Annotated in this window: 94 protein-coding genes, 7 tRNA genes, 2 pseudogenes and 1 riboswitch (2 of these 104 only partly in view); of the genes and pseudogenes, 52 read left to right on the top strand and 51 right to left on the bottom strand. The window is 64.7% G+C overall.

What is annotated here, in order from left to right; genetic code table 11:
• Both OM977_RS08545 and OM977_RS08540 read left to right on the top strand, forming a co-directional pair.
• Positions 1-85 carry the 3' end of an NUDIX domain-containing protein gene (locus OM977_RS08545; protein ID WP_264357054.1) on the top strand. Its footprint begins 410 nt before the window's first position, so the window shows 85 of its 495 coding nt (coding positions 411-495); its start codon lies beyond the left edge, outside the window; its stop codon occupies positions 83-85.
• Between the two features lie 95 nt (positions 86-180).
• Positions 181-3360, top strand: coding sequence for a bifunctional cytochrome P450/NADPH--P450 reductase (locus OM977_RS08540; RefSeq protein WP_264357053.1), 3180 nt, complete (start codon positions 181-183; stop codon positions 3358-3360).
• Between the two features lie 28 nt (positions 3361-3388).
• Here OM977_RS08540 and OM977_RS08535 read toward each other — a convergent pair whose 3' ends face one another.
• The 6 genes from OM977_RS08535 to OM977_RS08510 all read right to left on the bottom strand — a co-directional run bounded on the left by OM977_RS08535 (position 3389) and on the right by OM977_RS08510 (position 10387).
• Complete coding sequence (locus OM977_RS08535; RefSeq protein WP_264357052.1) at positions 3389-5770, bottom strand: alpha-amylase family glycosyl hydrolase; 2382 nt, start codon at positions 5768-5770, stop codon at positions 3389-3391.
• Between the two features lie 53 nt (positions 5771-5823).
• Positions 5824-7650, bottom strand: coding sequence for a gamma-glutamyltransferase (gene ggt, locus OM977_RS08530; RefSeq protein WP_264357051.1), 1827 nt, complete (start codon positions 7648-7650; stop codon positions 5824-5826).
• 113 nt (positions 7651-7763) lie between these two features.
• Positions 7764-8306 (bottom strand): hypothetical protein, encoded by a 543-nt coding sequence (locus OM977_RS08525; protein ID WP_264357050.1) that lies wholly within the window; start codon positions 8304-8306, stop codon positions 7764-7766.
• Between the two features lie 262 nt (positions 8307-8568).
• Entirely contained in the window at positions 8569-9237 is a 669-nt protein-coding gene (locus tag OM977_RS08520) for a DsbA family protein (RefSeq protein WP_264357049.1), read from the bottom strand.
• Positions 9234-10064, bottom strand: coding sequence for a cation diffusion facilitator family transporter (locus OM977_RS08515; protein WP_264357048.1), 831 nt, complete (start codon positions 10062-10064; stop codon positions 9234-9236). The genes OM977_RS08520 and OM977_RS08515 overlap by 4 nt, the downstream gene beginning before the upstream one ends.
• Entirely contained in the window at positions 10061-10387 is a 327-nt protein-coding gene (locus OM977_RS08510) for an ArsR/SmtB family transcription factor (RefSeq protein ID WP_264357356.1), read from the bottom strand. Before OM977_RS08510 ends, OM977_RS08515 begins: the two co-directional genes overlap by 4 nt.
• A gap of 346 nt (positions 10388-10733) precedes the next feature.
• On the opposite strand from OM977_RS08510, the pseudogene OM977_RS08505 reads away from it, so the two are divergent.
• Positions 10734-11308, top strand: a pseudogene (locus OM977_RS08505) (antibiotic biosynthesis monooxygenase).
• Positions 11309-11342: 34 nt separating this feature from the next.
• On the opposite strand, the gene OM977_RS08500 reads toward OM977_RS08505, so the two are convergent.
• Both OM977_RS08500 and OM977_RS08495 read right to left on the bottom strand, forming a co-directional pair.
• Positions 11343-12215: a Rieske 2Fe-2S domain-containing protein gene (locus tag OM977_RS08500; RefSeq protein ID WP_264357047.1), complete on the bottom strand. Its 873-nt coding sequence runs from the start codon at positions 12213-12215 to the stop codon at positions 11343-11345.
• 85 nt (positions 12216-12300) lie between these two features.
• A complete protein-coding gene (locus OM977_RS08495) occupies positions 12301-13026 on the bottom strand; it encodes a FadR/GntR family transcriptional regulator (RefSeq protein WP_264357046.1) in 726 nt (241 codons plus the stop codon).
• A 126-nt stretch (positions 13027-13152) separates the two neighbouring features.
• On the opposite strand from OM977_RS08495, the gene OM977_RS08490 reads away from it, so the two are divergent.
• From OM977_RS08490 to OM977_RS08450, 9 genes are all read left to right on the top strand, one after another.
• Positions 13153-14565: an SLC13 family permease gene (locus OM977_RS08490; protein WP_264357045.1), complete on the top strand. Its 1413-nt coding sequence runs from the start codon at positions 13153-13155 to the stop codon at positions 14563-14565.
• A 47-nt stretch (positions 14566-14612) separates the two neighbouring features.
• Positions 14613-15875 (top strand): CaiB/BaiF CoA transferase family protein, encoded by a 1263-nt coding sequence (locus OM977_RS08485; RefSeq protein ID WP_264357044.1) that lies wholly within the window; start codon positions 14613-14615, stop codon positions 15873-15875.
• Positions 15876-15877: 2 nt separating this feature from the next.
• Positions 15878-17392, top strand: coding sequence for an acetyl-CoA carboxylase carboxyltransferase subunit alpha/beta (locus tag OM977_RS08480; protein WP_264357043.1), 1515 nt, complete (start codon positions 15878-15880; stop codon positions 17390-17392).
• Between the two features lie 263 nt (positions 17393-17655).
• On the top strand, positions 17656-19353 hold the full coding sequence (locus tag OM977_RS08475; RefSeq protein WP_264357042.1) for an FAD-dependent oxidoreductase: 1698 nt from the start codon (positions 17656-17658) through the stop codon (positions 19351-19353).
• Complete coding sequence (locus OM977_RS08470) at positions 19350-20594, top strand: cytochrome P450 (RefSeq protein ID WP_264357041.1); 1245 nt, start codon at positions 19350-19352, stop codon at positions 20592-20594. The genes OM977_RS08475 and OM977_RS08470 overlap by 4 nt, the downstream gene beginning before the upstream one ends.
• A gap of 255 nt (positions 20595-20849) precedes the next feature.
• Positions 20850-21434, top strand: coding sequence for an HhH-GPD-type base excision DNA repair protein (locus OM977_RS08465; protein ID WP_264357040.1), 585 nt, complete (start codon positions 20850-20852; stop codon positions 21432-21434).
• A 119-nt stretch (positions 21435-21553) separates the two neighbouring features.
• Complete coding sequence (locus OM977_RS08460) at positions 21554-22369, top strand: hypothetical protein (RefSeq protein ID WP_264357039.1); 816 nt, start codon at positions 21554-21556, stop codon at positions 22367-22369.
• An 86-nt stretch (positions 22370-22455) separates the two neighbouring features.
• Entirely contained in the window at positions 22456-22842 is a 387-nt protein-coding gene (locus tag OM977_RS08455) for a VOC family protein (RefSeq protein WP_264357038.1), read from the top strand.
• A gap of 204 nt (positions 22843-23046) precedes the next feature.
• On the top strand, positions 23047-23595 hold the full coding sequence (locus OM977_RS08450) for a TOPRIM nucleotidyl transferase/hydrolase domain-containing protein (RefSeq protein WP_264357037.1): 549 nt from the start codon (positions 23047-23049) through the stop codon (positions 23593-23595).
• Positions 23596-23660: 65 nt separating this feature from the next.
• On the opposite strand, the gene OM977_RS08445 is transcribed toward OM977_RS08450, so the two are convergent.
• The 3 genes from OM977_RS08445 to OM977_RS08435 form a co-directional block, all read right to left on the bottom strand.
• Positions 23661-24692, bottom strand: a complete 1032-nt coding sequence (locus tag OM977_RS08445) for an NADPH:quinone reductase (RefSeq protein ID WP_264357036.1) — start codon at positions 24690-24692, stop codon at positions 23661-23663.
• A 224-nt stretch (positions 24693-24916) separates the two neighbouring features.
• Positions 24917-26044 carry a cation diffusion facilitator family transporter gene (locus tag OM977_RS08440; RefSeq protein WP_264357035.1) on the bottom strand — a complete coding sequence of 376 codons (1128 nt, stop codon included), beginning with the start codon at positions 26042-26044 and terminating at the stop codon, positions 24917-24919.
• On the bottom strand, positions 26041-26418 hold the full coding sequence (locus tag OM977_RS08435) for an ArsR/SmtB family transcription factor (RefSeq protein WP_264357034.1): 378 nt from the start codon (positions 26416-26418) through the stop codon (positions 26041-26043). The genes OM977_RS08440 and OM977_RS08435 overlap by 4 nt, the downstream gene beginning before the upstream one ends.
• Before the next feature lie 299 nt (positions 26419-26717).
• On the opposite strand from OM977_RS08435, the gene OM977_RS08430 reads away from it, so the two are divergent.
• The 10 genes and pseudogenes from OM977_RS08430 (at position 26718) to OM977_RS08385 (ending at position 37887) form a co-directional block, all read left to right on the top strand.
• On the top strand, positions 26718-28871 hold the full coding sequence (locus tag OM977_RS08430; protein ID WP_264357033.1) for a copper-translocating P-type ATPase: 2154 nt from the start codon (positions 26718-26720) through the stop codon (positions 28869-28871).
• A gap of 87 nt (positions 28872-28958) precedes the next feature.
• Positions 28959-29444 carry a hypothetical protein gene (locus OM977_RS08425; RefSeq protein WP_264357032.1) on the top strand — a complete coding sequence of 162 codons (486 nt, stop codon included), beginning with the start codon at positions 28959-28961 and terminating at the stop codon, positions 29442-29444.
• Between the two features lie 152 nt (positions 29445-29596).
• On the top strand, positions 29597-30211 hold the full coding sequence (locus tag OM977_RS08420) for a DUF305 domain-containing protein (protein ID WP_264357031.1): 615 nt from the start codon (positions 29597-29599) through the stop codon (positions 30209-30211).
• Between the two features lie 561 nt (positions 30212-30772).
• The gene (locus OM977_RS08415) at positions 30773-33370 is read left to right on the top strand and encodes a LuxR C-terminal-related transcriptional regulator (RefSeq protein ID WP_264357030.1); all 2598 of its coding nucleotides are present in this window, start codon (positions 30773-30775) and stop codon (positions 33368-33370) included.
• Between the two features lie 126 nt (positions 33371-33496).
• A complete protein-coding gene (locus OM977_RS08410) occupies positions 33497-34186 on the top strand; it encodes a hypothetical protein (protein WP_264357029.1) in 690 nt (229 codons plus the stop codon).
• The gene (locus OM977_RS08405) at positions 34183-34338 is read left to right on the top strand and encodes a DUF2306 domain-containing protein (RefSeq protein ID WP_264357028.1); all 156 of its coding nucleotides are present in this window, start codon (positions 34183-34185) and stop codon (positions 34336-34338) included. Before OM977_RS08410 ends, OM977_RS08405 begins: the two co-directional genes overlap by 4 nt.
• Complete coding sequence (locus tag OM977_RS08400; RefSeq protein WP_264357027.1) at positions 34338-34655, top strand: hypothetical protein; 318 nt, start codon at positions 34338-34340, stop codon at positions 34653-34655. The genes OM977_RS08405 and OM977_RS08400 overlap by 1 nt, the downstream gene beginning before the upstream one ends.
• A gap of 84 nt (positions 34656-34739) precedes the next feature.
• Positions 34740-35504: a hypothetical protein gene (locus OM977_RS08395; RefSeq protein WP_264357026.1), complete on the top strand. Its 765-nt coding sequence runs from the start codon at positions 34740-34742 to the stop codon at positions 35502-35504.
• Positions 35505-35973: 469 nt separating this feature from the next.
• Positions 35974-36972: an NADP-dependent oxidoreductase gene (locus OM977_RS08390; RefSeq protein WP_264357025.1), complete on the top strand. Its 999-nt coding sequence runs from the start codon at positions 35974-35976 to the stop codon at positions 36970-36972.
• Positions 36973-37020: 48 nt separating this feature from the next.
• Positions 37021-37887: pseudogene (locus tag OM977_RS08385) on the top strand (alpha/beta fold hydrolase).
• Between the two features lie 331 nt (positions 37888-38218).
• Here the strand turns inward: OM977_RS08385 and OM977_RS08380 are convergent.
• On the bottom strand, positions 38219-38932 hold the full coding sequence (locus OM977_RS08380; RefSeq protein WP_264357024.1) for an SDR family oxidoreductase: 714 nt from the start codon (positions 38930-38932) through the stop codon (positions 38219-38221).
• A 62-nt stretch (positions 38933-38994) separates the two neighbouring features.
• Positions 38995-40068: an alkene reductase gene (locus OM977_RS08375; RefSeq protein ID WP_264357023.1), complete on the bottom strand. Its 1074-nt coding sequence runs from the start codon at positions 40066-40068 to the stop codon at positions 38995-38997.
• 167 nt (positions 40069-40235) lie between these two features.
• Here OM977_RS08375 and OM977_RS08370 point away from each other — a divergent pair, with 167 nt between their 5' ends.
• Positions 40236-40838 carry a TetR/AcrR family transcriptional regulator gene (locus OM977_RS08370; RefSeq protein WP_264357022.1) on the top strand — a complete coding sequence of 201 codons (603 nt, stop codon included), beginning with the start codon at positions 40236-40238 and terminating at the stop codon, positions 40836-40838.
• A 476-nt stretch (positions 40839-41314) separates the two neighbouring features.
• Here the strand turns inward: OM977_RS08370 and OM977_RS08365 are convergent, their stop codons facing one another.
• Positions 41315-42100 carry a ZIP family metal transporter gene (locus OM977_RS08365; protein ID WP_442960726.1) on the bottom strand — a complete coding sequence of 262 codons (786 nt, stop codon included), beginning with the start codon at positions 42098-42100 and terminating at the stop codon, positions 41315-41317.
• 1849 nt (positions 42101-43949) lie between these two features.
• On the opposite strand from OM977_RS08365, the gene OM977_RS08360 reads away from it, so the two are divergent.
• A complete protein-coding gene (locus OM977_RS08360; RefSeq protein ID WP_264357020.1) occupies positions 43950-44588 on the top strand; it encodes a hypothetical protein in 639 nt (212 codons plus the stop codon).
• 653 nt (positions 44589-45241) lie between these two features.
• On the opposite strand, the gene OM977_RS08355 is transcribed toward OM977_RS08360, so the two are convergent.
• From OM977_RS08355 to OM977_RS08345, 4 genes are all read right to left on the bottom strand, one after another.
• Positions 45242-45499: a hypothetical protein gene (locus OM977_RS08355; protein WP_264357019.1), complete on the bottom strand. Its 258-nt coding sequence runs from the start codon at positions 45497-45499 to the stop codon at positions 45242-45244.
• Positions 45500-46288: 789 nt separating this feature from the next.
• On the bottom strand, positions 46289-47968 hold the full coding sequence (locus OM977_RS08350; RefSeq protein ID WP_264357018.1) for an ABC-three component system protein: 1680 nt from the start codon (positions 47966-47968) through the stop codon (positions 46289-46291).
• A 64-nt stretch (positions 47969-48032) separates the two neighbouring features.
• A complete protein-coding gene (locus tag OM977_RS19735; RefSeq protein WP_442960709.1) occupies positions 48033-48290 on the bottom strand; it encodes an ABC-three component system middle component 6 in 258 nt (85 codons plus the stop codon).
• Positions 48287-49312 carry an ABC-three component system protein gene (locus OM977_RS08345; protein WP_264357017.1) on the bottom strand — a complete coding sequence of 342 codons (1026 nt, stop codon included), beginning with the start codon at positions 49310-49312 and terminating at the stop codon, positions 48287-48289. The genes OM977_RS19735 and OM977_RS08345 overlap by 4 nt, the downstream gene beginning before the upstream one ends.
• A 1367-nt stretch (positions 49313-50679) precedes the next feature.
• Between OM977_RS08345 and OM977_RS08340 the strand changes: the two genes are divergently transcribed.
• Entirely contained in the window at positions 50680-51678 is a 999-nt protein-coding gene (locus OM977_RS08340; protein ID WP_264357016.1) for a hypothetical protein, read from the top strand.
• On the opposite strand, the gene OM977_RS08335 is transcribed toward OM977_RS08340, so the two are convergent.
• Positions 51662-55960 (bottom strand): DEAD/DEAH box helicase, encoded by a 4299-nt coding sequence (locus OM977_RS08335; RefSeq protein ID WP_264357015.1) that lies wholly within the window; start codon positions 55958-55960, stop codon positions 51662-51664. The two genes, OM977_RS08340 and OM977_RS08335, sit on opposite strands and share 17 nt — an antisense overlap.
• Before the next feature lie 94 nt (positions 55961-56054).
• On the opposite strand from OM977_RS08335, the gene OM977_RS08330 reads away from it, so the two are divergent.
• Both OM977_RS08330 and OM977_RS08325 read left to right on the top strand, forming a co-directional pair.
• A complete protein-coding gene (locus OM977_RS08330; protein ID WP_264357014.1) occupies positions 56055-59492 on the top strand; it encodes a helicase-related protein in 3438 nt (1145 codons plus the stop codon).
• 270 nt (positions 59493-59762) lie between these two features.
• A complete protein-coding gene (locus OM977_RS08325; RefSeq protein WP_264357013.1) occupies positions 59763-60635 on the top strand; it encodes a DUF6994 family protein in 873 nt (290 codons plus the stop codon).
• Positions 60636-60657: 22 nt separating this feature from the next.
• Here OM977_RS08325 and OM977_RS08320 read toward each other — a convergent pair whose 3' ends face one another.
• A complete protein-coding gene (locus tag OM977_RS08320) occupies positions 60658-60945 on the bottom strand; it encodes a hypothetical protein (RefSeq protein ID WP_264357012.1) in 288 nt (95 codons plus the stop codon).
• Between the two features lie 113 nt (positions 60946-61058).
• Positions 61059-61358: a DUF4193 domain-containing protein gene (locus tag OM977_RS08315; RefSeq protein ID WP_264357011.1), complete on the bottom strand. Its 300-nt coding sequence runs from the start codon at positions 61356-61358 to the stop codon at positions 61059-61061.
• A gap of 134 nt (positions 61359-61492) precedes the next feature.
• Between OM977_RS08315 and OM977_RS08310 the strand changes: the two genes are divergently transcribed.
• Complete coding sequence (locus OM977_RS08310) at positions 61493-62494, top strand: competence protein CoiA family protein (RefSeq protein WP_264357010.1); 1002 nt, start codon at positions 61493-61495, stop codon at positions 62492-62494.
• A gap of 164 nt (positions 62495-62658) precedes the next feature.
• On the top strand, positions 62659-63600 hold the full coding sequence (locus OM977_RS08305) for an HIRAN domain-containing protein (RefSeq protein WP_264357009.1): 942 nt from the start codon (positions 62659-62661) through the stop codon (positions 63598-63600).
• Between the two features lie 998 nt (positions 63601-64598).
• Here the strand turns inward: OM977_RS08305 and OM977_RS08300 are convergent.
• Positions 64599-66371 carry a zinc-ribbon domain-containing protein gene (locus tag OM977_RS08300; RefSeq protein WP_264357008.1) on the bottom strand — a complete coding sequence of 591 codons (1773 nt, stop codon included), beginning with the start codon at positions 66369-66371 and terminating at the stop codon, positions 64599-64601.
• Here OM977_RS08300 and OM977_RS08295 point away from each other — a divergent pair.
• The 3 genes from OM977_RS08295 (at position 66370) to OM977_RS08285 (ending at position 67496) form a co-directional block, all read left to right on the top strand.
• The gene (locus OM977_RS08295) at positions 66370-66768 is read left to right on the top strand and encodes an Ltp family lipoprotein (protein WP_264357007.1); all 399 of its coding nucleotides are present in this window, start codon (positions 66370-66372) and stop codon (positions 66766-66768) included. The two genes, OM977_RS08300 and OM977_RS08295, sit on opposite strands and share 2 nt — an antisense overlap.
• 9 nt (positions 66769-66777) lie before the next feature.
• Positions 66778-67035: an Ltp family lipoprotein gene (locus OM977_RS08290; RefSeq protein WP_264357006.1), complete on the top strand. Its 258-nt coding sequence runs from the start codon at positions 66778-66780 to the stop codon at positions 67033-67035.
• A gap of 248 nt (positions 67036-67283) precedes the next feature.
• Positions 67284-67496: an ATP-binding protein gene (locus OM977_RS08285; RefSeq protein ID WP_264357355.1), complete on the top strand. Its 213-nt coding sequence runs from the start codon at positions 67284-67286 to the stop codon at positions 67494-67496.
• A gap of 93 nt (positions 67497-67589) precedes the next feature.
• Here the strand turns inward: OM977_RS08285 and OM977_RS08280 are convergent.
• Positions 67590-67671, bottom strand: a tRNA-Leu gene (locus OM977_RS08280).
• Between the two features lie 204 nt (positions 67672-67875).
• Here OM977_RS08280 and OM977_RS08275 point away from each other — a divergent pair.
• Positions 67876-68481, top strand: coding sequence for an ANTAR domain-containing response regulator (locus OM977_RS08275; protein ID WP_264357005.1), 606 nt, complete (start codon positions 67876-67878; stop codon positions 68479-68481).
• A 118-nt stretch (positions 68482-68599) separates the two neighbouring features.
• Here OM977_RS08275 and pyk read toward each other — a convergent pair whose 3' ends face one another.
• The 11 genes from pyk to hisI form a co-directional block, all read right to left on the bottom strand.
• Complete coding sequence (gene pyk / locus OM977_RS08270; RefSeq protein WP_264357004.1) at positions 68600-70099, bottom strand: pyruvate kinase; 1500 nt, start codon at positions 70097-70099, stop codon at positions 68600-68602.
• A 55-nt stretch (positions 70100-70154) separates the two neighbouring features.
• Complete coding sequence (locus OM977_RS08265; protein WP_264357003.1) at positions 70155-71612, bottom strand: glutamate synthase subunit beta; 1458 nt, start codon at positions 71610-71612, stop codon at positions 70155-70157.
• On the bottom strand, positions 71605-76221 hold the full coding sequence (gene gltB / locus OM977_RS08260) for a glutamate synthase large subunit (RefSeq protein ID WP_264357002.1): 4617 nt from the start codon (positions 76219-76221) through the stop codon (positions 71605-71607). The genes OM977_RS08265 and gltB overlap by 8 nt, the downstream gene beginning before the upstream one ends.
• A gap of 265 nt (positions 76222-76486) precedes the next feature.
• On the bottom strand, positions 76487-77689 hold the full coding sequence (gene lgt, locus OM977_RS08255) for a prolipoprotein diacylglyceryl transferase (RefSeq protein WP_264357001.1): 1203 nt from the start codon (positions 77687-77689) through the stop codon (positions 76487-76489).
• A gap of 3 nt (positions 77690-77692) precedes the next feature.
• Positions 77693-78526: a tryptophan synthase subunit alpha gene (trpA, locus tag OM977_RS08250; protein WP_264357000.1), complete on the bottom strand. Its 834-nt coding sequence runs from the start codon at positions 78524-78526 to the stop codon at positions 77693-77695.
• Complete coding sequence (gene trpB, locus OM977_RS08245; protein WP_264356999.1) at positions 78523-79839, bottom strand: tryptophan synthase subunit beta; 1317 nt, start codon at positions 79837-79839, stop codon at positions 78523-78525. The genes trpA and trpB overlap by 4 nt, the downstream gene beginning before the upstream one ends.
• A gap of 105 nt (positions 79840-79944) precedes the next feature.
• Positions 79945-80763, bottom strand: coding sequence for an indole-3-glycerol phosphate synthase TrpC (trpC, locus tag OM977_RS08240; RefSeq protein WP_264356998.1), 819 nt, complete (start codon positions 80761-80763; stop codon positions 79945-79947).
• Positions 80764-80765: 2 nt separating this feature from the next.
• The gene (locus OM977_RS08235; protein WP_264356997.1) at positions 80766-81059 is read right to left on the bottom strand and encodes an HGxxPAAW family protein; all 294 of its coding nucleotides are present in this window, start codon (positions 81057-81059) and stop codon (positions 80766-80768) included.
• 87 nt (positions 81060-81146) lie between these two features.
• Positions 81147-81782, bottom strand: a complete 636-nt coding sequence (locus OM977_RS08230; protein WP_264356996.1) for a Trp biosynthesis-associated membrane protein — start codon at positions 81780-81782, stop codon at positions 81147-81149.
• On the bottom strand, positions 81779-83380 hold the full coding sequence (locus OM977_RS08225) for an anthranilate synthase component I (protein ID WP_264356995.1): 1602 nt from the start codon (positions 83378-83380) through the stop codon (positions 81779-81781). The genes OM977_RS08230 and OM977_RS08225 overlap by 4 nt, the downstream gene beginning before the upstream one ends.
• 115 nt (positions 83381-83495) lie before the next feature.
• Entirely contained in the window at positions 83496-83888 is a 393-nt protein-coding gene (gene hisI / locus OM977_RS08220) for a phosphoribosyl-AMP cyclohydrolase (protein WP_264356994.1), read from the bottom strand.
• A 153-nt stretch (positions 83889-84041) separates the two neighbouring features.
• Here hisI and OM977_RS08215 point away from each other — a divergent pair, with 153 nt between their 5' ends.
• Positions 84042-84686, top strand: a complete 645-nt coding sequence (locus OM977_RS08215) for a TIGR03085 family metal-binding protein (protein WP_264356993.1) — start codon at positions 84042-84044, stop codon at positions 84684-84686.
• 117 nt (positions 84687-84803) lie between these two features.
• On the opposite strand, the gene hisF is transcribed toward OM977_RS08215, so the two are convergent.
• The 13 genes from hisF to def all read right to left on the bottom strand — a co-directional run bounded on the left by hisF (position 84804) and on the right by def (position 95681).
• Complete coding sequence (gene hisF / locus OM977_RS08210; RefSeq protein WP_264356992.1) at positions 84804-85580, bottom strand: imidazole glycerol phosphate synthase subunit HisF; 777 nt, start codon at positions 85578-85580, stop codon at positions 84804-84806.
• A 28-nt stretch (positions 85581-85608) separates the two neighbouring features.
• On the bottom strand, positions 85609-86451 hold the full coding sequence (gene hisG / locus OM977_RS08205; RefSeq protein ID WP_264356991.1) for an ATP phosphoribosyltransferase: 843 nt from the start codon (positions 86449-86451) through the stop codon (positions 85609-85611).
• Between the two features lie 133 nt (positions 86452-86584).
• Positions 86585-86848, bottom strand: coding sequence for a phosphoribosyl-ATP diphosphatase (locus tag OM977_RS08200; RefSeq protein ID WP_123254457.1), 264 nt, complete (start codon positions 86846-86848; stop codon positions 86585-86587).
• 113 nt (positions 86849-86961) lie between these two features.
• Complete coding sequence (ribH, locus tag OM977_RS08195) at positions 86962-87447, bottom strand: 6,7-dimethyl-8-ribityllumazine synthase (protein WP_264356990.1); 486 nt, start codon at positions 87445-87447, stop codon at positions 86962-86964.
• A gap of 60 nt (positions 87448-87507) precedes the next feature.
• Positions 87508-88203 carry a GTP cyclohydrolase II gene (gene ribA, locus OM977_RS08190; protein ID WP_264356989.1) on the bottom strand — a complete coding sequence of 232 codons (696 nt, stop codon included), beginning with the start codon at positions 88201-88203 and terminating at the stop codon, positions 87508-87510.
• A gap of 24 nt (positions 88204-88227) precedes the next feature.
• Positions 88228-88914, bottom strand: coding sequence for a 3,4-dihydroxy-2-butanone-4-phosphate synthase (gene ribB / locus OM977_RS08185; protein ID WP_264356988.1), 687 nt, complete (start codon positions 88912-88914; stop codon positions 88228-88230).
• Positions 88911-89564 (bottom strand): riboflavin synthase, encoded by a 654-nt coding sequence (locus OM977_RS08180; protein WP_264356987.1) that lies wholly within the window; start codon positions 89562-89564, stop codon positions 88911-88913. Before OM977_RS08180 ends, ribB begins: the two co-directional genes overlap by 4 nt.
• Positions 89564-90676: a bifunctional diaminohydroxyphosphoribosylaminopyrimidine deaminase/5-amino-6-(5-phosphoribosylamino)uracil reductase RibD gene (ribD, locus tag OM977_RS08175; protein ID WP_264357354.1), complete on the bottom strand. Its 1113-nt coding sequence runs from the start codon at positions 90674-90676 to the stop codon at positions 89564-89566. The genes OM977_RS08180 and ribD overlap by 1 nt, the downstream gene beginning before the upstream one ends.
• A gap of 56 nt (positions 90677-90732) precedes the next feature.
• Positions 90733-91431 carry a nicotinamide riboside transporter PnuC gene (gene pnuC / locus OM977_RS08170; RefSeq protein ID WP_264356986.1) on the bottom strand — a complete coding sequence of 233 codons (699 nt, stop codon included), beginning with the start codon at positions 91429-91431 and terminating at the stop codon, positions 90733-90735.
• A gap of 94 nt (positions 91432-91525) precedes the next feature.
• A riboswitch (FMN riboswitch) is annotated at positions 91526-91675 on the bottom strand.
• Positions 91676-91800: 125 nt separating this feature from the next.
• Positions 91801-92457: a ribulose-phosphate 3-epimerase gene (gene rpe / locus OM977_RS08165; protein ID WP_264356985.1), complete on the bottom strand. Its 657-nt coding sequence runs from the start codon at positions 92455-92457 to the stop codon at positions 91801-91803.
• Positions 92458-92533: 76 nt separating this feature from the next.
• Positions 92534-94195 (bottom strand): RsmB/NOP family class I SAM-dependent RNA methyltransferase, encoded by a 1662-nt coding sequence (locus OM977_RS08160; protein WP_264356984.1) that lies wholly within the window; start codon positions 94193-94195, stop codon positions 92534-92536.
• The gene (fmt, locus tag OM977_RS08155) at positions 94192-95112 is read right to left on the bottom strand and encodes a methionyl-tRNA formyltransferase (RefSeq protein ID WP_264356983.1); all 921 of its coding nucleotides are present in this window, start codon (positions 95110-95112) and stop codon (positions 94192-94194) included. Before fmt ends, OM977_RS08160 begins: the two co-directional genes overlap by 4 nt.
• Positions 95109-95681, bottom strand: coding sequence for a peptide deformylase (def, locus tag OM977_RS08150; protein ID WP_264356982.1), 573 nt, complete (start codon positions 95679-95681; stop codon positions 95109-95111). The genes fmt and def overlap by 4 nt, the downstream gene beginning before the upstream one ends.
• A 248-nt stretch (positions 95682-95929) precedes the next feature.
• Here def and OM977_RS08145 point away from each other — a divergent pair, with 248 nt between their 5' ends.
• On the top strand, positions 95930-97903 hold the full coding sequence (locus OM977_RS08145; protein ID WP_264356981.1) for an HNH endonuclease signature motif containing protein: 1974 nt from the start codon (positions 95930-95932) through the stop codon (positions 97901-97903).
• 338 nt (positions 97904-98241) lie between these two features.
• Here OM977_RS08145 and OM977_RS08140 read toward each other — a convergent pair whose 3' ends face one another.
• Together OM977_RS08140 and OM977_RS08135 are read right to left on the bottom strand one after the other, a co-directional pair.
• On the bottom strand, positions 98242-99087 hold the full coding sequence (locus OM977_RS08140; protein WP_264356980.1) for a cytochrome: 846 nt from the start codon (positions 99085-99087) through the stop codon (positions 98242-98244).
• A 280-nt stretch (positions 99088-99367) separates the two neighbouring features.
• Positions 99368-99439 (bottom strand) — tRNA-Val (locus tag OM977_RS08135).
• 362 nt (positions 99440-99801) lie between these two features.
• On the opposite strand from OM977_RS08135, the gene OM977_RS08130 reads away from it, so the two are divergent.
• The 6 genes from OM977_RS08130 to OM977_RS08105 all read left to right on the top strand — a co-directional run bounded on the left by OM977_RS08130 (position 99802) and on the right by OM977_RS08105 (position 100790).
• Positions 99802-99874: transfer RNA gene (locus OM977_RS08130), tRNA-Gly, on the top strand.
• 46 nt (positions 99875-99920) lie between these two features.
• Positions 99921-99991: transfer RNA gene (locus OM977_RS08125), tRNA-Cys, on the top strand.
• A gap of 39 nt (positions 99992-100030) precedes the next feature.
• Positions 100031-100105, top strand: a tRNA-Val gene (locus OM977_RS08120).
• A gap of 55 nt (positions 100106-100160) precedes the next feature.
• Positions 100161-100233 (top strand) — tRNA-Gly (locus OM977_RS08115).
• Positions 100234-100281: 48 nt separating this feature from the next.
• Positions 100282-100356 (top strand) — tRNA-Val (locus tag OM977_RS08110).
• A gap of 146 nt (positions 100357-100502) precedes the next feature.
• Positions 100503-100790, top strand: coding sequence for an antitoxin (locus OM977_RS08105; RefSeq protein WP_264356979.1), 288 nt, complete (start codon positions 100503-100505; stop codon positions 100788-100790).
• Between the two features lie 391 nt (positions 100791-101181).
• On the opposite strand, the gene zapE is transcribed toward OM977_RS08105, so the two are convergent.
• The gene (gene zapE / locus OM977_RS08100) at positions 101182-102219 is read right to left on the bottom strand and encodes a cell division protein ZapE (protein WP_264356978.1); all 1038 of its coding nucleotides are present in this window, start codon (positions 102217-102219) and stop codon (positions 101182-101184) included.
• A gap of 241 nt (positions 102220-102460) precedes the next feature.
• Here zapE and OM977_RS08095 point away from each other — a divergent pair, with 241 nt between their 5' ends.
• From OM977_RS08095 to ybaK, 3 genes are read left to right on the top strand one after another with little or no spacing between them, the layout of a single operon-like run.
• Complete coding sequence (locus OM977_RS08095; protein ID WP_264356977.1) at positions 102461-103378, top strand: sulfurtransferase; 918 nt, start codon at positions 102461-102463, stop codon at positions 103376-103378.
• 54 nt (positions 103379-103432) lie between these two features.
• Positions 103433-103891, top strand: a complete 459-nt coding sequence (locus OM977_RS08090) for a SufE family protein (protein ID WP_264356976.1) — start codon at positions 103433-103435, stop codon at positions 103889-103891.
• Positions 103892-103903: 12 nt separating this feature from the next.
• Positions 103904-104401: a Cys-tRNA(Pro) deacylase gene (gene ybaK, locus OM977_RS08085; protein WP_264356975.1), complete on the top strand. Its 498-nt coding sequence runs from the start codon at positions 103904-103906 to the stop codon at positions 104399-104401.
• Between the two features lie 88 nt (positions 104402-104489).
• Here the strand turns inward: ybaK and OM977_RS08080 are convergent, their stop codons facing one another.
• Complete coding sequence (locus OM977_RS08080) at positions 104490-105839, bottom strand: alpha/beta hydrolase family protein (protein ID WP_264356974.1); 1350 nt, start codon at positions 105837-105839, stop codon at positions 104490-104492.
• A 121-nt stretch (positions 105840-105960) separates the two neighbouring features.
• Between OM977_RS08080 and OM977_RS08075 the strand changes: the two genes are divergently transcribed.
• The 8 genes from OM977_RS08075 to OM977_RS08040 form a co-directional block, all read left to right on the top strand.
• Positions 105961-106449 carry a hypothetical protein gene (locus tag OM977_RS08075; protein WP_264356973.1) on the top strand — a complete coding sequence of 163 codons (489 nt, stop codon included), beginning with the start codon at positions 105961-105963 and terminating at the stop codon, positions 106447-106449.
• A gap of 14 nt (positions 106450-106463) precedes the next feature.
• Positions 106464-106961 (top strand): peptide-methionine (R)-S-oxide reductase MsrB, encoded by a 498-nt coding sequence (msrB, locus tag OM977_RS08070; RefSeq protein ID WP_264356972.1) that lies wholly within the window; start codon positions 106464-106466, stop codon positions 106959-106961.
• Positions 106962-107192: 231 nt separating this feature from the next.
• Positions 107193-108791, top strand: coding sequence for a PucR family transcriptional regulator (locus OM977_RS08065; protein WP_264356971.1), 1599 nt, complete (start codon positions 107193-107195; stop codon positions 108789-108791).
• On the top strand, positions 108788-109732 hold the full coding sequence (locus tag OM977_RS08060; RefSeq protein ID WP_264356970.1) for a glutaminase: 945 nt from the start codon (positions 108788-108790) through the stop codon (positions 109730-109732). Before OM977_RS08065 ends, OM977_RS08060 begins: the two co-directional genes overlap by 4 nt.
• 76 nt (positions 109733-109808) lie before the next feature.
• Positions 109809-111323: an amino acid permease gene (locus OM977_RS08055; RefSeq protein ID WP_264356968.1), complete on the top strand. Its 1515-nt coding sequence runs from the start codon at positions 109809-109811 to the stop codon at positions 111321-111323.
• 283 nt (positions 111324-111606) lie between these two features.
• Positions 111607-113340 carry a thiamine pyrophosphate-dependent enzyme gene (locus tag OM977_RS08050; RefSeq protein ID WP_442960708.1) on the top strand — a complete coding sequence of 578 codons (1734 nt, stop codon included), beginning with the start codon at positions 111607-111609 and terminating at the stop codon, positions 113338-113340.
• 209 nt (positions 113341-113549) lie between these two features.
• Positions 113550-114953, top strand: a complete 1404-nt coding sequence (locus OM977_RS08045; RefSeq protein ID WP_264356966.1) for a DUF6421 family protein — start codon at positions 113550-113552, stop codon at positions 114951-114953.
• Positions 114950-115343 carry the 5' portion of an SDR family oxidoreductase gene (locus OM977_RS08040; RefSeq protein ID WP_264356965.1) on the top strand. The gene runs 356 nt beyond the window's last position, so 394 of the gene's 750 nt are visible here — the first part of the coding sequence; its start codon is at positions 114950-114952; its stop codon lies off the right edge, out of view. The genes OM977_RS08045 and OM977_RS08040 overlap by 4 nt, the downstream gene beginning before the upstream one ends.

The following is a 115343-nucleotide window of genomic DNA, read 5'->3' as shown; positions in this document are numbered from 1 at the left end:
GCTGGTCAAAGGCCAGCTTCCGGTCCTCGACGCGCTCATCCGGCACCTCCAGGAAGGCCGCGGCTCTATAGTGCCCGGAATCTGACGGGAGTATCGTGGATCGGGGATGGAGAGCCTCGCCCGATCGGGAGCGGGAAGTTGTCCTTAGTGCCTCGATCGGCAACCGCCGAGGAGCGCACCATGACGTCGCCTACCGTCCCCATACCCCAGCCTCCCCCAAAGCCCGTGGTGGGCAACCTGCCCGATATCGACTCCAACAAGGGAATCCTGGGCATAGTCGAGGTGGCCGAGCGGTACGGACCCATCGTCCGCATCCAGTTCTTCAACCGCAGCGTCGTCGCCATCTCCTCCCAGCAGCTCGTCAACGAAGTGTGCGACGAATCCCGTTTCGGCAAGGTACTGGGCAGGGCCCTGCGGGAGGTGCGGGACTTCACCGGCGACGGCCTGTTCACCGCAGAAACCCAGGAACCCAACTGGCAAAAGGCGCACCGGATCCTGATGCCGGCCTTCGGGCCTGCCGCACTGAAGCGAATGTTTAGCGGGATGGATGACATCGCCGAGCAGCTGCTCCTCAAGTGGGAGAGGCTCGGCCCTGCCGTCCGGATCGACGTCCCGGACACTACCACCCGGCTGACGCTGGACACCATCGCCCTGTGCTCCTTCAGCTACCGTTTCAACAGCCTCTACCGGGAGGAGATGCATCCGTTCGTGGGGGCCATGGTCCGCGTCCTGGTCGAGTCCGGGCAACGCGGGCGCAGGCTCCCGGTCCAGAACAAGATCATGCTGCGCAGACGGCACCAGCTTGAGGAAGACAACGCCCTGATGTTTGAGGTCGCCGACCAGATGATCAGCGACCGTCGGCGCAACCCCAGTCCGCCCGGCAGCGAAGACATCCTGGATACCATGCTCAACGCGGCAGACCCGCTGACGGGTGAGCGATTGCCCGAGGACAACGTCCGCTATCAGATGGTGACCTTCCTGGTCGCCGGGCACGAGACCACCAGCGGCCTGCTGTCCTTCGCCCTCTACGAACTGCTGCTCCATCCGGGCGTCCTGGCCAAGGCCCAAGCCCAGGTGGACGAGGTCCTGGGCACCGAAAGCGCCCGGTTCGAGCACCTGCACCGGTTGGGGTACCTGGACCAGATTCTCAAGGAAACGCTTCGGCTGTGGCCCACCGCCCCGGGGTTCAACGCCGCTCCCTTCGAGGACACGACGCTTGACGGTCGCTATCAGGTCTCCGCGGGCCAGCCCATCCTGGTCCTGATTCCGCTGCTGCACCGCGACAAGGCGGCGTGGGGTGAAGACGCTGAGCTCTTCGAGCCGGACCGGTTCTCCCCCGAGCGGGCCGCGGATATCCCCGCAAACGCCTGGAAGCCATTCGGAAACGGACAGCGTTCCTGCATTGGCCGTGGATTTGCCCTGCAGGAGGCGATGCTGTTCCTGGCCAAGCTTCTGCAGCGCTTCGAGATCACGGCGGCGGACCCCGGCTACGAACTGAAGATCAAGCACACGCTGACCATGAAGCCCGAAGGGCTGTTTATTCACGTACGACGCCGGGACGTCGGGATCGGAGCGCCGCAGGAGGCCGCCGCCGTCGAACATGCCCGGCAGGTCGAAACGCCCCCCATCGCAGCCGCCAACGGTGTCCCGCTCCGCGTACTTTACGGCTCCAATGCGGGAACCTCCAAGGACTTCGCCCAGCGCATCGCCAACGACGCCCGCCGGCGCGGCTACAGCCCCACGATCGGTCCGCTCGACGACGCGGCAGGCGGGCTGCCGACGGAAGGGCTCGTCGCCGTCGTTGCCTCCTCCTACGAGGGGCAGCCGCCGGACAACGCCCGGAAGTTCATGGCCTGGACGGAGGGCCTGCGGCCCGGCACCCTCGCCGGGGTGCGGTTCACGGTGTTCGGCAACGGCAACAGGGACTGGGCGCGGACCTACCAGGAGGTGCCTAAGGCCATCGACGCCCGGCTGGAGGCCGCCGGCGCGGTGCGGATCTACGCTCGGGGCGAGGCCAACGCCCGCGGCGACTTCTTCGGCGACTTCGACGCATGGTACGCCGGCTTCTGGCCCGCCGTGGACGCCGCTCTCGGGCAAGCCACGAGTTCGCCGGCCGCGCAGCCCGGGCTGGAAGTCCAGTTTGTGGGCAACGTCCGGGACCCGCTGCTGCGCCAGAACGGACTGGCGCTCGGCACCGTGGTTGCGAACCGGGAACTGGTCAATACCGCCAAACCCGGAGCCCGGTCCAAGCGGCATGTGGAGATCTCCCTGCCCGAAGGCATGAGGTACCGAACTGGCGATTATCTGGCCGTACTGCCGCTGAATCCCAGCGAACTGGTGCAGCGGGCCCTGACCCGGTTCAACCTCGACTACGACTCGCACGTCCTGCTGAGCATGGATCAGGGCGAGACTTTCCTGCCTACCGGGATGCCCGTGGCCGTGGGCGAGCTGCTCAGCAGCTACCTCGAACTTGCCGTCCCGGCCACGCGGATCCAGCTCGAGTACCTGGCCGATGTCGCCGAGGACCCTGCCCAGCGCCGGGAGCTCGAGTCGCTCGCGGAGGACCGCGAGCGCCACGCGGCCGAGATCCTCGATAAGCGCGTCTCCCTCCTGGAGCTGCTGGAAACCTACCCGTCCTGCCAACTGTCCTTCGGCTCGTTCCTGCAACTGCTGACCCAGCTGGCGCCGCGGCGGTACTCCATCTCCTCCTCCCCGCTCTGGAGCCCCGACCATGCGACGCTGACCTTCTCCGTCATCAGGGCCCCGGCATGGTCGGGCCGCGGCGTCTTCGAAGGTGCCGCCTCCACATACCTCGCCCAGGCCAGGCCCGGGTCAAGGGTCGCGGTCACCGTGCGTCCCTCGAACGCGGCTTTCCACCCGCCCGAGTCCCTGGACGTTCCGCTCATCATGGTCTGTGCAGGGACTGGGCTGGCGCCCTTCCGCGGATTCATCCAGGACCGCGCGTTGCGGGCCGAGGCCGAGGGCATCCAACCGGCGCCTGCCCTGTTGTTCTTCGGCTGCCGGGCCCCCGACACCGACTTCCTCTACCAAACGGAGCTTGCGTCGTGGGCAGACCAGGCCAACCTAGATCTCAGGCCGGTCTTTTCCACCGCACCCGAGGACGGCCGGAAGCATGTCCAGGACAGGCTCTGGGCCGACCGGGCCGACGTCGTCGAGCTGGTCAAACAGGGCGCAACCGTCTACGTCTGCGGCGACGGCAAACACATGGCGCCGCAGGTGCGGGACACGTGCGAGCGCATCTATCGGGAGGCGACCGGCGCATCTGTTGCGGAGGCCGACGCGTGGATCGATGATGTGGAACGCACCCACGGCAGGTATGTGGCCGATATCTTCACGTGAACACGCAAGAAAACGGGCGGGAGCAGGATCACGTCCGTCGCAGGACGACGAGGCCGTTGGCCGGCAACCGCACATCGATCCGCCCGTCCTGACTTGGCAGCACGGCACCGTAGTTGCCCAGATCGGTTCCGCCATAGAACCTGGAATCGCTGTTGAAAATTTCCTGCCATCCGCCCGGGGCCAGCCGGTCCGCCGTCGTTCGCAGGGTGTACCCGGCCGCAAACGGATGGTTGTTCAGGGACGCGACGACCAGCTCACGGGTGGTGCCGTCGGAACGGACGAAGGCAAGAACCCGGGCGTCATCAGAGGCGTGGATGATGTCGATGGTGCGCGAACGGAAGGCCCGGCTGCCCCGGCGGAGCCGGATCAGGTCCTGGTAGTAGCGGAACAGGTTCGCACCGAGCCCGGAACGCTCACCCAGGATGTCCTCCCGTCCGCCCGGGATGTCGTCGTACTTACAAGGCTTCCGCGCGCCGATTTCCTCGCCCATAAAAAACATCGGCGTGCCGGCCGAGAGCATGCTGATCCCGGCGACGACGCGCGTCCTGGCCTCGGCGACGTCCCGGGTCGGCCCGTGCAGGACGGCGTCGTTGATGGCCGCGCGGATGGTGCGCAGAGTGCCCTGCGCGTTTCCTGCCTCATCGTGGGATTCGTGATAGACAACGTGCGCCTCCCCCGTCCTGGCGAAGGAGCCGCAGAACTGGGTCCAGGGCAGCGGGCCGTCGGTCCCGAATCCGGCACCGTGCAGTATTTTCGCCCTGTCCTCATGGTTGGCGGCGTCGCCGATGAGGTCGTGGTACAGGTCCGAGAACCAGGTTGCATTGAAGCCCATCCCGCCGGTGTCAGCGGGTTCGGTGATTTTGTTCCAGCCCGAGTGATCTTCGGCAATTCGAATAGCGGAGGGACGGATAAGGTTCAGCGTGCGGCTCCACTCCCGCAACAGTTTGTGCCCGTACAGCTGCGCCGCGAGAACTTCCGACCCATCGATCTCCCGCCGGTGGTCGCGGTGGATGGCCTCGGTGAGATCCACGCGGAAGCCGTCGACGTGGAACTCCGCTGCGAACTCCGCCGCGCTGCTGATGAAAAGCTGCCGGACGTTCTCCTCCCACAGTCGCGGGGTCCGTCCCGAAGACCCGTTCTGGAGGTACCCGTTGTCCGGGTTCCCGTGGTCGGCGGACCGGCCCTCGTACCAGTAGTAGATGTTCTGCTCGGGCAGGTCGGAGTCGTATTGCCATTGGGCCCGATCGGCGGTGTTGTCGAAGTGGTTGTAGACGACGTCCTGGATGACGGCTATCCCGTTGCGGTGGCACTCCCGCACGAAGTGCTTGTACTTGTCGCGTCCGCCGGCGCTGGACTCGATGACGAAGTGATGGGTGTCGCCGTAACCCCAGCTGAAGGTCCCGCCGGTCTCAGACACCGGCATCAGTTCCACCGCGTTGATCCCGAGGGACACCAGATGAGGGATGAACTCCATGGCATCCCGGAGTTTGCCGGCGTCAATCCGACTGAATCCCAGCGATCCTATGTGGAGTTCGTAGATCACCAGTTCCGTCAGCCGGGTCGGCACCGGCGTGGCAGGGGTGAACTCGGTGAGCCAGAACTCCTCGTCGGGAAGCTGCTTCGGCGGGTCGGTGGTCGGTTCGAATTCTTCCCGCACCACGTCCTGGTCGATGACGACGCTGCAGCTCACGCCTCCGTCCAGGCTGTCCGGATTCCCGTCCCAGGCAGGGTGGTTCGGGTTTTCCGGATTGATGGCGCCGCGTCCCATCTGCCACCGGGAGTGGAGGTCGGTGCGCATCCGGACCACTCCCTGCGCGGTGCGAACGCGGTACATGTAGGGCAGGCCCACGAAGGACGCGAAGTCGGCCCGGGGAACACTGGCCCAGATGCCCGCGCCAATGCCGTGCAGCGGGATCACCGGCTGGTTCGGGTCGATGCCGCGTCCGTCGTCGTAGATATAGCCGTTGTCCTTTTTCCCGAAGACGACGTCGACCGCCTGGGCGTTCGGAGCCCACGCCGCGAACCGGAGGTGCTCCTTGCCGTACTGGTGCAGTTTCTGGGCCCCGAAGAACCGGCTGACGGTCAGGCAGTACCGGGCCGTATCGTGCCCTCCGGCCGTCGGCAGGATGAAAATGCGCTCCGTTCGCACAGGGTTGGGATACGGGTCCTCGGTGGCGATCGCCCACTGGTTCGCACCGGACGGACCGTCCAGGCGGACACCCCACCGGACCTCCTGTCCTGCCACGGCGTCGTCGAAGACCACGGTCGCTTCAAAGGCCGGACAGCCGTCCTCGCCGGTGACCTCCTGCATGGGCAGGTCGCCCCAGCCGTTCCACGAGCCGGCCAGGCGGGCGTTTCGGAAGAGGCGCTGCTTTATCCCGCTGAGGTACTGGAAGCGCACCGTGATCATCGGTTCCCCCGATCAATTTTCCGAAACCACCGATGGAGCACCGGGCGGGGACCTCAGCGTGAACGTTTGACCACCATCGCGGAGCCGCCCCCACGCCGCACCGGCTCAGCAGCGGCGACCATGCGCCCGTCGGACTTGAACTCGATTGCCGTCGCCGCACCGATCTCCGCCGCGGACGTCGACGGCGCCCCGGCCGGCTCCAGCACGTGGCCGTACGGCGCGAGCTGGCTTCCGTAGGCGGCGATGAATCCCGACTCCGCCGTCACACTGGCCGAGTTCCGCTGCGCCGCACGCGGCGCGGCGATCGCCTTGGAAATGCTCATGCCCAGGTCCACCCGGTTCAGGATCGTCTGCAGGACGGTGGTGATGATCGTGGACCCGCCGGGCGAGCCGAGCGCGAGGAACGGTTTGTCGTCCTTGAGGATGATGGTTGGTGACATCGAGGAGCGCGGACGCTTGCCCGGCTCGATCCGGTTCGGGTCGGCCGGGTCGTAGACGGCACTAAAGTCGGTCAGTTCGTTGTTGAGCAGGAACCCGCGGCCGGGAACCACGATGCCGGAGCCGCCCGTCTGCTCGATGGTGAGCGTGTACTCAACCACGTTTCCCCATTTGTCCGCGACCGTCAGGTTGGTGGTCGAGATGTTCTCCGTGTCCCTCTCGGTGGCAGGCGCGGCAGCGGCGGCCGGGCACGCGCCGTCGTACTTGGCCACGTCCCCCGGCGGGACGGGCTTCTTGGCCGCGTGCCGCGGATCAATCTGGCAGGAGCGCTCTTTGCCGAACCGGGGATCGGTGAGCGCCTTGGTGGGGACGTCGACGAACGCGGGGTCGCCCACGTATTTCCCCCGGTCCGCGAAGGCGAGGGCGCTCGCCTCGAGGTAGTGGTGCAGGGCGTCGGGCTGGGCCATCTCCGAGATGTTGAACGGGTCGAGGATGTTCAGCGCCTCCCCGACGGTGGTGCCACCGCTGCTCGACGGCGCCATGCCGTAAACGTCCAGGCCGCGGTAGTCCACGTGCGTGGGTGCCTGATCCAGCACGCGGTAGGCGGCCAGATCCGCCGTCGTCATATTGCCGACCGGGACGGGCAGCGCCGTGCCAGGCGCCTTGGGCGGGGACTGGACGGTGGCCGCGATTTCCGCCGCGAGGGCGCCGCGGTAGAAGCCGCGTGCGCCGTTCTCGCCGAGGAGCCGGTAGGTTTCGGCGAGTTCGGGGTTCTGGAAGACACTGCCGACGGCGGGTGCTGTTCCGCCCGGCAGGAACAGCTTGCTCGTCGAGGTGAACGCCGCGAAGCGGACCTGGTTGTCGAGGGTCTGCAGGCGGAACGTATCGTCGACCACGAAACCCCGGGTCGCGACGTTGATTGCAGGCGTGAGGGCCTCGGCGAGGCTCATCGTGCCCCAACGGTCGAGCGCGCGCTCCCACGTGGCCGGCGTGCCGGGGACGCCGACGGAGACGCCACTGGTGACGAGCTCCGGCGTGAAGCGGTACGGTTTGCCCGTCCCCGGGTCGATGAACGCGTCGTGCCGCATCGCCGCCGGAGCAGTTTCGCGGCCGTCGATGGTGCTGACCCGGCGGGTCTTCGCGCTGTAGAACACGAAGTAGCCTCCACCGCCGATCCCTGCGCTGTAGGGCTCGGTCACGCCCAGGGTCGCGGCCGCCGCGACGGCGGCGTCCGCCGCGTTGCCGCCTCTGCGGAGGACTTCAATCGCCGCTCCGGATGCCTCCAAATCCACGGTGCTCACTGCGCCGCCGTATCCGGTGGCGGTGGCTGTCTTTTCCGTTTCCCGCGGATCTGCGACGGCGGGGCTGACGACGACACCGCTGGTAACACTCAAGGCCAGAGCCGCCGTGATTGCAGCGAGTCGGCGTCTCACTGATGGCATGGTCGCTCCCGGGTGAAGGTGCTGCGAGTTAACCGTGCAATCACGCTACTACTCCGAGGTGCGCCACTCAACACCTCGCACACGGTCGGCTCACGCGGCGCTGCTTGCTGGTTTCAATCGCGGTTTGGGTAGCCGAGGTGGCGCTTGATTTCCTCGAGCTCGGCGCTGAGTTCTTCGACCCGCGAGCTGTATCTGGCGAATTCCTTCTTGCGGCGCTGCCCGTCCCGGTAGCTCACAATCAGCGCGAGGATGCCCAGTGGCACCGCGACCAGCAGGGCCCATCCCGCTGCCGCAAGGAATTCCACCGCGACCGGAAGCGATGCCCGAAAATCGATGAATTCATTGACGCCGTCCACCACTCCGCTCATGGCAGCGTCGAGGTCTCCCAGAAACCGCCCAACAACGGGAGTATCAGCCAGTTTGGGAGGAGCGCCGAGCCTGTCCTCCGCACCGCCGCCCCAGCGGGAATCGCCGAGGTGGGACAGGACGTAGATGCCCGCGCCGATGTTAGCCATCGCGAAGACGAGGACGGCTCCAAGGGCACCCAGATGAGGCCTGCGGGGCCGCCAAAAACACAGCAGCAACCCGGCGGCGATCGCCGAAAGCCACGTCAGGGCCCTCAGCCACTCGCTGTTTACGTCGCTCAAGATGTCCACGACACCGACCTTCCCTAGACCCTTAGGCAGGCTACCCTGAAGAAGGGGCTGGACGGGCTGGAGCGGACGCCCGAATCCTGTTTGGAGTGCAGCGGAAACCAGGGCCTTGATACGGTGGGGGCCGTTCTATCAAAGGATATTCCCACACCGCCTGAGGTGGCCGACCCGGTGCCCCGCTCTTCTCATGCGCCCCGGTGATGGCGGGCTGGCAATAGAAAGGAACAAAGCCGGTGGTTTGCCTTGCCCGACTGTCAAAGCCACGCTAGCGCGCGGCTTCGTCGAGCAGCTGCCGGAACTGGGCTTCGGTGTTCAGGGTGAGCTTCTTTCCGTCAAGGTAGAAGGTGGGCGTGCCTGTCACGCCGAGGGCGCGTCCGTCGGCGACGTCCTTGCTGATGCGGTCCTTGGTTGCCTGGTCCGCGACTGCCGCGTCGTACCTGTCCATGTCCAGAGCCAGTTCCTGCGCGAAGGTCCTAAACAGTGCTGCCTGGGAGTCCTGTTTCTCGCCCCATTTTGGCTGGGTCTCGAATAGCTTGGCAGCCATTTCCTCATACTTGCCCTGCTGGGCTGCGGCTTCCACGGCCACGGCTGAGGGGACGGAATTACGGTGGCCGGGCAGCGGGAAGTAGCGGTGAACGAACGTGATCCGGTCCCCGTACTCCTTCTGCAGTTCCGCGACCAGCGGCTCAGCAGCACGGCAGGATTCGCACTCGAAGTCCAGGAACTCGACCAGCTGGGCCTTCTCAGTGGCCGGGCTCGTGACCCGGTGGCTGTCTTCCCTGATGAGCTGGGCGTCGGCAGCCGCCAGAGGTGCGGCCGGAGCGGGCTTATTGGCGGTGAGTACGAAGTACCAGATCACCCCAGCGCCGACGAGGGCCGCAAGGAGAATCCAGATTACGAGGCGGACCCGTCGGGCGGAAACGACTGCGCTCATCGATCAGCCGGCTTTGTTCCAAGGTTAACGACGACCGGCGCAGCCAATGCGTCTGATTTGCGCCTTGCGCAGCAGGAATCCACAGGCTCTTTGCCTGCCGTCGCTGCTGTCACGGGCACCGCGAAGGCAGATGTTGTTGAGGACTCTTCGCTGGGCGGGCAGCAGCCATCATCCTCTTCAGCGTGGCACTCGGTGGCGTGCGGTATGGCGCAGCAGACCTCGCCGCGCCAGGCGTTGATGCCTTCCCGGACGGCGATACCTGCAATGACCAATGCCGCGCCGGCATCGGCCCACCACCACCCCAGAGTGCTGTTCAGGATCAAGCCAATCAGCAGGACGGCGGAGAGGTACGTGCAGAGCAGCGTCTGTTTGGAATCCGCTACGGCGGTCCTGGAGCCAAGTTCCCGCCCGGCCCGGCGCTGCGCCCACGACAGGACAGGCATGATCGACAGGCTCAGTGCTGCGATCACGAGGCCCGGTGTCGAGTGCTGGGCCTCCCCTGCGCCCGTGAGTGACCGGAGGGCATCCACGGTCACGAACGCGGCGAGGGCGAAGAAGGAAATGGCGATGATCCGCAAAGTCAGGTGCTCACGTCGTTCCGGGTCCTTGGCAGAGAATTGCCAGGAAAGAGCCAGGGCGGAAGTTACTTCAATGACCGAGTCCAGGCCGAAGCCGATAAGCGCCGAAGAGTCCGCGACCCCGCCGGCCCAGAGTGCCACACTAGCCTCAATGACGTTATAGGTAATGGTGGCTGCCGCGAACAGCCTGATCCTCCGGCTCAGCACCTTGCGGCGATCCGGACTGGGCGCGTGAAGCAGCGCGGTCATGCGAAGCACTCCCCATCCGGGGAACAGCACGCCGGGTCCACCGCAAGCACAACACCGATCAGGTCCTTGATGGCGTTGCCAAGCCGGGCATCTGCCAGCTCATAGCGGCTCCGCCGCCCGTCAGGGACGGCAACAACCAGCCCGCAGCCCCGCAGGCACGTCAGGTGGTTGGACATGCTCTGACGCGAGACTCCCAAGGAATCAGCCAGATCCGAGGGATAGGACGGAGTTTCCGAGAGTGCCAGAAGGATCCGGGCGCGGGTCGGGTCTGACACTGCATAGCCGAACCGGGCCAGCACTGGTGCCTGGGTGAGCGTTTCCATACGGGTCATAGTACAGCCTTGGCTGTATTCACGCCATTGTGTAATAAGCGCAGCCGGGGTGCCCACAAGCGCCGCCCTAGCCCGCATAGCCGATCACATTGCCCCACCCGTCAAAACCCTCCACCAAGCGTTGCCGGCTTTCTTCTCGGAAGCCAGTTCTGACCACTTCGGGGTGAAGCCCAGGTCCTTCCAGCCGGCGATGACGGGCTTCGCGTTGTGCTGGCCCCGGCTGTGTGCCGTTCAACCGCACTGTCGGGTCCGACACGTCGGGCGCTGCGCTAGGTTCGACGCACTGTCAGGGCCGGCAGGTCCGACACGGAGGTGCCGCGCCGTCGGTAAGATTCCTATGGTGACCATCTCCGATTCCCAGCTCCAGCCAGTCACTGTGTCCGTGGCCCGCACAGTCCAACCCGGCCGGACGCGTCAGGCCAGCGCCTGGGCGCACGCAGGCCAGGAACTCGCCCGCGAATGGCCCGGCTACCTCGGATCCGGCTGGGTCCGCTCAGCCGCAGACTCCAACGAATGGCACATGCTGTACCGCTTTGCCGATGCCAACCTGCTCAGCGACTGGGAGCAGTCCGACGAGCGGCGCTGGTGGATCGACAGTGCAGCTGACCTCGTGGAGGTCACGCAGATCGAACGGCGCACGGGCATCGAAGGCTGGTTCGCGCAGCCCGGCGATGTCCGCCTCAGCGTTCCCGAGACCGTGGTTCCGCCCCGGTGGAAGCAGATGGTCAGCATCTTTCTGCCCTTTTTCCGCTCAGCCTTCTGGCCAATTTCCTGCTGCACCCGCTGACCCAGGAATGGCCCCTTCCCTACCAGGTGCTGCTGGCCGCCTGTCTCCTCACGCCGCTGATGACGTATGTCTTTCTTCCCGTCACCACCCGGTTGTTGGGACCCTGGCTGCGTAAGAAGCGCTGACGGAAGGCACCCGCCGTCCGCCGGGTTGGCTCGCCTACCCGGCCCCGGGGAGGGACACCTCCACCACACCCTCCTCGATGCGTGTGCTGAACCGCGGCTGGCCCGCCGTCGCCGGTCCGCCCCTGACTTCTCCGGTGCGCAGCTCAAAGACGCTGCCATGCCACGGACAGATCACGCAGGCCTCCCCGCGCTCGTCGAGCTTGCCCTCGTGGAGGGGCCCGGAGAGGTGGCTGCAGACGTCCGACAAGACGTGGACCACCTGGCCCTCCCGGAACACGAGCAGCGGCATACCGGCCACCGTCCGTTTTTCCAGCTCGCCTTCGGCGAGCTCGTTCAACGGGGCGAGGGTATGCCAACCGACCGGGAAGCGGTGCGGAACATCCTCGCTGTGGTTTACCCCGGCGGCCTGACGATATGTGAGGTGGCCGCCGAGGAAGCCGCCGGCACCAACGGTGGCAAAACCCAGGTATCCGAGCAGCTTGCCTCGCGACTGCCGCCCGCGGGACCGCTCCACCAGTGACGCGATGTACAGTCCGGTGGCCGCGATGTTCGCCGCGGCGTGTACCAGGCCCACGCGCTGTTGCTGCTCATGGAGTTCCGACCAGTCGGTGAAGCCAGCGACAGCCGAAGGGACCGCGGCGATGGCCCCCACGCCAATCAGAATGCCCGCGGCGCGCTCGTTTCCGGGCACAGCATCCAAAACGGCGGCCGACGTCCAGGCCCCCAACGGTATTTGGACCGCAAGAGGATGAACCGGGTGTCCCAAGGGCACCCCGTGGAGCACATCACGAAGCCATGGGAACGGGACGACCGAGTTCACGGTTCCTTTGACCCGTGTTACCCATGGATCAAGCCAGGCACTGTCCTCCAGTCGAGAAACGAGATTCAGCAGCGGCAAGGGTTTCATGTGCGTCCTCCATCATTGGATCGTTCAGGCTGAGCCTAATTTCTCCGCGCTCATCTGCACAGATCCTTGGCGCTTAGCAAAGGATTCAGCCGTTCTTCAGCAGGGCCACGTCTTTCAGCAGGGCTACGTCCGAAACCAGTTCGATGTGCTCCATCATCGCCGCGGCAGCGGCAGCGGAATCCTGGTCCCTGATTGCGTCGGCGATCTTGCGGTGGGACGCAAGGGACTGCTCCGGGCGGCCCGGCTGCCCGAGTGATTCGAGGCGGGTTTCCAGGATCATGCCTGCAATGAACGTCATCAGTTGGCCCAGCACGGCCGAGTGCGCAGCCGCGGTCACGGCCTGGTGAAAGAGTTCGTCGCCCCGCGCACCCTTCGCGCCAGAGGCCACCTCCTCCGCCATCGCGTCGAGCGCCTCGTCGATGGCTTTCATGTCGGCATCGCTGCGCCTCGCGGCGGCGAGCTCGGCAAGCTTTACCTCCAACGTGCTCCGAGCCTCCACGATTTCAGGGAGCCGGCTGCGGTGCTCTCGGAGGCCCTTGAGTACGGAGGGAACATTCGGACGGTAGACCAACACCGCACCGGTGCCGTGCTGGACGTCGATCACACCCAGCACTTCCAGCGCCACGAGCGCCTGGGCCAGCGTTGCGCGCGAAACGCCGAGCCGTTCTGCAAGTTCACGCTCGGCCGGCAACGTATCCCCGGGGCCTAGCTGGGCAGCCTCGATGTAGTCCATGAGCTGTTCCACGAGCTGTTCGTAGAGCCGAGGGCGCGAGACCCGGGAAATCTGTTGGGTTGCGGACTGCTTAGGCATGCGCTTCCTTTCGGCGAAGGCTCTGGGCCCTAAGACTACCGGAGAACTATTGACAAAGACACCTAGTGTCTAGGAGGCTAGGCCAGTGAGCCACTTCACACTAACTTCTACTCCGGAGGAACAAAGATGTCCGCTCCCGTCCTGTCCATCATCATCCTGGCGGTGATGTTCCTCCTGGCCACGGTGCTCCCCCTCAACATGGGCGCCCTGGCCTTCGTGGGGGCATTCCTGCTCGGTTCGGTCGTGCTGGGAATGTCCACCAACGACATCCTCGCCAACTTCCCCGGCGGTCTGTTCCTCACGATCGTCGGGGTGACGTACCTGTTCGCGATTGCCCAAAACAACGGCACCATTGACCTGTTGGTCCGTGGCGCGGTGCGCATGGTGGGCAGCAAAGTCGCCCTCATCCCGTGGGTCATGTTCGCCATCACCGCGGTGATTACCGCCGTCGGCGCCCTCTCCCCCGCTGCCGTCGCCATCATCGCCCCGATTGCGCTGAGCTTCGCCGCCAAACACAAGATCAACCCGCTCATGATGGGCATGATGGTGGTCCACGGCGCACAGGCCGGCGGCTTCTCCCCCATCGCTGTCTACGGCGTCACCGTCAACGGCATCATCGCCAAGACGGAGTTGGAAGCCAACCCAATTGCGATCTTCCTGGCCAGCTTCTTCTTCAACCTCGCCATTGCCGTGGTTCTGTTCATCGTCCTCGGCGGAAGCAAACTGCTGTCCACCAAGGGTGGCCGCCTCGTCGAGCAGGCCGCCGCAAAGCGCATGTCCGTCAGCCTGGGCGCCCGCGCGGCCGGCGTCACACTGCAGGGCTCCGGCTCCGATATTTCCTCCGCCGGCGTTTCGGCTAAGGGCACCTCCGGCGGCTCCGGCAGTTCCCCTGCCGGCGGCTCCTCCGAGTCCGCCGGGAAGCCGGCCAACGGTGCCCGTGCGTCCGTGCCCCAGCTGGTCACCATCCTGGGATTGATCGCCCTGGCCGTTATCTCCCTCGGCTTCAAGGTGGACGTCGGCTTCGTTTCCATTACCATCGCCATCATCCTGGCCCTCGTATCCCCGGCAGCACAGAAGGGTGCCGTCAACAAGATCAGCTGGTCCACCGTGCTGCTCATCTGCGGCATGCTCACCTTCGTGGGTGTCCTCGAAGAAGCGGGCACCATCAAGTTCGTGTCCGACGGCGTGACCCAACTTGGCATGCCGCTCCTGGCGGCTCTGCTGATCTGCTACATCGGCGCCGTGGTGTCGGCGTTCGCGTCCTCCACCGCGATCCTTGCGGCCCTGATCCCGCTCGCGGTGCCGTTCCTGGCGACCGGAGAGATCGGCGCCGTCGGGGTGATCGCCGCCCTGGCTGTGTCCTCCACGATCGTGGACGTGTCCCCGTTCTCCACCAACGGCGCCCTGGTGCTGGCCAACGCTCCGGAAGACGTGGACAAGGACAAGTTCTACAAGCAGATTCTGGCGTACAGCGGCATCGTCGTCGCTGTCGGCCCCGCCATTGCCTGGCTGGTCATGGTGCTCCCGGGCTGGATGTAGCCCGCCCCTTCAGCCCGCTCCCTCCACGCACATAAAGGACTATCAACATGAGCACTGAACCGACTATCCACGCCGAGGGCCCGCTCGCGGGCTACCTTGTGGTGGACCTGAGCCGTGCCTTGGCCGGCCCGCACGCCGGCATGATGCTGGCCGACCTCGGCGCCCGGGTCATCAAAGTCGAGAACCCCGGCACCGGAGACGACACCCGCGGGTGGGGTCCCCCGTTCGTCGGTCCCGAGGACGATCCCCAGGCCACCTACTTCCTGTCCTGCAACCGCAACAAGGAATCCATCGCCCTGGACCTCAAGAGCGACGACGGCCGGACAGTCCTGCGTGAACTGCTGGAACGCGCCGACGTCGTCATCGAGAACTTCCGCCCCGGCGTCCTGGACCGGCTGGGCTTCTCCGCCGCGGAAATGCACGAGTTGAACCCTGCACTGGTGGTCCTGTCCATCACCGGCTTCGGGCACGACGGGCCGGAATCCCGGCGCAGCGGCTACGACCAGATCCTCCAGGGAGAGGCCGGACTGATGTCCCTGACCGGGTCCGGGCCGGACGATCCCCAGCGGGTGGGCGTTCCCATCGCCGATCTGCTGTCCGGAATGTACGGGGCGTTCGGGACGCTCGCCGCGCTGCTGCAGCGCGAGCGGACCGGCCAGGGCCAGATCGTGCGCACGTCACTGCTTGCGGCGCTCATCGGGGTGCACGCCTTCCAGGGCACCAGGGCAACGGTCGCCGGCGAAGTCCCCAAGGCGCAGGGAAACCACCACCCCTCCATCGCCCCCTACGGCCTTTTCCACTGCCGGCAGGGCAGTGTGCAGATCAGTGTGGGCAGCGAGAAGCTTTGGAGCACGTTCGCCTCCGCCTTTGGTATTGACGCTGCGCGGCCGGAATTCGCCACCAACGCGGACCGGGTCCGCAACCGCGCGAAAGTCATCGAAGAAATCGAGCAGGCCTTCTCCGAATTCGAGGCCGAGCCGCTGCTCGCCAAACTCAACGCCGCAGGCATTCCGGCCGGCAAAGTCCGCGCTCTGGACGAAGTCTACGAGTGGGAACAGGTCCATTCCCAGGGGCTCGTGATCGACGTCGAGCACAAAATTCTGGGGAAGGTGAGCCTGCCCGGTCCGCCGCTGCGGTTCTTCAGCGCCGCGGACACCGCGGAAACCACGCTGACAACGCACACCGCGCCGCCGCTGCTGGACCAGGACGGGGAGCAGATCCGGCAGTGGCTCGGTCTGGTGCCGGCCGAGACGAGGAGAACAGGGACTGGAACCGGCACGCCAGCCGGTCCGGAACAGGAAAAGCGCTGAACATGGTGACCGAACAGAAGGCCAGGCACCTGGACGCCACGGAACTCATCACGGCTGTGCTCGATCCGGGCTCGTACCAGAGCTGGGACGGTCCGGTTGTGGACCCCGATCCGGGCCCCGAGTACCGGCAGGAACTGGCGGCTGCCCGCGCCAAGACCGGCGTGGATGAATCCGTCCTCACCGGCCAGGGCCTCATCCGGGGCCGGCGCGTGGCCGTCATCGTCAGCGAATTCCGCTTCCTCGCCGGTTCCATCGGCGTCGCCGCAGCCGAACGCATCGTCACCGCCGTCGAACGGGCAACCCGGGAGGGCCTGCCCCTCCTGGCCGGCCCGGCGTCGGGCGGCACCCGCATGCAGGAAGGTACCATCGCATTCCTGTCCATGGTGAAAATCAGCGCCGCGGTCCGTGCGCACCGCCAGGCGGGGCTGCCCTACCTCGTCTACCTGCGGCACCCTACCACCGGCGGCGTCATGGCGTCCTGGGGATCCCTCGGCCACATCACCGTCGCCGAACCCGGCGCCCTCCTCGGCTTCCTCGGACCCCGCGTCTACGAGGCCCTTCACGGCACACCGTTTCCGGAGCGGGTCCAAGTGGCTGAGAACCTCTTCGACAAGGGCCTCATCGACGCCGTCGTCCCGCCATGGCAACTTTCCGACGTCGTCGACCGCGCCCTGAGCATCCTGGTCACCGGCCCGAATCCGCGGCCAAGGGCGCCGAAGAGCCTTTCGGTCAAACCGTCCGACGCCGGCGCCTGGGAATCGATCGAAATCTCCCGCAATCCGCGGCGGCCGGACCTTCGCCAACTGCTCGCCCACGGAGCCCGGGACGTGCTGCCGCTCAACGGCACCGGACAGGGGGAAAAGGACCCTGGCCTTCTGCTTGCCCTGGCCCGCTTCGGCCAGGCATCCTGCGTGGTCATAGGCCACACGCGACCCCGTCCCTCCCAGCAGACAGCGATGGGCCCGGCATCCCTCCGTGAGGCCCGGCGCGGCATGCGGCTTGCAGAGGAACTCAGACTGCCGCTGCTCACTGTCATCGACACCGGCGGCGCGGCACTCTCCAAAGAGGCCGAGGAAGGAGGGCTGGCCGGGGAAATCGCCCGGTCACTGCATGACCTCATCGGGCTGAACTCCCCCACTGTGTCCGTCCTGCTGGGCCAGGGGGCCGGCGGTGGAGCGCTGGCCCTCCTGCCCGCGGACCGCACCATTGCCGCCCAGCACGCGTGGCTCTCACCCCTGCCGCCCGAAGGCGCCAGCGCCATCGTCCACCGCAGCACGGACTTCGCCCCGGCCATGTCCGAATCCCAGGGCGTCAACATCGCATCCCTCCACGCCAACGGACTGGTTGAACACATCGTGGACGAACGCCCCGACGCCTCCCTGGAAGCAAAAGCGTTCTGCCAGCGGATGGGGCAGGCCATCGAATACGAGCTAGCCACCCTGTCCAACGCCGGGATCACCAAGCTGCTCCCGCAGAGGCTGGCAAAGTACCGCAACCTCGGTGGGAACATGGACTAGCGGGGAGGTTGCACCGCTGGGCGCGGAACGCTCCAAGGGGCAGTCCCTGCTCCGCCTTGGCGGGGTGCAAGCCTCTTCCGCCGCCCACCCACTGGGCCTAAACTCGATGCAATCGATCATGAATCGAATCTGGACCTCCTGCTCCGGGCCCACCTCAGGTCCGGGAAGTCCTGACGGGATTCCGGAGTAACTCAAGTTGCTCGAAAGAGGCGCCAGCCCATTGGCGGACGGCGGACGCAAGCCGCCAGAGGGAGAACGTCGGCATGAGGATCCTCGTCGATCTCACCAAATGCCAGGGTTACGCGCAGTGCGCCTTTCTCGCACCGGACGTCTTTACGATGCAGGGGGACGAGGCGCTAACCTACGACCCGCACCCTGACGGGGCGCAGCGCACGCGGATTCGCCGGGCCGCCGCTGCGTGTCCGGTCCAGGCCATCCGGCTCGAACAGCTGGATGGGCCGGATGGACCGGATGGACCGCTGCATCCGAACGACGCGCCGGCGGCGGCGGCCGCCGTCGAGGACAACGGGGGCACGTTCTTGAGGACCGGGCGGATCGTCATCGTTGGAGCATCGATGACCGGGCTGCGCGCGGCGGAGCGGCTGCGCGAGGAAGGGTTCACCGGCTCGCTGACTCTGGTCGGCGAGGAGCCGCACGAGCCCTACGACCGGCCGCCGCTGTCGAAACAGGTCCTGGCCGGGTCTGTGCCCCTGGACGACACCTCGCTGCCACGCCGCCGGGACATAGATGCCACGTGGCGCCTGGGCGTGGCGGCGACCGGTCTGGACCTGGCCGCGAAACAGCTCCACCTTGCCGACGGCAGCCGGATCGGGTTCGACAAGTTGTTGATCGCCACCGGCTTGCGTGCCCGCCCCTGGCCCAACGCTGCGGAGGCGGCCCTGACGGGCGTCCTCACCTTGCGCACCCGGGAGGACGCCGCAACACTACGGCGGCTTCTCGCGGAGCATCCCCGGCGGGTGTTGGTCATCGGCGCCGGATTCATCGGTTGCGAGGTCGCTTCCGTGTGCCGGGAACTCGGCCTGGCGGTCACCGTGGCAGAGGCTGGTCCGGCTCCGCTGGTCGCTGCCCTCGGCGGGGTGGTCGGCGCAGTCGCCGGGGAGCTGCAGATCGAAAATGGCGTGGATCTGCGCTGCAGCGTCCGGGTCGCGTGCCTTGAAGGCGATGACACGGGACAGCTGCGCCGGGCCGTCCTGTCCGACGGAACAACGCTTGAGGTGGACGTGGCGGTTGCCGCGCTGGGGGCCGTTCGTAATGTTGAATGGCTCGCAGATTCCGGCTTGGCATGCGGCGTGTGGGGCGTCGCGTGCGACGCCGGCTGCCGCGCATTCGACGCGAACGGCCTGGTCACCGACGACGTCTTCGTCGCCGGCGACATAGCGCGCGCCCCGCAGCCGATGTACGGCTATCAGTACCTCGCCGTCGAGCACTGGGGGAACGCCATCTCCCAGGCCGAGATCGCGGCACACAACATGGTCAGCCGCGAAACCGAACGGTGGCCACACCTGGAGGTGCCGAAATTCTGGTCAGTCCAGTTCGGCACCGAAATCAAGAGCGTGGGGGTGCCCTCAGTCGCCGATGAAGTTGCCATCGTCCAAGGATCAGTGGCCCTGCGGCGATTCCTGGCGGTCTATGGCTACAAGGGCCGCATCGTGGCGGCCGTCGCTTTCAACCAGAACAAGTGGCTCGACTTCTACGAACCGCTGATCGAACGGGCCGCCCCCTTTCCGCCGTCATTCCACCACGTCGACGAGTCGGCAGATGCCCGGCCCGTGCCGGCTGGGTTCAAGCCGGCAACCAGCCCCACCCAGGATGCAACCGTCGTCGTCACCGGACACGATCCCAACGAACGCCGCGCCAGATTGACCAACACCGCCGCCAGCGACACGCCGTCTCGGAGACCCGCAGAAACCATCCCACGAACCAAGGAGCCTTCACCATGAGCCAGGCCAGCTCCTGGGAGCAGATCCTCGACTACTCCAACCGGGCTAACCCCTACCCGTTCTACGCTGAGCTCCGCAGGACCCCGGTGACACGACTTCCGGACGGAACCTACCTTGTGAGTACCTACGCCGAGATCGCCAGGTTACTGCACGACCCGCGGGTCAGCTCCGACATCACCCGCAACCCGGCTGCCGCTGCTGCGGGCGCCACGGCGGACGGAGACGACGGGGGCGGCCCGGGCATGACTCCGACGTTCCTGAGCATGGATCCGCCCGACCATGACAAGTTTCGACGGATCGCAATGCGCCACTTCGGTCCGCCCACGACGCCCGGCCGGGTCGCGGCGTTGGAGCCGAGGATGACGGAAATCGTCACCGAACTGATTGATAACATGGCGGGCCGCACCAGGACAGACGTCGTCGATGACCTGGCCTATCCACTGCCCGTCACCGTGATCTGCGAACTTCTCGGCGTACCCCCAGGAGACGAACACCGCTTCCGGGTCTGGGTAGACGTCGCGCTGCAATCCACTGATCCCGGGCTCGATCCCGAGACACAGCAAAAGAAGAGAGTCGAAGCCGGCAAGGAACTGCGCTCCTTCATGGAAGATCTGGTCGAAGCCCACGGGCGAGCACCGGGCACGGACCTACTCTCAGCGATGGCCGCAGATGACGGCCCCGAGGGCCGGATGCCCGCCGAACAGCTGGTGAGCACAGGGCTTCTCCTACTCATCGCCGGACACGAAACCACCGTGAACCTCATCGCCAACGGCGCACTGACCCTGCTACGCCATCCCAACGAGCTGATGAGACTGCGCAACGACCCCGATCTGGCCATCCCGATGGTCGAGGAACTGCTGCGCTACGAGCCGCCCGTGCATTTCGTTCCCTTTCGCACAGCCCTCGACGATATCGACGTTGACGGTACGACCATCCCCGCAGGCGCCTCCTTCACGCTGCTGTTAGCCGCTGGCAACCGCGACCCCGCCCACGCCACCGACCCCGACCTCTTCATCCCGGAACGGCCCAACAATCAACACCTAGGCTTTGGCGGCGGCATCCACCTCTGCTTCGGCGCGCCCCTTGCCCGGCTCGAAGCCCAGATCGCCCTCACCGCGTTCGCTACCAGGCTGGAGAATCCGCGGCTGGTCTCCGATCCGCCCCCGTACCGGCCGAGCCCGTTCCTCCGCGGCCCCTCGCATCTCCTGATCGATATCGACGGCATCGCCGCTCGTCGGTAGACAACAGCGGACGGCGGGGCACGCCGTCGACGAGTAAGGCGGCGGGGGAAGCGGAGCTTGCCGGGCATCGGAGTTGGCTTGAGTTACCTGTTCGCAACACCACCTACACCTAACAACCGCGGCCACCCAACGGCAGGGGTGGCTGTTTGCGTCCGGCATCGTCAATCGATCCAATGCGGCAGCGCGCAGGGCCCGGGTATTGGCCTCCTGGTGCAGTGTCATGACGCGGCTCGGATGAGGTGGGAGGATGGGCGCATGGAACTGCATATCACGGGCGACCCCGCCGCCGACCAACTGCTCAGCGATGACGCGTTCGCCCTCCTGGTCGGCATGCTGCTTGACCAGCAGGTGACCATGGAGTCGGCCTTTGCCGGGCCCGAAAAGATCCGGACGCGCCTCGGGTCGGTGTCCCCTGCCGCAATCGCCGAACATGACCCGGCGGGCTTCGTTGAGCTCTTTAAGGAGCGTCCGGCCGTCCACCGCTTCCCTGGCTCCATGGCCGGCCGCGTCCAGGACCTTGCCGCGACCGTGCAGCGCGATTGGAACGGGGACGCAACTGCCATCTGGAACCAGGACGACCCCGACGGCGAGGAAGTGCTGCGCAGGTTGAAGGGTTTGCCCGGCTTCGGAGAGCAGAAGGCAAAGATCTTCCTCGCGCTACTCGGCAAGCAGCGCGGACTCCAGGCACAAGGCTGGCGTGAGGCTGCTGGCCCCTATGGCCAGGAGGACGCATTTCTTTCTGTCGCCGACATCGTGGACCCCGAGTCTCTGCAGAAAGTACGCGCCAACAAGCAGGCTGCCAAGGCCGCCATCAAAGCAGCGAAGGCATCCGAGCGCTGATAAGAATGGCATAAGCCCAAAGGGCTTCCGACCCAGGGTTGTCGCTGGTGGCCTTGAGGCTCATCGGTTCCACCCACGCACGGTGCGTTCCCGCCGCGTCGCGGTAAGCTGGATCGATCATGATCGGTGCCCTGCTCCGTCTTCTGGTCTGGTTCGTCGTCCTAGCGACCCTCCTCTCGGGCTGCACGCCCGCGATCAGATTCGATGAAGCCGCCACCGATCGGCCGATTCAGACGTCCTCGGCCCCGACAGCCGCAGGCCTGGACGTCCCGGCTCCTTACCGGACCCCGTCCCCCACCCCGACAACGGTTCCCACGCCGCCCCCGGTGCCCCAAGCATTCGCCCTCAACCTCTACCAGGAGGGTGACTTCGTGCCGCAGTACACCTTTGACTGGTGTGTGGCGGCGAGCACCCAGATCATGCACAACCTCATGGACGACACGGGGGCCGGCACGTGGGCGGATCGCGTTCAGCAGGGCCAGCTGTGGGAAATGGCCCGGGCTCGGTCGTTCAACTCCTTCAACGGCGCCAACCCTTTGGGTTGGGCGCAGGTGCTGACCGAGGTCGGGATGGGGCCGTACGCCGTCGTCAGCATCGCCGACTACGAGGAAGCGCTGCAGACCGCGGCGCGCGCCATCGCCCGCACAGACCGGCCGGTCGGGCTGGTCATGTGGCGTGGTCGCCACGTATGGGTGATGAGCGGCTTCGAGTCACTCGGCGATCCCGAACAGTTCCCGGAGTTCTCGGTCACCGGCATCCGCGTCCAGGATCCGCTTTATCCGTACGGCAGCAAGCAGTGGGGACCGTCCCCCGCGCCCAACGCCCTGCTCACGCCCCAGCAGTTTGCGACGCAGTTCGTCGTCCGCGAGCCGCGACGCTGGAGCAGCGATCTTCCGACCGGCTACATGCTGGTACTGCCGCTCGCCGAGGCCTGATCAGGTTCCAAGGACGTAGCGGCGATCTAGAAATGCGAAGAGCGCCGGACGTAGATGGTCGCGGACAAACAACCAGGGAGGTCACCGTGACGGTCACTTTCAACCACACCATCGTGTACGCAACGGACAAGCGCCGTTCGGCGGAGTTCCTGGCCGACATGCTCGGACTGCCGAAACCCCAAGCCATGTGGTCTTTCATGACGGTGCCCCTCGACCACGGAGTGGCCCTCGACTTCGCCACGGCGGACAGGCCCATCTCCCCGCAGCACTACGCCTTCCTGGTCAGCGAGGAGGACTTCGACGGAATCTTCGCCAGGATCCGGGCCCAGGGAATCCCCTACTGGGCGGACCCAGGACGGTCCCGCCCGCAGCAGATCAACCACAACGACGGCGGACGTGGCGTCTACTTCGCGGATCCTGACGGGCATTTCCTGGAGGCGATCACGCGTCCGTACGGATCGGGTGCTGCATGAAGTCTTGGTTGCGGCCGGTTCGCCCAGTTGCACTCCGGTCCCTGCCACCAGCGGCGCAGTCCCGCACTACCGTGCGGTGATGACCGTGACAGCGGGTTCGAAGCCAACCCGTCCAGTGAAGTCGCCGATCACGTGAGGGAACCAACGCACAGGGAGGCAACCCCATGATGACCGCCGGGGCTGGGCGTCCGACATACTAGTTCTATGCAGGCGACGACGGTGTTGGTCGAGGGCGAGAGTGACCGGCTGGCGGTCGAGACGCTGGCCTTTCGCCTTGGCCATGACCTGACAGCCTTGCGGGTGTCAGTCGTACCGATGGGAGGCGCGACCAGCATCGTCCACTTCCTTGACCGCTACGGCCCGAAAGGCGCAGGCCACCGATTGTTGGGCCTGTGTGATGCCGGGGAATCTCGTGGCATCGCCCGCGCGCTCGGCCGGGCAGGTATCGGTTCCGGTTCGCTGACCGAGCTTGGGTTCCACGTCTGTCACGCAGATCTAGAAGACGAACTCATCCGCTGCCTTGGGATCGATGCCGTGCTCAAGGTCATCGCGGCACAAGGCGAGCTCGCGTCGTTCCAGCTCCTCCAACGCCAGCCGTCACTGCGAGAGCGGCCAGTAACGGCGCAGTTGCGCCGGTTCTTTGGAGGACGCAGTGGTAACATGGTCCGATATGCGCCACTGCTGGTCGACGCATTGCCGGCCGGACACGCGCCTCCGCCGCTCGCCCGCCTCGTCGCATCATTCTCGTCGTGATCCGGCCCGCTCAGTCCCGCGGCTGCAACGCGTGATGACCCCACGACGCTCCTGAAGCGTTATGGCTAGCCCGCTGAAACATCGATTAGCACCTTGCCGACGATGCTCTCTTCCACCGCCGAGTGGGCCGCAGCTGTGTCTACCAGGTCAAAGCGATGCAGCGGCAGGCCTGCGGCCTCTCCCACCGGAAGGGCGCCGTCGGCAATGGCTTCATTGATGTCCTCGGCGGCGGCATGCACCGCCGCCATGCCAACGGTGTAGAGCAGCACGAACTGGTAGCCGACGTTGAGGCTGAAATGCCTGCGCACGTCCAGGCTCAGCTGATCGCCGCCGTTGTTGGCGTAGACCGCGACGGAGCCGCGGTTGCGGATCACTGCCAGGTCGAGTTCCGCGTTCTGCGCGGGTGCCACCTCCACGATCTGGTCGACGCCCTCGGGAGCGATCCGGCGGATCTCCGCGGCCGCGTGGGTTTCCCGGTAATTGACGACGTGATCGGCGCCGGCGGCCGTCACCAGCGCAGCCTTCGCGGGTCCGCTCACGGTCGTGATCACAACGGCACCGGCCCACTTGGCGAGCTGGATCGCCGCATGGCCCACTGCGCCGGCCCCTCCAGCGACGAGAACTACTTTGCCGTCCAGGCTTCCTGGGTGCAGCCGCCGCGGGCCGTCCTCGGCGATGGTCAGTGCCCTGTGGGCGGTGATCGCGGGAACGCCCAGGCTTGCGCCGAGGTCGAACCCGGCGTTCTCCGGCAGCGGAAAGACCCGCTCGGCCGGCAGGACGGCGAACTCCTGCGCTGTCCCGCCATCGGCGCGCTGGTAGGCGGCCAGGGCCAGCCAAACCCTGTCACCGACGTGGAGATGCTCGACGCCGGGTCCGACGGCGTCCACCACTCCGGCGCCGTCTTGGTTCGGCACGACCTCCGCGAATGGCAAAGGCTCACCCGGATTGGCGCCGCGGCGCGACTTCCAGTCGGTGGGGTTCACCGCGGAGACCATGATCCGCACGCGCACCTCCCCGCGCCCCGGGTCGCGGATCTCGCGGTCGATGAGCTCGAGGACGGACGGATCGCCGGTGGCACGGTACACGATTGCTTTCATACACAGACCTAACGCCGGCCCGGACCGAAAATTCCCGCGGAGTTCACGATTCCCTCGATTGGTCTTGGACTGCCGCATGGAGCCAGCGAACTGGACGGGCAGGACGAACACGACCGTGGTGCCGCGCTGGATGGCTATGCCTTCACCCTTGGCACAGCAGCTTCGTTCTCGCTCTGTTGCCGGACCGGAGTCAGCCCGGCCGGTTGTGGAAGCCCGTGCGCGTTCTACTTTTGAACCTCAGCACGATGTGGGTCTGGAGCCTCTGCGTGAGCGACCGTGGGTACTGTTGTCACGGATCCCACGTTCGGGAGTGCGTGGCGGGTGGACTGGTCGATTTCCTCCTGGATAGTGGCCAGTTTCCCTAAGTCCGTGATCTTTGTCAGTGGGATGGAGACCTCGACGTGAAGCCGGTGGCCGGACCAGCGCAGCCGGGACGTTGCACCTTCAGGAGCATGGTCGCGGACGACGGCTGTGAGGCGGTCGGTGAGGGCGGGGTCGACGCCGTCCATGAGCCGGCGCCCGATGTCGCGGACGGTTCCCCAGAGCAGCACGGCGATCGCTGCAGAGATGAGTAGGCCCACGATCGGGTCTGCAAGGGGGAATCCGAGCCATATGCCAATGACGCCGGCGACGACGGCAAGCGAGGTGAACCCATCGGTGCGGGCATGGATGCCATCTGCGATGAGGGCGGCGGAGCCGATCCGTCGCCCCACGCGGATGCGGTATATGGCGACGAGTTCGTTGCCGGCGAAGCCCACGAGTCCGGCTGCGAGCACCCAGCCCAGGTTTTGGACGGGCTGGGGCTCGAAGAAGCGGCGGATGGATTCGACGGCGGCCACGACGGCTGAGAGCGCGATCATGGCCACGATGAACAGCCCTGCCAGGTCTTCGGCGCGGCCAAACCCGTAGGTGTAGGTGCGGGTCGCGCGGCGGCGTCCGAGCAGGAAGGCGATCCAGAGTGGCACTGCGGTCAGGGCGTCGGAAAAATTGTGGACGGTGTCTGCCAGCAACGCCACGGAGCCGCTGATGAGGACGATGGCGAGCTGGAACAGTGACGTGGCGCCCAGCCCGAGCAGTGACACCTTTACGGCGCGAATGCCTTGGGAGCTGGTCTCCATGGCGGAGTCGATCGAGTCGGCGGAGTCATGGGAGTGCGGCACGAACAGCTCCTGCAGCCACGCTTTGAACCCGGTCGCGTGGACGTGCTCGTGGGGGCCGTGGTCGCGACCGTGCCTGCCATGCTCGGGACTATGGTGATGCTCCTGTTGGTTATCCTGGTCCGGGTTGTGCTTACCGTGTTCGTGGAGATGCGTGTGGCCGTCGCTGCCGATGTGCGGAATCTGCCGGCTCATGCCCCGGCCTCCTGCGAACCGCTGTGCGGGGCGGCGCTATGGTGGGGGGCTGTTCCCAAGGCGTGTTCGGCCTGGTGGATGGCGTCGGCGACGAGCTGCCAGGCGTGCCCGTCCTGCAGACGGTAGTAAACCCTGGTGCCTTCCTGACGGGTGGCGACCATGCGCGCCAAACGCATCTTGGCCAGATGCTGGGAAACCGCTGCGGCGGATTTCCCGGCCTTCTCGGCGAGGGCGTTGACGGGCAGTTCCCCGTGGCGCAGGGCCAGGATGAGCCTGACGCGGGTCGCGTCGGCCAGCATGGCAAAGACCTCGACGGCGAGTTCGACGTACTGACTGTCGGGCGTCAGCATGCAAGCCCTATTATCTGCATTCATACGCAGATAATTGCACATAAGGCCTTGGCACTCAAAAACGCTCTTGACCGAATATACCCCCAGGGGGTATGTTCGGGGTGTTGTCAGTGAAGTGGTATGTCCAGGCCGGTGCCCCCGCATCGCCGTCACAGCCGTTCAACCCCAGCACCCATAACTTCTTCTCAAGGAATGGAACTGACATGTGCGGAACAGAATCGCGCAAAGAGCTTGCCTTGGTCTCCTCTCGGCTACCACCTGATCCCCAGCTGGTCCGATCCCCCCGTCCTGCGCACGGGTCTGCATCCTCTGAGGGAGAAACCATGGAAGACCCCACTCACCACAGCCACAACCACCATGCCAGCCCGGCACACGAAGCAGACCCCGGCTCGGCCCCGATGGCGTCCCCCACCACTGCAGTGGCGGCCGCACCCCCGCACCACAAGCATGCGGGCGACGGCGGCCAGGATGACAACATGGTGCACGGCCACGGCCAGCACGCCGGGCACAGCACGGCGATGTTCAAGGACCGGTTCTGGCTGACTCTCGTCCTGTCGGTTCCGGTGGTGTACTTCAGCCCGATGTTCGGGCACCTGCTCGGCTACATGCCACCGGATTTTCCGGGAGCGGCCTGGATCCCGCCCCTTCTGGGAACGGTGATCTTCCTCTACGGAGGACAGCCATTCCTGAAGGGTGGCCTAAGCGAACTCAAAAACCGGCAACCGGGGATGATGCTGCTGATCTCCATGGCCATCACGGTCGCCTTCGTTGCCTCCTGGATTACCAGCCTCGGCATCGGAGGCTTCGAGCTGGACTTCTGGTGGGAACTGTCCCTGCTGGTGGCCATCATGCTGCTGGGCCACTGGATCGAGATGCGCGCCCTCGGGTCTGCCCAGGGTGCCCTCGACGCTTTGGCCGCGCTGCTGCCCGATGAGGCAGAACGCATCACCGACACAGGCACCGAGACCGTCAGCGTCGCCGACCTTCGGGCCGGGGACACCGTCCTGGTCCGTTCCGGGGCCCGGATGCCCGCAGACGGTACGGTCATCGAAGGCCAGGCCGAGTTCGACGAATCCATGATCACCGGCGAGTCCAAGACCGTGCTCCGCTCGGTCAGTGACCCGGTGGTCGCCGGCACCGTGGCCACCGACAACACCGTGCGGGTCCGGGTCACCGCCGTCGGGGATGACACGGCGCTGGCGGGCATCCAGCGGCTGGTCGCCGAAGCGCAGGCGTCCTCTTCCCGGGCGCAGGCGTTGGCCGATCGGGCGGCGGCGTTCCTGTTCTACTTCGCCACAGGAGCTGGTGTCATCACCTTCATCGCATGGACACTGCTGGGCAATCTTCCCGAAGCCGTGACTCGTACTGTCACGGTATTGGTGATCGCCTGCCCACACGCCCTGGGCCTGGCCATCCCGCTGGTCATCGCCATCTCCACCGAGCAGGCCGCCCGCGCCGGGGTCCTGATCAAGAACCGGATGGCGCTGGAGCGCATGCGCACCATCGACGTCGTCCTGTTCGACAAGACCGGCACCCTGACCAAGGGCGAACCGGAACTCAAAGACGTCGCCGCAGCGGACGGTGTCAGCAAAGATGAGCTGCTGGCCCTCGCCGCCGCCATCGAGTCCGACAGTGAACATCCGGTAGCCCGCGCCATCGTCCGGGCAGCCAGCCACCGGGGCCTGGGCATTCCCCGGGCCACCGGCTTCACCTCCATGACCGGCCGGGGCGTCCGCGCAACCATCGATGGACGAACCATCAAGGTCGGCGGTCCGGCTCTCCTGAAAGAACTCGGCGTCGCCGAACCCGAATCGTTGGCAGCCAGCACCCGGGCCTGGATGGTCCGCGGCGCGGCCGTGCTGCACATCGTGGAAGGAAACCGGATCCTCGGCGCCGTCAGCTTGGAAGACGCAATCCGCGACGAATCACGGCAGGCCGTCACGGCCCTGCAGAACCGCGGCATCAAGGTCGCCATGATCACGGGCGACGCCGAACAGGTCGCCCAGGCGGTCGCAAAAGAACTGAACATCGACGAGGTCTTCGCCGAAGTCCTGCCCGCGGACAAGGACAAAAAAGTCGCCGAACTCCAAGGACGCGGCTTCAAAGTCGCCATGGTCGGGGACGGTGTGAACGACTCCCCGGCACTGGCCAGGGCAGAAGTCGGCATCGCGATCGGCGCCGGCACCGACGTGGCGATGGAATCAGCCGGCGTAGTCCTGGCCGGCAACGATCCCCGCGCGGTCCTGTCCATGGTGGAGTTGTCGCGGGCTAGCTACCGCAAGATGTGGCAGAACCTCGTGTGGGCCACCGGCTACAACATCATTTCCGTCCCCCTGGCCGCCGGGGTCCTGGCCTTCGCCGGCGTCGTGCTCTCCCCCGCCGCCGGCGCGGTCCTGATGTCCGCCTCCACCATCGTCGTAGCCCTGAACGCCCAGCTACTGCGACGGGTGAAACTCAACCCGTCCGAGGTTCGTTGACCAACGGGACCAAACGGCCAGGGAAACACGGCAGCGCCCCCGGCCGGTAGCCTAAAAAGATCAGCCCAAGCGGAAGGAGGAAGGCCCGTGCCCGCATCAGACCGGAACGCCGCGACGTCGTTCCTCGAGCGCGCAGGCCTGCTGGCCGGCATCCTGACCGTCCTCGCCGGAATTTTGGGAATGCACGTCATGACGGGCAGCCACAGCATGCACTCCGCCGCCGCCATCACCGCTGCGGCCGGAGCCGCAACGGTCCACACAGGAACCGCGGCGGCCGATGGCCATCCGGTACACGGCACCGCCGACACTGCCTCATCCCGCCGGACGGGAGTGGAGATCGCCGCCAGCTCCTCTGTGCAGGAGTGCTCATGCTCTGACGGCTGCACGAGCATGCAGACGATGACGGTGACGTGCACCCCATTGGCGAAAACCGGGTCGCTGTCCGTGCCGCTGCCCGGCGCGGGCATTTTTGGCAGCATCTCCAACGCAAGGGCACCGGGCGCGGTCCCCCTTGCCTATTCCTATCTTCCCGGCAGTCCTTCACCTGGTCAGCTGTCCATCAGCAGAACGTAAAACAGGACCCATCGCCCAGGGAACGAACAGTTCCAGCGCGCACGTCTCCCTTATTGTCGCCCACCCTTTTTCGGGCCGCCAGACCGCATTCGCTGATGCACACCGCCCGGCGGCGCCATGCGCCGACTGATGATTTGAAGGACCTGATTTCCATGAACAAGAAACTTCTGCCCCTTTCCGCAACTGCCATCGCCACTGCCCTGGCCCTGGGCGGCTGCTCGACCGGATCCGGATCATCCGGCACGTCCATGCCGATGGACCACGGCAGCTCCTCCACCAGTGCACCCTCCAGCACTGCTCCGGCTTCGGCCGCGGAACACAACGCAGCTGACGTCACGTTCGCCCAGACGATGGTCCCGCACCACGCCCAGGCCGTTCAAATGAGCGAGACGGTGCTCAAGAAGCAGGACATTCCCGCCGACGTGACGGCTCTGGCGACCAAGATCAAGGCCTCGCAGGGCCCTGAAATCGACATGATGACCGGCTGGCTGACGAGCTGGAACGAACCCACCATGATGCCCTCCGGCCACAGCATGACCGGCATGATGGGCGACGAAGATATGACGAGGCTCGACGCCGCCCAAGGCACGGAAGCGGCCCGGCTCTTCCTGCAGCAGATGATCGTGCACCACGAAGGCGCGATCATGATGGCCAAAACCGAGACCACCGCCGGTAAGAACGCCGACGCGGTCAAACTCAGCAAGGACATCGTGGGCGCGCAGGAAGCCGAAATCCAGGAAATGCAGAAACTGCTGGCCTCCCTCTGACCGGAACTCTCTCTCCGGCCCTGACCCCGCCGCTCCTGCGGCGGGGCCAGGGCACCCCCGAAACCACCGGAAGGTTGGGCAGTCTGCGGCTGAAAGTGACATCACCCCTCCCAGGCACAACCCCCTGGAAGCTCAGCACTCAGTGTAAAGTGGGGCATCGGTCATCTTATGCCGTGAGACACACGCGCCGGTGCGGTGCAAGCCGTCTGGCTACGCTTCATGCCATCCAACCCTTGAATATTGTCCTTCCGGTTGAGCCCCTAATGAATGATCTGAGTGGGCCGAGCTGTTCTTGCTGGATCTGCGGAGAATCAGGAGTCCGAAGATGAGTGGGATGACGTCGCCGCCAACCATCAGGATCCATCGCCAGGGGCCACTGCTGGAGTTTGGGTACAAAATTTCCGCACCTTCCGGATTTGTTGTGCGCCTGGTAGCGGGGTTCGTTTGGCACGTCCGCTGATCGCAACGAAGCTGTTCATCCCAAAAGCGCGACGCCACGTCATGACGCGCCCGCGGCTCTTGGATCGCCTGCGTCGGGGAACTGAGTCGCGATTGACGCTAGTGTCTGCTCCGGCCGGGTTTGGCAAGACAACACTCCTTGCCCAGTGGCTGGGCGGAACGGACGATGACGACCGTCGTATTGCGTGGGTTTCGCTCGACGCTGCCGACAGCGACCCAGCGTCTTTTTGGACCTATGTTGTGTCCGCGCTGCAAACAGCGGTGCCGGGTGTCGGACCGTCTGCCCTGGAGCTCATTGCTCCTTCGGACGTTTCGACCGAGTCCGTGCTCACCTTGGTGCTGAACGATCTGGCCATGGCACCGGCTGATGTCTGGTTGGTGCTCGATGACTACCACCTCGTTGACAGTCACGAGGTCACCAACGGGATGGTCTTCCTGCTTGACCACCTTCCGTCCCACGTCCACGTGATGATCAGCACGCGCGCGGACCCCGAACTGCCGTTGTCCCGTTGGCGGGTGCGCGGCGAGCTCGTCGAGATTCGTGCAACGGAGCTGCGTTTTACGTCCGAGGAGGTTACCGCATACCTCAATGAGGTAGCAGGACTGGATCTTTCCGCCGTAGACGTCGAGGCGTTGGAGCAGCGTACGGAGGGGTGGGTAGCAGCGCTGCAGCTGGCAGCGCTCTCGCTCAAGGGCCGCGAGGACGTCGCCGGTTTTATAGCCGGGTTCGCCGGAAATGACCGGTACATTGTCGACTACCTGGTCGAGGAGGTGCTTGAGCATCAACCCGAGCCGGTTCGCAGCTTCCTGTTGCTCACAGCCGTTCTCGACCGTTTCAACGGGCCCCTCTGTGATGCGGTGACGGGCCGCGGTGACGGGACAGCGATGCTCACGTCACTGGAGCGCGCCAACCTTTTCATCGTCCCGTTGGATGACCGTCGCGAGTGGTACCGCTACCACCACCTCTTCGCGGATGTGCTGCGGGCGCGTCTGCTCAACGAACAGCCTGATTTGGTGCCGTTGCTGCACCAGCGCGCCAGCGCATGGTATGAGCGCAAGGACCTGCTGGAGGAAGCGGTCACGCATGCCTTGGAAGCCCAAGACTTTAACCGCGCGGCCCGCCTGGTGGAGTTGGCCGTGCCGATAATCCGGCGCAACCGGCAGGAGTCAATTTTGTTTGGCTGGCTGAAGGCATTGCCCGCCGACGCCGTCCGGTGCAGCCCAGTGCTTAGCGTCTTCTATGGGTTCATGCTCATGGTCTCCGGCGACCTCCACGGGGTGGAGCCGCGCTTTGAGGATGCGGAACGTGCAATGGCTGCGGTCCCGTCCGGGGCAGCTCCGCCTTGGGCAGTTACTGAGGAGCTCCGGACGCTGCCGGCGACCATCGCCGTCTACCGTGCCTCCCTTGCCCAGGCGCGGGGCGATGCGGCAGGCACGTCCGAGCACGCACGGCATGCCCTCGCCCTTGCCGGCCCTGGCGACCATCTTGCGCGCGGCGCTGCTGCGGGCTTTCTAGGGCTCGCCGCTTGGGCGAACGGGGAGCTGTCGTCTGCACTGCATACGTTCACACAGGCCGTGGCCAGCCTGCACGCATCCGGCAACCTCATTGACGCGCTCAGCAGCACCGTCGTGCTCGGTGACATGTGGCTTGTGGCGGGCCGACCCGGCAAGGCGCGGCGGCTCTACCGGGATGCGTTGCAGCTGGCCGAGGCTCAGGGTGAGCCCGTCGCCCGGGCGACCGCCGAGCTGCATGTAGGGCTGGGCGAGATTGACCGGGAGGCCGGAGACTTCGCTGCCGCGACGCGGCACCTCACGACCGCTGGTGAGTATTTCGAACGGGCGCCTATGACCGAGAGCCGTTACCGGTGGTTCGTAGCGAGGGCGCTGATTGCCCGTGCCGAGGGAAGCTTGGACCAGGCCACCGACCTGCTCGACCAGGCTGAGCAGATCTACCTGCCAGGATTCTTTCCGGAGGTTCAGCCGATTGGAGCCATGAAAGCCCGGATCTGGATCGCCCAAGGCAAGACGTCGGAAGCCGCCGAGTGGGCGCAGGCACGAGGGGTGTCAGTAACAGATGAAGTCAGCTACCTGAGAGAGTTCGACCACCTCACGCTCGTGCGGCTGCTCTTAGCGCAGCACCGGGAACATCCCGGCGGCGGCGCGCGCGAGCAAGCCGATCGCCTGTTGGGACGGCTGCTCGAGTCCGCAGAGACAAGCGGACGCGCAGGGAGCATGGTGGAGATCCGCATGCTGCAGGCTCTGGCCCAAGCCGTCCAAGGACACCGGGCGCAAGCCCGCGGAATGCTTGGGCGGGCCTTCGCGGAGGCGCCCGAACCTGCCGCGTATGCCGGGCTCTTCATAGCCGAAGGGGCGCCGATGATGGAGCTGCTGCGTGACGCCGCCGACCACGGAACTGCCGATTACCACCCCCGGCGGCTGCTCAACCTGGCTGTGCCGCCCAAAGTGCAAGCCCCCCTTGAGGGGGACCAGCTGACCTCGTCGGCTGACGAGAAGTTGAGCGGGCGCGAGCTGCAAGTGCTCCGGCTCCTCGACAGCGAGCTGAGCGGGCCGGAGATCGCCCAGACGCTGTTCATCTCCCCCAACACGCTCCGGACCCATACCAGGCACATCTTCACGAAGCTCGCCGTCACCACCCGCCGGGCTGCGGTCCGGCAAGCGCGCGACCGGGGCATCACGTAAGGGGGACGACCAAAAATCTCACCCTGTCAGTCACATCATGGGGTGATGCCTGCTCACCCAGCCCGTCCCTAGGTTTGAATCATTCCGCGACGCCCGGACGCGGAAACCCAAACCCAGGAGTCGAAGATGACCATCACCACCACCAACCTCACCAAGGCGGCCGGCCTGTCCGCCATCGCCGCAGGCCTGCTGTTCATCGGCGTCCAAATCAACCACCCCCAACTGGATACGGAGTTCGCCACCACCACCGAGTACGTGGTCCGCCAGGGCCTGAAGGTTCTCATGGCCGGGTTGTCGCTGGCCGGCATCACCGGGATGTATCTCCGCCAGGTGAAGCAGGCCGGAGGGCTGGGCCTGATCGGGTACCTCGTGTTCGGCGCAGGTTACATCATCATGACCAGCGTTGAAGTGATCGGGGCCGTTGTCTTCTCGACTCTGGCCCACACCGCACCCGGATACGTCAACGACGTCTTTGCCGTGTTCACGGGCGGGCACGCCAGCGGTGACATCGGCCTGATGCAAGTCCTTAACCTCGCGTCCGCGGCCACATTCCTGGGCGGCGGACTCCTGTTCGGGATCGGGCTCTTCCGCGCCAAGGTCCTCGCCCGCTGGGCCGCCGTGCTGCTCGCCGCCGGCTCCGTGGCGACTTTGGCCATCCCCTTGCTTCCGCAGGTGAATGAAAGGCTGTTCGCCATACCCACCGGTGTCGCGATGGTGGGCCTGGGATACTCGTTGTGGCGGGACCAGCGCGCCGAGGCTGTTCGATCCCTGCCCCGGAACACAAGTTTTCCGCTCAACCCGGCCGGTGCCAAGTGACCCACTTCGTCAGCGTGATCCCCTGTGCGGTCCTGGGCGCCTTCCAGTTCTCACCCCGGTTCCGGCGCCGCTGGCCGGCCTGGCACCGTGCGGCTGAACACGTCCTCGTGGTCCTGGGAGTCGCCGTTGCGTTCTCCGCGCTGTGGCCCTGATGACTCGATCCCACGTACCCCACGGCTACCGACTTCGGGTCGACGGCCACCTCCCGGACCACTGGTCAGCCTGGTTCGGCTGCCTCACCCTGGCCCGCGAAAACGACGGCACGACAAGCCTCAGCGGTCCCGTCACCGACCAAGCTGCCCTGCACGGGCTGCTTACAAAGATCCGTGACCTCGGCATCCTCCTGATTTCCGTGGAGCCCATCGACGCAACGGACCAAATCGGCAGCGACTTCAGTGACGGCATTGCCTGGGAGGGCGAAACCATTAACCAACCCCGGTGCGACAGAGATCATGAAGCGCCGCCGTAAGGGAATTGAGCGGTCGGCAAATGATGCGGAGCGTCAGAACCGGGGATTTCTGACCTCCAGCACCTCCTGCAGGTCCCCTTTTCCGTGGCCCAGCTGAGCCGTTCCACCCACGCCGGTAGCTTCCAGTTGTCGCTGGCAACCGCACCGGCTCATGACGAATGTCGAAGCACCCGTTATTTCCTGCATTACCCGAACAGACAAGAGCCTCAGATGTCCTCAAAAATTCAGGTCTTTCGACCTGCCGTACTGATAAAGATTTTCGCCTTCGCGGGATTTCTCTCAGCCGCCATATTGGTGGTGAACGCAGCCAAGCGGGCTGGAATCATCCCGACGTCGCCCTTCACCCAGCTGGCCGCACCGGTTGCCCAACTCGCCGCTATTGGACTGGTGGTTGGTCTCTATTGGCTGACTTCGCGCAGAACCGGGGCGCTGGCCGCCTCAGGTGCCCTACTCACCGTAACTTCGCTGGCCGGCCTCGTCGGGGTCGAATTTGTTCTCAACCTGGTCTTTCCGTACGTTGACCCGGGTGTAACCGCGGCGTTGCGCGCGGGCCCGCTCGGTATCGCCCTGACAGCGGTATCAGTGCTGTTCCTGCTCGGCACCGTGGTGTTCATGTTGGCGCTGTGGCGCACCCTAGGTGTGCCGAAGGGCGCGGTCCTCCTTTACACTGCGAGTGCCATTCCCATCGCCTTGCGTACTATCTTTCCGGAGACCGTGCTGCAGTTGGGTCTGATCGGCCTGGCCGCGGCTATCATCTGGCTGGCCACCTGGATGCTCCGGAACATGCCTCACGAAAACGCCGACCGGACCGCGGCCCGGAGCCCGGCAACAGGCGTGATTTTGGGCTAGTTCACGCACGTACCCGGAAAAGCGCGGCTCCCACGGTTCGGGAAGCGGTCCGAAGCACGGCGGCGGTCGCACTGAATCATCCGGAAGTGCCGGGCTGGTGCGGGCGGCTCCTGATGAGGAACGGTTCGAACGAAGCTACCTGCGACTGGTCGGAAGCGGACCACCGCGACCAATACCTGGTCACGTCCCTTCCCTCCTGAGGCTTGGCCACGACAAATGGAGGGCTACTCCTAGAAGGCCAGACCAACCCCTCCAACCGCGGCGCAAAATCTGGTCCGACACCCGAACTGCGGACAATGTACACACCCCTTTTGGACCCTTCTCAAAGCCTGGTATCCAACCACCAAACGCCAATTCGAAATCACGGTCTCCTGACACCTGACGGTCCTCCTTGACAATGTTTATGAGTATACTCAAACCTGAGTAGACTCAGTTTCACCCGCCGCACGTCATAGAGGAGCAGCACGCCATGAGGGCATTCGTCGTCACCAAGTACAAGGAGCCGCTGCGCGCAGCAGACGTCCCTGAGCCGACCGTCGGCGACCGGGATGTGCTGGTCCAGGTCCACGCAGCCGGCCTCAACCAATTGGACGAGAAGATCCGTCTGGGTGAGTTCAAGCAGATCCTCCCGTACAAGCTCGAACTGATCCTCGGCAACGACGTCGCAGGCACTGTCATCCGCGTCGGGGCAAAGGTGCGCGGATTCAAGCCCGGTGACGAGGTCTACGCGCGCCCCGACAAAGACCGCATCGGCACGTTCGCCGAGCGCATCGCCATCACCGAGGCCGATCTGGCACTGAAACCGGCATCGATCAGCATGGAGGAGGCCGGCTCGCTACCGTTGGTTGCGCTTACGGCGTGGCAGGCCCTCGTTGAGCAAGGCAACGTGCGGCCGGGGCAGAAAGTTCTTATTCACGCCGGGGCCGGCGGGGTAGGGTCGATCGCGATCCAACTCGCCAGGCACCTCGGCGCCACCGTCGCGACCACCGCAAGTGCCTCAAATGCCGACTTCGTGCGCGACCTCGGCGCGGACAGGGTGATCGACTACCGTACGCAGGACTTCGAGCAGCTCCTCACCGGATACGACCTGGTGCTCGACAGCCTTGGCGGGGAGAACCTCGTGAAGTCACTGCGCATCCTGAAGCCCGGCGGGAAGGCGATCGGAATCGCCGGTCCGCCGGACCCGGCGTTCGCGCGCAAAGCAGGCCTGAACCCTGTGCTGCGCCTGGCCATCGCGGGGCTCAGCAGCAGGATCCGGCGGCAGGCGAAGAAGCTCGGGGTGAGCTACGAGTTCCTCTTCATGCGTGCCAGCGGCGACCAGTTACGCCAGATCACCGCCCTGGTTGACGACGGCGTGCTGCGCCCGGTCGTGGGGCAGGTCTTCGACTTCGCCCAGACCCCACAGGCGCTCGAGTCGCTGGCCAAGGGCGGCCTCCGCGGCAAGGCCGTCGTCACCCTTCCCTCCTGATTCGCCGGCAGACGTTCACCTCACAGACCACTCAGGAGGATTACCAGCATGAACAGCTTCGACACCCCGAACGGCTCTGCCGTCACCTCGTACGCGAAGGCGGCAACACGCACCATCACCGCCGGTGGCGTCACCTACGCCTACCGCGAGCTGGGGCCCAAGACCGGCGTCCCCGTCGTATTCTTCGTGCACCTCGCCGCGACCCTGGACAACTGAGACCCCCGCATCATCGAGCCCATCGCGAAGAACCGCCACGTCATCACCTTCGACCAGCGCGGTGTCGGCGCGTCCACCGGGCAGGTTCCAGACAGCATCGAGGCAATGGCCGATGACGCCTACACCTTCATCAAGGCCCTCGGGTTCGACCAGATCGACGTCTTCTCCTTCTCAATGGGCGGCATGATCGCCCAGGACCTGGTCCTCAAGCATCCCCACCTGGTCCGCAAGGTCGTGCTGGCCGGCACCGGGCCGCGCGGCGGCAAGGACATGGACAAGGTCGTCGGCACCACCTACCGGGACGTCCTCCGCGCGACCCTGACGCGCGCGGACCCGAAGGAGTTCCTGTTTTTTAACCTCAACGCGGCCGGCAAACACGCCGCAAAGGCGTTCATCAAGCGCCTTCAGGAGCGCACGGTCGACCGCGACATGCCCATCAGCATTAGGGCATTCCAGACGCAACTGAAGGCGATCCGGAGGTTCGGCCGCTCTGCGCCGTCGGACCTGTCGCAGCTCACCCACCCCGCCCTCATTGCCAACGGAGACAACGACCGCATGGTGCCTTCGATCCTCTCCGGGGACCTGCACCGGCGCATCAAGGGATCCGAGCTGATCATCTACCCCGATTCGGGGCACGGCGGGATCTTCCAGTTCCACGAAAGGTTCTCCCCCGTCGCAGTCGAATTCCTCGCCAACTGACCAGCACCTATGCGACACGACCCAGCTCCAATAGGGCAGAAAGGCGCTGTGGCTCTGCCCCCCCGTGAATACGGGCGGGCAGAGCCACAGGTGTGGGACGGCGTCGCGCTGGCCAGCTCCAGTAGGCACTCCGAACGCGTCAGCCGAGGAGTAGGCACTTCGAAAGCGTTAGCCGGGTGAGGAAAATATTTGCGCCCTGCAGCCGTGCTCGATCTGCTTGACCCGCCAGTTCCTTCGGCTCTTATAGGGGCATCGTGGGCCGCGGCGTTCTTTGACGGGGGTGGTGCCACCGCGCTCACTTTTGGTGAACGCGGTGGCGCCGGTTGTTCGCTTATGCGTGCGTGTCCACCAACTGCGGGTAGACCGCTTCGAGGGGTGCGCTGAGTCCAGCCTTGAGCTGGACAGACGTGTCATCGGCGAGGACCTCGTACTCCCCTGCCTCCATGGCCTCGAATACGGTGCGCACCAGCACGGCCGGGTCGAGCTTCGGGTCGGTGGCGTGCGCGGCCATCGCGGTATCGACGTATGCGACGTGGACGCCGACGACGTGCACACCAGCGGGAGAGAGTTCGAGGCGGAGGGAGTTTGTCGCGGACCAGAGGGCGGCCTTGGTGGCGCTGTAGATGCCGGCGACGGCGTACCAGCTCAGGGCCGAGTGGATGTCGATGATCGTCGCTTCGTCCTTAGCTGACAGAACCGGAGCGAATGCGCGGGCGACGAAGAGCGGACCGAGGAAGTTCGTCTCGACGTTGCTGCGGATTTCCTCGTCCGTGTGGGTGAGGATCCCGGGGCTGGCGACCGACGCGCCGGCGTTGTTAATCAGCACGGTCACATCCGGTGCCGCCTCGACCGCTGCCTGGATGGAGGCCGAGTCGGTAATGTCCAAGGCGAGTGGAACGATGCGCTCGTCATTCCAAGTGCGGGGTGTGCGGGCTGAGGCATAAACCTTTGCAGCTCCCCTGGCGAGGGCTTCGTGCACGAACTGTGTGCCGATTCCGCCGTTGGCTCCGGTGATGAGGACGACAGCTCCGTTGAGTGAGGGCATTGGTGTTTCTTCTTTCCGGTGGGTATGGGTGAGGTCGGTCGCGTGGGGCTCGCGGCAGCGGATCAGGCTTGTGCCAGGGCCGGGTAGTCGGTGTACCCGGCCGCGCCGCCGCCGTAAAGGGTGGCCGGGTCCAGTTCGTTCAGCGGCGCGCCAGTACGCAGGCGCTCAACAATGTCGGGGTTCGCCAGGGCAAAGCGGCCCAGCGGCGCGATGTCCGCGAGTCCGGCGTCGATGTCGTCGGCAATCTGCTCGCGGTCGCGCCCGTACCGGACGACGAGGATGGCAGCAGGCCACGTGTCGCGGAAGGACCGAAGCAGTTCGTCGTCACCGAGGTGGTGTACGTGCAGGTACGCAAGCTTCAGGGTGGCGAGTTCGCCGACCAGGTGGCGGTACTGTGTCCGGACGTCCGCGGGGTCCCCTTCGTTGATTCCGCCAAGCGGGAACGCCGGTGAAATTCGGATGCCGGTCCGGTCTGCCCCGATCTCCTCGGCGACCGCGCGGGCGACCGCGACGACGAACCGGGACCGGTTCTCCACCGATCCGCCGTATTCGTCCGTGCGGTGGTTCGAGTTCGGCGAGAGGAACTGGTGGAGCAGGTACCCGTTCGCGCTGTGGATCTCCACGCCGTCCGCTCCCGCTGCGATAGCGGAGGCTGCGGCGTGGCGGAACCCGGCGATGGTGGCCTGGATGTCTTCGGCGCTCAGCTCACGCGGCATCGGGGTCTTCTGCGGCCCCGTTGGAGTGAACATGTCCTGCTCGGCCGAGATCGCCGACGGGCCAACGGGCTGACGGTGGTGCGGGGTGTTATCCGGGTGCGACATCCGGCCGACGTGCATCAGTTGGATGAACAGGGCACCGCCGCCTGCATGCACCGTGTCGGCGATCTTTCGCCATCCCTCGATGTGTTGGGGAGTGAAGATGCCTGGGGTGTTCAGATAGCCTTGGCCGTCCTCGGACGGCTGTGTGCCCTCGGTGATGATCAACCCGAGCGAGGCACGCTGGCCGTAGTACTCCGCGGCCAGTTCCCCGGGGGTACCGTCAGGGTTCGCGCGGCTCCGGGTGAGCGGCGCCAGCGCGAGCCGGTGCGGCAGCTCCACGTTGCCGAGGATAAATGGTTGCCAAAGAGAGGAAGTCATGCGTGCGATCCTTTGCGTCGTTGGTATAGGGCCACCACAGTGCCGGGCGAAACACTGGGGTTCGGCCCTTGCGTGGGAGAATGAACGAAGAAACATTCGAACTCACACAGTAGTGACTACACTCATAACTGACTGCAGTCAGAATCTATTCCGGAGGATCAACCACCATGTCTCTCGCCTCCCAGCCGGTCGGACGGCGCGAGCGGAATAAGCAGCAGAAGCTGGACCGCATCACGGCCGCGGCCAGCGAACTGTTGGCCGAACACGGCATCGAGGACGTCACGACCCAGCAGATCGCCGACAAGGCGGACATCGGCACCGGGACCCTGTTCCTTTACGCGAAGACCAAAGGCGAACTCCTTCTCCTCGTGCAGAACGCCCACTACGCCGAAGCGCTTCAGCAAGGTCGGGCTGATGCTGAAACCACCCCGGATGTCCTCGACGCGGTGCTGGCCATCGTCCGGCGCATCGTGGAATGCAACCGCGTCCAGGTCGACAACGGACGCACGTACCTGCGGGAAATGGTCTTCGGTGATCCCGCGGAGCCCCGTCACGCTGAAGCTCTGTCCATCGTCGCGCAGACCGAGGAGGCCATCGCTGCCGTCCTTGGCCGGCAGCCGCTGGTCGGTGCGGATAATGCCGCAACGACGGCCCGCATCGTCAGCGCCATCATGTTCCTCAGCATGGCGGCGAGCGTGAACGCCGGATTAAGCATCGACGAGATTGTTCGGGACATCCGGACCCAGGTCGGCGTGCTGCTGTCTCGCTGACGCCTCCGGCAAGACCTTCGACGGAATTCGGCCGCCTGATGCAGGCCTCTTCTGAATTCTTCCGTTTCGTCATCCACGAACTCGCAACAGGGCTGGCAGAGTTCGGCATGCCAGTGCCGGCTGGATCGTGGGGACCTCATCTTTGGCCGAGTTCCAGCCACAAACAATGTCGTGCGGCGGCCCGGAAGTCCCACTCAAGACTGTTCAGTCGAGCTGCATCAACGCCGTACTTACCCTTCCGTGGCAGCCAAGCACAGGACAGCCTCACCGTCCCCCTCCCCCAACCGGGCCGCGTGCGTCGGCCGCAGCATCAGGCGCCTCCGGGGCGGACAGAAGGTCCATTATCGGCGTTTGTGAAAGCCCGGAAATGCGGGTTGAAGCGCCCATCCGCGTCCGTCTCGGCGCAGGAAGATGGCAGTGGTCACGTCGCGTCTGTAGACGTTCCCCAGCCCGCCCCACGAAACGTCCCAGGGTCCTCATGCCAGGGACAACACAAATGAGAGCACGAAACCGGCCGCGGTGCTCAAGGCCACTGCCGGCCCCCCATGTTCGAACGCCTCCGGCATGAGAGTGTCAGCCAGCGCGGCGATCACCGCTCCGGCCGCGAAGGCCAGCGGCAACGAGATCGTTTCTGGGCTGCTGCCGGAGAGCGGGCCGGCACCGATCACCACGGCGATGACCAGCACTAGCGAGCACAGACCCCAGAGCCTGAGGATGGCGGACGTGGACATGCCTTGGCTGCGCATCGAGGCTGACCCGACAAGGGCCTCGGGCAGGTTGGAGACAAAGATCGCGGCCAGCAGCGCCAATCCGCCGGTACCCTCGCCCAGCGAGACACCGAGCGCGAGGTTCTCCGGCACTCCATCAAGTGTGGCGGCGGCCAGCAGCGCCAGACCCGCCGCGCCCCGCGTGGAGGCCGCCGACGGCGCCCGCCCGGTGGCGGCGGCATCGGTGTCGAGCTTGGGACTGCCCCGGTACTCATCCGCGGGAATCGGGCGCGAACCCGCTTGGGCCCAGCGGTCGAGCAGCGCGCTCAAGACCGTGAACACCACGGCACCGGTGAACAAGCCGGTCGCTGCGAGCCAAATCCCGCCGCGCTCGTAGGCATCCTGGAATAGCTCGAAGGTCAGGGCGGTGATTAGGGCACCCGCCGCGAAGGACAGAATCATAGCAAGAACGCGCTTAGGCAACTCGAAACGCACACCCACGAAGGCCCCCAGCAGCAAGGCACTGGAAGTCACGACACCGAAGAGCACCGCCATCCCCACATCGACATTATGGACGGCAGCCGGAAGCGAAGACAACAGCAAGGCAAGTTGCGGATACCAGATGTTCTTTCGTGCGAGCTTTCGGCGGCTGCCAGCCGAGAACTCAGTACCTCATCCTCAGCGGTCAATCCGCCTGTAGGTATCGCCATACGACACCTCATATTCCGAAACCACTACGTCACGGGCGGTTTTCTCGTGGATCGGCTCGGAATGGGCGACGACGCCGTCAAAGTCCCAGATGATGTTCGCTGCAGACGTTCGGGGCGACAACGCTCAACCAGGTTTGACACGTTTTGGCTCGAGTACATCGACTGCTCCTTCCATTCCTATCCCCGAGATGCGGAGCAAGAGAGGGCCACTGTGACCTGGCCCGCCAGCAGCGTCAGTCGCTCAATCTTGTTGCATAGGCAGTGGAGGGCGGAGATGGCAAATCCGTGCGTTAGGTGATTTCAGCGCATGCTGGTGCCGGCTGAGCGGTTACTACTTGGGTATTCGGATCGTGCTCTAGGGACGGCCTTCCGGCCACGATCACTGTAGCCCGCTCCCATGGCTGGTCTTTAAGTAGGAAGGGAATCTCTTGTTCTTCCCACTCCCTGTGCAGGTCTTCTTCTTCCTGGCCATCTCGTGCCAGGAGGCGACGTCGGGCTTCAAGGTTGTCGCACTGCACCCAGATCGAAGCGTCGATTAGGTCGGAGAGCGCTTGGCGTGATGATCCGCTCCCTTCCACCCACACCACGGAACGCCCGGCGGGTAGAGCCATGGCACCTGGACGTTCTCGGGCCACCCAACCCGGCGGACGGTAATGGACTGCCTCGCCTCGGAGCAGGGGTTCAAGGACACCGTCACGGAGTTCATCGGCCCAGTCAAAAAACGACAGATGCCACGCTACATCGTCCGTGTGAATAACATCTGAGTCCGGCACTCGAGCCAGTAGACGATCGACCAGGGTGGTCTTGCCTGCCCCGCTCCTTCCATCTACCGCTACAATCCAGGGGCGGTTCGGACATTTTCCTGCTGCCGGCAGCAGCCGCCGCACCAAGCTCTCCAGTGACTCGGCTTGCCAGGGTCCCGCATCGGGTTCGCCGACTTCCGGTTTCATATCCATGGTTACCTCGACTTCGACTATCGGTCCCGTCATAAGCTGCCTGGTATGGAGTCTCGAGAGTTGCCGTGTTTAGCGCAAGCTCTTTTCGGGGCTAGGCATCGCTGGTGTACCCCAATCTATGTCGGCCTGCCATATTGCGGGTATCCCGCTGGTTCAGTGCGACCTGATGCTAGAGAACAGCATCGACGACATGACGAAACTTTCCCAGGAGTTCCGGCTGCCGACATGTATGACCATGAGGACTTGAACTCGACTCACAGCAAGTCATGCAGTTCCAAGCGCTCCCGGCCATGAAGGAGGACACAGCAACACCGCTGTCCAAGTCAAGAGAAGGAGCCACCAGACCAGCCGCCACCAACAAAAATGGGCCCCCGCAGGGGCCCATAAAAGGAGATTTGTACACACTCAGAGGCTCACAAGCCCCTGAACAGGGAAAAAACGTGCCCGAGGTGGGACTCGAACTGCATTCCCTCGCCTGCAAACACTCGGAACTCCAGGAATCATAAGCAATCCGGGCCGGTCCGGCCAACATACGACCCCATACGACACCGAACCTGTTGACAGTGTCAACATCCTCAATGTGCTAATTTCGGGACTACCCCGCTGGAAGGTTACTTGCAGCCGCGCCGCTCCGGGCGCATGTCGTTCGCTTCATGACACGGGAAGGTGCAGCCGTCTCCTAGACTAATCGGATGTACACGGCAATCGGAACGCTTTCGAACCTCAGAAAGGAACGGCTTGGACCCGCTTGAGTTTATTGCGAGCCTGGTTTCGTCCGTTGCTTGGCCGGTGGCAGTGGTCGTGCTGGCTCTGACTTTTCGAAAAAAGCTCAGGAAGATTATCGGAGCGGTGGCTCAACGCATTGCCGACATGACCGAGTTTTCGGGGCCGGGAAGTGTCAACGCCAAGTTTGGAGAACGACTCAGGGAAGTAACCGACGTTACCTCCAAAATGGCGCCACCAAGTGATTCGGGCACTTCCCTGCCAGATGATGCAGAGCCGCAGCGCAAAGACCCTGCTGAGTCTATGGTGTACACATCGCCTAGGCACGCGGTGCTGGAGGCATACATTCCGCTAGAAAAGGCCGCCTACGATCTCGTTGAGAGATCCGGAGGACAGCGTAAAGACCTACAAATGATGCTTCGAAATCCTGTCGCCGCCCTCCGTAAGCTTCCTTTCGTCACAAGGGACATCGCTTCATCGGCCGCTGAATTGAGACAACTCCGTAATCAGGCAGCTCACCAGGAAACCTTTGAAGTCGAGCCGGACGTGGTCCTCGACTATATATTCGCTGCTCGAGACCTGACCAGCATGCTGCATTCAATCTCAAGAGAACTCACAAGCGGTGAGGACGGCAAGATCCGCAGCACTGGCTGAGACTGTGGTGGGAGTCCAGGCGTGCCGACTGTCTCTCTTACCGCCCCACACGACCCGACGCGCGAGGCAGCTGAGTGAGCCGCTGACGCAACCACAAACAGAAGCCGGCGCAACCACAGGGCAGGTTCAAGAAGGATTCGCTGTTTCAGGACGTCGATATTCGGGCTTCTCCTGGATGAAGACGGATCTACCCCGAAAGCCTCGCGCCGGCTGCCCTATGTTTGCGCGCTCGACAATCACAGCACCAAGCAGCGAACTCCTCCAGGAATATGTCTTGGCTTCGTCGGGTCCGCGTCCCCGGGCATATGTCCTGGCGAGCCCCCATTCGACTAGGCGTTCCAGCCCCATAGGGCGTCCGCCTGCTTTACCGGTGAGGACACGGACGGCCAATCTGCTGCTGCGGCGGCATGGACGTCGTCGTCTGGGCACCATGCAAGATGGAATTCGCAGTCAGACGAGACGCGGTCACAGGGATCGGAAATCGCTGTCCTACCGTTCGGGGTGCCTACCCTGGCCCGAGGTCCCTAATCGGGTCCTTGGCTTCCCCGGCGGCCCGGCGAGTCATCCGAGTCGACGGAACCGGACGTTGCTGAGAGCGCTCATCTCACGGCACAGGTCGTTCCGTTTTACCGCAGAAGAGCGGCTGCCTGGGTTCAGGCCCGCTTGCCTCGTCCTAAGTCTTCAAGCAGACGTTCTTCTATGCCGTCGGCTTCTCCTCTCAATCGCTGAACTTGGAGAAGGAGGCCTTCGGCTTCTTGGCTGGAAAGCCCTGGGATATTCTTATGCGCCACTTCTAAGTGGGCGCGGTTTCTCCGTGTACGGACCGTCTGGATCGCTGTCCAGGTCATCGCCAGCAACGTTGACACACCAGCACCTACCAGCGCACCTACGGCAAGTGTGAACTCATCCATGCCCGACGTCCTTCTCGTTGCTTGAGTCTCTAGTATCTCGTTTCCGGTGGCGATTAGGAAAGAGCCGTTCCTCCGGAGAGCTGATTGCGATGGCACACGCGACTCCAACACCAGCGACAGCAAGAGCAAACAGTGAGACGACGCTGACTAGTTGCTGTTGCTCCATCGGGAGTACAGCGTTGCGGATAAGCAGATTGGCCATGTAGCCATAAACCATGGCGGCTACAAACCCGAAAATAATGAGGAATGCTATCGCAGTGTCTCTCGCTCGATTTCTGAGACTCGGGTCCATCCCGCTCAGCTCCTTAAGTCCCCCGGCTGTAAGAGCGACACAGGTCAGCAGCAGCTGCCCAGAACCGAACATTGAGGTTATTTCCGGCCAAGCTCGAACATCGAGGAACCTCATGACTGCAAGGCCGACAAATGGAATGAGGGAGCCCAACACAGTCCAAATTAGCCACCGCCAAATTCGATACAACATGCTAAATTCGCCCAACTTATTATCTGCCTACTGCCCAACCAAGCTTGGCGGTTGCGGTCCAACGACGAGACGCCTTGCGTAAGCATACCCCGCCGATCCCTGCCAACATTCTTTAGGGGAGGTCGGCTTTTCTCGCCTCGTCCTCGTTGCCGAGGAGGATGATCTGAGTGATGGCGGCATCGACTTCGTCGACGCGACTATGTGTTGCAGATGCTCACTATGACAAGGGTCAAACTTTGGCGGCGTCCTTCAAGCGGGAGGGGCCGCAGGCTTGCCTGTCGCGGACCGATAAGGCGACGCACAGGATCTCAATCGAATCCAAAGCCAAAGAGCTTCTGTTCGTCTTCCTGGTCGCTCAGGCGTAACTCCAACAAATGGGGTTCTTCGTCGAAAGCACCGCCGGAGTCAAGGATGGCTGATCTCAGATCATCAGAATTCATGGTTACGACATACTGAAATCCCCACTCCTCGGCCAACCGCGAACCGATGTTGAGGCAGCTAGCAATTTGCTCCGAATCTACGGGGTCGAAGAGGCCGCTGTCGTGAATGAGGAATCCGAGCGAGTGCCCGGTCTTTTGCGCCATGCACATGGTAACCATGTCCATAATGAAGGTCTTAACGGAAGAAATCCCAGCGCTGCCGTCTGCTGCGATTTCTGGGTTGACCAGAAAGTTTCCCTGTCTCGGTGAGACGCCCAGATCGAGACTGGCGCGTTTCGTCTTGCCGCTGCCATGTCCGTATATTTCCGCGGCGAGGTCGCCAAAGAGAGCTCTTGCCTGGTCAAGCCGAGGTTCTTGCTCGGCAATCTCGAGCCGCATCCTCCGCCTGGTCTCGACTGCTTTCGCTTCACGGTCCTCGCCCAGGTTCTCGAATCTCTCTGCCATTCTGAGACGGTCCTCGATCCCGGCTATCTCTGCGTCCAACGTCGTCAGTGAGGCTTGGGCAGCTAGATACGTGTCAAGTGCAACTGACTCTTGGAGAAGGATCATCAAGGATGACCGCTCCTCATCCAGGTTATTCCGGGTGGTCTGAACCGAGCGGAGGCCCGAGGTAATTTCACCACGCTCGTTTTGAAGAAACAGCCGGCGGTTCCGTATTACCGATGCATGAAATGCTTGAACGTCCTCAAACCTCTTAAGTGCGACGTCGGAAAACGCAATACCAGCCTCACTGTAGACAGCCTGTGTCGCCCGGCCCAGCCGATCTGTCCCGTGAACAGACTCCTCTTCTAAAGCGCGGTCAAGATCAGAGAGCCTTCGTTGAAGGATCAGCTCCTGCTCGTTGAGGTCCCGGATCTCCTTGCTCAAAGCATTTGCCCTGACCTGGTGGTCTTGATAGCGATCTTCAACGCGGAAGTTAGCCAGTTCCAGACCGGCATCCTCGCGTTCCCGCCGCGCAGTAACAAGCCGTCCCCTAAGTCCGGCGACATCAAGCTTGAGGTCTGCAAGGGCCCCGTTCTTGGCGGCCTGACTGAGGGCTTTCTGTTGCCCCGTTAGCCGCGCCACTTCTCCGGCCTCGGCAGCAATACCTGCGTCTATGCCAAAGAGGAATGCGTAGCGGCAGCCCGATTCCCAGTCGGCCTCCGTGACATGGACTTTGGTCGGCAGGAAATCTGTACGCACAAATTGTCCTACGAGTTGCCCCAACGTTGGTCGCTCCAGCCCCTCGGGGAGCCGAAAAACATGCCGGGCTAGAAGCGTGGTCCATTCCCCCATACTCATTGGTTCTGCGGACACCCGAGACCAGCCTTCGACAGTTACCTTTGTCGACTTAAACGACCGTCGGACTGTGACTCGTTCAGGCTGTCCATTGGAGCCAAGCATCTCAAAAACACCGAAGAACTCGTGTGCAGCAAGTTCCGGTGCTTTTGCCAGCTTGGACGGCTTGTTTCCGCCGAGAAGGTACCGCACGATCAGTGCCATTGCGGTCTTGCCGGTTCCGTTACGTGAGTCACCCACACCGGTCGCCCGCGTCTTGTCGGCAATCAACAGGTTAAGTTTTTTCCCTGGATGAAAATTGACTGTTCGAAAGCGAGGGTCGCTTGCACCTAATCTAATGATCCGCATCGGTCGTCCTTACAAGAAGTCCATCGTTACTGAGTCCTATCGCCCCTATGGAGTACAGCAAGGCGAGGGCAAGGGAAAACCAGTCAAAGCTCAAGGGTTCCCTAAACCCGCGCGCCAACCTGAGCTGCTTCGTAGCCTCAAATGCAGAGTTGGATGATCTCGGCAGCGTCAATACTTCGAGCGCTTGGGCGCCAACCGTGACTAACGCACGCTGAGGGCTGATGCCTTTCGTCGGGAGGATCAATCTGCCTCCACGTGCCAGTTCTCCGGCGGGAGTTCAAAGATGTCACACTCATCAAAGAAGAAGGCCGTCACAGCGTACACAGCATTAGCCAAGCGGTCGTCTAGGCGAAAATTCTGCCCACCCAGACTGACGTACAGCCTCTCAATTACCTCATTTGAGTTCGTTCCACTCCGGCAAGCGTCAAGATAGATTTCCCGGAACTTGTCGCCCTGTGCATCGCGCAGCGTGGGATCGCTGTGACCCGCGAACCACTGATGGATTGCCGGCATATGCACTCGAGCATGGCTGAACTCCAGCTGAACACGTCGCGAGAGACTGTTGAACTCCATCTTCTTCGGTGAAACAGCACCAGCAGGAACATCCTCTGTCCCCCCAAGCGTTGCCTGTCCCAGCGTATCTAGTAATGGGACAAGGTCGTTGAGTTGAATGTTCTGAGCGTGTGGGACACCTGGGAACAGCTTGTCCAGATCCCTCACGCTGAGCGGAAGAAGCAACTCATTCCAGAACTTTGAGCGATCAAATGCCATAGCCTTGACGACTCGATCAGAACCTGGCTTGTGTTCTTGGTTGATGGTGATGAATGCCTGTGCTGCAAGAGGGCCAATCCCGACGTTCGAGACAAACCGCCAGTTAGTAAAGAACGGCCACTTTGTCTTTGCTCGCGTGAAGTCGGACGTAACCTTTTTGGCAAGGTCCTTTTCCGACGCACGGTTGGGTAAGTAGCCGAAGCAGGCGTACGCAACTTCACCGTCGCCAGTAATGCCATCGCAGCCATGGTCACCGAGCTGGCCCTTGGGCACCGGGTTGATGAAGTCGCCGCCATGCACAACTTCTAAGGCATCAGTCACGTAGTTCTCGAAAACGGTGCCCTGCGACTGAGCGAAGCGGTCATCGTGACAGAAGCGGTACCAGTCCCTCCACGCAGACGTAGCCCCTGACTGCAACACGCTGCCTCCTCTGTTAATAATGTCTGGATCAGCGTACCGGCGCACAGCTCTGCCTGGAGAAACGACGCGACGCACCTAACGCGATCCTTCCCGCGCCCAGTCCTGTCCAAGCCGGCTCGCCTGTCAGCGATGGTCGAAAAGTGAGCCGTTTCGTGGGCTTGCCGTCTAGTGGCTCAGTTTTCAACGGTCACCGACATCGCCTCACGGGCCACCCGCTACGAGAGCGCAGCAGGCCGTCGGCCAAAACGACGAAAGGGTTCATATCGGTGACCCAGTGCTTCGACGTCTCACCATTCCGTCATGTAGTAGGCGTCGCAGGTAACCATGAGCAGGCGTCGAGGGAAAACCCTGGAGCCAGGGAAGAAAGCCTGTGAGCTTCGTGGGCTACATGTACAGCCATGTTGACTCCCTCGGGCACGCTACCCGTGTCAGACCACTTATGCGTGTCTGGCGGCGCCGATTCCCTGGAGATAGGGCACAAGTCATGTTGCCCTCCCCCGGGCCCACCATGAACGAGGAGGAAAACACGACGAGCGGAGAAGGATAACCCCGGTGAGCAAGCAACGACGCCGAAACGAAACCCACACCCGGTTCGCCTCAGGTCATGTTGCCCACGCCCAGGACGTCCATGAACAGGTAACCACGGACCAACCGTAGATCCAGGAAAGAAAGGAGGCACCAGGGCACAGCACCGGCCGCCAATAAAAAAGGCCCCGGAAGGGGCCCACACAACAGAACCTGTACACATTCAGCGGCCCACAAGCACCTGAACAGGGAAAACACGTGCCCGAGGTGGGACTCGAACCGGGTTCCAGCTCTTGCAAACGCTGAGAACTCCCGAAAATATCCCGAGTTCGGGCCAGTCCGACCAATCTAAAACCCGATACGAAGGCCAAAGTGTTGACACTGCCAACACCTAGTTCCTCCTATAGAAACTCCCTCCGACCATAGCCACGCATCCGAAGTAGGGACGCGGTCATCTTTTGTCTTGACAAGTCAGCTCTATGGGCGACGACCACCGGAATGAGCTGGTTCATGGCCAAGCCGCCAACACCACCCTAAGGGCGTCAGAAGACCGGTCGCTTGATTCACTGCCTTCAGTGAAGGGCAAATGCCGCATTGCTGCCTGTTCCGCAGTACCCGGAATGCTGGGCGCGCCCTCCACGCTAGCGGGCCGCTACCGCGCCCACCGGACCGAAACCTCTCCCCACAGCAGTAATAGCAGTGCCGGCGGACAAGTGTTGGGCCCCGTTGCTACGCCACAGCGGCCTTCTCAGCGCGCTCACGCAATAAATTGCCAACATAGATGCTCTGAGCGACTAAGATTCCCTGGGTGCTGCCGAGCAAAAGTGAAGTAGCTCCATCTAGGGTGTTAGCAGCAAACTCACCGCGTTCAACTATGTTGGATTCATTGAACGAGTTGGGGGTTGCTGCCCTATAGCTTGAAAAAAGCAACTTACTATACAAATTTAAAGGTCTTTTCTGCTCATGTAGCGGATAACGGGGGACGATTGAAAACACAATTGGGGACAGCTATGCCATCTGAAGAGCCGATGAGAGAAGTACCGACGACCAAAAAAAATCAGATCTTCGCAATATTCCAATCGGAAGATCGCCCCCTTACCGAAGAAGAACTGGTTATCGACAAAGCCTGGAAGGTGTCATCTCAGCGTGCGATAGCCCGCCGGAACAGCTTGATAACTCTTGCTACTGGCGTTGTCGCGGTACTGGGATCGATCGTCTTCTTTTTCATTAACGAGTCCGAGTACTTGAAGTCCTTCATTTGGATATTCATTGCCTATGCGGGGCTACTCATCACTCTTTTGGCGGCTACATTCCAGCTGACCGAGAAGCGGCGTCAATTCTTAGCAGAATATTCGCTGAATCAGTTAGCAGAGGAGAATGCAGAACAAGATTCAGTGGAGCTGGCAGCGCTCTGGAAGGCCAACAAGAGCCAGTTGGGCCACTACCACCAGATAGTGATGAACTATGCCGAATCGACTAAGAGAAGCACGGCCTGGTATCTGCTTGGAGGTTTCCTGCTGGTAGCGGCAACTGGGGTCATAACTATCTTTGCGACATCGACCGAAACAGCCATTGCCTCTACGGTAATTGCCGCCGCCGCCGCTGGCCTCACGGGTTTCGTTGCCAAGGCAGTTCTTCGAAACGCTTCAACCGCGTCCAGCGAGCTCCAGATGTTCTTTAACCACCCTCTGGAAGTGGAAAGAGCCCTCGCCGCTGAACGACTGGTCGGCGCTTTTGAGACTAAGGAACGGCGCGATGAAGCGAGGCTGCTAATCATCCAGTCGCTTACTCGTGAACGTCCTCAGCTAAAAGCTGCGCCATCTGACTTTATGACTTCGAGCGGACCAGAAGCATCACCGTCTGAACCGGCACCGGGCCCAGCTAAGGCAAAGAGAAATTTCACCCTGCCACAATAGATAGTCTTTCGCGCTCTGCTGCCACCACACGTCGTGCAAGCTCGACCTCGGATACGTCAACTGCGTCGGGAGCCTGCTTCGCGATAAAACTGTCCCGAGCGAACTCGTCAAAGAGCTGCCTCTTGTCTTTCAGAATGTCGCGGATGCGCTCGTCGACGCTGTCTTCCGTAAGCAGACGGTGCACCTGGACGGTGTCGGTCTGACCCATGCGGTGAGCTCTCGCAATCGCCTGTGACTCCATCGTGGGTTTGATCTGCGGCTCGCAGATCACAACGACCGATGCCGACTGGATGTTCAAGCCGACACCGCCCGCGGTTATCTGCGCAACGAGGACGGCGCCGTGCCCGGACTGTGAGAAGCGGTCAACGAGCTTCTGGCGATCCGCCGCAGCGAGGGACCCGGTGAGGGGGCCGAAGACCTGACCGGGTAGTAGTCGCGCGACCTGGTTCAGGACTTCTCGGAAGTATGAAAAGACGATAATCCGTCGTCCATTAGCTTCGGCTTCTCCTGCAATCTCTAGCAGTCGGCTGACCTTCATGGATTGTTCCGACATCATGGCGGCGCGTCGCATTAACATGAACTGGCCTTCCCTTACCGCTTGGCCGTAAGTCAGCTCATCAGAGTGTGACATCCCCATCCACTCGTCTATCTCGACCACTTCGGGAAGCTCTGTGAGCACATCCTCCTGGTTACGGCGTAGGTAGGCTGGCGCGACATGCTTGCGAAAAGCCTTGGCGAGATATTCAGGCGCTTGCTCCGCGAGGTCGGGGCGGATATAGCTGATCAGATTGCGGAACTCGGCGACACTGTTCTCCAATGGCGTGCCAGTCATCAAGATTGCGTACGTCGTGGAGTTGATGATCTCGGCCGCTGCGAGCGAGCGCTTAGCCCTGGGATTTTTGATGTAGTGCGCCTCATCGAGAATGACTCCCCCCAGATCGACTCCGCTCAGGTACTCCTTTGCCCACGGCAGGAGATCATATGTGGTGACGGCGACGCCGCCGTTCTTGGCCCACGCCTTTGCCGCGTGGTTTCGCTCCCATAGCGTGCCGTGGAGGCGTGAGGCCTTCAACTTGGTGTGCTTTGCTGTCTCGCGAGTCCAGTTACTAACGACCGCGGCCGGACAGACAACGAGGAAATGCGATTGGCCGCGCGCACGGAGGTGGGCGAGCACGGCTAGTGCTTCAACCGTCTTACCCAGCCCCATCTCGTCTCCGATGATCACCTTTTCTTGCACGAGGGCGAATCGTGCACCGAAGCTCTGATAGGCGCGAAGCGAGGCGGTGAGATAGTCCCGCTTCAGTTCCTTGGCGCGCACTGCTTCAACGATCTCTTCCGGGAGATCGCCGTGCATGCTCGTCTCATCCTCGGTCATGAATCCAAGTTCGGTGAGCATGCCGAAGTAATCAGCCGGTCGGGAGAGGAAATCGGTCCAAATGCTTGCAGTGCCGGAGGGAGGCACGAGGCGATTCAGCGCGTCGTGCAATACATCTGAAGCGGCTGGGGGGCTTTTATGAACTTTCCCTTCAATGATCACCAGAACCCCGAGGGGGGTAAAGCTACTCTTCTTCTTGATAAGTCGAGTTAGACCTTTTGCCAGCGCCACTTCGTCCTTAGTCGGGCTGAACTTCCGTGCGTTGTCCCAGCGCGCGAGCGACTCTAGTAGCGCGGTAGTTGCCTTTCCCTTCCGCTTTACGTCGATACGGACGGGGGTCTCCTCTCGCACAGCCTCGAAAAGACGCAACGACGCCTGAGCGATAGGCCGCGCAGTGGCTTCGCCAAGACCGGGCAAGGATTTCAGTGAATAGTCGTCTTGAAAGCGCAGAACGTCCCAAACGTTGTGCAGCTCGTAGTCCTCCAACGGAGCAGTCCGAAGCTGCCGCTGTGGAGCTGCTTTGCGTAGGACTTCGAGATCCATCGCCTTCAGCGCATCGGCAACGTCTCCAGCGCGGACTTTGTCGGCCGCTGCACGTGCCTCAGTCGCTGCCTCTTTCGCGGCGTTCTCTGCGTTGGTAATGAGCGGGAGCTTGGCCCACGCGCCCTTCAGCAATTCGAAGGGGAAGGTCTCGGCGATAGTGTGATTCGCGGGCAGGTAGGCTTTCAGCCCAAGGGAGGGATCGAGTAACTGATTGGGCTCAGTCGGCACGTCCTGGAGGTTGACAGTCAGTCGAGCCAGCTGCGCTTTGACGAAGTTGGCGGCCTCAAAGGCTTCCAGAATAACTTGGTGGGCACGCTCACATTTTCCTCCAGCCTCGCACTCCCAGTCGGAGTTGAAGCCGTCACCAACCACCGCGGCGACCCGGCTAGCCAGCGCTGCGGTTTCAGTCAGGAACTCGCTGTCTTTTTCAGTGAGCGCGGCGTCCCGAAGCACAGAGAGGCTGGCAACCAAGACTTCACTGCTCTCGTGCAGTGGGAGCAACCTCATGGCTGTGCGGCTGATCTTAATGGAGGCCGAGTCCTCAATCAGTTGCTGGACCGTGGCTTTTGAGTTGGCCAATGCATCCTCGCGAGTGGCGTGAATTTGTTGCACCAATTCCGGCCAACCTAGGACGTCCTGGTAGAGAACTGCGACCTCCTCTCGCTCCTCCTTAAGCAGATTCCCTACCCGATCACAGGCCGCTACGACTGCCTGCCCCTCGCCCGATGCCAACAGCTCCGCATGACCCTGACCTAGCAGAAACGCAGCTTCATGGGCACCTTGGCAGCCGTCCGCATCGCATGAGCTCGGGTCGAGGAGGCGCCGAGCTTCCGGGCTATGCGCCTCGCTGAGGTCTTGGACCCTCGCCGCAGCAGTGCGCTCGATTTCTGAGAGAGCGCCGGTCCGTGTCAGAGGCAGATGTTCGGCCTCGATCAACGCGAGTGACGCTGCCATCCCCCACTCTTCAAGGTCATCTAAAGCGGTGCGCAGTCGCGCCCGCTCATCCTCCATCTGTTCTTGTATGCGGGCACCGGCCGCCACAACTGCCTGCCCGCCGCCCGATGTGAGCAAATCCAGATATGCCTCATTCAAGAGCGAGCCGGCTCGGTGAAGGCCACCACAATGCCCAGATTCACACGAGGCGGGGTGAAGTAGCTGCCGTACCTCAACGCTGTGTTCAGCTACGGTTTCTCGAATGGTGGCCGCCGCCGTTCGCTCTCCTTCGGTAAGAGCGTATGTCCTCGTTAGGGGCATATGTGCGGAGCAGCGCAAGACTAGGGAGGCTGACCGATCCCAATCCTCAAGGTCATCCAACGCCCCGCGAAGTCGCTCCCACTCCGCTGATCGCGCTGCCTGGAGCCGTTCGGCCACGCTAAGTATGGGGTGATTCGTTCCGTGCGCGGTGAGTGAGGCGTGCAAAGCTGCCAGTCGTGCTGTTGCTTCGTGGGTCTGCGAGCACAACTTGCTGCTGCAACTCATCTCCGCTGCAACAATGTTATATATACCAGCATCTGTATCGTAGGTTTGGATGAGGGCCTGAATGGCGTTCGATTCAGACTCCGACAGCACCCCTGCAGGATTGATTGGCATGTGCTCCGCGGCGAACTCGGCCTGCTGTGCGGCCGCTCTCCAGGTCGCCAAATCTTTAAAGATCTGAGGCAGTCGGGAGCGCTCGAGCGAAAGTTGAGCTGACACGCGGGTCGCGGCAGCATTTATCCGCTCTGCAGTCCCGCCCTTGCGTCCGATGATCTGCGCTTCGTGCAGAATGTGGGTGGAGCCGTGGGCCTTAGCGCAGGCGCCTGCCGCGCACAAGGACGGATCGAGAAGCTTCATCGACTCATCGTGGTGCTCATTAAGAAGGTCGATGAGTGCTAGGCCAGCACTACGTTCGTCATCTCCGAGGGCCCGGGCTCGGGTGATTGGCAGATGAGAGGCCTCATGGAGCATCTGTGACGCCTTGTTTCCGGTTGTGCTTAGGGAGCTCAGAACGTCGGCGAGGTCGTCGCGTTCAGCGACTCCGAGTGCTGTCAGTTCATTCTGGAGTTGCTCGAGACGTTGTGGGGCGCCGATCGAACAGTACCAATCCCGGAAGTGAGCAAGTCGGGCAGCGGCGTCATGCGCGGGTCGGAGTCTCTTGCCACTCGTGAGCCAGGTTGTTTGTGTCAGACGGTCGGCTTCGTAGGGATCGCCAGACGCAGCTGCCTCCTCAACCCTGACCAAGAGATTCCGGTCATCGTCCGCTAAGTTGGCTGGGCCTGAAAGTGGCAAGTGCGCAGCGAGTTGCCGGATTTCTTCGACTGTCTGGATCCAGCCCCGCACTTGTTCGATAAGCACGCTTAATTGTTGGCGCTCGGCGCGCTTCATCGAGCCCCCTTGGCAGTATTCTTCAAGATGGTTGAAGGTCCGACGCGAAGTGGGCCGGCTGGATAGAATCGTACGCGAAGTTGGAGAAAATCAAGTGAAGTTAGAGGACTTGGCGCCGGGCCTGCAGATTACTGGCGTTGTCCCTCATGAGGTAGTGCAGGTGATTTTCGGTCAGCCTCATGGTCGGGACGCAGTTGAGCTGACCTACAAGACCTCGTCGGGTGGCTTGGGACAGCGCGTGATGTTCCGGCGTGACGAGGATTCGCTTGCGGTCTCAACTTCGGGAAGCCGTCCATTCGACACTTCTTCCATCGACTTTAAAACCGTCGCTGAGGCACAGAGAATTAAGCTCGCAGGTCTGTATGATCCAATGCTCGCCGTCGCGACGAGTAACGTTCAGCCGCTTCCTCACCAGATCCGTGCCGTATACGGCGAGTTGTTGCCGCGCACGCCCTTGCGATTCCTGTTGGCGGATGACCCGGGGGCCGGGAAGACGATCATGGCGGGGCTCTATATCAAGGAGCTGATCCTTCGTGAAGACGTGCAACGGTGTCTCATAGTCGCGCCAGGCGGTCTAGTTGAACAGTGGCAGGACGAGTTGTTCTTCAAGTTCGGTCTGTCATTCGAGATCCTCACAACGCCCATGATTGATACAAGTCTGGGCAATGACATCTTTGAGAATCATCATCTGCTTATCGCGCGCATGGACCAGCTCGCACGCAACGAAGACCTCCAGCAGCGGCTACGGAACAGTTACTGGGACTTAGCGATCGTAGACGAGGCGCATCGAATGGGTGCGCACTACTTCGGCAACAAGTTGGAAAAAACCAAACGGTTCCAACTCGGTGAGCTGATCGGCGAGGTATCTCGGCACCTCCTCCTCATGACCGCGACGCCACACTCAGGTAAAGAGGAAGACTTTCAACTCTTTCTTAGTTTGCTCGATAAGGACCGATTCGCCGGTAAGAACGGGATGTCCGTCGACACCAGTGACGTCATGCGCCGAATGGTTAAGGAAGACCTTCTAACCTTTGAGGGTCGCAAGCTCTTTCCAGAACGGATTGCCGAGTCTATCCCCTACGAGCTGACCGAGCGGGAGAATGACCTCTACCAGCAGGTGACCGACTACGTTCGTAACGGCATGAATCGAGCAGCCAAGCTTGATGGCAAACGTCGTAACACCGTCGGTTTTGCGTTGACTGTTTTGCAACGGAGGCTTGCTTCGAGCCCAGAGGCTATTCACCGCAGCCTGGTTCGTCGCGCGCAGCGACTGGACTTCACTAAGCGTGGCATTGAGAACGGCACGTATCGCGAGGATCGCGATGTCCTCAGACCCGAGCGCTACAAGTACATAACTTCGGACATCGATATCGTCGAGGTGTCCGCCGAAGATCTAGAGGAGTTCGAAGAGAACGTAGTTGACGCTGCGACTGCCGCGGAAACGATCGTCGAGCTGGAATCAGAGATCCAAGAGCTTACGTCACTAGCGGAGGTCGCGAGGGAAGTACGCGATCGCGGGGAGGACAAAAAGTGGTCCGAACTTCGATTGATCCTTGAAGACAACGTCATGCCGCCGGATTCCAGTGGGAAGCCACGCAAGCTCATCATCTTCACGGAGCACCGAGACACCCTGAACTACCTCATGGAGCGCATCACGCACCTGATTGGCCGCCCAAAGGCTGTCGTCGCGATCCATGGTGGCATTCGCAGAAACGATCGCCGTTCGATAACCGAGGAGTTCACTAAGAATTCGGACTGCCAGATAATGTTGGCAACGGACGCAGCGGGCGAGGGTTTGAATCTCCAAGCCGCACATCTGATGGTCAATTATGACTTGCCTTGGAATCCAAACCGCATCGAGCAGCGCTTCGGGCGTATTCATCGCATCGGGCAGACGGAGGTCTGCCGGCTATGGAACCTCGTCGCCGCTAATACGCGGGAGGGCGAAGTCTTCACAGCGCTGCTTAACAAGATCGAGGAGCAGCGGAGAGCCTACGGTGGCAATGTTTTCGATGTCCTAGGTTCAGCTTTTGCAGATACGCCCCTTCGGGAACTGCTGATTGAGGCGATTCGCTACGGCGAACTCCCTGAAACCAAGGCACGTATGCACCAGGTTATCGACCGAAGCGTGTCCGAGGGGTTGCAAGAACTGCTTAACGAACGCGCCTTAGCCAACGAGCACCTGTCGGATGCCGATCTTGCCAGCCTCCGAGCGTCGATGGATGAAGCTCGTGCTCGTCGCCTTCAGCCTCATTACATCGAACTGGCTTTTAAGGAGGCCTTCACTCGATTCGGCGGCAAAATAGTGAGGCGGGAGAAGGGCCGCTTCGAGATCGGTCATGTGCCGTCCACGCTTCGCAACGGCAAGTACGGCCCCGTCGCCACGAGATATGAACGCGTGACTTTCGATCTAGGCCTCGTACACGATGACGAGGGAACCAGCGCGGACTTACTGGCACCAGGTCACCCTCTCCATGATTCGGTGATGGACCATGCAGTTACCACCCTGGCCGGAGTCCTCAACCGGGGCACCGTGCTTGTCTCCGCAAGAATTGAGTCGCCCTGCCTACTCGTAGGGGTTGTCGAAGAAATCGTCGACTCGTTGGGCGCTTCGGTCGCGCGCAGATTCGGTTACGCCTATGTCAGTGAGGACGGCGCAGTCACCGACGCCGGCCCGGCTCCCTACCTTGACTGCATGCCGGCGCCTGACGTTGCCTCCGTTCGACAGGCGAAGGCACTTCCGTGGTTACACAGTGCAGAAGCAAATGCCGTGAGCTGGATTATCGAGAACGAGCTGCCTAGCTACCTTACTGCTATCCAGCCTCGCCGATCGGCCGAACTCGACAAACAGCGCGGGTTGGTCGAGGCACGTCTCAAATTTGAGATTGAACGACTTCTCTCGGAGGCGGTGGCCGCAGCCGAGCGGGAGAACCTTGGAGAGAAGCTGAAAGAGTCCTCGGAGAGCTTGAGCCGAAAGGCGACGGACCTCCAAACGCGACTCGACCGTCGGCTCGAACTCATCGACCAACAGGGCAAAATGTCCACCAAATCGCCCCTAATCGTTACAGCGGCGCTTGTTCTTCCTGCTGCGATGCTTGATTCCGATGTTCCTATCGATGGCAGGCCGATGAGCGGGGCGCCATCAACGATCGTTCAACGTCGCAGCATTGAGCTTGTGCTCGCACAGGAGCACGCAATTGGCCGGGTCCCACAACTGCAAGCGAGCAACACTCATGGCTACGACATCTTGTCGACCGACCCCGTGTCCGGTCAGACCTACCGCATAAAGGTCGTCGCACACGTTGCTGAAGCGGCCGATTTCTGGGTCACACACAATGAGGTTGTTACGGGTAAGAATGCTAAGCCCCACTATCGCCTTGCTCTCGTTCGGCTAGATTCAGGTCACTTGAGGGGCGGTGACGTCCGCTACCTTGACAACCCCTTCACGAACGTTGAAATAAACGATTTTCAGGCCACAGGGCATGCGGGGAACTGGAACCGTAGTTGGACGCGCGGGAAGGCGCCTTTCTGACACCTAGAAATAAGCGACTGCAACGGCCGCCCTGCTTCACGGCGAGGAACCATCATTAGCGCTTCCTGTCCAGCTCCTTGGCAAGACCATCACTCTGAAAGTAACCGGGAGCAAGGCCGAGTGCCCCACGGAAAAATCCCCGCATCGACTGGTTCTAAGTCACTCAAACTTGCCAGGCGGAGCGCCACCAGAACGCAGGGTCGATGAAGAGGATTAAGTTCCGACCGCATCGTATGGGCCCCTTCTCGTTTACAATTCTGTCTCCTTACGATGAGCACGTCTGATCACTTGGTTTTTGGGGGAACTTTGAGCAATCCGGAATACCCGCAGCAGGAACAGCCTCGTGTCTTCGATACGTCGTTCGACTACAAGACCGACAAGTCCAGGAAGACCAAACGGGGAGGCGCCGAGGTCCAAGAGCTGGGCGATCCGGACGCGAACAGCGTGAGGCTCCGGGCGGATCATGAGCTGCTGTGGACCAAGAAGCTGAACTCTGGCGCCCTTTTCGCCCCGGGCGCATCAGCGGCCCGCTGGAACGAATATCTCATTTATACCGACGACTCCGGGGCGCGGCATTGCTATGGAAGCGATGCGATCACCAGCTCCTACACCGGCCGGTCAGGCCCGAAATCCCTGACTGACGCGATGGCCGGTCTGAGCGATGAGCAGCGCGCCCGCTACCTCGATCCGCCGTACACCATCGGCAGTGCGATGATTTGGCCTGTCCGGTCGAAGGACAAACCCACGATGAACCAGGCCCGGGGGTTCGGCGCTGAAGGTCATCAGATCGCTGACCGCATGGACCTCACCCTTGAGTGCATCCGGCGTCACTACGCAGGGGATCCAGAAAGCCCCCTCGCGAATGTCATCAAGGCCTACCAAGACTTCTTCGAGCTCTTCGATAAGTTCGTGGAGTTCGTGGACTTCTTCCACCTGCAAGACCTCGTGACGCCCGACTACAAAGACATTCGGTTCTTCGTGCCCTTTGAGGGCTTTGAGTCTTCCGGGTTACCAGCGGACTACATCACGTATCGGGAGGCCACGCTCCAGTTCATCGCGGGACGGGGGCGCCGGATGGCCGAGTGGGTCACAGCGAACCACCCCGAGATTGAGGTTCGTAACCCTTGGTGGCCACCCCGCTGAGCCAGGGAGGCAGCCCCAGGCATCACTGGCGCTTTTCGGACGGTCGGTACCGATCCCCGAATGCAGTCAGCGCGTTCTGACGCTTTGGTGTGCTGCCGAGCATGTCCACGGGCCGGGAACGGGAACCAGCCTGATCGGCCGCACCAAGCAGCGGGCTGACCATCCAGGCAGCGAACACGTTGTGCGGGACCTTCAGAGTCATGGCGCGCTGAAAGAGATCCACCACGGGCTCGTGAAAGTCCCCGTCTTTGAGCTGGAAGCCTGGGCAGAACGTCCCCTCGCCGATGAACACCCGGACGGCCCGCTGCATGGCCTCGGATTCACCCAGCGCCTGGGAGTGCCTCCAGGTCTGTCGCCGTTGGCAGGGTAAATTCCTCCCTGACGCTGTCCCCAATGTGCTCCGGCACAGCCGGCCAGAACCGCTCAGCCCTCACATTCGACGCAGTAGGCATGGCCGTCCTTCTCGCGCGCCTTCTGCGAACGGTGGCGGACCAGGAAGCAGGAGTAGCAGGTGAACTCGTCGTCGGCCTGGGGAACGACCTCCACGATGAGTTCTTCGGCGATGAACTCCCCGCCCGGGGTCAGGCCATCCGAAATGTCAGCCTCGTCGAGCTCCTGAACCACCGACTTGGCGTCGGGAGCTTTGGCTGTTTTCAGGGCCTCCAGGGAGTTCTCCTGAGATTCCTTGACGTCGGTGCGCAGTTCATCGTAATCGGTTGCCACGAAGGTGCATCTCTTTTCTGTTGGTGGTTTGTCGGCGAATGCAACGTACCGGAGACAGCAGGAATTCCCTAAATCATCTGTTAGGACCTATGGGCCTACGACGAAATGTCCGTCCTTCAGCTCATACTGTGCCCATGATCGAGATACGACGGCTCTTTCGCCGCAAATGGGAACCGTCAGATCCCCTCGTCGCCTACAACAACTCGGACGGGCAGATTGTCATGGCGGCGGCCATGCACCGCGGAAACAACTCCTACTACGACCGCTACGGTTACCAGGGCTCCAAGGAGATCGTCTGCATCGACTGCAAGGAAGCGGGCCGAGAAGTACCGGTCCAGCTCGTCGACGCCAAAACGCGTTGCAAGCACTTCCGCCATCAGGCCGGCGAGGCCCCCGATGGCCTGCGCCGCCACGGCGAGACCGCTGAGCACCTGCACGGCAAACGCTTCATCATGGACTGGGCGCGAGACCAGCACCACATCCTTCCCTGGTCTGTCGAAGATGAGGTCTGGATCCCCGGCGCCCGGCTGCGCAGCGACGTCGGAGCAACAGCAACCTCCGGCCGGCACCTGGCGTTCGAGGTCCAGCGCAAGCCAATGGACAGCAAAGAGTGGGACCGCCGCCACGGCGGCTATCAGGCGGCAGGCATCCATGACGTGTGGCTGTGGTCTCCGGGCGTTTCTGACCTGGTCCTCGATCTGCCCCTGAACAGTGTCGTCCTGGATATGGAGTACGAGTCCCTCGGTGTCCTCGTGGCAATGTACGGGGGCACTTACCGCCACCCCACCGCTGAGCGGTACCTCGTGTCTCCCACCCACTACGCCTCCGCCCCGCTGTCGGAGTGGAGGCTGTCGGGCGCAGGATCCCTCGTGCCTCCACCCGGGATTGCTGAATTCATTGGGGACAAGCCGGAACCGCCCCGGCTGGCACAACTCAAGGCCCACCGGGAAGCGCTGGCCCGGCGGACGTCCAGACAGCCGGCAACGCCGGTTGAGCGGCGGACGGACGCCCTCAGGAACCGCACCAGTTACAGCCAAGTGTTGAGAGCCAGCGCAAGTGCGGCGCGTATCGACCCTGAACGGGAAGCGCAACGTGAGGCAGAGGCCATTGAACGCATCATGGGTCGCAAACGCTAGACCGATCGCTCCCCGGCAGACTCAAGAACCCTGTGCCTTGATCGAGTCATGGCCGTGGCAGGAGCCGCACTTTCTAGGGGGAATCAATGGGCATTGTCGACTGATTGCTGCAAAGGGGAAAGGGCGGCACGGGCCAGCACATAAGGGCTTCCCCAAAGCCGCCGATGGACCAGTCGTCAGTCATTCTCACCGTATCTTCGCACCTTGCGGGATTTTTGGAAGTAGCCGGGACAACCACGTTCGCCAAGGACGCCCTCGCTGCCCGGGCTGACCGCAGGGGCCTGGGTGAGCGTGGCTACTTCGAGGGACAGGCCCAGCTGCAGCGGGAGCCGGAGAACCCTGTCGATCCGCAGGCTGTGGCCGTACTGGTAGACGGCGAGAAGGTCGGATGCCTCCCCTCCTACGCTGCCAAGGACCTCGCGCTGCCGGCCGGCGCCAGCGAGCTGGTGCGCTACCAGCTGCACGTGCTCCGCGATAAGAAGCTGCTGGACAAGGCTTATGTCTGGCTGGCCAACGGGGACCCGGAATGGCAGTTCACAGCGCAGAACCCGCCGGCCCTTACGTCCAGGGAGAGAATCAACAGCTCCCACGCGGAAAAGAGCTCGATGGTCCGCGAAGCGCTGCAGGGCGGCGGTGAACGGGCGCAGCGGTTCAAGCTTGGCATGGTCGACGGCGTCCACTACCTTGAGCTCGTTGAGCCGATCAAACAGTTCAAGCGCGAAGGCCGGCTCGAAGAGGCCCTCGTCCTCTGCTACAAGGCCATCGAGGCCGCCGAAGGAAATGCCGGAGGCCGGGAACCCGCCCCCTGGTACACCGAGCAGGCCGCCATCGTCCACCGGGAGCTCGGCCAGAAGACCGAGGAGATCGCGGTGCTGAAGAGGTGGCTGGCCCACTGCCCCAGGCTCTCCGCGCCGGCAGCAGCATCGGTGAACGCCTCGCAAAGCTCGAGGCGAAGTGGTGGCCGTCGGGTCGGACAGGGTACCAGCCCGAAAACACTACGGGGAAACCCTACGGGCGAGCAAGTACAGCCACCGGCTAGCCAGGGACGAATACGCATTGGTGAACAAGAGGAACTCGACCCCGCCGCCGCGGGAGTACTGCACTGACGCCGAGTGGGAGGCCGACGCGTGGGCTTTCGAAGACCAAGACCATACTCTCCTCACGGATGAATACTGCGCGATGCACCGCGAAGCCGCACTGGAGAACTTCGACCTGAACATGGCCTTCTTCAGGCAGCTCTCCGGCAAGGACTTCCTGGAGGCGATGGCGGGGATGCTCGCCAAGCACAAGAATCTGCGGCCCGTCACCGACCTGTCTGTGGGATGGCGTGGAGGCGATCTATGTCATGGTGCTCGACCGATACAAGCAGGCCTACATCGGTCAGGGACCGGGACATCCGGACGCGGATCAAGAGGCACTGGAGCGGGACGAAGCAGTTTGACCGCCTCATCTTCGGAACCAAGGAATCCTCAATCCTGTCCATCGATTCGTTCTGGCCACTGGATACCATGCGCATCTTCGCGCCCAAACCACCCGGGGCCTGGAGGTGGAGGAACAGATGGTCAAAGCGATCACGCCGGACTTTCTGCTCAACCGGGTCCCGGGAGGTGAACGGCTTATGGGTACCCGGTTCCTGCCTTGGGAGATCAAACAGCGGAACCTCGTCCAAGGCCCATCCGAGTCCGGGCCGTGAGCCCGCAGCCGGCGATGAAGGGGCATGTGCCATGGAGATGACCCTGTCAGTGCATGACTGGACGATCATCGACACGAGCATCGACAACATAGCGGGTATCGCAGGCCAGAACTGTGATGAGTTCACCGCGGAGCAGGGCCGGGCGGTACCGCAAGCAGACGGGGTGGCGGCAGGCACTCATCCCAGGGTCGGGCAGGGATGCGGCTGGCCACCGGAGGATGAAAACCTCAGCATGGAGCTGCCAGTCGTCACGTGCGGTTCGTTGTCGGCCAGCTGCGCCGCTGGGATGAGGTGGACGCCCTGGCAAACCGTGCGTCGACGGCGATCCGGAGCCGAGGTTCCTTGAGCTGGCCAGAATACTGGGAGAGGGGATCCGCTGAGCTCCTGCTTACTCATCGCGTTCCGTTAGCTTCAGGGCTGAATCGTCAACGGCAGATCGTGGGTGCCGCTGCAGGCGGCCTTTTGTATGCGTAGCCCTTCGACTGGGCCGGCTTGGTCCAGTCGGAGGACCGACTGTCTGACGAGTTCAAGGACTTTCTTCGCGTCTGCCAGTCCTCCAGCTCCGTGCTGTGTATCGACGATGCCCAGACCCGGCGTCTGGGGCATTTCCGGGAGAGTGTTCTGGGGATTTTGCCCTCTTGCCCTGACACGGATCACGAACCACCCGGCGTCAATAAGGGCCTTTGTTTTGGTCATGTCTTCCGTGAGCTGGTCGCGGTGATAGAACCAGCCGTCATATTCGATGACGAGACGAAGTTCGTCTGAGAGCATGTCGCATCTGCACCACTGTCGTTGCCGGTTGCTCCCCCATGGGGCACGCACCATCACGTTAAGCTGCAAATCTCCGATCACTTCCGATAGCTCGTTGAACAGCTCCATTTCCGGCCTGGAGATGCGGTTCACGCATCGTGGGCAGCCCGCCCCAACGCCGGTCCGGCCGCTGATATTCGCAAGCCACTCATGGCCGCACTTGCCAAGCCACCAAACCTTGAGGTTGAGGCCGGACGTAACCTCAGTAGGTTGTAGAGCTCCGTTCTTGGTCGGGTGCCATTCAGCGGCGACATTGGGGAACCTAGATGCGAAGTCATTGTCGCCCACTGCGATCTGCAGTCCGCGGCAGAACGGACAGCCAGTCCCTGCGTTCGCCCTCAAGGTGACCGTAGCTTCCCACTCATGGCCACAGGTCCCCGACCACCACACTTTCTTCATACTCCCGAAGGTGACCTGTTCCGGCGTGAGTGAACCATTCTTCGTCTGATGCCACTGAGCCACAAGCTCTGGATTCCTGGAAGCAAGGTCGTTATACCCGGGAAGGACCTTCAGTCCGCGGCACACAGGACATCCCCTGCCGGAGGTGATCTTGCCCGGACTTGCCTCCCAGTCGTGCCCGCAGGGCCCCCGCCACCAGTACTTTTTCTTGGATCCGGCAGTCACGTCGCGGGCTGTGACGGGGCCGTTCCGTGTTGAGTGCCACCACGCTGCTGCGTCCGGGTGGATTGTTTCAAGGTCGTTGGCACCCGAGAGGATTCTTCTGCCTGAGCAGATCGGGCAGCCGTTCGCGCCGTGAGTACGGTCGACAGCTTTTGCTTTCCAGGGGTGACCGAGACGGCAGATCCACCAATACGACGTTGTGCTGCCCGGCGATACCGATTCCGGCCCGATGTCACCGTTTTTGGAGGGATGCCATTCAGCAGCAACCTCAGGAAATCTCGATTTCAGGTCATTGAAGCCTGTGAGCAGCTTCCTGCTCGAGCAGTAGGGACAACCGGACCGCATGGACGTTCGACCACTAACGGAGGACTTCCACTCATGGCCGCAGTTGCCCAGCCACCAAACCAGCCGGTTGGTAGTACTTGCGCACTGGTCAGGACGGGCTCCGCCGTTCCTTGTTGGATGCCACTCCGAAGCTACTTCCGGATAGATGGTGGCGAGATCGTTGATGCCGGAGACAAACACGTGGCCTGAACACACAGGGCACCCTGTGCCTTTGGTGGTGCGGTTCCTGTATTCCGACTCCCACTCGTGGCCGCACCGACCCAGCCACCAAACCTTCTTGCCGCTCCCGTAGGACAGTTCCCCGAACCGGAGTTCGCCGTTTTTCGTGGGGTGCCACTCGTTCGCGAGTAATTGCGCCAGCTCTCGTCCCGCATCTGCTGCCTCCGCGGTCGGCTCTACAATTTCCATGTCATTCCAGCCAGGCAACTACGTTTTTCACTGGTTCCCTCAATTCAAGAAGAAGCGCTTTATTCTCCCACTGATCCTTCTGGTGATCATCCTCATCTCCACTGCAGCCAACTCCGGCAAGAAGGATTCGACCGCGTCGGTCGCGCCGGCGACCTCGGCGGCGGCCACGCAGCCCGCTGACGCCGCTGCGCCGAGCGGGACCGCGGCTCAGCTGCAGGCCCTGGCCGCGGCGAAGGGCTACCTGAGCTCAGGCATGGGTTTCTCGCAGGCTTCGCTTAGCAAGCAGCTCACCTCAAGTGCCGGCAACGGATTTGGGCCGGCCGACGCGAAGTGGCTGTCGATCACTCCGGTGCGGACTGGAACGCGGAGGCCGTCAATGCGGCGAAGGGCTACCTGAACTCGGGGCATGGGCTTCTCGCAGGCTTCGCTTACCAAGCGGCTCACCTCAAGTGCCGGCAACGGATTTGGGCCGGCCGACGCGAAGTGGGCTGTCGATCACTCCGGTGCGGACTGGACCGCGGAGGCCGTCAAGGCGAAGGGCTACATGAACTCGGGCATGGGTTTCTCACGCCAGAGCCTCATCGCCCAGCTCACGAGCCCGGCCGGCAACCAGTTCACCGCAGCGGGGGCCGGGTACGCCGCCGACCAGGTCGGGCTGAAGTAACCGCTGACCGTACCTGACGTCAGCAGACAGCGTGTCATCAGGGACGCGCCAGGAGACCCCGGACCGATGTGCGGTCCGGGGTCTCCCCTTAGCTGTGAGCTTGTTGAACAAGGGATATGTCCGTGCTTAGCGGTGGCTTCGTCATCGGTTTGATCGTCTGCGCGAGGACGGCGGCTCTACTGGTTGGGCCTTCGGGCAGACATTGCCGTCGACGTCAAACGCTCGAGACCGCCAACTGAGAGGAATGCCTGACGCTCTCCGGCGCGGAAGCCCGTGCCCGGGCCGCCGGGTTCCCGACCCGCACATCGCTCGAGGACCTCAGATTCGACCACCAGCCCGGCCCCAAGCGCGACAGCATCGCGCACCCGGCCACCGGTGCGTTCCTCACCGAAGCGTCCAACATCGTCCTGCTCGGCCCGCCCGGCACCTCACAAAACGCTGCCAAACAGCGCCGAAAGTAAGAGTTGCGGGCCCTCGTCGCCATGAAGACTTCGTAAAAGTCAAGCTTTGTCAACAGCCGAAAGGCAAAAAGCTCCTGACCTGCGGAAACACTGTGCCCGAGGTGGGACTCGAACCCACACACCTTTCGATACCGCATTTTGAGTGCGGCGCGTCTGCCAATTCCGCCACTCGGGCGCGGAGTACACCTTGTAACAATCAGCCTGCCACAGTGCTGTGAGCAACGCGATCGCTTCCAGTGCGCGAAATTACTCTACATGCAGATAGGCTGAATTCCAGAATCGCGCCAGTGACGCCGCATCGAACCAAACCGGTCCCAGTACACCACGGGTCTAAACCTAAGATGGTCTAGTTCCCGCCGTACCTTTCCAAGGAGTTCCCGTGTCAGAACAGACGGAGTCAACCCCCACTTCCAAGCCGGCGCGCCGCGTTATTGTCGCCGAGGATGAGACCCTCATCCGCCTGGACATCATCGAGATCCTGCGGGGCGAGGGCTACGACGTCGTCGGCGAGGCGGACAACGGCGAGAAGGCCGTGCAGCTTGCCGAAGAACTGAAACCCGACCTCGTCCTGATGGACGTCAAGATGCCCATCATGGACGGCATCTCCGCCGCCGAGAAGATCGTCAGGGCCCGGATCGCCCCGGTGGTCCTGCTCACCGCCTTCAGCCAGAAGGAACTGGTGGAGCGCGCCCGCGACGCCGGCGCCATGGCCTACGTCGTCAAGCCCTTCACCCCGGCGGACCTCATCCCGGCCCTCGAGATCGCGCTGTCCCGGCACGAGGAGATCAAGGCCCTCGAGAGCGAAGTGACGGACCTGCAGGAGCAGTTCGCCACCCGCAAGCTCGTGGAACGCGCCAAGAGCCTCCTCACCACCAAGATGGGCCTGACGGAGCCGGAAGCGTTCCGCTGGATCCAGAAGACCTCGATGGACCGCCGCCTCAGCATGCGCGAGGTTGCCGAGACCATCATCAACCAGGTCAACTAACCCCCGCCGGCCGCTAGAAGCAACAGGCCGGCAAAAAAGCAAAGAGAACGACAAAAGGGAGGGTCCCCGCCCCGCGAACCGCGGCGGGAACCCTCCCTTTTTGCAGAAACCCGAAGAACTAGGGCTTGCTGTTCTTCTTCTTCTTTTCCGGCCAGGGGCCGAGCTTGTCCTTGGCGACCGCTGCTTCGCCGGTGCTGCCGAAGTCGGCGAGGTCGCCGACCTTGTGGACCTTCAGCAGGTTCGTGGAACCGGCTTTTCCGGGAGGGGAACCGGCGGCGATGACTACCAGGTCACCGTCCTCGACGACGTCGAGTTCCAGCAGGCTGCGGTCCACCTGGGCGGTCATCTCGTCCGTGTGGCCCACCATGGGGACCAGCACCGGCGTGATGCCCCAGGTCAGGGCCAGCTGGTTCCAGACGTGCTCCACCGGGGTGAAGGCGAAGACCGGACGGATCGGGCGCAGCCGGGAGAGGCGGCGTGCCGAGTCACCGGACTGGGTGAAGGTACAGATGTACTTCGCGTCCAGCTGGTCGGCGATCTCGACGGCGGCACGGGTGATGGCGCCGCCGCGGGTCTTGGGCTTGGTACCCAGCGGCGGAACGCGCTCAAGGCCGTGGACCTCGGTGGATTCGATGATCCGGGCCATGGTCTTGACCGTCTCGATCGGGAACTTGCCCACGCTGGTCTCACCGGAGAGCATGACGGCGTCCGCGCCGTCGAGCACGGCGTTGGCACAGTCGGAAGCCTCGGCGCGGGTCGGGCGCGGGTTGTCGATCATGGACTCGAGCACCTGCGTGGCCACGATGACCGGCTTGGCCCAGCGGCGTGCCAGTTCGATGGCGCGCTTCTGCACGATCGGCACTTCCTCCAGCGGGAGTTCCACGCCAAGGTCGCCACGGGCCACCATGATGGCGTCGAAGGCGTCGATGATCTCGTGCAGCTGGTCCACGGCCTGCGGCTTCTCGATCTTGGCGATCACCGGCACGCGGCGGCCTTCTTCGTCCATGATCTCGTGGACGCGCTTGATGTCCGAGGCGTCGCGGACGAAGGAGAGGGCAACCATGTCCACGCCGCGGCGCATGGCCCAGCGCAGGTCGTCCTCGTCCTTTTCGCTCAGCGCCGGAACGTTCACCGCAACGCCGGGCAGGTTGATGCCCTTGTTGTTCGAGACGTACCCGCCGACGATCACCTGGGCGACCACCTTGACGTCGTCGACGTCGATCGCGCGGAGGGCAACCTTGCCGTCGTCGATCAGCAGCGCGTCGCCGGGGTTGACGTCCTCGGTGAGGCTCTTCAGCGTCGTGGAGCAAATGTCCTTGGTACCCGGAACGTCCTCGGTGGTGATGGTGAACGTGTCACCGACAGCCAGCAGGTGCGGTCCGTCAACGAAACGGCCGAGGCGGATCTTGGGCCCCTGCAGGTCGGCCATGATGGCGACCGGCTTGCCGAGCTGGCCTGCGGCCTTGCGGACGTTCTCGTATGTGTCGTCGTGCACGGAGTAATCGCCGTGGCTCATGTTCATTCGGGCCACGTCGACGCCGGCTTCCAGCACCGCGAGCGTGTTCTCGAAGCTCGCGATTGCCGGTCCGAAGGTGGCCACTATTTTAGCGCGTCTCATATACCTACCCTAGTAGTCGATTTGCATGGATGAAGTTGTTGCGGCCGGTGTCCGGTCAGAGGACGGCCATGGCCCGGTCGGTCGGGGCCACGGGGGCCGGAAGGATGGTGCTGCCCATCAGGAACTTGTCCACCGCGGCCGCGCAGGCGCGCCCCTCGGCGATGGCCCAGACGATCAGCGACTGCCCGCGTCCGGCGTCTCCGGCGACGAAGATGCCCTCCGTGTTGGTCATGTAGTAGCCGTCCCGGGCCACGTTGCCGCGTCCGTCAAACTCGGCCCTGACCTGCTCGGTGATTCCGGCCGGCTCCGCGCCGGTGAAGCCGAGCGACAGGAAGACCAGGTCCGCGGGGATGACCCGCTCGGTGCCGGCCTTCGGGAGGCGCTTGCCGTCGACGAACTCGGTCTCGGCGACTTTCACGCCGGTCAGCTTGCCGTTCTCCCCCACGAACCCGATGGTGGAGGCGAGGTAGGTGCGTTCGCCGCCTTCCTCGTGGGCGCTGGCAACCTCGAACAGCGTCGGGAACGTCGGCCACGGCTGGTGGCCGGCGCGCTCCGCGGGGGGCTGCTTGCCGATCGCCAGGGTGGTCACCGAGGCTGCGTGATGCCGGTGGGCGGTACCAAGGCAGTCCGCGCCGGTGTCGCCGCCGCCGAGGATGACGACGTGCTTTCCGGCGGCGTCGATCTGGTTCTCGACCGTCTCCCCCGCCACAACACGGTTGGCCGGGACGAGGTAGTCCATGGCGAAGTGGACGCCTTCGAGCTCGCGGCCCGGGATCGGCAAATCGCGCGGAACGGTGGCGCCGGTGGCCACCACGACGGCGTCGTACCGGCGGCGCAGCTGCTCCCAGGTCACGTCCGTGCCGACGGCGACGCCGGTCCGGAAGCGGGTGCCTTCGGCCTTCATCTGCTCGAGGCGGCGGTCGACCTGCTCTTTTTCCATCTTGAAGTCGGGAATCCCGTAGCGCAGGAGCCCGCCGATCTTGTCGTCGCGTTCGTAGACGGCAACGGTGTGGCCCACCCGGGTCAGCTGCTGCGCGACGGCCAGTCCAGCGGGGCCGGAGCCGACGACGGCGACCGTCTTGCCGGTGAGGCGGTGCGGCGGCAGCGGGTTGACCCAGCCGTTGTCGAAGGCCTCGTCGATAATCGACACCTCGACCTGCTTGATGGTCACGGCCGGCTGGTTGATGCCCAGTACGCAGGACGCCTCGCACGGTGCCGGGCAGAGCCGGCCGGTGAACTCGGGGAAGTTGTTGGTGGCGTGCAGCCGCTCAATCGCTTCCTCGCCCTTGTCCCGCCAGACGAGGTCGTTCCACTCGGGAATGAGGTTCCCGAGCGGGCAGCCCTGGTGGCAGAACGGGACGCCGCAATCCATGCAACGGCCGGCCTGCGACTTCAGGACACCCTTCTCCTGTGCCTCGTAGACCTCTTTCCAGTCCATGATGCGGACCGGAACGGGGCGGCGCGGCTGGGTTTCACGCTGACGTACTTTCAGAAATCCGCGTGGATCAGCCACCGGTCACCTCCAGGATTCGAGACCAAACTTCTTCGCCGTCGGGGTCAAGGCCCTCTTCGATGGCGTCAAGACGGGTTTGCAGTACGGCCGCGTAGTCGCGCGGCAGCACCTTGGTTATGCGGGCTGCGGTGTCGTCAAAGTTCTCCAGCAGGCGGGCCGCGAGCAGCGATTCCGTCTCCTCGACGTGCTTGACCAGCAGCCCGTGGACGATGTCGCGGTCCTCGGCGTCCAGTTCGCGCAGCTGCAGCTCCCCGGTCTCCAGGGCCTGCTTGTTGACGCGGGTGGTCTGCAGATCCAGGACGAAGGCGGTGCCGCCGGACATGCCGGCGCCGAAGTTGCGTCCGGTGCGCCCGATGATGAGGGCCTGCCCGCCGGTCATGTACTCGCAGCCGTGGTCGCCGATTCCCTCCACCACCGCGGTGGCGCCGGAGTTGCGGACCATGAAGCGTTCGCCCACTTGTCCGCGCAGGAACATCTCTCCGCTGGTGGCGCCGTAACCGATCACGTTGCCCGCGATGACGTTGAGTTCCGCGGGGAAGATGTTGGTGCGGTCCGGGCGGACAATGATCCGTCCGCCGGAGAGTCCCTTGCCGACGTAGTCGTTGGAGTCGCCGTACATGCGCAGCGTGATGCCTGCCGGCAGGAACGCCCCGAGCGACTGGCCGGCGGTGCCGGTCAGCGTGATGTCGATGGTGTCCGGCGCCAGCACGTCGGTGCTGAAGGTCTTCGTGACCACATGGCCCAGCATGGTGCCGACGGAACGGTCCGTGTTGATCACGTCAACGGCGATCTTCACGGGGGTGCGGTCGCTGAGGGACTCGGCGGCCATCGCGATCAGGCGCTGGTCGAAGTGCTTGTCCAGCTCGTGGTTCTGGCCGGTCAGGTTGCGCAGCGGCGCGTCGTCGTCGAACTCCAGGCCGTGCAGGATCGGGTCCAGGTCCAGCCCTTCGGCCTTCCAGTGGTTGATCGCCTCACGGGTGTCGAGCATTTCGGCGTGGCCGATCGCTTCCTCGATGCTGCGGAAGCCCAGCTCGGCCAGGATCTCGCGGACTTCCTCGGCGAGGAATTCGAAGAAATTGACCACGAATTCGGGCTTGCCGTTGAAGCGGGACCGGAGCTCCGGGTTCTGCGTGGCGACGCCCACCGGGCAGGTGTCCAGGTGGCAGACGCGCATCATGATGCAGCCGGAGACCACCAGCGGGGCGGTGGCGAAGCCGAACTCCTCGCCGCCCAGCAGCGCGGCGATGACGACGTCGCGGCCGGTTTTAAGCTGGCCGTCGACCTGCACCACGACGCGGTCCCGCAGGCCGTTGAGCATCAGGGTCTGCTGCGTCTCGGCGAGACCCAGCTCCCACGGGACACCGGCGTGCTTGAGCGAGTTCAGCGGCGAGGCGCCGGTACCGCCGTCGTGGCCGGAAACCAGCACGACGTCGGCCTTCGCCTTCGTGACGCCGGCGGCAACCGTGCCGATTCCGACCTCGGAGACGAGCTTGACGTGCACCCGGGCCGAAGGATTCGCCCGCTTGGCGTCATAGATCAGCTGCGCGAGGTCCTCGATCGAGTAGATATCGTGGTGCGGCGGCGGGGAGATGAGCCCGACGCCGGGCGTCGAGTGCCGCGTCCGGGCCACCCAGGGGTAGACCTTCTGCGCCATCAGCTGGCCGCCCTCGCCGGGCTTGGCACCCTGCGCCATCTTGATCTGGATGTCGTCCGCGTTGGTCAGGTACAGGCTCGTAACGCCGAAGCGGCCGGAGGCGATCTGCTTGACCGCGGAGCGGCGCTTGGGATCCAGCAGCCGGTCGACGTCCTCGCCGCCTTCGCCGGTGTTGGACTTGCCGCCGAGCTGGTTCATCGCGATCGCGAGGGTTTCGTGCGCCTCCTGCGAGATGGAGCCGTAGCTCATCGCCCCGGTGGAGAACCGCTTGACGATGCTGGAGACGGACTCCACTTCCTCAAGCGGAACCGCGGGACGGAGGCCGGCCTTGAACTTCAGCAGCCCGCGCAGGGTCATCAGGTTCTGCGACTGGTCATCGACGCCGCGGGTGTAAGTCTTGAAGATGTCGTAGCGGCGCTCACGGGTCGCGTGCTGCAGCCGGAAGACGGTCTCCGGGTTGAACAGGTGCGGCTCACCGTCGCGGCGCCACTGGTACTCGCCGCCGCCGAGCAGCGGCTGGTGCGGCTTCTCGATCCCGTTCTCGGGGTACGCCATCTGGTGGCGGGCAGCGACCTCCGCGGCGATGACGTCGAGTCCGACGCCGCCGAGCTGGGAGTGCGTGCCGGAGAAGTATTCGTCCACCAGGTCCTGGCCCAGGCCAAGACCCTCGAAGGTCTGCGCGCCGGTGTAGGAGGCGACCGTGGAGATGCCCATCTTGGACATGATCTTCAGGACGCCCTTGCCGAGGCCCTTGATCAGGTTGTACACGCCGTCCTGCGGGGTGACCCCGACGACGTCGCCGGAGGTGATCAGCTGTTCCACGGATTCCATGGCCAGGTACGGGTTCACGGCCGAGGCGCCGTAGCCGATCAGGACGGCCACGTGGTGGGTTTCGCGGACGTCGCCGGCCTCGACCACGAGCGCGGTCTTGGTGCGGTTGGCGCTGCGCAGCAGGTGGTGGTGCACGGCGCTGACCAGCAGCAGGGACGGGATTGGAGCCCACTGCGCGTTCGAGTCGCGGTCCGAGAGCACGACGTACTGGACGCCGCGGTTGATGGCACCGGAAACCTGCTCGCAGATTTCCGTCAGCCGGGCGCGGAGCGCGTTCTCGCCGCCTTCGGGGCGGTAGAGGCCACGAACCTTCATGGCGACCTTGTCGCCGTCGGCGTTCTCGATGTTCGCGATCTTGGCGAGCTGGTCGTTGTTGATCACGGGGAACGGCAGCGAGACCTGCGGCTGGCGCACCTGCTTGGTGTCCAGCAGGTTGCCGTTGGGTCCGATGGCGCAGGTCAGCGAGGTGACGAGCTCTTCGCGGATGGCGTCCAGCGGCGGGTTGGTAACCTGGGCGAAGGATTGCACGAAGTAGTCGAAGAGCAGCCGCGGGCGCTTGGACAGCACGGCCACGGGTGTATCCGATCCCATGGCGCCGAGCGGCTCGGCACCGGTGCGGGCCATCGGGCCCAGCAGGATCTTCAGTTCCTCGGTGGTGTACCCGAAGGTCCGCTGCCGGATGTTGACCGAGGCCGCCGTGTGCACGACGTGCTCGCGTTCCGGCAGGTCCTTGAGGTCGATCAGGTTGTCCTTGAGCCATTCGGCCCAGGGGTTAACCGCGGCCACCTCGGCCTTGACCTCGGCGTCGTCGATGATCCGGCCGGCCTCGGTGTCCACCAGGAACATCTTGCCCGGCGAGACGCGGCCCTTCTTGACCACCTTGGAGGGTTCAACGTCGATCACGCCGACCTCGGAGGCGAAGATGACCAGTCCGTCTTCGGTGATCCAGTACCGGCCCGGGCGCAGCCCGTTGCGGTCAAGGGTGGCGCCAACGAGGTTGCCGTCTGTGAAGGAAACGGCTGCGGGTCCGTCCCACGGTTCCATCAGCAGGGAGTGGTATTCGTAGAAGGCCCTGCGGGCCGGGTCCATCGTGGCGTGGTTTTCCCAAGCCTCGGGGATCATCATCATGATCGAGTGCGTGATGGGGCGTCCGGAGAGCCACAGCAGCTCCGCGACCTCGTCGAAGGACGCCGAGTCCGAGGCGCCCGGGGTGCAGATCGGGTAGAGCTCCTCGGGCGATTCCCCCAGCAGCGGGTTGGCCAGCTGGGACTGCCGGGCGCGCATCCAGTTGCGGTTGCCCTTGACCGTGTTGATCTCACCGTTGTGCGCGATGGTGCGGAACGGCTGGGCCAGCGGCCAGGACGGGAACGTGTTTGTGGAAAAGCGCGAGTGGACGATCGCGAGCTTGGTCTTGAAGCGCTTGTCCGACAGGTCCGGGTAGAACGGCTCCAGCTGGGCCGTGGTCAGCATGCCCTTATAGACGATTGTCCGCGAGGACAGCGACGGGAAGTACACGCCGAACTTGTTCTGCGCGCGCTTGCGGATCCGCCAGGCACGGGAGTCCAGTTCGTTGCGCTCCAGGACTTCCCCGGTGCTGGAGGCAAAGAACGGCTGCGAGAAGTAGGGCATGCAGGCCCGGGCCATGGCGCCGACGAGGTCGGCAACGATCGGTACTTCGCGCCAGCCGAGGACCGTCAGGCCCTCATCGGAGGCGAGGGACTCGATCCCGGCTTTGGCGGCATCGGACTCGCGCGGCTCGGCGGGAAGGAAAGCGGTGCCCACCACGTACTGTCCGGGGGCGGGGAGTTCGAACTCCGTGACCGCTCGGAAGAACTCATCGGGCACCTGCATGAGGAGGCCGGCGCCGTCGCCGGTACCTTCATCGGCGCCGACGGCGCCACGGTGCTCCAGGTTGCGCAGGGCGGTGAGGGCGGCATCGACGATGTCGTAGCCAGGCTCCCCGCGGAGCGTCGCGATGATGGCCAGGCCGCAGGCGTCCTTCTCCTGCTCCGGGTTGTACAGTCCGGCGGCTTCCGGCAGACCCGCGAAACGCTTGAACGGAGACATGGCGGCGGCCGACTGATCGGGCTCGGACCAACTGGGGCTGTGCAGGGTTTGGGTCATGGGAGACGTCCTTCCTCCTGATCGTGCGTATGGGAGGGACAACATTGGCCCGGATCGGTGCGCCGGCGGAGCGGGCACAACAAAAGTGTTTCTAACTGGAATTGTAGGTCAGCCCGGCGTCCTGTACTAACAGTTACGCGGGCTGCTGACCCGGGTTTGCCCGGACGGCAACGGTCTGCAGTCCGTAGCTTTCCCTGCTGCCACGACGCTGTGGATACGGGCCCCCGCGAGCGGTGGCTCTGCGGCCCGGTTCGCCGTTGCTGGGCTACTTGGTACCGCCAGCTTCCGGCGCGGATCCGGTGGTGTGGTGGCCGGGAGCTCCGGCCGCCGATGCTCCACTGGCGGGCGTGGTGCCGCCGATGGGTGCCTTTGATGCTTCAGCTGGGGCAGAGGCATCACCTGGACCGCTTTGGTTATCAGGGAGATTATCACGCGATTCAGTATCTGAGACAGCGGAGTCCGAATGGCGGACAGCCCCGCTGGAGGCAGGGACAGTGCCGGCCGAAACTGTCTCCGCGTCCGTCGTCCCGGCGCCCTCAGCCGCAGGTTCGTGGCCCTCGACCACAGGTTCGTGGCCCGGCAGGTAGGGGGTGTCGGGGTCCGCCGGCTTGCGCAGCCCGAGCACAATGAATACGGCCAATGCCACCAGCAGGACGAAGATGCTGGTCCACACGTTCAGCCTGGCGGTGATCCCGAAGAGGTTGATCTGCTCGGCGTCGTCGATCCGCATCGCCTCGATCCACACCCTGCCGAGGGTGTAGTAGATCGCGTAGAGCCAGAAGAGGCGGCCGCGGCGGAAGTTGAAGCGCCGGTCCAGCACCAGCAGGATGGCCACGCCGGCCAGGTTCCATAGCGACTCGTACAGGAAGGTCGGGTGGAAGAGCGTTTCGGCCGGCATCCCGGGCGGGAAGTTGGGGTTGTCGGCGTCGACCTGCAGTCCCCAGGGCAGCGTGGTGGGGCTGCCAAAGAGTTCCTGGTTGAAGTAGTTGCCCCAGCGGCCGATCGCCTGGGCCAGCAGCAGCCCCGGCGCCGCGGCGTCGAGGAAGGCGGTCAGCTTGACGCCGGCCCGCCGGCAACCGATCCAGGCGCCCACTGCCCCGAGGAGCACGGCACCCCAGATGCCGAGGCCGCCGCGCTGGATCTGCGGGATCAGCGAGAGGTCACCGGTGCCGTCGAAGCCCGGGCCGAAGTAGGCGTCCGGGGACGACACCACGTGGTAGAGCCGGCCGCCGATAATGCCGAAGGGGATGGCCCAGATGGCAATGTCCCAGACGCTGCCTTCCGGGGCCCCCCTCTTGGCCCAGCGGACCGAGGTCAGCCAGAGTCCGACGATGATGCCGGCCAGGATGCACAGCGCGTAGGCGTGGATGCGGAGGGACCCCCACGGCAGCGGAATGTCGAACCCGGACCAGTCCGGACTCGGAATGCTCGCGGGAACCATCGCCGCCACCTGGAGGACTGACTGCATTGCTTACGCTTCTTCCCTGATAAGGCCGGTGCTGAGGTCTTTCGTCAAGGACGCTACCGCATCCACACCGCCGTCGCGGATCGCCGCGACGAGGGCGGTGCCCACGATCACGCCGTCCGCGTACGCGGCAATCTCGCGGACCTGCTCCGCGTTGGACACGCCCAGGCCGACGCAGACGCGTTCGGCGCCGGCCGCGTGCGCTGCGGCCACGACGTCCCGGGCGGCCGAGCTGACCGAGGAGCGGGCGCCGGTGACGCCCATGATGGACACGGCGTACACAAAGCCGCGGCTGGCATCCACGGTCCGCTTCATCCGTTCCGGCGAGGACGAGGGCGCCACCAGGAACACCCGGTCCAGCCCGTACTTGTCCGAGGCCGCCATCCATTCGGACGCTTCGTCCGGGATCAGGTCCGGCGTGATGAGCCCGGCTCCCCCGGCTTCGGCCAGGCGGCGGGAAAATTCCTCGACACCCATCCGCAGGACCGGGTTCCAGTAGGTCATAACCAGGACGGCGGCGTCGGTCTTGCTCGTGATGCCGCGGACGACGTCGAAGACCTCGCGGACGTGGAAGCCCTTGGCGAGGGCCTCGGTGGTGGCCGCCTGGATGACCTGGCCGTCCATGACGGGGTCCGAATACGGGATGCCGACCTCGATCAGGTCCGCTCCGTTCTCGGCGAGGGCGATGCCGGCCGCGATGGTGTCCGCAACGCTCGGGAATCCGGCGGGCAGGTAGCCGATCAGGGCGGCGCGGCCCTGCGCCTTGGCGCGGTCGATGGCCGCAGCCGACTTGCTCGCGCCGGCGGTGTCCGGGCTGCTGGTCGATGCAACGCTGCTCACAGCTGCTCCCCCTCTTTGGCGATTTCCGATTCGGGTGAATCCTTGTCCAGCAGGTCAAACCATTCCGCGGCCGTGGCCACGTCCTTGTCGCCGCGGCCGGAGAGGTTCACGATCACGATCTTCTCTGACGCATTGCCCTCGGCGGCGAGGCGCTGGCCCACCTTGATTGCCCCGGCGAGGGCGTGGGCGGATTCGATGGCGGGGATGATGCCTTCGGTGCGGCACAGCAGCCGGAACGCGTCCATGGCCTCGCTGTCCGTGATCGGCTCGTAGTGGACCCGTCCGATGTCCGCGAGGTACGAGTGCTCCGGGCCTACGCCCGGGTAGTCCAGCCCGGCCGAAATTGAGTGCGACTCGATGGTCTGGCCATCGTCGTCCTGCATCAGGTAGGAGCGGGCGCCGTGCAGCACGCCGGGCTTTCCGAGCGTGATGGTGGCTGCGTGGCGTCCCGTTTCAACGCCGTCGCCGCCGGCTTCGAAGCCGTAGATTTTCACCGAGGGGTCGTCCAGGAAACCGTGGAAGATGCCGATGGCGTTGGAGCCGCCGCCGATGCAGGCGCACACGGCGTCGGGCAGGCGGCCGGTCTGCGCCAGGATCTGGCCGCGGGCCTCCTCGCCGATGACCTCGTGGAAGTAGCGGACCAGGGCCGGGAAGGGGTGCGCCCCGGCGGCCGTGCCGAGCAGGTAGTGCGTGTTGTCCACGTTGGCCACCCAGTCCCGGAGGGCCTCGTTGATGGCATCCTTGAGGGTCTGCGAACCGTTAGTCACCGGAATGACAGTCGCCCCGAGGAGTTCCATCCGGGCGACGTTCAGGGCCTGCCGGCGGCAGTCCTCGGCGCCCATGTAGACGACGCATTCGAGGCCCATCAGGGCGGCGGCCGTGGCACTGGCAACGCCGTGCTGGCCGGCGCCGGTTTCGGCGATGACGCGGGTCTTGCCCATCCGCTTCGCGAGCAGGGCCTGGCCCAGGACGTTGTTGATCTTGTGCGAGCCGGTGTGGTTGAGGTCCTCGCGCTTGAGGAACACGCGGACTCCCCCGGCGTGCTCGGCGAAGCGCTTCGCCTCGGTCAGCAGCGAGGGCCGGCCCGAGTAGTTCCGGTTCAGCTCGGCGATCTGTGCGGTGAACTCAGGATCGGCCTTGGCCTTCTCGAAGGTGTCCTCGAGTTCGTCCAGGGCCGCAATCAGGGACTCCGGCATCCATCGGCCGCCGTACGAGCCGAAGTATGGCCCGGGGGCGTGCCGCAGGGATTCCCCACCCTGCAGGAACGCGTCCACGGCGCTGTCGTCTGAGCTGGCTGCTGGCGCATCGGCCATCAGTCTCACCATCCTGTTCCACTGCTAGCTAGTAAAGCTCTAAAAGTTCCTGCATGGTGCCCTGCGCGGGGTGGTGGCCGGGCGCAGGGACGTCCGGCGAATGCCTCAGGCGCGGGCGGCGATCTCTTCGGCTCCGGCTGCCATGAACTCCGCAATCCGCTCGCGCGGGGTGGCGTTCTTGACCAGGGCTTCGCCGACCAGGACCGCGTTGGCCCCATGGGCCGCGTAGTGCCGGACGTCCTCGACGCCGCGCACGCCGGATTCGGCTATCACGATCGCACCGGACGGAATGCCGCCGGCGAGTTCCGCGAAGACGGAGCGGTCGACGTCGAGCGTCTTGAGGTTGCGCACGTTGACGCCGATGATCCGGGCGTCGGCGGCGACTGCGCGCTCGATTTCCTCTGCGGTGTGCGTCTCGACAAGCGCGTTCATGCCGAGTTCGCGGCTGAGGGCGCTGAACTCGCGCAATTGTGCGTCGCTCAGGGACGCCACGATCAGCAGGATCAGGTCGGCGCCATGGGCACGGGCTTCCCAGATCTGGTACTCGTCGATCATGAAATCCTTGCGCAACAGCGGGATGTCCACGGCTGCCCGGACGGCGTCGAAGTCGGCGAGCGAGCCGTTGAAGCGGCGCTCTTCGGTCAGGACGCTGATCACCGCCGCACCGCCGTCGGCGTACTGCACGGCGAGGGAGGCGGGGTCGGCGATGCTGGCGAGGTCGCCTTTGGAGGGGCTGCGCCGCTTGATTTCGGCGATCACCTTAAGCTGGTTTCGCTCGGCCTGCTCGCCGCCCAGGGCGGCCCAGGCGTCGCGGGCGGGTGCCGCCGCGGCGGCACGTTCCCGCAGTTCCGCGAGCGTCACGAGGCGCTGGCGTGCCTCCATATCCTCCCTGACACCGGCGTTGATGTCATCGAGAACAGTCACGCTTAGTGGCCGGAGTTCTTCAGCTTGCTGCCACCGACGCCGTAGCCTGCCTTGCGCATGCCGAAGCCGACCAGGAGGCCGACCACCATGACCACGCCACCGGCAATGAAGATGGGGGTGTTGGCGATGACGAACGCGATCGACATGATGAGGGCGCCGAGGAGCATGACAAACACGGTGGTCCACGCTGCGGGGCTGTTGCCGTGGCCGGTGGGTTCGCGGTGGTCGACGTTGTCGTAGCTGAAAGCGGCGGTTCCGGCGGCGGGCTTGGGGGCGGAAACGGTGTCTTTGCTCATTGAAATCTCCTCAGGACGAATACTGCTTACATTCTGCCATTTATTGGCGGTGTTGATCGCCGCGTTGCTGGGCGCGCCCGCGTCGGCTCAGGTGGGATCGTCACCGCGCGACAGCCGGTCCCAGCTGTCGATCTCATCCGGGGACCCGGCCGGCGCCGCCGTCCCTGCGCCGGCCCGTGTCGGCGCGGTGTCGTATTTGGTGCGGGCTTTCCAGTAACGCCCCGCCGGCACGATCGCCAGCGCGCTGAGGCCCAGCAGGGCGCCGGCGACGACGGCCAGGGCCGGGAAGGCTGTGACGTCCACCTGGACGTTGCTGCCGCTGATCCCGGTGGCGGCAGCAATGGAGCCCTGGGCGGCGGCGAGGGGGTCGGCCTGCACGATGGCGGCGGCGCTGACGATGCCGGCGGCTGCGAGCAGGATGATGGCGGTGATGATCCACCGCGCGATCCGTCCGGCGATCGAGGCGGCCAGCCCGCCGGCGAGGGCTACAAGTGCCAGCGCCGTCACCGTGGTGGCGGCCTTGCTGCCTTGTACCTGCAGCCCGTCCTGGCTGTTGACGGCCTGGCCCAGCTGGGTGGGGTCAAGGTGCACCGTGAGCCACGTCTGGGTGGTGGTGCCGAAGACGGCCAGGGCCAGGGCGGCGATAACCAGGACCAGGGTGGATTTTCGGGCCCAGCGTGGAACGGCGGGGCTGGTGCTCTTGAGCGTGCTGCCACCGCTCATGGCTGCTCCGCCCCGGCGTCGGCGCTGAGGTCCTCGGCGGGCCGGGGGGCGTCAGCGATCGCGTCGGCGCTGATGTTGCGCAGCGATCCGGCGGTGTGCACGGCGCGCATGGGAGCGGCGGCCTTGTTGACGGTTTCCAGGGCTTCGGTCTCGTTCACGGAGTCCGCCACGATCCCGCCACCGGCCTGCACGTAGGCCCGGCCTTCGCGCAGCAGGGCCGAGCGGATGGCGATTGCCATGTCCATGTCCCCGGCGAAGTCCAGGTAACCCACCACGCCCCCATAGATGCCGCGGCGGTGCGGTTCGAGTTCGTCCAGCAGGCGCAGGGCGCGCGGCTTCGGTGCGCCCGAGAGGGTGCCGGCCGGGAAGGTTGCCCGCAGCACGTCATAGGCCTTGGCGGCCGGCGCGAGCTTGCCGACCACGGTGGAGACGAGGTGCATGATGTGGCTGAAGCGCTCGACTTCCATGAACTGCGTGACGTCGACGGAACCTGCGAGGCAGACCTTGGACAGGTCGTTGCGGGAGAGGTCCACCAGCATCAGGTGTTCGGCGCGTTCCTTCTGGTCGCCGAGCAGCTCCTCGGCCAGGGCCTTGTCCGCCTCGACCGTCTTGCCGCGCGGCCGGGAACCCGCGATGGGGTGGGTGATGACTTCCTCGCCGGTCACGGTCACCAGCGCCTCCGGGGAGGACCCGACAATCGAATACTGCCGGCCGGCGGCGTCCTCGAGGCTGAAAATGTACATGTAGGGGCTGGGATTGGTGTTCCGCAGCACCCGGTAGACGTCCAGCGGATCCGCGCCGCATTCCATCTCGAAGCGGCGGGAGATGACAACCTGGAAGACTTCGCCGTCGACGATCGCTTCCTTGCTGCGGTCCAGGGCGGCCAGGTAGTCGGCCTCGTCCCAGCGTTCCTGCACGCTGGAGGCGAAGTCCAGCGCGGCGGTTTCCAGCACCGAAACGGGCTGCTGCACGGGCGTGCTCACCTTGGCCAGCAGCGCTTTCACCCGGGCGACGGCGTCGTGCCAGGCGTCGTCGACGCGCTCGGAGCTGTTGTCGAAGTTGATGGCGTTGGCGATCAACAGGACGGTGCCGTCCATGTTGTCGTGCACCGCCATGTCCGTGACCAGGTTCAGGGCCATCTCGGGCAGTTCCAGATCGTCTTCCGGCGGGCTGGTGAGCTTCTCCCAGTGCCGGACCGTTTCCCAGCCCAGGAAGCCGACCAGGCCCGAGGTGAACGGCGGGAGCCCGTCGAACCGATCGGTGCGCAGCGCCTCGATGGTATCCCGGATGGCATCGACCGGGCTGCCGTCCAGCGGCACCCCAACCGGCGGTTGGCCGAGCCAGTGCGCCTGCCCGTCCTTGGTGGTCAGGGTGGCCCGGGAGCGGGCGCCGATGAACGAGTACCGTGACCAGGCGCCGCCGACCGCCGCGGATTCCATCAGGAAGGTGCCCGGCTGGCCCTGGGCGAGCTTCCGGTACAGCCCGATCGGGGTTTCGGCGTCGGCCAGCACCTTCAGCCGGACGGGAATGACGCGGCTGTGCCCTGCGAGTTCACGGAACTCCGCCAGGCTGGGGCTGATGATTCCAAGGTCCTGCATGGCTGTGGTTTCCGCCTGTTCTGTCAGTGGTCCTGAAGGTCTAATGTCTGCGGGCGATTCAAGGGTGCGGGCCGGAGCCGCAGTCCGTAGCCCTGTGGTCCCTGTAGCGGCGGGCTCAGTCCGCAGAGCCGGTCACGGCGTCGAGTTCGCGGCCGTCGAAGCAGGTCCGGGTCCCGGTGTGGCAGGCGGCACCGACCTGGTCGACGCGGACCAGCAGGGCGTCCCCGTCGCAGTCCATGGCGAGGGACTTCACCCACTGCACGTGGCCGGATGTGTCGCCCTTGCGCCAGTACTCCTGGCGGGAGCGCGAATAGAACGTCACGCGGCCGCTCGTCAGAGTGCGGTGCAGCGCCTCGTCGTCCATCCAGCCGAGCATGAGCACTTCATTGGTGTCGAACTGCTGGACGATCGCGGCGACCAGGCCGGCGCTGTCCCGTTTCAGAGCCTCGGCCAGTTCGGCGGGGAGGGGCGAACTGCGGGCGGGGGCGGGGGCGGGCTGCTCAGACATCAGGTCAAGTCTAGTGCCTCCGCAGGAGCACGGCTTAGTCCCCCGGCGCCGCGCTTAACATCGGAGTCAACTAGCGGCGAAAAGCCCCGCTGCCACCAAAACAGCGCCCGTCCAGTGCACACGCTCCGCCGTCTCGTGCTAGTTTCACAAGTGATGCATTTCGTCGACCCGTCCCGAGAAGTCCTGGCCGAAACCCTGCTGGCGGCCGGCCCTGACTCCCCCACGCTCTGCAGGGGCTGGCTCACCCGCGATCTTGCCGCCCACCTGTACCTGCGCGAACGCAAAGCCGCCGTCGGTCTCGGGCTGCTGATCAAGCGGCTGGCCAAGGCCTCCGACAAGGCCACGGCCAACCTGGCGGCCAAGCTCAAGACGCCGGACGACTACACCAAGCTGGTCGCCGCCTTCCGCTCCGGCCCGCCCGCGCTCTCCCCGATGAACATCAAGGCCCTGGACGAGAGCTCCAACCTGATCGAGTACTTCGTGCACACCGAGGACGTCCGCCGGGCGGTCGACCGCTGGGCTCCGCGCGCCCTGGACGAGGAGTACTCGGACGCGCTCTGGGACGAGCTGATCAAGCGCGCCGCGATCCTGTACCGCGGTGTGGATCTGGGCATTGTGCTGGTGCGGCCGTCCGGTCCCCGGCACGTCGCCAAACGCGCTCCCGTGTCCGTGGCCATCGTGGGGGAACCGGGCGAACTGCTGATGCATGCCCATGGCCGGACCCGCCATGCCCTTGTGACCTTCGAAGGCCAGCCGGACGCCGTCGCGCTGCTGCAGTCCGCCGAAGTCGGGCTCTAACCTTTCCCTACAAAAAAGCGCGGGTCCCCTACCTGAGTAGGGGACCCGCGCTTCTCTTTGGGCCCACGCCCGCAGGGTTCCCTGTCCGAGCTTGCGAGGATAGGGGGCGGGTGGGGACTAGCGGACTTCGAAACCTGCCTCGCGGATGGCCGTCTTGACCTGGGCGATCATATCCAGCGGCCCGAAGTGGAAGACCGATGCCGCGAGGACGGCGTCGGCGCCCGCCGCCACCGCCGGCGGGAAGTGCTCCGGCTTGCCGGCGCCGCCGGAGGCAATCAGCGGCACTTTGACCCCGGCCCGCGCAAGGCGGATCAGTTCCAGGTCGAAGCCGTCCTTGGTGCCGTCGGCGTCAATCGAATTCAGCAGGATTTCGCCAACGCCCCGGTCCGCCGCTTCCCGCGCCCAGGCGATGGCGTCGATTCCGGTCCCCTGGCGTCCGCCGTGGGTGGTGACCTCGAAGCCGGAGGCGGTGGGCTGCGATCCCGGCCGGGTCCGGCGGGCGTCGAGGGACAGCACGAGGACCTGGGAGCCGAAGTGCCGGGTGATCTCGTCGATCACGTCCGGCCGGGCCACGGCCGCGGTGTTGATGGCTGCCTTGTCCGCGCCGAAGCGCAGGAGCTTGTCCACCTCGGCGACGCCGCGGACACCGCCGCCCACTGTCAGCGGAATGAAGACTTCCTCTGCGGTTCGGCGGACGACGTCGAACGTCGTCTCGCGGTTGCCGGAGGACGCGGTGACGTCGAGGAACGTCAGTTCGTCTGCGCCGCCGTTGTCATAACGGTGCGCCAGCTCCACCGGGTCACCGGCGTCGCGCAGGCCTTCGAAATTGATGCCCTTGACCACGCGGCCGGCGTCGACGTCGAGGCAGGGGATGACGCGCACGGCTACAGTCATGGCTTCTCCTGGTATTCGCTCATTGAAGTCAGATGCGGCAGGCGTGGATGCTGCTGACCAGGATGGCGCGGGCGCCGAGGTCGTACAGTTCGTCCATGATCCGGTTGGTTTCCCGCTTGGGCACCATGGAGCGCACGGCAACCCAGTCGGAATCGCGCAGCGGGGAGACCGTGGGTGATTCGAGGCCCGGGGTGAGCGCGGCCGCGTCCTCGACGAGTTCCTTGCGGATGTCGTAGTCCATCAACACGTACTGCCGGGCCACGAGGACACCCTGGAGGCGGCGGATCAGCACTTCTGTCGCCGGGTTCTGCTCGCCCTTGCGGCCGATCAGCACGGACTCGGAATTCAGGATGGGCTCGCCGAAGATTTCCATCCCGGCGGCCTTGAGGGTGGTGCCGGTTTCGACGACGTCGGCGATCGCGTCGGCCACGCCGAGCCGGACGGAGGATTCGACGGCGCCGTCGAGGCGGACCACCTTCGCCTTGATGCCGCGTTCTGCCAGGTAGCCGCGGAGCAGTCCGTCGTAGCTCGTGGCGAGGCGCTTGCCTTCGAGCTGGTCGATGGTGGTGAAGTCGCCCACCGGACCGGCGAAGCGGAAGGTGGAGGCCGCGAACCCCAGCGGCAGCAGCTCTTCCGCCTCAACCTCGGCGTCGAGCAGCAGGTCGCGGCCGGTGATGCCGACGTCGAGCGTGCCCTGGCCGACATACACGGCGATGTCGCGCGGGCGGAGGAAGAAGAATTCAATATCATTGTCCGGGTCCACCATGACCAGCTCGCGGGTGTCGCGGCGCTGGCGGTAGCCGGCCTCGGCGAGCATGGCCGAGGCGGCTTCGGACAGGGATCCCTTGTTCGGGACGGCAACTCTCAGCATTGGGAGGTCTTTCTTGGTCGGGACGGCGTCCGTTCAGGAGCAGTCCATTCAGGAACAGTCGGTGCAGGCACAGCGGGCCACGCAATACACCGGTTCCGCCTGTTGAACTCAGGCGGCTCCGGCGCGGGCGTGGCTAGAGATGCTTGTAGACGTCTTCCAGGCTGAGTCCTTTGGCGAGCATCAGAACCTGCAGGTGATAGAGCAGCTGGGAAATTTCCTCCGCGGCGGCTTCATCGGATTCGTACTCGGCAGCCATCCAGACCTCGGCCGCTTCTTCCACGACTTTCTTGCCAATGCCGTGGACTCCGGAATCCAGTTCGGCGACGGTGCGGGAGCCCTCGGGGCGGGCGGCTGCCTTCTCGCTCAGTTCTGCGAACAGCGACTCGAAATTCTTCACACCCTCCAGCCTACTTGCTCGGCGCCGGGCAACCCCTGCCGGGCCGTTGCATGACGGCAAGGATGTGAGAGATACCACAGACCTGGGGCCGGCCCGGCCCGGCCGCACCGGGCCTAGCGGTACTGCTGGAGGTTCACTGCGGTGGCGAGGGCCGCGGTGACGGCCTCGTGCCCTTTGTCCTCTTTGGAGCCCGGCAGCCCGGCCCGGTCGATGCCCTGCTGCTCGGTATCGCAGGTCAGCACGCCGAAGCCGACCGGCACGCCCGTGCGCACCGAGACCTCGGTCAGGCCCACGGTGGCTGCCTCGCAGACGTACTCGAAGTGCGGGGTCCCGCCGCGGATCACGACGCCGAGCGCTACGACGGCGTCGAAGTGCGGCGCCAGCCGGGCGGCGGCGACGGGGAGCTCGAACGTGCCGGGGACGCGCAGCACTGTCGGCTCGCTGATGCCGGCGTCCTTTGCGGCGCGGAGGGCTCCGTCCAGCAGGCCGTCCATGATCTGGGTGTGCCAGCTGGCGGCCACGATGGCCAGCCTCAGCTGGGAGGTTTCCTCGGGCTTAAAGGTGCCGAGGTCAATCTGGGGTGCGCCGTGTCCGGCCATCTGGGAATCCTTGTTCTGCTGGGTCTTGAGGGAGTGCGAAGTGTTGAGCGTCTTGCTCGGTCAGTCTTGTTCGTGCTCGAAGCCGCCAGGTCCGGCAACCGGCGCCACCGGCTGCATGTCCAGCACCAGCCGGTGGTCCATGCGGTCCTTCTTGGTCTGCAGGTAGCGGATGTTCTGTTCCCGGGAGGGGACCTCGGTGGGGACCATTTCCACCACCCGGACCCCTGCCTGGGCGAGCCTGTCCTGTTTGTCCGGATTGTTGCTCAGCAGCCGGATCTCGTGCAGTCCCATCTCGGCAAGGATCTGCGCCGCGGCCTTGTAGCAGCGCGCATCCACCGGAAGGCCCAGCTGCTCGTTCGCTTCCACGGTGTCGAAGCCGGCTTCCTGCAGGGCGTAGGCCTTCATCTTGTTGGCCAGTCCGATCCCTCGGCCTTCCTGCCCGCGCAGGTAGAGCAGGGTCCCGCCGAACTCGTTGATCAGTTCCAGGGCGTAGGCCAGTTGCTCGCCGCAGTCGCAGCGGTAGGAGCCGAACACGTCCCCCGTGAGGCACTCCGAGTGCAGGCGGACCAGCGGTGCCGTCCCGTCAACGGTCGGCAGGGGCGAACTGACAGCAAGATGCTCGGCCCCGGTGGCCAGGTCGGTCCAGGCCTGCGCCACAAAGTGGCCGAAGGTGGTGGGCAACTGGACCACCGGTCCCCCGCTGACCGGGTGCGGCTGGCGCCCCGTGCTCATTTCTTGTGCTTTCGACGTCGTCATCGTCTCTCCTTAATCAAGCGTCTATCAGACGGTGTCCGCTGCCCGGCCGGCAGGCTCGCCGGCATTGAGGTGTGCCACCAGATCCGCAATCGAAATCAGGGGGCAGCCGTGCTCCAGCGCGAAGGCGCGCAGTCCGTCCAGCCGCATCATCTCTCCGTCGTCGTACACCAGCTCTGCTATGACTCCCACGGGTTCGAGGCCGGCAAGCCGGCACAGGTCCACGGCCGCTTCGGTGTGGCCGGGACGTTCCCGCACACCACCCTTAACGGCGCGAAGCGGAAAAACATGCCCGGGGCGGGTCAGGGCCGTCGGCGTGCTGCCGGGGTCGGCGAGGACCCTGGCGGTCAGGGCCCGGTCCGTGGCGGAGATTCCGGTGCTGACACCGATCGCCGCGTCACAGGACACTGTATAGGCAGTGCCCTTGGAGTCCTCGTTGATCTCCACCATCGGCGGCAGCGCCAGCGCGTCGGCGCGGTCGGCGTCGAGCGGCACGCAAATCACTCCCGAACTGTAGCGCACCGTCCAGCCCATGAGTGCGGGAGTGGCGTGCTGGGCCGCGAAGATAATGTCGCCTTCGTTTTCCCGGTCCTCGTTGTCGACGACGAGGACCGGAAGTCCCGCCGCCATGGCGCGGATGGCGTCCTCGATCGGATCGAGGCCCGACCGGGGCGTGGTGTCCGTCGCGGCAGAGAGATCCTTAAGGTGATTCACGGTGCCGCCACCTCCCCGCGTGCTGCTCCCCCGGCTGCTGCGCTGGAAAATGCCAGCAGGCGCTCAGTGTACTTCGCCAGCACGTCCACTTCGAGGTTTACCCGGCCACCCGGGCCCTTCGCACCCAGCCCGGTCTCGGCCAGCGTGGTGGGAATCAGTCCCACTTCGAACCACGGCGCCGGCTCGGGCGCCGGGCTCACGGCGGTCACCGTGAGGGACACGCCGTCGACGGCGATCGATCCCTTTTCGGCGATGTACCTGGCCAGGCCGGCCGGCACGCCGAAGCGGAGACGGTCCCAGTTGCCCAGGCCCTCGCGCTCGAGAAGTTCCCCGACGCCGTCGACGTGGCCCTGGACGACGTGGCCGTCGAGGCGCCCGCCCGCCTGAACGCACCGCTCCAGGTTGACCGGGTCCCCGGCGGCGAGCTCGCCGATGGTGCTGCGGATCAGGGTCTCGCCCATGACGTCGACGCTGAAGTCCTTGCCGTCAATCTCGGTGGCCGTGAGGCAGACGCCGTTGACGGCGATCGAGCCGCCCAGGGCGAGTCCCTCGGTGGTTCCGGGCGCGTGGAGCCGGACGGTGGCGCTGACGTCGCCGTTGCGCTCAACGGACAACACCTTCCCCTGCTCGGCGATAATTCCGGTGAACATCAATTGCCTCCTGAGGCGGTGGCCGCGCTGGAGCGGCGCGGGATGGAATCGGATGAAGTGGCGGCGACGGCAACGTCGGAGCCGGTCGTCTGGCTGGGGCTGCTGTTCGGGCTAGGGCGCAGATGCAGCCTCAGGTCGCGGCCCAGCATCTGGACTGCCCCACCGGACGCGGCGTCCCAGTCCCAGTGCTGGGCGTCTGCCAAGGTGGTGATGCCGAGGTCGTCCAGGGCCGGGGTGCCGGAACCGAGGAGCGTCGGGGCGAGGTAGACAATGAGCTCATCGACAAGGCCCGCGGCCAGGAAGGCGCTGAGGATCCGGGAACCACCTTCGACCATGAGGTGGCGCACGCCCGCTGCGAACAGCTCATCAAGGGCCTCTCGGGGATCGCGCGTTGGCAGGTGCAGCGCCTTGCCGTCGTCGCCGTTGACCGCAGCATCCGCGGGAATGCCGCGGTAGCCCATCACCGCGCGCAGCGGTTGCTTTGCCGCCAACTCGCCGTCGGCGTTCCGGGCGGTGAGGCGCGGATTGTCGACGAGCACGGTCTGGGTTCCCACGAGAATGGCGTCGATCCGGCCGCGCAGGGCGTGGTTGTCGGCGAGGGATTCCGGGCTGGAAATCCACTGGCTGGTACCGTCGCCGGCGGCGATCCGGCTGTCCAGGGTCTGCGCGATGTGCAGGGTTACGAACGGCCGTTTGGCGGCGACGGCGTCGAACCAGCGCCGGTTCAGGTCCAGGGCTTCGACGGCCCGGAGCCCGGAACGGACCCGGATGCCTGCGGCGCGCAAGGTCGCCGCGCCGCCGGCGGCAGGGTCATGGGAATCGTCGACGGCGTAGACGACGTCGGTGATTCCGGCGTCGACGATCGCCTGGGCACAGGGGCCGGTCCGGCCGCAATGGTTGCAGGGCTCCAGCGTGACCAGCATGGTGGTCCCGCTGAGGTCGAGGCCGGCGGCGGCCGCCTGGGCAATCGCGTCCGCTTCCGCGTGGGCCGTGCCGGCACCGCGGTGGTGGCCGGTGACCAGCCGGGTTCCGTCGGCAGCCATGACGACGGCGCCCACGAGCGGGTTGGCACCGCGAGGACCCTGCCGGGCTGCTTCGAGGGCCGCGTCCATGGCGGTGACCTCGGCGGTGCTGAAGCCGGCGCTTTCAACGGCACTATTGACGGCGCTCACTTGGCCACCAGCGGGTCGGGGAAGGCGGTTTCGACCGTGACAGGCTTGCCCGCCAACTTCGAGGCCCGCCACCAGACGAAGAATCCGGTGAGCGTGAAGAAGCCGTAGAACAGGTACATCACGGCGCTGGCGTAATAGCCCGCGCTGAACAGCAGCGGCACACCGACGATGTCCACCGCTACCCAGATGAGCCAGAACTCGGTCCACCCCCGGGCCATGCCATAGGTCGCCAGCAGCGAGCCCATGAACGTCCACGCGTCTGCCCAGACCGGCGGGTATGAGCCCAGCGAGTCGAAGAGGGGGGTCAGCGCGGCGGTCCCGGCCACGAGGCTGAGAGCCAGGATGATCCGGGTCTTGTTGCTGGCCCAGCGCGGCGCGACAGCGGCCCCGCCGTCGTCGGACTGCCTGCCCTGCTGCCAGCGGTGCCAGCCGTAGAGTGCGACGCCGATGAACATGACCTGGCGTCCGGCCTGACCCCACAGCGTGGCGGGGGTGGCGGAGCCGAAGACGTTGCCCAGGAACACCGTCAGGAGCAGTAAATTGCCGGCGATGCCGACTGGCCACGCCCAGACCCGGCGGCGCATGCCGCCGAAGGCGCTGGCGAGGCCAAAGATGTTGCCTAGCACTTCACGAAGAATCAGGACAGATCCGCCTACCGGGATCTGCGCTTCGAAGAGCCATCGCAAGAGGTCCATGCGTGTGTCGTTCCTTCCCTCAAGAACCGCGATGGCTCCGGGGGTATACGACAGCGCAATTCCGCGGCGCCAAAAGGACGCCGCAGTAACAGCTGTACGTGCTTCTCTCATCCAGACTTTAACTGTCGGTACCGGAATTCCACCGGTTCAACCGTCCGCCGGCTCCCTCCCGAAGGAAAGGCCGGCTCGCGGGTCGCGGACTATAACCGCCGGTTCGGACTTACACCGACCCCGGAGCACGTATGTGTGTTGTTATTCTGACACAACTGCGGGGTAGCTCCCGCTATTCCCGGGCCGCCGATGTTACGCCCGGCGTCATCTTTGCAGCTGTCCGGCGCCTGCGCCCAGTACTTTCCCGGGGCAGGCGCGTCAGCGCTTGCCCGCCAGGCGGAGCCGGTCGATGGCTTCCGCCGGATCGGCCGCACCGTAAACCGCGGACCCTGCCACGAAGACGTTTGCCCCTGCCTCCGCGGCGCGCACGATCGTCTCCTCGGTGATGCCGCCGTCGACCTGCAGCGCCACGCGCGCGCCCGAACCGTCGATCGCGGCGCGGGCCCGCCGGATTTTCGGCAGGGTCAGGTCGAGGAAGGACTGACCGCCGAAGCCGGGCTCCACCGTCATGATCAGCAGGAGGTCCAGTTCAGTGAGCATGTCCAGATAAGGCTCCACGGCCGTTCCAGGCCGGAGCGCCATGCCGGCCTTCGACCCGCGGGCCCGCAGTTCCCGGGCAAGTTTGACCGGCGCGATCGAAGCCTCCGCGTGGAAGGTCACCGAGGCCAGGCCGGCGTCGGCGAAGCCGGGTGCCCAGCGGTCGGCGTCGGCGATCATCAGGTGGGCATCCAGCGGCACCGGACTGACCTCCTGGATCCGCTTCACAACGGGCAGTCCGATCGTCAGGTTCGGCACGAAATGGTTGTCCATGACATCCACGTGCACGGCATCGGCGTTACTGATGCGCTGCAGTTCCGCCTCGAGGTTGACGAAGTCGGCGGAAAGGATGCTGGGGTTGATGCAGCACTGGGCCATGGGGTTCCTTTGCGGGTCTGCTGAACGGTTCGGGTGTGTCTTGGCGGGCCTTCAGTGGCCCAGTATCGCCTGAGTCTCAGGCCTTCTTGCGGATGAGCGCCAGGAACATGGCATCGGTCCGGTGGACGTGCGGCCAGAGCTGGGCGGTGCGTTCGTGCCCGGCCTCGAGGTGGCCGGTGAGGCTGACGCTGTCCAGCACCGCTCCGGCGTCGAGCAGTTCAAGATCGTCCCGTTTGCGCAGGACGTCGCTGACGACGGCGGTGGTCTCCGCCGGGTGCGGCGAGCAGGTCACATAGGCCACGACGCCGCCGGGCCGGACGGCCGCCAGGGCGGACTTGAGCAGTTCGCGCTGCAGGGGGCCGAGGTCGGTGAGGTCCTTGGGCGTGCGCCGCCAGCGGGACTCCGGGCGCCGCCGCAACGCGCCGAGCCCGGTGCAGGGGACGTCGACGAGGACCCGGTCGAAGCTTTCCGCCATTTCGGTGCCCACCTCGCGGCCGTCGCCGGTGCGCACGTGCCAGACCTCATGCGGGACCGCGGCAAGTGCCTGCCGGACCAGCTTCGCGCGGTGCGGTGCGGGTTCGTTCGCCAGCAGGGTCGCGCCCTGCTGGCGGGCGAGGGCCCCGAGCAGCGCGGCCTTGCCGCCGGGACCGGCGCAAAGATCGAGCCAGCGTTCGCCGGCCGCGTCGCGGGTATCGGTGTTCCCTGCGGCCGTGCTTTCGATGCCGCTGCGTTCCGCGCCGCCGTGCTCCGGGTTCCTGCGTTCCGGGACAGCGTTCGTGTCACTGCCGTTGCCAAGCTCGACGGCGGCCATGGCGCGGGCCACGAGCTGCGAACCGACATCCTGGACCCGGGTGCTGCCGTCGCGGACGGAGGCGAGACGGCCCAGATCGCCGCCGTTGGAGAGGGCCGATCCTTGGACGAGTTCCCCGGGTGTGGCACCGCCTTCGAGCGCCTCATCCAGGGTGCCGAGCCCGGGCAGCGCCACGAGGTTGACCACCGGCGCGGCATTGTCCGCTTCGAGCAGCTGGTCGATTTCGCTTACCGGTCGGCCGTGGGCCACGAGGGACTGCCGGAGCGCCCGGACGATCCATTCCGGGTGGGCATAGCGGATCGAGGCGATCTTTGTTTCGTCTGTTTCGGCGCTGAGCAGCAGGTCCAGCCACTCCTCGAGCGTGTGCGCAGAGACCTTGCGCAGCACGGCGTTGATGAGGGCCGAGGGCCCGGCCCCGATCACGGCGCGGGCGAGGCCTACGGTCTGGTCCAGGGCAGCGTGCGCGGGGACACGCATGGCGACAAGCTGGTGGACGCCGATCCGGAGCGCATCGAGGATGGCCGGATCCAGCTGGTCCAGCGGCCGGTCCACGCAGCGGGCCAGGATCGCGTCATAGGTGCCCTGGCCGCGAAGCGCGCCGTAGCTTAGTTCGGTGGCGAAGCCGGCGTCGCGCTTGTCCAGTCCATGGTGCCGGATCCGGGCCGGAAGCACGAGGTTGGCATAGGCGTCCTCGGAGGCAACGGCGCGGAGCACTTCGAAGGCCACAAGCCGGGCCGGATCCGCGCGGCGGGTGCGCTGGGACGGCGCGTTCTCGGTGAAGCCGCGCTGCGGCCCGCGGTTGCGTTCCCGGCCTTGGGCGTTGCGCTGGCTGCCGTCGCGGCCGCGGCCGCCCTGGCCGCCACTCTGCCCGGCGCCGCGCTGGGGTCCCCTGCCGCGGCCGCTGCCGCTAGTCCCGGACTCGCTCATTCGAATACCACGCTTTCAAGTGTTGCCTGTCCGCGCGCCCAATCAGCGGCGGTCATCATTTTCTTGCCCGAAGGCTGGATCCGGGTGAGTTCAACCGGGTGCGAGCCGGTGCCAACCAGGACGCCCTTGCCGTCCAGGGCCAGCCGTCCGGGTTGCAGTGCGGGGGCCTGGGGCCTGAGCAGCACTGGTTCCAGTTTGACCCGCTGCCCGTCCAGGGTGGTCCAGGCGCCGGGCTCGGGGGTGACGCCGCGCGCCTGCCGCCCGATCGCCAGCGCCGGTTGCCGCCAGTCGAGCCGGCCATCGTCGAGGGTCAGTTTTGGAGCCAGGCTGACATCGCCCGCCTGCGGGACCGCGGCGGCCTTGCCGGCGTCGACGGCGGACAGCGTCTGGGAGAGGAGCACGGCACCGCTGTGCGACAACCGTTCGAGCAGCGAACCCGCCGTGTCGTCCGGCCGGACGCTTTCGGTCAGGGTGCCGAAAACGGGACCGGTGTCCAGTCCCTCCTCGAGGAGGAAGGTGACGGCGCCGGTGACGTCGTCGCCGGCGATCAGCGCCCGCTGCACTGGCGCGGCTCCGCGCCAGGCTGGCAGCAGGGAGAAGTGCAGGTTGATCCAGCCGTGGCGTGGCACATTTAGGGCGGCCCGTGGAATGAGTCCGCCGTAGGCCACGATCGCGGCGACGTCGGGCGCGGCGGCGGCGATCCGGGCGGTGACGCCGGCGTCGACCTTCGCCGCATGGATGATCTCAATGCCAAGTTCGGCGGCCCGCGCTGCGACCGGCGACGGCGTCAGGACCCGTTTACGTCCAATCGGGGCGTCAGGTCGGGTGAGGACAGCGACGACGTCGAATCCTGCCTGGACGAGTGCGTCCAGGGACGGGACTGCTACGGCGGGTGTCCCGGCGAAAAGAACCCTCACTGGGAGTTTCCGAAGGAGCCGCCACCGAAGCTCGACCCGACAGTCTTGGCGCGCTTCGCCGTCGTTTGCTCCGTGATCGAGTCGTAGTTGGCGTTGCGGATGGCGCGCAGCGCGGCCTTGCGGTCCTCGCCGTCGAGGCGGTCGGTGAACAGGATGCCGTCGAGGTGGTCCGTCTCGTGCTGGAAGCAGCGGGCCAGCATTCCCTCACCCTCGATCTCGACAGGATTGCCGTGCTGGTCAACCCCGGTGACACGGGTGTGCCGCCGGCGGCGGACCGGGAAGCCCAGTCCCGGGATGGAGAGGCAGCCCTCGACCTCGTCCGGTTGGAAGTCCTCGCTGTTTTCCAGCACCGGGTTGATGATGTGACCCTCGACGCCGCCGATGCGGTAGGTGAAAACACGCTGGCTCACGCCGACCTGGGGAGCGGCCAGGCCTGCGCCCTCGACATCCTCCATGGTCTCGGTCATATCCGCCACGAGCTTCGCCAGTTCAGGCCCGAATTCCGTCACGGGATCTGCCACTGTGCGGAGCACAGGATCACCGATGATGCGGATATTCAAAATGGCCATGTGCAATCTGTCCTTACGATGGGCGGCTACGGGATCCCAACCAGTTTAGTTGGCCCGGCCCGCTTCCCGGACGTAGTCGGCTGATCCGCCCCCGGTGGAACCATGAGGCCGCGCCGTTGATCAGGGTTGCTGCGGGTTGCCGGGCGTTAGGGCAGTGTCAGGTGTCCGGAACATGGCTCTGTTTGGTGGTCGCAGCAGTAAAGGCTGATTTCGCTAATACTGTCGTAGCTCTGTGATGAAATTCAGTCATGGAAGCCATCAGGGATTTCCTTCTGTTCCAGGACACGGACCGGGTCACCGACCCGGCCGGGTATCCCGGTGTGACGGACGCTCTCGCGGTGCTTCAGAGGGTGAGTTCGACGGCGGTAGCTGACGCGGCGTCCTGGGGATTCCGGGCCGCGTCCGACTTTGCCGGCCAGGTGGAGGAACTCTCCCGCACGATGGAGTACCTGCAGCTCGTCGCGGCCGCGGCCGTGGACCGAACGCGGAAGCAAGCCACGGCCAACGCTGGCCGCGCCGCGCGCGCCGCAATCCCCGGCTGGACTACCGGCTGGCGGGACCCAAATCCATCCGCCGGCGGCAGCGGCGGCAGCCCGGGCGCTGTTGCAGCAGCCGCGGGCGCTGTTGCAGCAGCCGCCGGGACGCTGGACAAGTACGGGGCGACGGACGGTCCCGCGGACCGGGCGTCGGACGGGGTGACGGGCGGGGCGACGGACGGTCCCGCGGGTGACTCGGACGCCGTGGATGACGGGTACCGGAACACTACGGAGTTCCTGCGGGCCCGGTTGCGGATCAGCGCCCCGGAGGCCCGGCGCCGGCTCGCCCTCGCCGAGGACCTGCTGCCCCGGACCCGGTTCGGCGGCCGGGAACTGCTGCCGCCGGTCCGTGCGGAGCTCGGCGCCGCGGTCGCGTCCGCCGAGGTCGCGTCCCGGGCCGCGAGCATCATCACCGTCGCGCTGGACCGGGTCCGGCACGCCTGCGACGTCGAGACCTCGGCCCGGATGGAACACGCCCTGACCCGGACCGCGGCCGAAAACGACCCCGACTTCCTCGTCCGCGTCGCCCGGAGCTGGACCGACGCAATCGACCAGGACGGCGCCGAACCCTCCGAGGAACTGCTCCGCCAGCTCCAGGGCGCCTTCATCCGCAAACCCCGCCACGGCCTGCACCACCTGGAAATCTTCGCGACCGCCGAACAGTTCGAACACCTCCTCGCGGTCATGAACACCGCCACGAACCCCCGAACACCCACCCCGGACACCGCTAACGGCCCCACGGTCGGTCACGCAACACCCGGCCAGGCCGCGACCGACGGAACCGCCGCCGCGGACGGCTTCGTCCCCACACAGGACGGCCACGCCGGTGCCAGCATTCGGGCCGGGGGCGTCCCGGGCGCCGGGCCGGTCTTCGCTGCGGAAGCTGCCCCGCCGGGCGTCTCCAGCGCTGTGGAGGCGGCAGGAGCAGCCGATGAAGCGGCCGCGCCCGGCACGGCCTTTGCCGGTGCCCCGGACGCCGATCCGCCCGCGGTCCTGGATCTCCGGACGCGGCCACAAAAACTCCTCGACGGACTCGTCGGCGCCGCCAAGGTCGCCCTCGCCGCCGGCACCCTCCCGGCCACCGGCGGACTCCGCCCCCAGGTCATGGTCACCATCGACTACCGCGACCTCCTCACCCGGCTCCGGCTTGAGGACAACACCCCGGACGAACCCGGCTCCCCGGCGGGAACAGACGCGGCCGGGAGTTCCCCAGGCTCCGGGCGGCCAGTCTTCGAGCGACAGGAACGCACCGGGACGCTGCTGTTCACCGGCCCCGTCACCGCCTCGACCGCCCGGAAGATTGCCTGCGACGCCGACATCATCCCGGTCCTGCTCGGCGGCGAGGGCAGGATCCTGGACATCGGCCGGAGCTCGAGAATCTTCCCGCCCCACATCCGCAAAGCCCTCACCGCGCGCGATCAGGGCTGCAGCTTCCCCGGCTGCACCATCCCCGCGCCCTGGTGCGAGGCCCACCACATCAGCTACTGGTCCCGCGGCGGCAGCACCGGAACCGACAACGGAACGCTGCTCTGTTCCCACCACCACCATCTGATCCACAAGGAACACTGGACCATCCAGCTCCGCACCGGAGTCCCGTGGTTCATCCCGCCCCCACACTTGGACCCCCGCCAACGGCCCCGCCGCAACACCTTCTTCCACCCCGACCGCCACCCCCTAATCGCCTGACACACAACCTGACGACCGGCGGCCAGCGGCCAGCCGCCAGCGGCCCAGCCGCCAGCGGCCCAGCCGCCAGAGTGGCGGCGCCGAGCGGGCCCACAACAACAGGACAGCAGCACAGCAGGACAAGGCGAACGGCCGCGCTCTGTGAGGCTAGCTGACCTGTTTCCGCGGGCCACCAGAACACATTTGGCTTGTCCAGTGACGGCGTGACGCGTCAGGCCCACTTGGGAAGTCGGCAGCCAGTGGGTGCGAGCGGCCAAAAACTGAGACTGATCCAACCGCGGAACCATTACGCGGCGGAGCAACCGGCTACGCGGCGGGGCGAACGGCCGCCGGAGTCCTCAGCGTTGTGGGGGCGGAGCGAGCGGGAGCAGTGCAGTCCCGGCCGTAGCGGTGTCTGCGGACATTTCCCAGACCCGCCGAAGGGCGCAAAACTTCCACCAGTGGTGTTTCAAGACGTCCGGGTTGGCGCGCTGCGGGCGCACTTCGGTCTGGCCGACAGCAACTGCCAACAGGATCGGGGAGTCGCCGTGTTTCCAGGACTCCCACTCCCCTGCCACGGGATCCACAAGGCTTTCCTCGGCCTTCATGCCAGCGACCAGTTGCATGACAACCTTGTCGTCGAGGGGTTTGACCGTGCCATCACGGCTGGTGCCCTTGGTTTTGTAGTCGATAAGGCAGATGCGGCCGTTGATCTTGGCGACGAGGTCCAGGGTGCCCGCATAGCCGACGGTTTTGTTCCAGACCGTGATTTCCGGCGCGATCGGCTCCACCTGGAAGAGTTCCCACCACTCGTCGAAGCGCGCAGCAAAGGCTTCCTCGCCGTTGGCGGCCAGCGCCTCACGGGTCTCCACCATCTGATGCGGCCGGCCTAGGGCGCGGAGGGCGACCTGCTCGCAGTAATTGTGGACGCGGTCCCCGCGTTTGGCGGCGTCGTCCCGGTACGACTCTGCCGCCTTGGCGGCGCGGCTTACCGCTTGACGCACCTTCGCGGGGCTGCCCAAAATGCCGGGCAGCGTGGGGTCCTGGGCGAGGCTGTTGGCTCCCATGTACCCGAACCAGCCGTCGAGACCGTGGGGCTGCTGACCAATCACGGTCGTAATGGACGGCACGGAGAACTGCTCGGACGTGGATCGTGCATACATCCGGCCGTAGTCCGTGGCATGGGCAAGAAGTGGAGCGGTCATGGAAAAACTCTTTCACGGGGGTCGGACATTGGAAGCAAGACAACGATCCAGCCGCGGCCAGCCGCACGCCCGCAGCAAGGACCCAAGCAGGCGCCCTGGCAGCACCGCAGCAGTCACCCGCAGCAAGGACCCAAGCAGGCGCCCTGGCAGCACCGCAGCAGTCGCCCGCAGCAAGGACCCAAGCACGCGCCCTGGCAGCACCGCAGCAGTCGCCCGCAGCAAGGACCGAAAACAAAATGGTCCGTCCCGCTCAGGGAGCGGAACGGACCATTTATCGGGGTGGGCGATACTGGGTTCGAACCAGTGACCTCTTCGGTGTGAACGAAGCGCGCTACCACTGCGCCAATCGCCCCAATGCCATTGAATGCTAGCCCACCCCGGCGGATATTTGAAATCGGCCCGTCCCCCGCTGCACTGACACCGCTCCCTTAAGCAACGATTGCGGTACGCCGATGCGGGCACTCCGGCACCGACCGGCCGGGTATCCCCCCGCCGAGCCGCCTTGGCAGCTCTGTCGCTCTGCTGACTTCCATCAAAGTGCCGGAGCTAATTACAAGCCTGTAATTCGCAAAAACGCCTAGAATCCAAGGATGCACGGGGCATCACGTCTGACTTGGACGTCGCGATTTGTGGATTCCCTGAACCTCCTATAGAGTTCTTACTCGTTGGAACGCGAGGAAATGCCGATTGCGGCGCGGAATTGCTGACAATAATGCGGACGTAGCTCAGCTGGTAGAGCACCACCTTGCCAAGGTGGATGTCGCGAGTTCGAATCTCGTCGTCCGCTCGCAGGACACTGTCACGGCAAAGGTTCTTCGGAATCCTGTCTACACGGTGGGTTGGCCGAGAGGCGAGGCAGCGGCCTGCAAAGCCGTATACACGGGTTCGAATCCCGTACCCACCTCGGTGAAAACCCTGGTTTCCGGTTCCGGCCGGTTGCAAGGGGCGATTGGCGCAGCGGTAGCGCGCTTCCCTGACACGGAAGAGGTCACTGGTTCGATCCCAGTATCGCCCACCAAAGCAAGGCAACTTGCTTGATCCAGTACCACCGGCCCAGCCGGCATGGACTAAATGCGGACGTAGCTCAGCTGGTAGAGCACCACCTTGCCAAGGTGGATGTCGCGAGTTCGAATCTCGTCGTCCGCTCTCTGTTTGGCCAGAATTTACAACTCCACTCCGGATCCTTCCGGTTGCGGGCGATTGGCGCAGCGGTAGCGCGCTTCCCTGACACGGAAGAGGTCACTGGTTCGATCCCAGTATCGCCCACCATGAAAGCAGCTCCCCCGGAGCTGCTTTTTTTGTACCCTTTTTCTGCCTATTCCCCTGAGGGCGGACACCCTTGGCACTCCCACCAGCGCCGACTAGGGTGGAAAACGCAAGGAGCGATCTGGCTCCGCGACCGAAGGGAGGTGCCCGTGGGTTTACTTGACGATCTAAAGGGCAAGGCTCAGCAAGTTATTGGTGGCAATCACGAGGCCATCAAGAACGGTATCGAAAAGGCCGGCGATTTCGTCGACTCCAAGACCGGCGGAAAGCACGCCGACAAGATCGATTCCGTTCAGCGGGGCGCTTCCGACTTCGTGGACAAGCAGAACGGCACGCCTGGCACTACGCCGGCGGCCGGGCAGCCTCCGGTGGCCGGACAGCCTCCCGTCAACGTTGAGCCCCCTGTTACCGGCGAACCCCGGCAGCAGGGTCTCTAACCAAGAACGTCAGCGAGGTGCCGGTCCCGCCGAGAGGCGGCGCCGGCGCCTTCGGCGTTTAAGGACCCCGTCGGGCTTACAAGCGGCCTCGCCCCCGGCTGCGCCCGAAGCCCCCCGGCTCGCGCCGGAAGCCCCCCGGCTGCGCCCAAAGCCCCCTGGCTGCGCCCAAAGCCCCCCGGCTGCGCCCAAAGCCCCCCGGCTGCGCTACAAGCCCTCAACTGCGCTACAAGCCCTCAACTGCGCTACAAGCCCTCAACTGCGCTACAAGCCCTCAGCTGCGCCGCAAGCCCTCAGCAACGCCTTAACGAACAACGCGGAGTCACTCCGGCCCATCCCCAACCGGGAATGAGCCGCCAGCAACTCCGCGTCGCTGTTTAGGGGCGTTTAGGGACTAGGAGGGCTCGTGGTTCTGGCCCTCGCGTGCCAGGGCGGTAAGCCGGGACACAGCCCGGTAATACTTCTTCGTGTATCCCCCGGTCATCATTTCCTCGGTGAACAACTGGTCGAAGGGAACACCGCTCGCCAGGATTGGGACGTCCTTGTCATAGAGCCGGTCCGCAAGCACCACAAAGCGCAGCGCGACGGCCTGTTCCGTGATGGTGTGCACGTTCTTCCACACTACGCCTTCGATGCCGTCCAGCAACTGGCGGTAGCGGCTCGGGTGGACGCCAGCCAGGTGGTTGATCAGGGTGCTGAACTCGTCGCGCGCCACCGTTTTGCCGTCGAATTCGGCATGCATGTGATGCGTGAGGTCGTCGTTGCGCAAGGGCAACGGCGCGGCCGGGAGGCCGCGGTGCCGGAAGTCCTCGCCGTCGATCCTCACGACGTCGAACTGGTCCGCCAGGACCTGGATCTCGCGGGCGAAGTCGACGGCGGCAAAGCGGCCGTCGCCGAGGGAGCCGGGCAGGGTGTTGGAGGTCGCCGCGAGCTTGACGCCGGCGTCGGCCAGTTCACGCATCAGCCGGGACATCAGCACGGTGTCGCCCGGATCGTCGAGCTCAAATTCATCGATGCAGACGAGCCTGTAGTGGCTCAGCGCCTCCACGGTTTTGCGGAAGGACAGCGCGCCCACCAGGTTTGTGTATTCGACAAAGGTGCCGAAGGCCTTCGGCCCGGGGGCGGCGTGCCAGAGCGAGGCCAGCAAGTGGGTCTTGCCCACGCCGAAGCCGCCGTCGAGATAGATCCCGGCGCGTGAGGTGTCCTTCTTGCCGAACAATCGCTTGAAGAGTCCGTCGCCGTCTCGCGCGCCTACTCCGGCCGCGAATCCTTCGAGGGCCCGGACCGCGGCGGACTGGCTGGGCTGGGACGGATCCGGCCGGTAGCTGGAAAACGACACCTCACCGAAGCGCGGCGAGGGATAAAAACCGTTGAGGAGTTCATCCACTGAAACTGCCGGGGTGCGGGCGGCGAGCTGTTCGATCTGTACCAAGGTGGTCCGTTCTGCTGGTCTCTTGTCCCCAGAAAGAATACCGGCAAAGCGGGCACTGCCCTGCGGGCGGACCCGGAAGCGGACCAGCGAGCGGACGGAAGCTGGTGAGCAAGGCCATATTTCCGAGTGTGAACGGGGCGGGACATTCCCGGGGCGGCGTGGTTAGTGTTGGAGAAGACCCGGCGCCGCGATCGATCCTTCCGCGTCCCGGCCCTGACCGTTTCAGTGAAAGGCCACCACCATGCCCTATCCCGTTGAGCAGAACGAAAAATTCGCCGCCTACGCCCACCCTGAGCGACTGGTTTCCACGGAGTGGCTCGCAACGGCGATCGAGGAGGGGGCCCTCGAGAGCGGCCAGCTCGTGGTGCTGGAGTCGGACGAGGATGTGCTCGTCTACGAGACCGGCCACATCCCCGGTGCGGTCAAGATCGATTGGCACACCGAGCTGAACGACGAGGTCGCCCGCGACTTCGTGGAAGGCGACGCCTTCGCCGCCATGGTCGCGGCCAAGGGCATTTCCCGGGACAGCACCGTGGTCATCTACGGTGACAAGTCCAACTGGTGGGCCGCCTACGCCCTGTGGGTCTTTGAGCTCTTCGGCCACGAAGACGTCCGGCTGCTCGACGGCGGCCGGGACAAGTGGATCGCCGAGCACCGCGCCCTCACCACCGACACCACCGAGCCGGTACCCGGCGAGTACCCCGCCGTGGAGCGCAACGACGCCCCGATCCGCGCCTTCAAGGACGATGTCCTCGCGCACTTCGGCAAGCCGCTGATCGACGTCCGCTCCCCCGAGGAGTACACCGGCCAGCGCACGCACATGCCTGCCTACCCGGAGGAAGGTGCCCTGCGTGGCGGCCACATCCCCACAGCGGCCTCCATCCCTTGGGCCCGCGCGGCCGCCGGCGACGGCACCTACCGCAACCGCCCCGAACTTGAGGCCCTCTACCTCGGCGAAGCGGGCCTGCAGGAAGGCGACGACGTCGTGGCCTACTGCCGCATCGGCGAGCGTTCCAGCCACACCTGGTTCGCCCTCAAGTACCTCCTCGGCTTCGACACCGTCCGCAACTACGACGGCTCCTGGACCGAGTGGGGCAACGCCGTGCGGGTCCCGATCGTCAAGGGCGCCGAACGCGGTACGGTCCCGTCCGTCCGCTGAGGCCGGCTCCGGCCGATCGGGACACAATCGTCCGCCATGCGTAAGCTGGGAGGGATGAATACTTCAGCCCTCCCCGCCGCGCTGGCGGAAATTGTTGACGACTTCCAGGCCCTGACCGAACCTGATCGGCTGCAGCTGCTGCTTGAGTTCTCGCGCGGCCTGCCGGAGCTGCCGGACCGACTCAAGGACCACCCGGAGATGATGGAGCAGGTGGTTGAGTGCCAGTCGCCGCTGTTCCTGACCATTGAGACGGAGCAGCACGACGGCGGCACTGCGGAAAGCGTGCGTCTCTTCTTCAAGGCACCGCCCGAGGCGCCCACCACCCGGGGCTTCGCCGGTGTCCTGCATGAAGGACTCGACGGTCTCAGCCCTGCCGAGATCCTTGCTGTCCCGGACGACATGCCGGAGCTGTTGGGCCTCACCCGTGCCATCACCCCGCTGCGCATGCGCGGCATGACGGCGATGCTGGGCCGGATCAAGCGCAAGGTCTCCGCGCTGCCGCAGTCCTCCTGACGGCGGATACAGATGGCCCGTAAACAGGCGTCCCAGGGAACTCCGGCCACTGCAGCACTCGTGGCGGCCGGGGTTTCCTTTGTTTCGCACCCCTACAGCCACGACCCGGCGGCAGCCAGCTACGGCCTGGAAGCCGCCGAGGTCCTCGGCGTGGATCCCGCCCGGGTCTTCAAGACGCTGATGGTCGACGTCGACGGGCGGCTGGCAGTCGGCGTCGTTCCGGTCAGCGGAAACCTGGACCTCAAGGCGATGGCCGCCGCCCTGGGCGCGAAGAAGGCCTCCATGGCCGACCCCGCCGCCGCGGAACGCCGCACCGGCTACGTGCTCGGCGGCATCTCACCGCTCGGGCAGCGCCAGTCCTCCCCCACCGTTGTGGATGACAGCGCCCTGGGCCTGGACACTATCCTGGTCTCGGGCGGCCGGCGCGGCCTGGACATCGAGCTGAGCCCGGCCGAGCTGATCCGGCTCACCGGCGCCCGCACGGCCCGGATCGGCACAGCCCGAGGTTAATCCCGCACGGACCTCGCCGAGATGACAGCTAACGGCCATGCTTTCGTGGAGCATTGCCGCGTAATGTCATCTCGCGCGGAGGCTCGAGTCAGTCAGCGGCGGACTGGCCGGGGTTGGACCTCGGCGCGAGCTGCCTCCCCAGCCACGCCGTCACCAGCCGTTCCCAGCGTTCCGGGTCCACGTTCCATTCCTTCGTATGGAGGGCCCGGTCAAACGCCTCGAACGTGACCATCTCCGGGTTTTTCTCGGCCAGGGCGGCGGACGGCCCGTAGGGGACATACTCGTCGTCCACGCTGTGGATGATCAACGTCGGCGTCCGCAACTCCACCGCGCGCGAGACCCAGTCCATCGTCTTCAGGTCCACCGGCGCGGCGAGTCCGGTCAGCCGGCGCCCCAGCTTGTGGCTCATCATCAGCTGGCCGTAGCGGCCGACGGCGGACGGGATCCGGTTCAGCTCGGCGTGGTGCGCCAGCACGTTCACCCAGTTGATCACCGGGGCGTCGAGGACCATGGCCCGGATCAGGTGGTGGTAGCGGGAAAGGTCCGCCGTCTGGAGGCAGATTGCGCCGCCCATCGACCAGCCGAACAGGACGACTTCGCGGGCGCCCTGCTCGAGGGCGTAGCCGATGGCCGCCTCGACGTCGCGCCACTCCGTGGAGCCGAGACCGTAGCGTCCGTCCGGCGCCGACGGAGCCAGGCCGTCATTGCGGTAGGAGATCAGCAGGCTGGTCAGGCCCAGGTCGTGGGCAGTGCGTGCCGCCCGGACACCTTCATGCCGGCTGGCACCCCGGCCGTGCACCATGATGGCCCAGATCTCCGCACCAGGCGCCGGGACCAGCCATGCCGGCGCGGTCCCGCCGTCGACCTCGATCTGCACTTCTTCGGAGGCGAGGCCGATGCTGGCCGGGTCCGGGTGGGCAGCGCCGCTCCACCAGCCGCGCCGGGCCGTGCTGAGGTCGCCGCTGGTGACGGTCTCGACTTCCCGCATCACGGTGCGCTCCGCGGGTGAGTAGGACACAATGCGGCCGATTCGCGCATGCCCCCGGCCGCCGTCGAAAAAGAACCCGTAGACGCCGTCAACCGTGGAGTCAGGAGTGGCGGCCAAAATCACGCGAAGCCCGTCGCCGTCCCGGATCACCGCCAGAATCTCCTGGTCCTCGTCCCGTACCCGGGCTGGAGTGATCACCCGGCGCGCGAAATACAGGGCGAGGGCGGAGGATCCGGCGGCGAGCAATCCCGCCGCGGCGCTCCCGCCGATGATGCCACCCACAACCCACTTCGCACCGCCGGGCAAGGAAACCTCGGCCCCGGGAGCCGCAGGGGCGGTGACTGCCCTGCCCCCGGAGGCCCCCTGGAAGAAGGACTTTCCGCGGAAGGTCTTGCGGCGGAAAGGGGAGACCGATTTCGGGTCCGGCAGGAGGCGCTGGAAGGAAGCCATGGCACCATTCTTACCGAATTCTGCGCCGCAGGCGGCATCCCCGCGCCCATCAGGCGGCGTCCGAGGGCGTCCGAAGGCTCCAATCCGTGCGGGGCCAGCGGCGCCCGACTAGGCTGGGGGCATGAGTGATCCAATCGTCATTTTGACAGAAGAGCCCCTCGGCGCTGATGACCGCGTCAACATCGAAACCCTGGTCGCGGGCGGTGATGCGCCGCTGGTGGTTCTGGTCCCGGCTAATACCGAGCGGCACCTGCTGGTGGATTTCCTGGAGAACCTCTCCCTGCTGGAAATTTCCAAGGCCTTCCGTGAACTGACGGCACACAACGACCCCGCCGAGGAAAGGGCTGAAGCCGCCGAAACGCTGGCATCCTCGGTTGCGGCCCTGCGCGGGATCGGCGGCGGCGTGTCGGGAGAGATTGTCGAGGGGAAGCCTGTCGACGGCCTGGTCGCCAAGGTCAAGGAACTCGGCGCGGGGCAGGCCGTGGTGATCACCCGTCCGCATGCCATCTCTGACACCTTCCACACCGACTGGGCCAACAAGGCGCAGGACAAACTGGGCCTGCCCGTCCTGCATCTGTACGCGGGATCGGGATTTATCGGGGACTCCTGAGCGTTGTTCTGGCTATGAGCATTTTTAACAACAGGCCCAAGGTACTGCCCACAACTGCCCACGCTGACGACGCCGCAGACCCTGCAGCGGAGATCGGCAAACCGGCGGTTGACAAGCCGGAGGAGCAGTGGCGCCAGGAACTGACGCCCGAAGAGTACCGGGTACTCCGCCAGGCCGGGACCGAGCGCCCGTACACCGGTGAGTACTGGGACACCCACACGGCCGGCGTCTACCAGTGCCGGGCGTGCGGCACCGAGCTCTTCACCAGCAACGAGAAGTTCGATTCGCACTGCGGCTGGCCGTCCTTCTGGGCCCCGCTGGCCGAGGGGACCGTCCGCTACATCCACGACCGCACGCTGGGCATGGAACGCGTGGAAGTCCGCTGCGCCGCCTGCGACTCCCATCTGGGCCATGTGTTCGAAGGCGAAGGCTACGGGACCCCCACCGACCAACGTTTCTGCATCAACTCGGTCTCCCTCAAGCTGATCCCGAAGGACGACGCCAGAAAGTAGCGGCCGACGGGCCGCAACCACCACATCCACATTGCTGCGTCCGTGGTTCGGCGGAGTTGGCCTGGTCCTGAGCGCCGTTCCCATCGTCGTCTTAAGCGGGCTGGCATTGGTTCCAGGACCGAAGAGGGGCCGCTGGTTTTAGGCCCGCATACATACTTTCTGCGAATTGCTCTGGATAGCATTGGACGTACGGACAGAGCCGTCCGGGTGTCGAATGTCAGAAGGAAGCACATGGCCGCAGCTACAGTGGACGACATCCTCGCGGATCTCCCTCTGGATTTCGCCAGTCTTATTCTTCGACCGTCCCGCGCCGATTCTCCGATCGAACGCTTTCTGATCGTTGACGCCGACGACGAGACTTCCGACGCCGGGGCTGCGTTCGTCCTGCTTATCGGGGTTCGCGGACGCTCCGCGTTGCCGGCGCTGCGGCGCCTTCTGAAGAATCCTCCCCTGGTGCTGGCCGTCAAGGGCAGGGCCGAGGAACTACGGGAAGGCGAAGAGCTGCTCCGGGCTGCCGGAACGGGTCTCCTTCTGGTGGACCCGGCCGCGGACTGGGACCGGCTCCTGTCAATTGCCAAGGACCGGATTCAGCCACGCAGCTATCAGAGCGAAGTGCTGACGCTGTTGGAAGAAGACCTGTTTGCCATTGCCCAGACGACGGCCCGCCTGACGTCCAGCCACGTTGTCATAGAGGACGCTGCCAACAAGGTCCTGGCCTACTCCACAGTGTCGAACGACATCGACGAGCTGCGTAAGGCATCGATTCTGGCCCGGCGTGGCCCGCGCAAATACGAACTTCTCCTCAAGGATCTTGGTGCCTACCGTGAACTGCATCGAACCCGCCTGCCGGTCAGGGTTCCGGCCAGGCCCCAGGACGGTCTGAGGGAGCGCGTAGCGACCACCTTGTTCGCGGGCGATCGCATCATGGGGTACATCTGGCTCCAGGAAACCGGGGATGGCTTCGGCGCGGACGTTGACTATGTCCTGACCGGATCAGCTGCGCGAGTGTCAGCCGAGCTCATCCGCTACCGTAACCACCAGTCGGTGCACATGCGCGAGGACCGGATTGTCCGTATCCTTTCGGGCCCGGCAGAAGCCGCGGCGAGCGCCCACAGCGAGAAGATCCCGGCAGACCAACCCACAGCGCTGATACTGATAGGACTCTCAGGCGCTGAAGCGCAGGCAGACGATGCAGCCCTCAAACATGGGGAGCTCGCCAACCTCGCGTCGATTCATTCGGCGGCCTATAAACCGTCAGCCATTGTGGGACAGTTCAACGGCGACACTGCCGTGATCATCCCGGCGCTCCAGTCCACCAACGCCGAGGCCGGAATTCGAAGCGTTGCCGAAGCAATCGTCCGGGACGCCAGCAAGCATCTTGGCATTACTCCCTTCGCAGCAGTGGGACCCATAGCCCCCGATCTGCTATCGATTCATTCGGTGACCCGCAAAACCGAGGCATTGCTCAGCTGCATGCGGCGGTCCGGGGACGCCACGGTGGCCACAGTGGACGATTTCGAGGTGGAGATCCTCTTCCGCGACGCGGTGGAGAACTTCACAGCCTCCACCTTTCGCCACCGCAGCCTTTGGGCTCTGCTCCGTGACGATGGCGAGCTGGCCGAAACCCTTCGCGCGTACTTGGAGGCGTCACTGGATGTGGCCGAATGCGCAAAGCGGATGAAGCTGCACAAGAACACTGTCTACTACAGGATCAGCAAGGTCAGCCGGGTCACCGGCCTGAACTTCGGCAATCCCCGGCATTCATTGGTCGCCCTGCTTCATGTTCAGGAGTGGGCCGGCAAGCATAAGGAGCACCTGGGCAAGAAATGATGACAGCACTCGATTCGCCGCCTCTGGGGCTGGTACTGGATGACATTGTCCGCAGCCACCGGCCGCGGACTGAGGCGGGGTCGGTTCCCGCCGGCATCCCCCATCTGCAGTCCCTGCCGTTCGACCGTTTCGGAATTGCGGTGGCCACCACCTCGGGGGACGTGTTCAGTTCCGGCGACGCCGGCCTTCCCTTCTCGATCCAGAGCATCTCCAAGGTCTTCACCCTGGCCATGGCGCTCAGCGCCGATGACCCGGGTGCGCTCTGGTCACGGGTGCTTCGCGAGCCGTCAGGGACGTCCTTCAACTCGTTGGTGCAGCTGGAAGTGGAGCACGGGATCCCCCGGAACCCGTTTATCAATTCGGGCGCCCTGGTTGTCACCGACCATCTGATGGCAAGATTTCCCGACGCCGCCGGGCAGGTCCTGCGCTTCCTCGCCGGGCAGGTGGGTAACCAGAATGGAAGCCGGAGTCCCTTCATCGACGAGGAGGCTGCACGAAGTGAACTCTCCAACAGCAGCCGGAACTTGGCGCTCGCCCACTTCTTGAAGGATTTCGGCAACCTGCGGCGGCCCGCCGAATCGGTCGTGGAGAACTACGTCAGGCAGTGCTCCATCATGATGACCTGCGTGGAGATGGCCAAGGCCGGCCTCTTCCTCGCACAGGACGGCCGCGGAGCACAGGGCACCGTCGTCTCCAGAAGTGAGGCGAAACGCATCGGCTCCATCATGCTGACCTGCGGCATGTATGACGCGGCCGGCGAGTTTGCCTACCGCGTCGGCCTGCCGGGGAAAAGCGGTGTGGGCGGCGGGATCCTGGCGATCGTTCCCGGCGAGTGCGCCATCTGCGTCTGGAGCCCCCGGCTGGATTCCAAAGGTAATTCCCTGGCCGGAACGGCGGCTCTCGCCGATCTATCTGACCGCACCGGGTGGTCGGTTTTCTGACCTGACCGCCAGCTGTATCCACAATTTCCTGCTCGAACCCCCCATTTAGATCTTTGACAGGTCGAAAGGAATCCCCATGTCCAACAACCCCAATGACGAGGTTGGTTTGTACGAGGCCGATGGTGGCCACGCCCACGCCCCGGATGCCCTGATCCATGCCGAGGACGCCGGCTACCACAAGGGTCTCAAGGCGCGGCAGATCCAGATGATTGCGATCGGCGGCGCGATCGGCACCGGCCTGTTCCTCGGTGCCGGCGGCCGGCTCAACGCCGCCGGGCCGTCCCTGGTGATTGCCTATGCCGTCTGCGGCTTTTTCGCTTTCCTGATCCTCCGCGCGTTGGGCGAACTGGTGCTGCACCGGCCGTCGTCGGGCTCCTTTGTCTCCTACGCCCGTGAGTTCTTCGGGGAGAAAGCGGCTTTTATCTCCGGCTGGTTCTACTGGATCAACTGGGCCACCACCACCATTGTGGACATCACGGCCGCCGCGCTCTACATGAACTTCTTCGGCAAGTACGTGCCCTGGATGGGCGGGGTGCCGCAGTGGGTGTGGGCCCTGATCGCCCTGGTGGTGGTGCTTTGCCTCAACCTCGTGTCGGTCAAGGTGTTCGGTGAGCTGGAGTTCTGGTTCGCGATCATCAAGGTTGTGGCGCTGGTGGCGTTCCTCCTCGTCGGCACCTACTTCGTCATCTTCGGCACCCCGGTAGACGGCCAGGATGTCGGGTTCAGCCTCATTACGGACAACGGCGGCATCTTCCCCAATGGCCTGCTGCCGATGATCATCCTGATGCAGGGTGTGCTGTTCGCCTACGCCTCGATTGAGCTGGTGGGCACGGCCGCGGGTGAGACCGAGAACCCGGAGAAGATCATGCCCAAGGCCATCAACTCCGTGGTGTTTCGCATCGCCGTTTTCTATGTCGGTTCCGTCATCCTGCTCGCGCTGCTGCTGCCCTATACCTCCTACGAGAAGGGTGTGAGTCCCTTCGTGACGTTCTTCGGTTCACTGGGAATCCAGGGCGTGGACGTCATCATGAATCTGGTGGTCCTCACCGCCGCCCTGTCTTCGCTCAACGCGGGCCTCTACTCCACGGGCCGCATCCTCCGCTCCATGTCCATGGCCGGCTCGGCGCCGAAGTTCGCCCAGCGCATGAACAGGGCGGGCGTCCCTTACGGCGGCATCGCCCTCACGGCAGTGGTCTCGCTGCTGGGCGTCCCGCTGAACTACCTGGTGCCCGCGCAGGCCTTCGAGATCGTGCTGAACGTGGCCTCGGTGGGCATCATCGTCACGTGGGCCACCATCGTGGTGTGCCAGATCCAGCTCAAGCGCTGGGCGGACAGGGGCTGGGTGGAACGCCCCTCCTTCCGGATGTTCGGCGCCCCCTACACAGGCTATCTTTCGCTGCTGTTCCTCGTTGGCGTGCTGGTGATGGTATTCATCGACTCGCCCCTCACCCTGCTCGTCACCCTCGTGGCCTGCGCCCTGATGGTGGCCGGCTGGTACGCCTGCCGGAAGCGGATCCACGAAATCGCCGAAACCCGGAAAGGCTTTACGGGCACCGCACCCGTGGTGGCCAACCGGACTCCGATCCGCTAAGCGAATACCCTGCCACCGCCCTGTTCCCTGTCCGATCCCTTCAACAAGAGACTGAAAGCCCGATGAAACTACTAAATCCGCGGAGTCCCAACACGACGCCTACGAAAAGCCAGGCGACAGACAGTTGCGAGGACGGCTGCTTCTTCTGCACCGGCCCGGAAACAGACTAAGCACCACCAATCGTTCCGCTGGATCCAGCGGACTTGCCCGCACCTCACCCCACCCAACCACCTAATCCAACCCAAGAAGACAAGAAGTGATGACAACGGAGTCCGCATTCACCATGACCGCAACCGAAACGCAGCCGATTGAAGCCGCCGCCATCAACCAGGGCCCCGTACAGCCCGTCTCATCGACCATCCCGGCGGGCCTAAATGGCAGCACGACCCTGAAATCCGCCGGGCACGTGATTGTTGATTCGCTCGTGGCCCACGGCGTGGAACGCACGTACGTTGTTCCCGGCGAGAGCTTTCTGGACGTGCTGGACGGGCTGCACGATTCCGCCATCGACACGGTGGTCTGCCGGCATGAGGGCGGTGCCGCCTACATGGCCGAGGCCGACGGCAAGATGAACCAGCGTCCGGGCGTGGCCATGGTGACCCGCGGACCTGGTGCGGCCAACGCCCACGTTGGCCTGCACACCGCCTGGCAGGACTCCACCCCGATGCTGCTCTTCGTCGGGCTGATCCCGTTTGCGCACCGTGACCGCGAGGCGTTCCAGGAATTTGATATCAAGGCCTGGTTCGACACCGGGGCCAAGCGCGTGATGGTCCTTGACCATGCCGAGCGCGCCTCCGAGATCGTTGCCGAAGCGATGTTCGCGGCCATGAGCGGACGGCCTGGCCCCGTTGTGGTGGGCCTGCCGGAAGACATCATCCGCCAACTCGTGGATCCTGCCCTGCACCCGACCATCCCGGTGGCCACGGGCGGAATGAGCACCACCGATGCCGCAGCACTCGCCGCCGCCCTTGCAAAGTCCTCAAAGCCCCTTTTTGTCACGGGCGGCAACGACTGGACCCAGGAAGCGGCCGATCAGCTCACCGGATGGCTGGAAAAGCACCATATCCCGGCCGCCGCGGAATGGCGCACGCAGGGAACAGTCCCCTTTGACTCCCCATCCTATGTGGGCCCGATCGGCTACGGACGCCCCCGCCCCACATACGACCTGTTCGAGGAAACGGACCTGCTCGTTTTCGTCGGGACGGTTCCGGGCGATGTGATCACGGATGGTTTTGTCTGCCGGCAGGACTGGAATAGGACGAACTTCCTGGTCACGATAGACCCCTCGCTGCGTGGCCGCTCCGGCCCGGTCTCACGGCAGATTGTCGCAAAACCGGACGCCTTCGTCAGGGACCTGCTGGGAATCGACCTGCCGGTGAAAGAGGAGTGGAAAGCATGGACGGGCCGGATGCGCGCCGAGCAGGCGTCCTTCGCCAGCTTGCCTCCGGCCACACCAGGCGAAGGGCCCGCCAAGATGGACACCCTGATGGCGAACCTCGTCCCGCGGCTACCCGAGGACGCCATGGTGACTTTCGGTGCCGGCGAGCACACCAACTGGGCGCATCGGTACTTCCCCACACGGCGTTACGCCTCAATGATCAGCGCCAGGAACGGCTCCATGGGCTACTCCGTGCCCTCCGCCGTCGCCGCCTCGCTGGCCAGCCCCCAGCGCCGGGTGGTCACCATCGCCGGCGACGGGGAATTCCTCATGAACGGCCAGGAGCTCGCTACTGCTGCCCAGTACGGAGCCACGCCGCTCATCATCGTCATGGACAACCAGGAATACGGCACCATCCGCACCCATCAGGAACGCCACTATCCGTCCCGGGTTTCGGGCACGCAGCTGAATAACCCCGATTTCGGCCTCATGGCCCAGGCCTTCGGCGGTTTCGGCATCACGGTCACCCGGGACGAGGACGTGCCGGCCGCCCTCGACGCAGCGCTTCAGGCTATCGACCAGGACGGGATGTTTGCCCTCATTCACCTGATCGTTGAACAGCGTGTAAAGGCTTACTGAATCACGATGGTCCCCGGCTCCGGCACCCAGGCCTCTGCTGGAGCTGGAGCTGGGGCATCCTTTTCGGCCTGGTTGCCTCAGTCTTTCTTATGCTCAGCCGTGTTTTGCATTAGCGCTCCTGTTTGCTTGCTACGCTCGCCGTAGAGACCAACAAGAGCGACTCGACGCATCAGCGACGTACGCAGCAAACAGAAAGGCGTCCGATGACGATGACCCCCACCGCAATCACCGCCCCCGCCCCCATCACCGCCGGAACGCCCGAGTGGCTGCGGCTCAAGGGTGCCGCTACCGCATTGCAGGCACTCCAGGCAAAGGACGGGTCCGTTCCCGAGCCGGCGGACCATGCTGCGGCGGCCGGCCACGTGGAGGCCATCACGGCGGCCATCCGGACCCTCGCCCCGGCGTTCCCGCATGACGCGGACTACCTTGAGCTCCTTGTCGCCGACTTCGGACGCTGGGCTGACGCCGGCTTCGGCGTCCCCGATTTCCTCGACTCGCTGCAGGCCTTCCAGCCCCAGCAGCACCGGATCAACGGACTCCAGAACCTGGTGGTCTTTCCGATGTACACCCAGAACGGCAGCAGCAACCGGCTGGTTGAAGCCGTGCTGATCGAGGTCATTTGGCCCGAGTTCATCGCCGGACTGGAAGCGGGCGAGTACTCCAACAAGCTATTCGTCCCGATCCGCTTCCTCGACTTCACCCCCGGGTACGACACCAACTCCGCGGTCCTCTTCCCGGAAACCGTCGCCGTCCGCGAAACCCCCACGTTCACCTGGGGCGCCATCTTTGCTGACCGCGAGGCGGCCCGTTTCCGCCGCGTGCTCCGCGCCGCGGCGGACATCACCTCGCTGCAGCTGCCCGAGGATGCCGCGGCCCTGCTGGAGGACCAGGAGCTGACCCAGGAAACCTTCGTCATGTGGGACCTCATCCATGACCGCACGCACATGCGCGGGGACCTGCCGTTCGATCCGTTCATGATCAAGCAGCGCATGCCGTTCTTCCTCTACTCCCTCGAGGAGCTGCGCTGCGACCTGACCGCCTTCCGCGAGTCCGTGAAGATCGAAAAGGATGAGGACGCGGATCCTGAGGCCCGCCGGCACGCCAAACTGGTCCAGTACGCCGTCATATTTGACCGGATCTTCCGCTTCGCCATCACCGGCAGCCGGGTCCGGAACTACGACGGCCTCGGCGGGCAGCTGCTGTTCGCCTGGATGCACCAGCACCACGTGCTGCACTGGACGGACAGCAAGCTCAGCATCGACTGGGACGAGGCTGCCGACGTCGTGGTTGAACTCGGCGCGAAGATCGAGGAACTCTACTGGCGCTCCATTGACCGGCCGAAGATGGCCCACTGGCTCGCGGCCTACGAGCTGATCACCGGGACCGTCACCCCCAACCCGGCCTCCGTCTGGGCCAAGGGCCCGGCGGCGCTGCCGCTGGACGGCCCGCCGCGCGGCCTCACAGACCAGGTCCTCGACGACGAGTTCCCGCTGTCCATGTTCTATGAGGCGCTGGAGAAGAAGATGCGGCCGGTCATCGAGTCCACCGCCGGCATCACCGGATTCTCCGACACCAGCACGGGAACCACGACGCCGGCACTGAACGCCGCATGAGCACACCCCGGAACCTGAACGTGGTGGTCACGGGCGGCAGCGGCCCCTCCGGGATCGCCGCCGCCCGCGCCCTGCACGACGCCGGGCACACGGTATTCACGGTCGGCTCCGACGGGCCGCGGATAGAGGCGGCCGCAGCGGAGGCGGGCAGCGGCGTCACGCCGCTGGTCTGCGACCTCGCCAGCATGGCTGAGGTCCGGTCGCTTCACGCCGCGATCACCGCCAGGGCCGGAAAGGTCGACGGCGTGATCCACCTCGTCGGCGGATGGCGCGGCGCCAAGGGCATCGCGGACCAGAGCGACGAGGACTGGGACTTCCTGGAGCGCAGCGCCATCACCACGGTCCGGAATGTCACCCGGGTCTTCTACGAGGACCTCACTGCCTCGGGTA

Origin of the sequence: Pseudarthrobacter sp. MM222, from assembly GCF_947090775.1 — a bacterium.
Lineage (GTDB): Bacteria > Actinomycetota > Actinomycetes > Actinomycetales > Micrococcaceae > Arthrobacter.
The sequence above is the reverse complement of the archived record's forward strand: the minus strand, read 5'-3'. Positions and strand labels throughout refer to the sequence as shown.

Excerpts from the sequence above, each read along its gene's own strand:
- OM977_RS08540 (WP_264357053.1), top strand. The coding sequence starts at position 181 with ATGACGTCGCCTACCGTCCCCATACCCCAGCCTCCCCCAAAGCCCGTG.
- OM977_RS08535 (WP_264357052.1), bottom strand. The coding sequence starts at position 5,770 with ATGATCACGGTGCGCTTCCAGTACCTCAGCGGGATAAAGCAGCGCCTC.
- ggt (WP_264357051.1), bottom strand. The coding sequence starts at position 7,650 with ATGCCATCAGTGAGACGCCGACTCGCTGCAATCACGGCGGCTCTGGCC.
- OM977_RS08520 (WP_264357049.1), bottom strand. The coding sequence starts at position 9,237 with ATGAGCGCAGTCGTTTCCGCCCGACGGGTCCGCCTCGTAATCTGGATT.
- OM977_RS08515 (WP_264357048.1), bottom strand. The coding sequence starts at position 10,064 with ATGACCGCGCTGCTTCACGCGCCCAGTCCGGATCGCCGCAAGGTGCTG.
- OM977_RS08510 (WP_264357356.1), bottom strand. The coding sequence starts at position 10,387 with ATGGAAACGCTCACCCAGGCACCAGTGCTGGCCCGGTTCGGCTATGCA.
- OM977_RS08500 (WP_264357047.1), bottom strand. The coding sequence starts at position 12,215 with ATGAAACCCTTGCCGCTGCTGAATCTCGTTTCTCGACTGGAGGACAGT.
- OM977_RS08495 (WP_264357046.1), bottom strand. The coding sequence starts at position 13,026 with ATGCCTAAGCAGTCCGCAACCCAACAGATTTCCCGGGTCTCGCGCCCT.
- OM977_RS08490 (WP_264357045.1), top strand. The coding sequence starts at position 13,153 with ATGTCCGCTCCCGTCCTGTCCATCATCATCCTGGCGGTGATGTTCCTC.
- OM977_RS08485 (WP_264357044.1), top strand. The coding sequence starts at position 14,613 with ATGAGCACTGAACCGACTATCCACGCCGAGGGCCCGCTCGCGGGCTAC.
- OM977_RS08480 (WP_264357043.1), top strand. The coding sequence starts at position 15,878 with ATGGTGACCGAACAGAAGGCCAGGCACCTGGACGCCACGGAACTCATC.
- OM977_RS08475 (WP_264357042.1), top strand. The coding sequence starts at position 17,656 with ATGAGGATCCTCGTCGATCTCACCAAATGCCAGGGTTACGCGCAGTGC.
- OM977_RS08470 (WP_264357041.1), top strand. The coding sequence starts at position 19,350 with ATGAGCCAGGCCAGCTCCTGGGAGCAGATCCTCGACTACTCCAACCGG.
- OM977_RS08465 (WP_264357040.1), top strand. The coding sequence starts at position 20,850 with ATGGAACTGCATATCACGGGCGACCCCGCCGCCGACCAACTGCTCAGC.
- OM977_RS08460 (WP_264357039.1), top strand. The coding sequence starts at position 21,554 with ATGATCGGTGCCCTGCTCCGTCTTCTGGTCTGGTTCGTCGTCCTAGCG.
- OM977_RS08450 (WP_264357037.1), top strand. The coding sequence starts at position 23,047 with ATGCAGGCGACGACGGTGTTGGTCGAGGGCGAGAGTGACCGGCTGGCG.
- OM977_RS08445 (WP_264357036.1), bottom strand. The coding sequence starts at position 24,692 with ATGAAAGCAATCGTGTACCGTGCCACCGGCGATCCGTCCGTCCTCGAG.
- OM977_RS08440 (WP_264357035.1), bottom strand. The coding sequence starts at position 26,044 with ATGAGCCGGCAGATTCCGCACATCGGCAGCGACGGCCACACGCATCTC.
- OM977_RS08435 (WP_264357034.1), bottom strand. The coding sequence starts at position 26,418 with ATGAATGCAGATAATAGGGCTTGCATGCTGACGCCCGACAGTCAGTAC.
- OM977_RS08430 (WP_264357033.1), top strand. The coding sequence starts at position 26,718 with ATGGAAGACCCCACTCACCACAGCCACAACCACCATGCCAGCCCGGCA.
- OM977_RS08420 (WP_264357031.1), top strand. The coding sequence starts at position 29,597 with ATGAACAAGAAACTTCTGCCCCTTTCCGCAACTGCCATCGCCACTGCC.
- OM977_RS08410 (WP_264357029.1), top strand. The coding sequence starts at position 33,497 with ATGACCATCACCACCACCAACCTCACCAAGGCGGCCGGCCTGTCCGCC.
- OM977_RS08400 (WP_264357027.1), top strand. The coding sequence starts at position 34,338 with ATGACTCGATCCCACGTACCCCACGGCTACCGACTTCGGGTCGACGGC.
- OM977_RS08390 (WP_264357025.1), top strand. The coding sequence starts at position 35,974 with ATGAGGGCATTCGTCGTCACCAAGTACAAGGAGCCGCTGCGCGCAGCA.
- OM977_RS08380 (WP_264357024.1), bottom strand. The coding sequence starts at position 38,932 with ATGCCCTCACTCAACGGAGCTGTCGTCCTCATCACCGGAGCCAACGGC.
- OM977_RS08375 (WP_264357023.1), bottom strand. The coding sequence starts at position 40,068 with ATGACTTCCTCTCTTTGGCAACCATTTATCCTCGGCAACGTGGAGCTG.
- OM977_RS08370 (WP_264357022.1), top strand. The coding sequence starts at position 40,236 with ATGTCTCTCGCCTCCCAGCCGGTCGGACGGCGCGAGCGGAATAAGCAG.
- OM977_RS08365 (WP_442960726.1), bottom strand. The coding sequence starts at position 42,100 with ATGGCGGTGCTCTTCGGTGTCGTGACTTCCAGTGCCTTGCTGCTGGGG.
- OM977_RS08355 (WP_264357019.1), bottom strand. The coding sequence starts at position 45,499 with ATGGATGAGTTCACACTTGCCGTAGGTGCGCTGGTAGGTGCTGGTGTG.
- OM977_RS08335 (WP_264357015.1), bottom strand. The coding sequence starts at position 55,960 with ATGAAGCGCGCCGAGCGCCAACAATTAAGCGTGCTTATCGAACAAGTG.
- OM977_RS08325 (WP_264357013.1), top strand. The coding sequence starts at position 59,763 with ATGAGCACGTCTGATCACTTGGTTTTTGGGGGAACTTTGAGCAATCCG.
- OM977_RS08320 (WP_264357012.1), bottom strand. The coding sequence starts at position 60,945 with ATGCAGCGGGCCGTCCGGGTGTTCATCGGCGAGGGGACGTTCTGCCCA.
- OM977_RS08310 (WP_264357010.1), top strand. The coding sequence starts at position 61,493 with ATGATCGAGATACGACGGCTCTTTCGCCGCAAATGGGAACCGTCAGAT.
- OM977_RS08305 (WP_264357009.1), top strand. The coding sequence starts at position 62,659 with ATGGACCAGTCGTCAGTCATTCTCACCGTATCTTCGCACCTTGCGGGA.
- OM977_RS08295 (WP_264357007.1), top strand. The coding sequence starts at position 66,370 with ATGTCATTCCAGCCAGGCAACTACGTTTTTCACTGGTTCCCTCAATTC.
- OM977_RS08300 (WP_264357008.1), bottom strand. The coding sequence starts at position 66,371 with ATGGAAATTGTAGAGCCGACCGCGGAGGCAGCAGATGCGGGACGAGAG.
- OM977_RS08290 (WP_264357006.1), top strand. The coding sequence starts at position 66,778 with ATGGGCTTCTCGCAGGCTTCGCTTACCAAGCGGCTCACCTCAAGTGCC.
- pyk (WP_264357004.1), bottom strand. The coding sequence starts at position 70,099 with ATGAGACGCGCTAAAATAGTGGCCACCTTCGGACCGGCAATCGCGAGC.
- gltB (WP_264357002.1), bottom strand. The coding sequence starts at position 76,221 with ATGACCCAAACCCTGCACAGCCCCAGTTGGTCCGAGCCCGATCAGTCG.
- lgt (WP_264357001.1), bottom strand. The coding sequence starts at position 77,689 with ATGCAGTCAGTCCTCCAGGTGGCGGCGATGGTTCCCGCGAGCATTCCG.
- trpB (WP_264356999.1), bottom strand. The coding sequence starts at position 79,839 with ATGGCCGATGCGCCAGCAGCCAGCTCAGACGACAGCGCCGTGGACGCG.
- OM977_RS08235 (WP_264356997.1), bottom strand. The coding sequence starts at position 81,059 with ATGAGCAAAGACACCGTTTCCGCCCCCAAGCCCGCCGCCGGAACCGCC.
- OM977_RS08230 (WP_264356996.1), bottom strand. The coding sequence starts at position 81,782 with ATGAGCGGTGGCAGCACGCTCAAGAGCACCAGCCCCGCCGTTCCACGC.
- OM977_RS08225 (WP_264356995.1), bottom strand. The coding sequence starts at position 83,380 with ATGCAGGACCTTGGAATCATCAGCCCCAGCCTGGCGGAGTTCCGTGAA.
- hisI (WP_264356994.1), bottom strand. The coding sequence starts at position 83,888 with ATGTCTGAGCAGCCCGCCCCCGCCCCCGCCCGCAGTTCGCCCCTCCCC.
- OM977_RS08215 (WP_264356993.1), top strand. The coding sequence starts at position 84,042 with ATGCATTTCGTCGACCCGTCCCGAGAAGTCCTGGCCGAAACCCTGCTG.
- hisF (WP_264356992.1), bottom strand. The coding sequence starts at position 85,580 with ATGACTGTAGCCGTGCGCGTCATCCCCTGCCTCGACGTCGACGCCGGC.
- hisG (WP_264356991.1), bottom strand. The coding sequence starts at position 86,451 with ATGCTGAGAGTTGCCGTCCCGAACAAGGGATCCCTGTCCGAAGCCGCC.
- ribH (WP_264356990.1), bottom strand. The coding sequence starts at position 87,447 with ATGGCCGGACACGGCGCACCCCAGATTGACCTCGGCACCTTTAAGCCC.
- ribA (WP_264356989.1), bottom strand. The coding sequence starts at position 88,203 with ATGACGACGTCGAAAGCACAAGAAATGAGCACGGGGCGCCAGCCGCAC.
- OM977_RS08180 (WP_264356987.1), bottom strand. The coding sequence starts at position 89,564 with ATGTTCACCGGAATTATCGCCGAGCAGGGGAAGGTGTTGTCCGTTGAG.
- ribD (WP_264357354.1), bottom strand. The coding sequence starts at position 90,676 with ATGGACGCGGCCCTCGAAGCAGCCCGGCAGGGTCCTCGCGGTGCCAAC.
- pnuC (WP_264356986.1), bottom strand. The coding sequence starts at position 91,431 with ATGGACCTCTTGCGATGGCTCTTCGAAGCGCAGATCCCGGTAGGCGGA.
- rpe (WP_264356985.1), bottom strand. The coding sequence starts at position 92,457 with ATGGCCCAGTGCTGCATCAACCCCAGCATCCTTTCCGCCGACTTCGTC.
- OM977_RS08160 (WP_264356984.1), bottom strand. The coding sequence starts at position 94,195 with ATGAGCGAGTCCGGGACTAGCGGCAGCGGCCGCGGCAGGGGACCCCAG.
- def (WP_264356982.1), bottom strand. The coding sequence starts at position 95,681 with ATGGCCATTTTGAATATCCGCATCATCGGTGATCCTGTGCTCCGCACA.
- OM977_RS08145 (WP_264356981.1), top strand. The coding sequence starts at position 95,930 with ATGGAAGCCATCAGGGATTTCCTTCTGTTCCAGGACACGGACCGGGTC.
- OM977_RS08140 (WP_264356980.1), bottom strand. The coding sequence starts at position 99,087 with ATGACCGCTCCACTTCTTGCCCATGCCACGGACTACGGCCGGATGTAT.
- OM977_RS08095 (WP_264356977.1), top strand. The coding sequence starts at position 102,461 with ATGCCCTATCCCGTTGAGCAGAACGAAAAATTCGCCGCCTACGCCCAC.
- OM977_RS08090 (WP_264356976.1), top strand. The coding sequence starts at position 103,433 with ATGAATACTTCAGCCCTCCCCGCCGCGCTGGCGGAAATTGTTGACGAC.
- ybaK (WP_264356975.1), top strand. The coding sequence starts at position 103,904 with ATGGCCCGTAAACAGGCGTCCCAGGGAACTCCGGCCACTGCAGCACTC.
- OM977_RS08080 (WP_264356974.1), bottom strand. The coding sequence starts at position 105,839 with ATGGCTTCCTTCCAGCGCCTCCTGCCGGACCCGAAATCGGTCTCCCCT.
- OM977_RS08075 (WP_264356973.1), top strand. The coding sequence starts at position 105,961 with ATGAGTGATCCAATCGTCATTTTGACAGAAGAGCCCCTCGGCGCTGAT.
- msrB (WP_264356972.1), top strand. The coding sequence starts at position 106,464 with ATGAGCATTTTTAACAACAGGCCCAAGGTACTGCCCACAACTGCCCAC.
- OM977_RS08065 (WP_264356971.1), top strand. The coding sequence starts at position 107,193 with ATGGCCGCAGCTACAGTGGACGACATCCTCGCGGATCTCCCTCTGGAT.
- OM977_RS08060 (WP_264356970.1), top strand. The coding sequence starts at position 108,788 with ATGATGACAGCACTCGATTCGCCGCCTCTGGGGCTGGTACTGGATGAC.
- OM977_RS08055 (WP_264356968.1), top strand. The coding sequence starts at position 109,809 with ATGTCCAACAACCCCAATGACGAGGTTGGTTTGTACGAGGCCGATGGT.
- OM977_RS08050 (WP_442960708.1), top strand. The coding sequence starts at position 111,607 with ATGACCGCAACCGAAACGCAGCCGATTGAAGCCGCCGCCATCAACCAG.
- OM977_RS08045 (WP_264356966.1), top strand. The coding sequence starts at position 113,550 with ATGACCCCCACCGCAATCACCGCCCCCGCCCCCATCACCGCCGGAACG.